Annotated in this window: 109 protein-coding genes, 1 tRNA gene and 1 pseudogene; 75 read left to right on the top strand and 36 right to left on the bottom strand. The window is 58.9% G+C overall.

Features of this window, described 5'->3' with window-relative positions; translation table 11 throughout:
- Window positions 1-145: 145 nt before the first annotated feature.
- Complete coding sequence (gene fadD1, locus GHO32_RS16325; protein ID WP_123749780.1) at window positions 146-1837, bottom strand: long-chain-fatty-acid--CoA ligase FadD1; 1692 nt, start codon at window positions 1835-1837, stop codon at window positions 146-148.
- Window positions 1838-2198: 361 nt separating this feature from the next.
- On the bottom strand, window positions 2199-3887 hold the full coding sequence (gene fadD2 / locus GHO32_RS16320; RefSeq protein ID WP_153336004.1) for a long-chain-fatty-acid--CoA ligase FadD2: 1689 nt from the start codon (window positions 3885-3887) through the stop codon (window positions 2199-2201).
- 199 nt (window positions 3888-4086) lie between these two features.
- Here fadD2 and GHO32_RS16315 point away from each other — a divergent pair, with 199 nt between their 5' ends.
- On the top strand, window positions 4087-5031 hold the full coding sequence (locus tag GHO32_RS16315; RefSeq protein WP_153336005.1) for an alpha/beta hydrolase: 945 nt from the start codon (window positions 4087-4089) through the stop codon (window positions 5029-5031).
- A 76-nt stretch (window positions 5032-5107) separates the two neighbouring features.
- Window positions 5108-5578, top strand: a complete 471-nt coding sequence (locus GHO32_RS16310) for a MaoC family dehydratase (protein WP_153336006.1) — start codon at window positions 5108-5110, stop codon at window positions 5576-5578.
- A gap of 118 nt (window positions 5579-5696) precedes the next feature.
- On the opposite strand, the gene GHO32_RS16305 is transcribed toward GHO32_RS16310, so the two are convergent.
- The gene (locus GHO32_RS16305) at window positions 5697-6164 is read right to left on the bottom strand and encodes a PA2169 family four-helix-bundle protein (protein ID WP_153336007.1); all 468 of its coding nucleotides are present in this window, start codon (window positions 6162-6164) and stop codon (window positions 5697-5699) included.
- 207 nt (window positions 6165-6371) lie between these two features.
- Between GHO32_RS16305 and GHO32_RS16300 the strand changes: the two genes are divergently transcribed.
- On the top strand, window positions 6372-6608 hold the full coding sequence (locus GHO32_RS16300) for a DUF3820 family protein (RefSeq protein ID WP_048367925.1): 237 nt from the start codon (window positions 6372-6374) through the stop codon (window positions 6606-6608).
- A gap of 148 nt (window positions 6609-6756) precedes the next feature.
- Here GHO32_RS16300 and GHO32_RS16295 read toward each other — a convergent pair whose 3' ends face one another.
- The 3 genes from GHO32_RS16295 to zwf are packed head-to-tail and all read right to left on the bottom strand — an operon-like array spanning window position 6757 to window position 9609.
- Window positions 6757-7422, bottom strand: coding sequence for a bifunctional 4-hydroxy-2-oxoglutarate aldolase/2-dehydro-3-deoxy-phosphogluconate aldolase (locus GHO32_RS16295; protein WP_153336008.1), 666 nt, complete (start codon window positions 7420-7422; stop codon window positions 6757-6759).
- A gap of 17 nt (window positions 7423-7439) precedes the next feature.
- Window positions 7440-8153, bottom strand: a complete 714-nt coding sequence (gene pgl, locus GHO32_RS16290) for a 6-phosphogluconolactonase (RefSeq protein WP_153336009.1) — start codon at window positions 8151-8153, stop codon at window positions 7440-7442.
- Window positions 8140-9609 carry a glucose-6-phosphate dehydrogenase gene (zwf, locus tag GHO32_RS16285; RefSeq protein WP_048367930.1) on the bottom strand — a complete coding sequence of 490 codons (1470 nt, stop codon included), beginning with the start codon at window positions 9607-9609 and terminating at the stop codon, window positions 8140-8142. The genes pgl and zwf overlap by 14 nt, the downstream gene beginning before the upstream one ends.
- A 205-nt stretch (window positions 9610-9814) precedes the next feature.
- Here zwf and GHO32_RS16280 point away from each other — a divergent pair, with 205 nt between their 5' ends.
- A complete protein-coding gene (locus GHO32_RS16280; RefSeq protein ID WP_173430580.1) occupies window positions 9815-10675 on the top strand; it encodes a MurR/RpiR family transcriptional regulator in 861 nt (286 codons plus the stop codon).
- A gap of 136 nt (window positions 10676-10811) precedes the next feature.
- Here the strand turns inward: GHO32_RS16280 and GHO32_RS16275 are convergent, their stop codons facing one another.
- The 6 genes from GHO32_RS16275 to GHO32_RS16250 form a co-directional block, all read right to left on the bottom strand.
- Window positions 10812-11675 (bottom strand): D-hexose-6-phosphate mutarotase, encoded by an 864-nt coding sequence (locus tag GHO32_RS16275; RefSeq protein ID WP_048367934.1) that lies wholly within the window; start codon window positions 11673-11675, stop codon window positions 10812-10814.
- 141 nt (window positions 11676-11816) lie between these two features.
- The gene (locus tag GHO32_RS16270) at window positions 11817-13166 is read right to left on the bottom strand and encodes a carbohydrate porin (protein ID WP_153336010.1); all 1350 of its coding nucleotides are present in this window, start codon (window positions 13164-13166) and stop codon (window positions 11817-11819) included.
- A gap of 93 nt (window positions 13167-13259) precedes the next feature.
- Window positions 13260-14423, bottom strand: a complete 1164-nt coding sequence (locus tag GHO32_RS16265; RefSeq protein WP_048367937.1) for an ABC transporter ATP-binding protein — start codon at window positions 14421-14423, stop codon at window positions 13260-13262.
- A 2-nt stretch (window positions 14424-14425) separates the two neighbouring features.
- Window positions 14426-15271, bottom strand: coding sequence for a carbohydrate ABC transporter permease (locus GHO32_RS16260; protein WP_153329581.1), 846 nt, complete (start codon window positions 15269-15271; stop codon window positions 14426-14428).
- Window positions 15264-16172, bottom strand: coding sequence for a carbohydrate ABC transporter permease (locus GHO32_RS16255; RefSeq protein ID WP_153336011.1), 909 nt, complete (start codon window positions 16170-16172; stop codon window positions 15264-15266). Before GHO32_RS16255 ends, GHO32_RS16260 begins: the two co-directional genes overlap by 8 nt.
- A gap of 115 nt (window positions 16173-16287) precedes the next feature.
- The gene (locus tag GHO32_RS16250; protein WP_153336012.1) at window positions 16288-17574 is read right to left on the bottom strand and encodes an ABC transporter substrate-binding protein; all 1287 of its coding nucleotides are present in this window, start codon (window positions 17572-17574) and stop codon (window positions 16288-16290) included.
- A 351-nt stretch (window positions 17575-17925) separates the two neighbouring features.
- Between GHO32_RS16250 and GHO32_RS16245 the strand changes: the two genes are divergently transcribed.
- The gene (locus tag GHO32_RS16245; RefSeq protein ID WP_048367945.1) at window positions 17926-18573 is read left to right on the top strand and encodes an AP2 domain-containing protein; all 648 of its coding nucleotides are present in this window, start codon (window positions 17926-17928) and stop codon (window positions 18571-18573) included.
- Here GHO32_RS16245 and GHO32_RS16240 read toward each other — a convergent pair.
- From GHO32_RS16240 to edd, 4 genes are all read right to left on the bottom strand, one after another.
- Window positions 18542-20002 carry an ATP-binding protein gene (locus GHO32_RS16240; protein WP_153336013.1) on the bottom strand — a complete coding sequence of 487 codons (1461 nt, stop codon included), beginning with the start codon at window positions 20000-20002 and terminating at the stop codon, window positions 18542-18544. The genes GHO32_RS16245 and GHO32_RS16240 overlap by 32 nt on opposite strands.
- Window positions 19992-20723 carry a response regulator gene (locus GHO32_RS16235; RefSeq protein WP_368668444.1) on the bottom strand — a complete coding sequence of 244 codons (732 nt, stop codon included), beginning with the start codon at window positions 20721-20723 and terminating at the stop codon, window positions 19992-19994. The genes GHO32_RS16240 and GHO32_RS16235 overlap by 11 nt, the downstream gene beginning before the upstream one ends.
- A gap of 110 nt (window positions 20724-20833) precedes the next feature.
- Window positions 20834-21790 (bottom strand): glucokinase, encoded by a 957-nt coding sequence (locus tag GHO32_RS16230; RefSeq protein ID WP_123749770.1) that lies wholly within the window; start codon window positions 21788-21790, stop codon window positions 20834-20836.
- Window positions 21787-23613, bottom strand: a complete 1827-nt coding sequence (gene edd, locus GHO32_RS16225) for a phosphogluconate dehydratase (protein WP_153336014.1) — start codon at window positions 23611-23613, stop codon at window positions 21787-21789. The genes GHO32_RS16230 and edd overlap by 4 nt, the downstream gene beginning before the upstream one ends.
- 207 nt (window positions 23614-23820) lie before the next feature.
- On the opposite strand from edd, the gene gap reads away from it, so the two are divergent.
- The 7 genes from gap to GHO32_RS16190 all read left to right on the top strand — a co-directional run bounded on the left by gap (window position 23821) and on the right by GHO32_RS16190 (window position 30946).
- Window positions 23821-24822 (top strand): type I glyceraldehyde-3-phosphate dehydrogenase, encoded by a 1002-nt coding sequence (gap, locus tag GHO32_RS16220; protein WP_153336015.1) that lies wholly within the window; start codon window positions 23821-23823, stop codon window positions 24820-24822.
- Between the two features lie 4 nt (window positions 24823-24826).
- Complete coding sequence (locus tag GHO32_RS16215) at window positions 24827-25291, top strand: methylglyoxal synthase (protein ID WP_153336016.1); 465 nt, start codon at window positions 24827-24829, stop codon at window positions 25289-25291.
- A gap of 203 nt (window positions 25292-25494) precedes the next feature.
- Window positions 25495-26013: an RNA polymerase sigma factor gene (locus tag GHO32_RS16210; RefSeq protein WP_048367959.1), complete on the top strand. Its 519-nt coding sequence runs from the start codon at window positions 25495-25497 to the stop codon at window positions 26011-26013.
- A gap of 50 nt (window positions 26014-26063) precedes the next feature.
- Entirely contained in the window at window positions 26064-27032 is a 969-nt protein-coding gene (locus tag GHO32_RS16205) for a FecR domain-containing protein (RefSeq protein WP_368668443.1), read from the top strand.
- Between the two features lie 132 nt (window positions 27033-27164).
- The gene (locus GHO32_RS16200; RefSeq protein WP_153336017.1) at window positions 27165-29762 is read left to right on the top strand and encodes a TonB-dependent receptor; all 2598 of its coding nucleotides are present in this window, start codon (window positions 27165-27167) and stop codon (window positions 29760-29762) included.
- 112 nt (window positions 29763-29874) lie between these two features.
- Window positions 29875-30483 (top strand): biliverdin-producing heme oxygenase, encoded by a 609-nt coding sequence (locus tag GHO32_RS16195; protein ID WP_153336018.1) that lies wholly within the window; start codon window positions 29875-29877, stop codon window positions 30481-30483.
- Between the two features lie 58 nt (window positions 30484-30541).
- Entirely contained in the window at window positions 30542-30946 is a 405-nt protein-coding gene (locus tag GHO32_RS16190) for a YbaN family protein (protein ID WP_048368458.1), read from the top strand.
- A 36-nt stretch (window positions 30947-30982) separates the two neighbouring features.
- On the opposite strand, the gene arcD (GHO32_RS16185) is transcribed toward GHO32_RS16190, so the two are convergent.
- Window positions 30983-32410, bottom strand: a complete 1428-nt coding sequence (arcD, locus tag GHO32_RS16185) for an arginine-ornithine antiporter (protein WP_153338218.1) — start codon at window positions 32408-32410, stop codon at window positions 30983-30985.
- 449 nt (window positions 32411-32859) lie between these two features.
- On the opposite strand from arcD (GHO32_RS16185), the gene arcD (GHO32_RS16180) reads away from it, so the two are divergent.
- The 12 genes from arcD (GHO32_RS16180) (at window position 32860) to GHO32_RS16125 (ending at window position 47294) form a co-directional block, all read left to right on the top strand.
- A complete protein-coding gene (gene arcD / locus GHO32_RS16180) occupies window positions 32860-34287 on the top strand; it encodes an arginine-ornithine antiporter (RefSeq protein WP_048367967.1) in 1428 nt (475 codons plus the stop codon).
- Window positions 34288-34321: 34 nt separating this feature from the next.
- Window positions 34322-35578, top strand: a complete 1257-nt coding sequence (arcA, locus tag GHO32_RS16175) for an arginine deiminase (protein ID WP_153334183.1) — start codon at window positions 34322-34324, stop codon at window positions 35576-35578.
- 75 nt (window positions 35579-35653) lie between these two features.
- Entirely contained in the window at window positions 35654-36664 is a 1011-nt protein-coding gene (locus GHO32_RS16170) for an ornithine carbamoyltransferase (protein WP_048367970.1), read from the top strand.
- 165 nt (window positions 36665-36829) lie between these two features.
- Window positions 36830-37759, top strand: a complete 930-nt coding sequence (arcC, locus tag GHO32_RS16165) for a carbamate kinase (protein WP_123749763.1) — start codon at window positions 36830-36832, stop codon at window positions 37757-37759.
- 57 nt (window positions 37760-37816) lie between these two features.
- A complete protein-coding gene (locus tag GHO32_RS16160) occupies window positions 37817-38176 on the top strand; it encodes a DUF5064 family protein (RefSeq protein ID WP_123749762.1) in 360 nt (119 codons plus the stop codon).
- Between the two features lie 150 nt (window positions 38177-38326).
- Entirely contained in the window at window positions 38327-39835 is a 1509-nt protein-coding gene (locus GHO32_RS16155) for a sigma-54-dependent transcriptional regulator (RefSeq protein WP_153334180.1), read from the top strand.
- A 335-nt stretch (window positions 39836-40170) separates the two neighbouring features.
- Entirely contained in the window at window positions 40171-40554 is a 384-nt protein-coding gene (gene gcvH, locus GHO32_RS16150; protein ID WP_048367977.1) for a glycine cleavage system protein GcvH, read from the top strand.
- Between the two features lie 10 nt (window positions 40555-40564).
- A complete protein-coding gene (gene gcvP, locus GHO32_RS16145; RefSeq protein ID WP_153334177.1) occupies window positions 40565-43423 on the top strand; it encodes an aminomethyl-transferring glycine dehydrogenase in 2859 nt (952 codons plus the stop codon).
- A gap of 119 nt (window positions 43424-43542) precedes the next feature.
- Complete coding sequence (locus GHO32_RS16140; RefSeq protein ID WP_153334175.1) at window positions 43543-44919, top strand: L-serine ammonia-lyase; 1377 nt, start codon at window positions 43543-43545, stop codon at window positions 44917-44919.
- Between the two features lie 17 nt (window positions 44920-44936).
- On the top strand, window positions 44937-46061 hold the full coding sequence (gene gcvT / locus GHO32_RS16135; RefSeq protein ID WP_153334173.1) for a glycine cleavage system aminomethyltransferase GcvT: 1125 nt from the start codon (window positions 44937-44939) through the stop codon (window positions 46059-46061).
- 437 nt (window positions 46062-46498) lie between these two features.
- Entirely contained in the window at window positions 46499-46711 is a 213-nt protein-coding gene (locus tag GHO32_RS16130) for a cold-shock protein (RefSeq protein WP_007977299.1), read from the top strand.
- A 94-nt stretch (window positions 46712-46805) separates the two neighbouring features.
- Window positions 46806-47294 (top strand): RDD family protein, encoded by a 489-nt coding sequence (locus GHO32_RS16125; RefSeq protein WP_153334171.1) that lies wholly within the window; start codon window positions 46806-46808, stop codon window positions 47292-47294.
- A 125-nt stretch (window positions 47295-47419) separates the two neighbouring features.
- On the opposite strand, the gene GHO32_RS16120 is transcribed toward GHO32_RS16125, so the two are convergent.
- The 4 genes from GHO32_RS16120 to rpoE all read right to left on the bottom strand — a co-directional run bounded on the left by GHO32_RS16120 (window position 47420) and on the right by rpoE (window position 51198).
- Window positions 47420-48835: a DegQ family serine endoprotease gene (locus tag GHO32_RS16120; protein ID WP_153334169.1), complete on the bottom strand. Its 1416-nt coding sequence runs from the start codon at window positions 48833-48835 to the stop codon at window positions 47420-47422.
- 182 nt (window positions 48836-49017) lie between these two features.
- Window positions 49018-49986, bottom strand: a complete 969-nt coding sequence (locus GHO32_RS16115; protein WP_153334167.1) for a MucB/RseB C-terminal domain-containing protein — start codon at window positions 49984-49986, stop codon at window positions 49018-49020.
- Between the two features lie 8 nt (window positions 49987-49994).
- A complete protein-coding gene (locus GHO32_RS16110) occupies window positions 49995-50585 on the bottom strand; it encodes a sigma-E factor negative regulatory protein (RefSeq protein WP_048367991.1) in 591 nt (196 codons plus the stop codon).
- Window positions 50586-50616: 31 nt separating this feature from the next.
- Complete coding sequence (rpoE, locus tag GHO32_RS16105; RefSeq protein ID WP_048367992.1) at window positions 50617-51198, bottom strand: RNA polymerase sigma factor RpoE; 582 nt, start codon at window positions 51196-51198, stop codon at window positions 50617-50619.
- Between the two features lie 518 nt (window positions 51199-51716).
- On the opposite strand from rpoE, the gene nadB reads away from it, so the two are divergent.
- Window positions 51717-53324 carry an L-aspartate oxidase gene (gene nadB / locus GHO32_RS16100; RefSeq protein ID WP_153442917.1) on the top strand — a complete coding sequence of 536 codons (1608 nt, stop codon included), beginning with the start codon at window positions 51717-51719 and terminating at the stop codon, window positions 53322-53324.
- A 614-nt stretch (window positions 53325-53938) separates the two neighbouring features.
- Here the strand turns inward: nadB and GHO32_RS16095 are convergent.
- From GHO32_RS16095 to GHO32_RS16065, 7 genes are all read right to left on the bottom strand, one after another.
- Window positions 53939-54982, bottom strand: coding sequence for a hypothetical protein (locus tag GHO32_RS16095; RefSeq protein ID WP_056789499.1), 1044 nt, complete (start codon window positions 54980-54982; stop codon window positions 53939-53941).
- Window positions 54983-55020: 38 nt separating this feature from the next.
- Window positions 55021-55452, bottom strand: a complete 432-nt coding sequence (locus tag GHO32_RS16090) for a hypothetical protein (protein WP_056789497.1) — start codon at window positions 55450-55452, stop codon at window positions 55021-55023.
- Between the two features lie 195 nt (window positions 55453-55647).
- Window positions 55648-55938, bottom strand: coding sequence for a hypothetical protein (locus GHO32_RS16085; RefSeq protein WP_056789494.1), 291 nt, complete (start codon window positions 55936-55938; stop codon window positions 55648-55650).
- The gene (locus GHO32_RS16080) at window positions 55935-56732 is read right to left on the bottom strand and encodes a Rha family transcriptional regulator (RefSeq protein WP_056789493.1); all 798 of its coding nucleotides are present in this window, start codon (window positions 56730-56732) and stop codon (window positions 55935-55937) included. The genes GHO32_RS16085 and GHO32_RS16080 overlap by 4 nt, the downstream gene beginning before the upstream one ends.
- A gap of 472 nt (window positions 56733-57204) precedes the next feature.
- Complete coding sequence (locus tag GHO32_RS16075) at window positions 57205-57813, bottom strand: hypothetical protein (protein ID WP_153442915.1); 609 nt, start codon at window positions 57811-57813, stop codon at window positions 57205-57207.
- Between the two features lie 96 nt (window positions 57814-57909).
- A complete protein-coding gene (locus GHO32_RS16070) occupies window positions 57910-58287 on the bottom strand; it encodes a hypothetical protein (RefSeq protein ID WP_056790528.1) in 378 nt (125 codons plus the stop codon).
- A gap of 28 nt (window positions 58288-58315) precedes the next feature.
- The gene (locus tag GHO32_RS16065; RefSeq protein ID WP_056790525.1) at window positions 58316-59758 is read right to left on the bottom strand and encodes a tyrosine-type recombinase/integrase; all 1443 of its coding nucleotides are present in this window, start codon (window positions 59756-59758) and stop codon (window positions 58316-58318) included.
- A 43-nt stretch (window positions 59759-59801) separates the two neighbouring features.
- Between GHO32_RS16065 and GHO32_RS16060 the strand changes: the two are divergent.
- Window positions 59802-59993: pseudogene (locus tag GHO32_RS16060) on the top strand (L-aspartate oxidase); the annotation flags it as partial.
- Here the strand turns inward: GHO32_RS16060 and GHO32_RS16055 are convergent.
- On the bottom strand, window positions 59962-60414 hold the full coding sequence (locus GHO32_RS16055; RefSeq protein ID WP_262125117.1) for a protein YgfX: 453 nt from the start codon (window positions 60412-60414) through the stop codon (window positions 59962-59964). The pseudogene GHO32_RS16060 and the gene GHO32_RS16055 sit on opposite strands and share 32 nt — an antisense overlap.
- A complete protein-coding gene (locus GHO32_RS16050; RefSeq protein ID WP_048385476.1) occupies window positions 60398-60652 on the bottom strand; it encodes a succinate dehydrogenase assembly factor 2 in 255 nt (84 codons plus the stop codon). Before GHO32_RS16050 ends, GHO32_RS16055 begins: the two co-directional genes overlap by 17 nt.
- Before the next feature lie 148 nt (window positions 60653-60800).
- On the opposite strand from GHO32_RS16050, the gene GHO32_RS16045 reads away from it, so the two are divergent.
- Together GHO32_RS16045 and GHO32_RS16040 are read left to right on the top strand one after the other, a co-directional pair.
- Window positions 60801-61745 (top strand): folate-binding protein YgfZ, encoded by a 945-nt coding sequence (locus GHO32_RS16045; RefSeq protein ID WP_153334162.1) that lies wholly within the window; start codon window positions 60801-60803, stop codon window positions 61743-61745.
- A gap of 15 nt (window positions 61746-61760) precedes the next feature.
- Entirely contained in the window at window positions 61761-62579 is an 819-nt protein-coding gene (locus tag GHO32_RS16040) for an HDOD domain-containing protein (protein ID WP_048385479.1), read from the top strand.
- Between the two features lie 115 nt (window positions 62580-62694).
- Here GHO32_RS16040 and GHO32_RS16035 read toward each other — a convergent pair whose 3' ends face one another.
- A complete protein-coding gene (locus tag GHO32_RS16035; protein ID WP_123749753.1) occupies window positions 62695-64098 on the bottom strand; it encodes a sensor histidine kinase in 1404 nt (467 codons plus the stop codon).
- The gene (locus GHO32_RS16030; RefSeq protein WP_153334160.1) at window positions 64091-64762 is read right to left on the bottom strand and encodes a response regulator; all 672 of its coding nucleotides are present in this window, start codon (window positions 64760-64762) and stop codon (window positions 64091-64093) included. Before GHO32_RS16030 ends, GHO32_RS16035 begins: the two co-directional genes overlap by 8 nt.
- A 448-nt stretch (window positions 64763-65210) precedes the next feature.
- On the opposite strand from GHO32_RS16030, the gene GHO32_RS16025 reads away from it, so the two are divergent.
- The 6 genes from GHO32_RS16025 to GHO32_RS16000 all read left to right on the top strand — a co-directional run bounded on the left by GHO32_RS16025 (window position 65211) and on the right by GHO32_RS16000 (window position 69589).
- Window positions 65211-66188: a tripartite tricarboxylate transporter substrate binding protein gene (locus tag GHO32_RS16025; protein WP_153334158.1), complete on the top strand. Its 978-nt coding sequence runs from the start codon at window positions 65211-65213 to the stop codon at window positions 66186-66188.
- Window positions 66189-66245: 57 nt separating this feature from the next.
- Window positions 66246-66704, top strand: a complete 459-nt coding sequence (locus GHO32_RS16020) for a tripartite tricarboxylate transporter TctB family protein (protein WP_123749750.1) — start codon at window positions 66246-66248, stop codon at window positions 66702-66704.
- Window position 66705: 1 nt separating this feature from the next.
- The gene (locus GHO32_RS16015; RefSeq protein ID WP_048368007.1) at window positions 66706-68220 is read left to right on the top strand and encodes a tripartite tricarboxylate transporter permease; all 1515 of its coding nucleotides are present in this window, start codon (window positions 66706-66708) and stop codon (window positions 68218-68220) included.
- Between the two features lie 299 nt (window positions 68221-68519).
- Window positions 68520-68804: a helix-turn-helix transcriptional regulator gene (locus tag GHO32_RS16010; RefSeq protein WP_306106469.1), complete on the top strand. Its 285-nt coding sequence runs from the start codon at window positions 68520-68522 to the stop codon at window positions 68802-68804.
- 34 nt (window positions 68805-68838) lie between these two features.
- The gene (locus tag GHO32_RS16005; RefSeq protein WP_123749749.1) at window positions 68839-69249 is read left to right on the top strand and encodes a head completion/stabilization protein; all 411 of its coding nucleotides are present in this window, start codon (window positions 68839-68841) and stop codon (window positions 69247-69249) included.
- Window positions 69239-69589 carry a putative holin gene (locus GHO32_RS16000; RefSeq protein ID WP_123749748.1) on the top strand — a complete coding sequence of 117 codons (351 nt, stop codon included), beginning with the start codon at window positions 69239-69241 and terminating at the stop codon, window positions 69587-69589. The genes GHO32_RS16005 and GHO32_RS16000 overlap by 11 nt, the downstream gene beginning before the upstream one ends.
- 1 nt (window position 69590) lies before the next feature.
- On the opposite strand, the gene GHO32_RS15995 is transcribed toward GHO32_RS16000, so the two are convergent.
- Complete coding sequence (locus tag GHO32_RS15995; RefSeq protein ID WP_178113897.1) at window positions 69591-70010, bottom strand: helix-turn-helix domain-containing protein; 420 nt, start codon at window positions 70008-70010, stop codon at window positions 69591-69593.
- Between the two features lie 337 nt (window positions 70011-70347).
- On the opposite strand from GHO32_RS15995, the gene GHO32_RS15990 reads away from it, so the two are divergent.
- Window positions 70348-70617: an ogr/Delta-like zinc finger family protein gene (locus GHO32_RS15990; protein ID WP_123749746.1), complete on the top strand. Its 270-nt coding sequence runs from the start codon at window positions 70348-70350 to the stop codon at window positions 70615-70617.
- A complete protein-coding gene (locus tag GHO32_RS15985) occupies window positions 70614-70973 on the top strand; it encodes a hypothetical protein (RefSeq protein ID WP_153334154.1) in 360 nt (119 codons plus the stop codon). The genes GHO32_RS15990 and GHO32_RS15985 overlap by 4 nt, the downstream gene beginning before the upstream one ends.
- A gap of 76 nt (window positions 70974-71049) precedes the next feature.
- On the opposite strand, the gene ung is transcribed toward GHO32_RS15985, so the two are convergent.
- Complete coding sequence (gene ung / locus GHO32_RS15980) at window positions 71050-71742, bottom strand: uracil-DNA glycosylase (RefSeq protein WP_123749745.1); 693 nt, start codon at window positions 71740-71742, stop codon at window positions 71050-71052.
- Between the two features lie 617 nt (window positions 71743-72359).
- Between ung and GHO32_RS15975 the strand changes: the two genes are divergently transcribed.
- The 30 genes from GHO32_RS15975 to GHO32_RS15830 all read left to right on the top strand — a co-directional run bounded on the left by GHO32_RS15975 (window position 72360) and on the right by GHO32_RS15830 (window position 99209).
- Window positions 72360-72581 carry a cysteine-rich CWC family protein gene (locus GHO32_RS15975; protein ID WP_153334152.1) on the top strand — a complete coding sequence of 74 codons (222 nt, stop codon included), beginning with the start codon at window positions 72360-72362 and terminating at the stop codon, window positions 72579-72581.
- Window positions 72582-72614: 33 nt separating this feature from the next.
- Complete coding sequence (locus tag GHO32_RS15970) at window positions 72615-73322, top strand: pseudouridine synthase (RefSeq protein WP_153334150.1); 708 nt, start codon at window positions 72615-72617, stop codon at window positions 73320-73322.
- A 162-nt stretch (window positions 73323-73484) separates the two neighbouring features.
- Window positions 73485-74357: an alpha/beta fold hydrolase gene (locus GHO32_RS15965; protein WP_178113899.1), complete on the top strand. Its 873-nt coding sequence runs from the start codon at window positions 73485-73487 to the stop codon at window positions 74355-74357.
- A 108-nt stretch (window positions 74358-74465) separates the two neighbouring features.
- Window positions 74466-74539: transfer RNA gene (locus GHO32_RS15960), tRNA-Gly, on the top strand.
- A 240-nt stretch (window positions 74540-74779) separates the two neighbouring features.
- Entirely contained in the window at window positions 74780-76708 is a 1929-nt protein-coding gene (locus GHO32_RS15955) for an integrase arm-type DNA-binding domain-containing protein (protein ID WP_153442913.1), read from the top strand.
- A 564-nt stretch (window positions 76709-77272) separates the two neighbouring features.
- On the top strand, window positions 77273-78028 hold the full coding sequence (locus tag GHO32_RS15950) for a hypothetical protein (RefSeq protein WP_012205951.1): 756 nt from the start codon (window positions 77273-77275) through the stop codon (window positions 78026-78028).
- Window positions 78029-78146: 118 nt separating this feature from the next.
- Complete coding sequence (locus tag GHO32_RS15945; RefSeq protein ID WP_012205952.1) at window positions 78147-78359, top strand: AlpA family transcriptional regulator; 213 nt, start codon at window positions 78147-78149, stop codon at window positions 78357-78359.
- Between the two features lie 42 nt (window positions 78360-78401).
- A complete protein-coding gene (locus GHO32_RS15940) occupies window positions 78402-79277 on the top strand; it encodes a ParA family protein (RefSeq protein WP_153442911.1) in 876 nt (291 codons plus the stop codon).
- A complete protein-coding gene (locus GHO32_RS15935) occupies window positions 79261-79506 on the top strand; it encodes a hypothetical protein (protein WP_034065541.1) in 246 nt (81 codons plus the stop codon). The genes GHO32_RS15940 and GHO32_RS15935 overlap by 17 nt, the downstream gene beginning before the upstream one ends.
- A complete protein-coding gene (locus GHO32_RS15930; protein WP_153442909.1) occupies window positions 79503-81131 on the top strand; it encodes a ParB family protein in 1629 nt (542 codons plus the stop codon). Before GHO32_RS15935 ends, GHO32_RS15930 begins: the two co-directional genes overlap by 4 nt.
- Before the next feature lie 15 nt (window positions 81132-81146).
- Window positions 81147-81707, top strand: a complete 561-nt coding sequence (locus GHO32_RS15925) for a DUF2857 domain-containing protein (protein WP_034065544.1) — start codon at window positions 81147-81149, stop codon at window positions 81705-81707.
- A gap of 3 nt (window positions 81708-81710) precedes the next feature.
- Window positions 81711-82955, top strand: coding sequence for an STY4528 family pathogenicity island replication protein (locus GHO32_RS15920; RefSeq protein ID WP_054911179.1), 1245 nt, complete (start codon window positions 81711-81713; stop codon window positions 82953-82955).
- Between the two features lie 317 nt (window positions 82956-83272).
- Window positions 83273-84073, top strand: coding sequence for a PFL_4669 family integrating conjugative element protein (locus tag GHO32_RS15915; RefSeq protein WP_034065549.1), 801 nt, complete (start codon window positions 83273-83275; stop codon window positions 84071-84073).
- Window positions 84070-84597: a DUF3158 family protein gene (locus GHO32_RS15910; RefSeq protein ID WP_034065551.1), complete on the top strand. Its 528-nt coding sequence runs from the start codon at window positions 84070-84072 to the stop codon at window positions 84595-84597. Before GHO32_RS15915 ends, GHO32_RS15910 begins: the two co-directional genes overlap by 4 nt.
- 73 nt (window positions 84598-84670) lie before the next feature.
- Window positions 84671-85111, top strand: a complete 441-nt coding sequence (locus GHO32_RS15905) for a single-stranded DNA-binding protein (RefSeq protein WP_034065553.1) — start codon at window positions 84671-84673, stop codon at window positions 85109-85111.
- A gap of 269 nt (window positions 85112-85380) precedes the next feature.
- On the top strand, window positions 85381-87405 hold the full coding sequence (locus tag GHO32_RS15900) for a DNA topoisomerase III (protein ID WP_153442907.1): 2025 nt from the start codon (window positions 85381-85383) through the stop codon (window positions 87403-87405).
- A 523-nt stretch (window positions 87406-87928) separates the two neighbouring features.
- Complete coding sequence (locus GHO32_RS15895) at window positions 87929-88174, top strand: hypothetical protein (RefSeq protein ID WP_034065555.1); 246 nt, start codon at window positions 87929-87931, stop codon at window positions 88172-88174.
- A 328-nt stretch (window positions 88175-88502) separates the two neighbouring features.
- Window positions 88503-88715, top strand: coding sequence for a hypothetical protein (locus tag GHO32_RS15890; RefSeq protein WP_034065556.1), 213 nt, complete (start codon window positions 88503-88505; stop codon window positions 88713-88715).
- Window positions 88716-88736: 21 nt separating this feature from the next.
- On the top strand, window positions 88737-89129 hold the full coding sequence (locus tag GHO32_RS15885) for a hypothetical protein (RefSeq protein WP_034065557.1): 393 nt from the start codon (window positions 88737-88739) through the stop codon (window positions 89127-89129).
- Between the two features lie 208 nt (window positions 89130-89337).
- Entirely contained in the window at window positions 89338-90075 is a 738-nt protein-coding gene (locus GHO32_RS15880; RefSeq protein WP_124211852.1) for an ABC transporter substrate-binding protein, read from the top strand.
- Between the two features lie 94 nt (window positions 90076-90169).
- Complete coding sequence (locus tag GHO32_RS15875) at window positions 90170-90448, top strand: hypothetical protein (RefSeq protein WP_034065562.1); 279 nt, start codon at window positions 90170-90172, stop codon at window positions 90446-90448.
- A 280-nt stretch (window positions 90449-90728) separates the two neighbouring features.
- Complete coding sequence (locus GHO32_RS15870; protein WP_153442905.1) at window positions 90729-91541, top strand: GTPase; 813 nt, start codon at window positions 90729-90731, stop codon at window positions 91539-91541.
- A gap of 376 nt (window positions 91542-91917) precedes the next feature.
- Entirely contained in the window at window positions 91918-92832 is a 915-nt protein-coding gene (locus tag GHO32_RS15865; RefSeq protein WP_153442903.1) for a DUF3577 domain-containing protein, read from the top strand.
- A gap of 54 nt (window positions 92833-92886) precedes the next feature.
- Window positions 92887-93585 (top strand): DUF3275 family protein, encoded by a 699-nt coding sequence (locus GHO32_RS15860; RefSeq protein WP_153442901.1) that lies wholly within the window; start codon window positions 92887-92889, stop codon window positions 93583-93585.
- 94 nt (window positions 93586-93679) lie between these two features.
- Window positions 93680-94087 carry a hypothetical protein gene (locus GHO32_RS15855; protein ID WP_034065567.1) on the top strand — a complete coding sequence of 136 codons (408 nt, stop codon included), beginning with the start codon at window positions 93680-93682 and terminating at the stop codon, window positions 94085-94087.
- A gap of 83 nt (window positions 94088-94170) precedes the next feature.
- Window positions 94171-94818 carry a hypothetical protein gene (locus GHO32_RS15850; RefSeq protein ID WP_054910424.1) on the top strand — a complete coding sequence of 216 codons (648 nt, stop codon included), beginning with the start codon at window positions 94171-94173 and terminating at the stop codon, window positions 94816-94818.
- Between the two features lie 40 nt (window positions 94819-94858).
- Window positions 94859-96004 carry a DUF6094 domain-containing protein gene (locus GHO32_RS15845; protein WP_223717301.1) on the top strand — a complete coding sequence of 382 codons (1146 nt, stop codon included), beginning with the start codon at window positions 94859-94861 and terminating at the stop codon, window positions 96002-96004.
- Between the two features lie 102 nt (window positions 96005-96106).
- Window positions 96107-96418, top strand: a complete 312-nt coding sequence (locus GHO32_RS15840) for a hypothetical protein (RefSeq protein WP_026383903.1) — start codon at window positions 96107-96109, stop codon at window positions 96416-96418.
- A 69-nt stretch (window positions 96419-96487) separates the two neighbouring features.
- A complete protein-coding gene (locus tag GHO32_RS15835) occupies window positions 96488-96793 on the top strand; it encodes a hypothetical protein (RefSeq protein WP_026383904.1) in 306 nt (101 codons plus the stop codon).
- A gap of 136 nt (window positions 96794-96929) precedes the next feature.
- Window positions 96930-99209: a helicase-related protein gene (locus GHO32_RS15830; protein WP_153442899.1), complete on the top strand. Its 2280-nt coding sequence runs from the start codon at window positions 96930-96932 to the stop codon at window positions 99207-99209.
- A 451-nt stretch (window positions 99210-99660) separates the two neighbouring features.
- Here GHO32_RS15830 and GHO32_RS15825 read toward each other — a convergent pair whose 3' ends face one another.
- Complete coding sequence (locus GHO32_RS15825) at window positions 99661-100449, bottom strand: hypothetical protein (RefSeq protein WP_026383907.1); 789 nt, start codon at window positions 100447-100449, stop codon at window positions 99661-99663.
- Window positions 100450-100455: 6 nt separating this feature from the next.
- Window positions 100456-101358, bottom strand: a complete 903-nt coding sequence (locus tag GHO32_RS15820) for a WYL domain-containing protein (RefSeq protein ID WP_034065576.1) — start codon at window positions 101356-101358, stop codon at window positions 100456-100458.
- 89 nt (window positions 101359-101447) lie between these two features.
- Between GHO32_RS15820 and GHO32_RS15815 the strand changes: the two genes are divergently transcribed.
- From GHO32_RS15815 to GHO32_RS15775, 9 genes are all read left to right on the top strand, one after another.
- Window positions 101448-102641 (top strand): hypothetical protein, encoded by a 1194-nt coding sequence (locus GHO32_RS15815; RefSeq protein ID WP_054910421.1) that lies wholly within the window; start codon window positions 101448-101450, stop codon window positions 102639-102641.
- Entirely contained in the window at window positions 102638-104893 is a 2256-nt protein-coding gene (locus GHO32_RS15810) for a Mov34/MPN/PAD-1 family protein (protein WP_153442897.1), read from the top strand. Before GHO32_RS15815 ends, GHO32_RS15810 begins: the two co-directional genes overlap by 4 nt.
- A gap of 45 nt (window positions 104894-104938) precedes the next feature.
- Window positions 104939-106009, top strand: a complete 1071-nt coding sequence (locus GHO32_RS15805) for a hypothetical protein (RefSeq protein ID WP_026383911.1) — start codon at window positions 104939-104941, stop codon at window positions 106007-106009.
- A 66-nt stretch (window positions 106010-106075) separates the two neighbouring features.
- The gene (locus GHO32_RS27225) at window positions 106076-106273 is read left to right on the top strand and encodes an IS4 family transposase (RefSeq protein ID WP_371318210.1); all 198 of its coding nucleotides are present in this window, start codon (window positions 106076-106078) and stop codon (window positions 106271-106273) included.
- 439 nt (window positions 106274-106712) lie between these two features.
- The gene (locus GHO32_RS15795) at window positions 106713-107291 is read left to right on the top strand and encodes a PilL N-terminal domain-containing protein (protein WP_034065582.1); all 579 of its coding nucleotides are present in this window, start codon (window positions 106713-106715) and stop codon (window positions 107289-107291) included.
- Window positions 107288-107929, top strand: coding sequence for a hypothetical protein (locus GHO32_RS15790; RefSeq protein ID WP_153442895.1), 642 nt, complete (start codon window positions 107288-107290; stop codon window positions 107927-107929). Before GHO32_RS15795 ends, GHO32_RS15790 begins: the two co-directional genes overlap by 4 nt.
- 14 nt (window positions 107930-107943) lie before the next feature.
- Entirely contained in the window at window positions 107944-108669 is a 726-nt protein-coding gene (locus GHO32_RS15785; protein ID WP_054910418.1) for a TIGR03759 family integrating conjugative element protein, read from the top strand.
- A complete protein-coding gene (locus GHO32_RS15780; RefSeq protein WP_034065586.1) occupies window positions 108651-109256 on the top strand; it encodes a transglycosylase SLT domain-containing protein in 606 nt (201 codons plus the stop codon). Before GHO32_RS15785 ends, GHO32_RS15780 begins: the two co-directional genes overlap by 19 nt.
- On the top strand, window positions 109253-109474 hold a 222-nt coding region (locus tag GHO32_RS15775; RefSeq protein ID WP_218581161.1), incomplete at its 3' end, for an integrating conjugative element protein. The genes GHO32_RS15780 and GHO32_RS15775, both read left to right, overlap by 4 nt.

Raw genomic sequence — 109474 nt, 5'->3', positions numbered from 1 at the left:
GCCTAAGCCCTGTGGGATACAGGACTCAGGCTGCGCTGGGCGCTAGTTAATCTGTCCAACTTTTGGGGGGCAGTTCAGAGGATGTGCAGCCGCTGCAAAAACAACAAAGCCCCGCAATGCGGGGCTTTGTTGTGTCTGGGCGGGGTTATTTTTTGAGGCCCAGTTTTTTCAGTTCTTCATCGCGTAATTCGCGACGCAAGATCTTGCCCACGTTGGTTGTTGGCAGGCTTTCACGGAACTCGATGATCTTGGGTGCTTTGTAAGCCGTCAGGTTGGCCCGCATGTGCGCCATGACCTGTTCTTTGGTCAGGGTCATGCCTGGCTTGACCACGATGAAGACCTTGATCAGTTCACCGGTTTTCTCATCCGGAATACCAATCGCCGCCGACTGCAAAACACCTGGCAACGAGGCCATGACGTCTTCCAGCTCGTTCGGGTACACGTTGAAGCCCGACACCAGGATCATGTCTTTTTTGCGGTCAACGATGCGCATATAGCCATCCGGCTGAATCACCGCAATGTCACCGGACTTCAACCAGCCATCGCTGTCCATGATTTCGGCGGTGGCGTCAGGGCGCTCCCAGTAACCTTTCATGACCTGCGGGCCTTTGATGCACAGCTCGCCAATTTCACCCAACGGCAACTCTTCGCCCGCATCATTGATGACTTTGCACAAGGTAGAAGGCATCGGGATCCCGATGGTGCCCACCTGGATGTTCTGGATCGGGTTGACCGACGCCACCGGACTGGTTTCGGTCATGCCGTAGCCTTCGCAGATCGGACAACCGGTCACGGTCTTCCAGCGCTCAGCCACTGACAATTGCAACGCCATACCGCCCGACAAGGTGACCTTGAGGTGCGAAAAGTCCAGCTTGCGGAAAGCCTCGCTGTTACACAGCGCAATAAACAAGGTGTTTAGCCCGACAAAGCCGGAGAACTTCCACTTCGACAGTTCTTTAACCATCGCCGGCAGATCGCGCGGGTTGCTGATCAGGATGTTGTGGTTGCCCAGCAACATCATCGCCATGCAATGGAAGGTAAACGCGTAGATGTGGTACAGCGGCAACGGGGTGATGAGGATCTCGCTGCCTTCATTGAGGTTGGAGCCCATCAGTGCCTTGCACTGCAACATGTTGGCGATCAAGTTGCGGTGGGACAGCATCGCGCCCTTGGCCACGCCGGTAGTACCACCGGTGTATTGAAGCACCGCGACATCGCTGCTAATCGGGTTGGCTTCCTTGACGGGCTGGCCATGACCTTTGCTCAGGATGTCGTTGAACTTGATGGCGTTCGGCAAGTGGTACGCCGGGACCATTTTTTTCACGTACTTGATGACGCTGTTGATCAGCACACGCTTGAACGGCGACAGCATGTCGGCCACTTCGGTGACGATCACATACTTGACCGAGGTCTGCGGCACGACCTTTTCGGCCAAGTGCGCCATGTTGGCCAGGCACACCAACGCCTTGGCGCCGGAGTCATTGAACTGGTGTTCCATTTCCCGCGCGGTGTACAGCGGATTGGTGTTGACCACGATCAAACCGGCGCGGATGGCTCCGAACACAGCAATCGGGTATTGCAGCAGGTTGGGCAGTTGTACGGCGATACGGTCGCCAGGTTGCAGGTCGGTGTGCTGTTGCAACCAGGCAGCAAAGGCGCCTGACAGCTCGTAAAGCTCACCGTAGGTGATGGTTTTGCCGAGGTTACTGAAGGCCGGCTTATCGGCGAAACGTTGGCAAGATTGGCGCAATACCGTCTGAATATTTGGGTATTCGTCAGGATTGATTTCAGCAGCAATCCCAGCTGGGTACTTATCCTTCCAAAAGTCTTCAATCATGGAAGCCCACTCCTCAGCGTCGCGAATTCTTCACCGCATTTGATGCGGTTATTATTTGTTTGATTTTTGTAATGGTAATTCCGGCTTTTTTACTTACCGAGAAGTCACAAAGCGCGCCGAGAGTAGCAGCTTTGCCAGAGGCCGCCTAGAGCCAAAAAAGGCCCTTAGCGTCACTTTTCTGACTGTCCTACAATCCTAAGTCACCATTAGAGCCATAACTCTATTTTTGTCAAAACCCGTCTAAACAAGGGCTTACAGCGCCATCAACGGCCCTTTTAAGACCCGACCCGGTTGATTTCACACCCAATAAAAAAGCCCGCGTGCCAAAGGCACACGGGCATTTGTCGCCTGACTGAACGAATCAGACGGTATCTCGTAACTCCCGGCGCAAAATCTTGCCCACCGGCGTCATGGGCAATGAATCCCGAACCACAATCTGCTTGGGCACTTTGTAGCCGGTGAAATTGTCTTTGCAGTACGCCTTGAGCTCTTCAACGCTCACCCCCCCGGCACGCGGCACCACGAACAATTTGACGGCTTCGCCTGTCCGTTCGTCGGGTACTCCGATAACGGCACAGTTCGCCACTTTGGGGTGAGCCATCACGATGTCTTCGATTTCGTTGGGGTACACATTGAAACCCGAGACAATGATCAGGTCTTTTTTACGGTCGACGATGCGCACATACCCATCGGGATCGATCACCGCGATATCGCCGGTTTTGAACCAGCCCTCGGCATCCAGCACCTCGGCCGTGGCCTCGGGATTTTTCCAGTAGCCTTTCATGACCTGCGGGCCTTTGACGCACAGTTCGCCGCGCTCCCCCAGCCCCAGCTCAGCCCCGTCATCGCTGATGACTTTCATGAGCGTGCCTGGCACCGGCATGCCCACCGTGCCCAGCCGGGCAAACCCGCCGTAAGGGTTGGCACTGGCGACCGGCGACGTTTCGGTCAGGCCGTAGCCCTCGACGATGCGGCAACCGGTGAGTTTTTCCCAGCGCTCTGCCGTGGCCTTGACCAGCGCCGTGCCGCCCGAGTTGGTGAGTTTGAGTGAGGAGAAATCCAGGGTCTTGAATTCCGGGTGATCCATCAGCGCCACGAACAGGGTGTTCAGGCCCAAAAATGCAGTGAACCGCCAGTTTTTAAGCTCCTTGATAAAGCCTGCGATGTCACGCGGGTTGGTGATCAGGATGTTGTGGTTGCCGGTCACCATCATGCACATGCAATTCGCGGTGAACGCATAGATATGGTAGAGCGGCAACGGCGCCACCATGACTTCCTGACCTTCCTTGAGCAGCGGCAAACCATCTTCGGCATGCTGGGACAAGCAGCCACGAATCTGCTGCATATTGGCTACCAGATTGCCATGGGTCAGCATCGCGCCTTTCGGCAAACCCGTGGTGCCGCCGGTGTATTGCAGCACAGCAATGTCATCCAGCCTGACTTGCAGCGACCGCAACGGATGCCCTGCTCCTTGCTGCAACACCTGCTTGAAATGAATGGCCTGCGGCAACCGGTAGGACGGCACGAGCTTTTTAACCTTGTCGACCACCAGGTTAGTGACCCAACCTTTGACGGTGGGCATCAGGTCGCCCATTTTTGCTTCGATCAGGTACTCGATTTCGGTGTCTTCGAGCACCTCCTGCACGCGCTTGCCAAACATGTTCAGGTAGACCAATGCACGAATGCCCGCACTCTTGAACTGATGGCGCATTTCACGCGAGGTGTACAACGGGTTGGTGTTAACCACCACCAGGCCCGCACGTAACGCACCAAACACCGCAATCGGGTACTGCAGAATATTGGGCATTTGAACTGCGATGCGGTCACCGGGCACCAGGTTGGTGTGCTGCTGCAAATAACCGGCAAACGCCGCGCTGTGGCGATCAAGCTCGGCATAGGTCAGGGTGACCCCGAGGTTACTGAAGGCCGGCCGGTCTGCAAATTTTTTGCAGGAGCGCTCAAAGACATCCACCACTGAGGTGAAGGCAGTCATATCAATGTCCAGCGGTACGCCTGCGGGACGTTTGTCGTTCCAGAAATCAGGATGCATTGTTTTTATCCTCTTACCTGAGCATGTCTGGCTGCATCGTGATGCAGTAAAAGCACAGCATCCGGACGTTAACAGTTATCAAGTAGTAGGCAAATAAGGCGATCTTCGCCATTTACATCTTGAATCTTATTACTGTGATTTCGCCTGTGGTGCCGTTAATGCGCTATACAGTGCTACGACACCGTGTAAAGGAACTGCCATGAACCCACACACCTTTTGGCTGGAAACGAATGACCGTACAGGGCTTTTCGTGCACCAGTGGCTACCTGAGGATAAGCCCAAGGCAATTGTCTTGCTGGCCCATGGCATGGCCGAGCACGGTGGGCGCTACGCACGTTTGGGCCAAGCTTTGAGTGAGGCCGGTTTTGGGCTGTATGCCCACGACCAGCGCGGGCATGGCAAGACGGCAGAACGCGGCACGCTGGGTTATTACGCCGATGAAGACGGCTGGTGCGCGGTGGTCAGCGATGTAGCAAACCTTAACCGCCACATTGGCCAGTCGCACCCCGGCACACCCGTGTTTATTCTCGGCCACAGCATGGGCAGTTACATCGCCCAGGCGTACTTGCTGCATCACAGCGCCAGCGTACAGGGCGCGATCCTCAGCGCTTCCAATTTTCAACCGGTGGCGTTGTACCGCAGCGCCAGCCTGATTGCCCGTTTCGAGCGTTGGCGCCAAGGGCCTAAAGGCCGCAGCGCGCTGATCGAATGGCTGTCGTTCGGTTCATTCAATAAAGCCTTCAAGCCCAATCGCACACGCTATGACTGGCTGAGCCGTGATCCGGCCGAGGTCGACGCCTACGCCAATGACCCGTTGTGCGGTTTTAGGTGCACCAATCAGTTGTGGGTCGACCTGCTCGGTGGCTTGCAGCAAATCAGCAAAGCGTCCAATCTCGTCCAGATTGACTCTTCACTGCCGGTTTTGGTTATCGGCGGCACCTGTGACCCGGTCAGTGAAGGCAAGCGTCTGGTAGATCTGAGCGACGCTTTGCGCAAGGCGGGACTTCAACAGGTGCAACTCAACCTGTACCCCCACGCGCGTCATGAGCTATTTAATGAAACCAACCGCGACGATGTGACGGCTGATGCCATCGCATGGCTGAATCAGGCGCTAAGCTGTTCACGCCCGCCGCGGAGCGAATAATCGAATCACTTATTTTTTAAAAAGACTTTAAAATCAAAACCTTGAAACTAATCACCCGTCACAGGACATGCGCTAGATGACCCAGGTTACCAACACCCCGTACGAAGCCCTCGAAGTCGGCCAGACTGCCAGCTACAGCAAAACCGTCGAAGAGCGTGATATTCAGCTTTTTGCGGCCATGTCTGGTGACCACAACCCGGTGCACCTCGACCCAGAATTTGCCGCCGCGACCATGTTCAAAGAGCGCATTGCCCACGGCATGTTCAGTGGTGCACTGATCAGCGCTGCCGTAGCGTGCGAGCTGCCTGGCCCGGGCACTATTTATGTGGGCCAGCAAATGACCTTTCAGAAGCCGGTCAAAATCGGCGACACCCTGACCGTGCGTCTGGAGATTCTGGAAAAGCTGCCAAAGTTTCGCGTGCGCATTGCCACCCGAGTGTTCAACCAACGTGAAGAAATCGTGGTCGACGGCGAAGCTGAGATCATTGCGCCACGCAAGCAACAAACCGTGAACCTGCCGGTGTTGCCAACCATCAGCATTGGCTGATTGAGCGCCAAAAAAGTGGGAGCGGGCTTGCTCGCGATAAAAACAACGCGGTCCTGTTAAAGACCGCGTTGCTGCTATCGCGGGCAAGCCCGCTCCCACATTGGCTTAAGGGCTGAGGTTAAGCCCGGGCACGCGCCTGGTTACGCAGTGCTTTAACCTGGTCGTGGTTGCGTTGTACGTTCAAGTACTGGCGCTCAACCACATCACGGATGCCGATCAGGTTGTGCTTGGAGATTTTCTCCAGCGCTTCTTTATACGCTTTCAGCGCATGGTCTTCACCGCGCTCGGCTTCGTTGAGCACAGCCTCTTCACCTTTGCCGGTAAAGATCGACTTAACGTCGACCCAACGACGGTGCAGGTCACCGGCTACGCTGGTGCTGGTTTCCGGGTCACCGCCAAGCTTGCGCACTTCGGCCTGAAGCTCAGCTGCGGCCGTGCCGCAATCTGCAGAACGCTTAACAAACAGCGCTTTGAGCTCAGGGTTCTTGATATCTTCGGCGCAGGTCTTGAAGCCTTCCTGGCCATCTTTGCTGGTTTCGATCAGGTCGTTCAGGACAGAGATGGCTTCTTTATTAAGGTCAGTCATTTTTCAATTCCTTGCTGAGTTGAGGATCGTGCAATAGAGATTGCAGTCCTCGTGCCAGCTTTTGAATAAAAATAAAACCTTATAAATCAATAACTTAACTAATTATAGAAAATCAGCTTCCGGCTGTTTTGCATGATCTGTCATTTGGCCTGCATGCAAAATGCCTGTATTTTCCACCCTGTTGCTGCACGCACTTAAGGCCCAGGAATGAACCCCGAAAAACTCGAACTGCTGATCACCCACGAAATGCCCTTTGGCAAATACAAAGGCCGAATCATTGCCGACCTGCCGGGGCAGTACCTGAACTGGTTTGCCCGCGAAGGCTTCCCCAAAGGGGAATTGGGTGGTTTGCTGGCGTTGATGCAAGAGATTGATCACAACGGCCTCTCGGACCTGCTGGACCCGTTGCGGGCCAAACATGGCAAGCCCAAGCCACGGCATTAAAGCCACAAATCCTGTAGGAGCGAGCTTGCCTCGCGATCTTTTGATCTTGATCCGAAAGGTATAAGGCCCCAATTTCCAGGCAAAAAAAAGGTGCGCCGACCAAGCGCACCAAAAACCGTAGAACACACAACAATTCGTTACAAGGTCATCAATCCAGCAGTGCCAGTGCCTCGGCGGTGCATTCTTGAATGCGCGCCCAATCACCGTTTTTGATCCACTCGCTGTCGAGCATCCAGCTACCGCCCACGCACATGACGTTTTTCAACGCCATGTAGTTGCGGATGTTCGCCGGGCCTACGCCGCCGGTCGGGCAGAATTTCACTTCGCCAAACGGGCCGCCCAGCGCCTTGATGGCAGCGACGCCACCGCTGACTTCAGCCGGGAACAGTTTGAATCGGCGATAGCCCAAGCCATAGCCTTCCATGATGCCGGAGGCGTTGCTGATGCCCGGCAGCAGCGGGATATCGCTGGCCACGCTGGCTTCGAGCAGATCACGGGTAATACCCGGCGTGACGATAAATTGCGAACCGGCCTCTTCGGCCGCCGCCAGCATGTGGCGATCCAGAATGGTGCCAGCACCGGTCACCAGCTCAGGGCGCTGATCACGCAGCACGCGGATGGCTTCCAGGCCGAACTCCGAACGCAGGGTGACTTCCAGGGCTGTCAGGCCACCTGCCGCCAGCGCATCGGCCAACGGCAAAATGTCCTGCTTACGCGCAATGGTAATCACCGGCAGAATGCGCGCCTTGGCGCACAATTCGTCGATCAGGGCGACTTTATCCGCCATCGAGACGTTGGCAATGCGTGTTGTCATGGCAGCTGATCCTTGGCTCATGGGCACCAGTAAATCTCTAACGTAGGTTGCAGAAAGGCACGAATCGGCAAGGCGGCAATGTCGGTGCCTCCCAGCGCATCGTTGAGGGTGTTCAATTTGCCCTGCCCGCTAATCGACAGGACCTTGTTTTTTGCGCTCGCCAACAGGCTGCGGCTCATGCTCAAACGCTGATGCGGCACAGTCGGCGCCAGCATCGGCCAGCAGCGACGGGGGTTATCCAGCGTCAACGCTTCGGCCAGATTCGGGCTGTTCGGGAACAACGAAGCGGTATGCCCGTCATCGCCCATGCCCAGAATCAGCACATCAATCGGCGGCAGCTCGGCCAAGGCTCGATCGGCCTGTTCTGCGGCGTCTTCAAGATTGGCAGCTACGTTGTACAAGCCCACAAAGCGCGCTTTGGCAGCCGGGCCCTGAAGCAAATGTTTTTTCAGCAAACCGGCATTGCTGTCGGCGTGCTCTACCGGCACCCAGCGCTCGTCAGCCAGGCTGACGACCACTTTTGACCAGTCGAGCGGTTGTTTAATCAAGCTCTGGAAAAACGCCACCGGGCTACGCCCACCGGAGACCACCAGCGTTGCAGTGCCTTGCGCCTGAATGGCGTCATTCAGTCGCCCTGCCACCTTAATGGCCAGCCCTTCGGCCAGTACCGCCGGGTTTTTGAAGGTGTGCGCAGTGACACCTTCGGGCAGTTTCAAATCAGATATCGCCATACCAAGACCTCCCGTCTCGTGTAATCAGTGCAATGGAGCTCATCGGCCCCCAGGAGCCCGCCGCGTAAGGCTTGGGCACATCACCGGACTTTTTCCAGCCGGCGATCAACTGGTCGCACCACTTCCACGCCGCTTCGATTTCATCTTTGCGTACGAACAGGTTCTGGTTGCCGCGCATCACTTCGAGCAACAAACGCTCGTAAGCGTCCGGTACCCGCGCGCTGTGATACGTGTCGGAAAAATTCAATTGCAACGGGCCGCTGCGCAGGTGCATACCTTTGTCCAGGCCTTGATCCTTGGTCATCACCCGCAGGGAAATGCCTTCGTCCGGCTGCAAGCGAATGATCAGCTTGTTACCGATTTGCAGGCGCTGCTCAGGAGCGAAGATGTAGTGCGACGGCTCCTTGAAGTGGATCACGATCTGCGACAGCTTTTGCGGCATGCGCTTGCCGGTACGCAGATAAAACGGCACACCGGCCCAGCGCCAGTTGCGAATGTCTGCACGCAGGGCGACGAAGGTTTCGGTGTCGCTCTGGGTATTGGAGTTCTCTTCTTCCAGGTAGCCCGGCACCGACTGGCCTTCGCTGTAGCCGGCGATGTACTGACCGCGTACCACCTGGGTGGTCAGGCCTTCGGCGCTGATCGGCGCCAGGGCCTTGAGTACTTTGACTTTCTCGTCACGGATGCTGTCTGCCGACAAGTCCGCAGGCGGGTCCATGGCGATCAGGCAGAGCAACTGCAACAAGTGGTTTTGAATCATGTCGCGCAGTTGGCCAGCCTTGTCGAAGTAACCCCAACGGCCCTCAATGCCGACCTTCTCGGCCACGGTGATTTCCACGTGGGAGATGTAGCGCTGGTTCCACTGGGTTTCGAACAAGCTGTTGGCAAAGCGCAGGGCAATCAGGTTTTGAACCGTCTCTTTGCCCAGGTAGTGGTCGATGCGGTACACGCGGTTCTCGGGGAAGAACTGCGCCACGGCGTCGTTGACCTTGCGCGACGACTCAAGGTCCGAACCGATCGGCTTTTCCAGCACCACACGGGCGTTGTCAGCCAGGCCGACTTTGGACAGGTTTTCGCAAATGGCGCCGTAAACCGCTGCTGGGGTGGCGAAGTAAGCGATGACTCGCTGTTCGGTCCCCGCCAGTTCGGCCAGCGGCACGTAATCTTCGGTCTTGAGAAAATCCACATGCAGGTAGCTCAAGCGCGCTAAAAAGCGCGTGAGCACGTCATCTTCGATTTCCTTGGCACCGACATACTGACGCAACTGACTGTCGATATGCGCCAGATGGCTCAGTGCATCGCCGGGCTCACGGGCCAGCGCCAGAATGCGCGTGTCGGCATGCAGCAAGCCGGCACGGTCCAGTTGATATAAGGCAGGGAACAGTTTGCGCAAGGCCAGATCGCCCAAGGCGCCGAACAAGGCAAAGGTGCACGGTTCAACCGTAATCGAAGGCATGATGTTTGTTCTTTTATCAAGTTAAGCTACAAATACCTTTTTTCAAGGCATCACTCAAGGAAAAATGTAGTAATAAACACAACATTTTCTCTAAATACAGATTCCCGCTAGTGGTCATCTCGGGCCACCAGTAGGATAGGCCACCTCACGAACCGCTTTAGCACGGTTGATTGCATCGCCGACCCAAGGAACACAAATGGACCGCGTGCGAAATTTACTCGAACAGATCAAAGGCCGCCTCGAAGAGCTGAACAAGGCTGAGCGCAAGGTAGCTGAAATTATTCTCCAGAACCCGCAACAAGCGACCCGGTTCAGCATTGCTGCCCTGGCGCAGGCGGCGTCGGTCAGTGAGCCGACGGTCAATCGCTTCTGCCGCTCGTTTGGTGTCAGCGGTTATCCGGAGTTAAAACTGCAACTGGCACAAAGCCTGGCCAGTGGCGCAGCTTACGTGAGTCGGGCGGTTGAGGCCGATGACAATCCGGCGGCCTACACGCAAAAGATTTTCGGCAGTGCGATTGCCTCGCTGGACAGCGCCTGCCAGGCCCTGGACCCGAACCTGATCAGCCGCGCCGTTGATTTGTTGATTCAGGCACGCCAAATCCACTTTTTTGGGCTGGGCGCTTCGGCCCCGGTGGCGCTGGATGCGCAGCACAAATTCTTCCGTTTCAACCTGGCGGTCACGGCCCATGCTGACGTGCTGATGCAACGCATGATCGCCTCGGTGGCCCACACCGGGGAGTTGTTCGTGATCATTTCGTACACCGGGCGTACCCGTGAACTGGTTGAAGTGGCGCGCATTGCCCGCGCCAACGGGGCTTCGGTGCTGGGCCTGACGGCTGAGAACTCACCACTGGCCAAAGCCAGTACCTTGAGCCTGAACATCCCGCTGCCCGAAGACACGGACATTTACATGCCCATGACCTCGCGCATCATCCAGCTCACGGTGCTGGACGTGCTGGCCACCGGCATGACCCTGCGCCGGGGCGTGGATTTCCAGCCGCATTTGCGCAAGATCAAAGAAAGCCTGAATGCCAGCCGTTATCCGGTGGGGGATGAGTTCAACTGATCACTCTGGGACTGCCGCGTTCGGCCTGCGTGGTTTAGATCAAGAGTCATGTTGCCTCTGTAGGAGCGAGCTTGCTCGCGATCTTTTGATCTTTTAAAAGATCGCGAGCAAGCTCGCCCCTACAGTTTTTTGTGGGTCAGGCGTTACACAGACCTGCCCGCGCCTGCAGGCTCAGGTGCGCTTGTTCGCCGGGGGCCAGGCTTTGGGTCTGGGCGCCAGTGCTGGCGGATTCGACACAGACAAACCCCATCACTTCATTCCAGCTCACGCCCAGCAACGGCCGCTTGCCCGGGTGCCAGACCACGGTGTTGGCATGATCGCCGGTGTCGATGCTTAAAGCACGCTGCCAAGCGTGGTCGTTTAGCTGCATTTCGCCTTCGTGCTGGAACACGCGCTGGCATCCACCCACCACCCTCAGTTCACCTTTTTGCTGGCACGCCTCGCGATTGAGCTGGTCGTAACCGCGCACACCATCAAGCCCAGACAGCGCTACCTCAGCCACGTCTCCAATCCGCCAATAAGCCCGCAACGCCTGGCTGACCTGGCAAGGTTCGTCGTCCTGGTGCTCGGTGCTCAGGCGCAGTTCCATGCTTTCGCCCAGCCGGGCGTGCAGATCAACCTGCCAGTCGCACAACTGCAAACGCCAGTGCAGCGAAACACCTTCTTCGTCGGTGCTGCTGTCCAGCAGTTTCCAGTCGATCAGCCGCGCCCAGCCATGGGACGGCCAGGCATTTTCGCTGGGATGGCGCCCGTACCACGGCCAAAAGATCGGCACGCCCCCACGGATCGCCCCCACTTGAGGCCATTTAGCCGCGCACCACAACCAGGGCTTTTGCCCGGTCGGCTTGAAGTGCAGCAACTGCGCACCTTGACGACTGAACACGGCCTGACAGTGCGGGTGGTCGATGACCAGTACGTCGCGTTGCTGAAAACGCTCCCACTGGAAAATCGGCTGCTCACGCTTTGATTTGAAAAAACGGTGAAGCGGATGCTCATGCATGTCCCACAGTCCTGAAAATCATGTCGTCCAACCCTTTGGAAACGGCCTCGTCTGCATCAAAGCGCCCTCCCCAAAAAAAACCGGATAGCACAGGCTATCCGGAAATTACGCATAACGAAAAGGAGCTTATCGCAACAACCGTTAGAAGACCGACTGAATTTTCAAACCGGCCACCAATGCGTTATCCACTTTGTCCACGCCACCGGGGTGGGTGATGTACTGCAAGTTGGGACGCACGGTCAGCCAATTGGTCACGTGGATACCGTAGTTGAGCTCGTAGTTGTACTCAGTGTCGCGCAGCGGTGAGTACGACAGGCTGTCATAGTTGGTCACATCATTGGCGACGTTAGCCAGCTCAGCGTTTTTCTTCACTTGGTCGTTGACGTGGATGCGGGCAAAGCCAATGCCGATGTCATCTTTTGGACGCGCATCGAACGGGCCTTTGTACACGAACATCAGTGACTGGTAGTTGTCGACGATGTTGGTGGCCTTGTCATGGAAGGTTGCGTTGGCAGCGATGTTCAGGCCGCGCGACGCATCACCGTTGTGGCTGGTGAGCTGTTGCTGCACAACCAGCCAGTAACCGTGCTTGCTGTCATGCATGCGATACGGTTGGCCGGTGGTAGCCGCGTCCTGGCCGTTGATGTCCTGGCGCAAGTCAGGCGCAGGGGCCGAGCTTTTGTAGTAACCGATGCGGTATTCGCCCGGCAGGTTGTTGACCTTCGGCGACCAGACCAGCTCGACCGGCAAGACCGTACCTTTGGTGCCGCTGCCGTTGAGTTTGAAGCCGTTGCCGTGCTCCAGTTGCGACGGGTTCTGGTTGTAGGCACCGATCTGTGCGTAGAACTCAGGCGTGATGTTGTATTTCACGCGCAGAGCCGCCTGGCTGACCGGCCAGTTGTACCAGATGTTGGTCGCCCAGTTACCCACTTGAGACCCGCAGAACGCCAGGTTCTGGAACTCGCACGGGAAGGTGTTGAAGTCTTCGCCTTCACCGAAGTAACCGGCTTTGACGTCGAGCTTGCCGTCGAGGAACTGATGCTGGATGTACAACTGGGTCAGTCGCACCATATGCCCACGGCCGTAGACTTCTTGCGACGAACTCAAGGTGCCGGCACGCGGATCGCCGATACGGTCGTTGGAGATGTTATCACCGTTACGGTTGGTGAGCTGGATCTTGGCCTGGGTGTTGTCCCAGCCCCAGAGCTTTTGCAGGTCCAGCGCCACGCCCAGGCCAAACTGGTCGCTGTAACGCGCAGTTTTATTGTTGTTGTAGCCGCCATGCAGGTTGGCGCCTACTTCACCGACATAATCAGCCTTGATGTCGATGCCCTGTTCGATGAGTTTGGTCCGCTCGCCCCCCCAATCCCCGGTCATCCATTTTGAATCGGCACTGAACGCTTCGTCTGCCATCGCATTGGCAGACATAACCAGCACGGCGGCCGCTGACAGCTGGCAGAACAACCGGGTATTGCCGTGTTGCTTTTTCATCCCAAAATCCTCGTCTTTTGTTATTAACTGTTTTTATCTAACGCGGTTTACAACATCTTCAGCCAGAAACAACACGCGTCCTTGTGTGCAGCTTTAGCGTCCTTTGAATTGGGCGACGTTATCGCCCCTGCTGTCCTGGGCGGATAACGCAGCGCCAACCCCTAAACGCTCACCTGTCTGGGCATCAAACAGCAGGACCTTGGCCGGATCGAACTGCAAGTTCAGGCTCTCGCCCACTTGCGGCGCAACATCAGGTGCCAGGCGGCAGCACACCTTGACGTCATTGAGCTGGACGAACACCAACGTGTCCGGCCCGGTGGGCTCGGTCACTTTGACTTCGGCGCGAAGCGTTGGCAGGCCATTGGCCTCGTGCGGTGCCAGCATGATCTGCTCGGGACGAATCCCGACGATGACATCCCGCTCTTCAAGCCCTGCGTCCTGCACCCCCAGCGGTAACTCACAACGTGCCTGCCCGCTGTCTAGCACGGCCATCAAGCGGCCGTCTTGACGCTTCAAGCGTAGACCAATGAAATTCATTGGCGGCGAACCGATGAAACTGGCGACGAACAGGTTGGCCGGGTCGTTGTAGATCTGCTTGGGGGTGCCGAACTGCTGAATGATGCCGTCCTTCATGACCGCAACCTTGTCGCCCAGGGTCATGGCTTCGATCTGGTCGTGGGTCACGTAGACGGTGGTGGTCTTCAGACGCTGGTGCATCAGTTTCATTTCAGTACGCATCTCGACCCGCAGCTTGGCGTCGAGGTTGGACAGCGGTTCGTCGAACAGGTAGATCTTGGGCCGACGTGCCAGCGCACGCCCCATCGCCACCCGCTGCTGCTGACCACCGGACAACTGGCCGGGCTTGCGATTGAGCAAGTGCTCGATCTGCAACAGCTTGGCGACCCGCGCGACTTCTTCATCAATGGCCGACTGGGCCATCTTGCGGATCTTGAGGCCGAACTCGATGTTCTCGCGCACGCTCATGGTCGGGTACAGCGCGTAAGACTGGAACACCATGGCGATGTCGCGATCCTTGGGGCTCATGCCGCTGACGTCCTGATCATCAATCATGATCGCGCCGCCAGTGATGTTCTCAAGGCCCGCGATGCAGTTCATCAGCGTCGACTTGCCGCAGCCCGAAGGCCCGACCAGGATCAAAAACTCGCCGTCCTTGATCGACAGTTCAATGTTCTTGAGGGTGTCTGGCAGGCCAGCACCATAGGTCTTGTTTACGTTACGAAGCTCGAGCGTTGCCATGATTACCCCTTGACCGCGCCGGCCGTCAGCCCGCGCACGAAATACTTGCCTGCGACCACATAGACCAGCAGGGTCGGCAGCCCGGCGATCATCGCCGCCGCCATGTCCACGTTGTATTCCTTGACCCCGGTGCTGGTGTTGACCAGGTTGTTCAGCGCCACGGTAATGGGCTGGGAATCACCGCTGGAAAACACCACACCGAACAGGAAGTCGTTCCAGATCTGGGTGAACTGCCAAATCAGGCAGACCATGATGATCGGGGTCGACATCGGCAGAATGATCCGCCGAAAGATCGTGAAGAAACCCGCGCCATCCAGACGTGCAGCCTTCACCAGTGCGTCGGGAATGCTGACGTAGTAGTTACGGAAAAACAGCGTGGTGAACGCCAGCCCGTAAACGATGTGCACGATCACCAGGCCCGTGGTGGTGCTGGCCAGGCCCATCTTGCCGAGGGTGAACGAGGCTGGCAGCAGCACCGTTTGGAACGGCAAGAAGCAGCCAAACAGCAGCAAGCCGAAAAACAACTGCGAACCGCGAAAGCGCCACATCGACAGCACGTAGCCGTTCAACGCGCCGATGGCGGTCGAGGCCAGCACCGCCGGAACGGTGATCTTGATCGAGTTCCAGAAGTAACCGTCAACGGTGGCCCAGGCCTTGACCCAGCCAATGCCGGTGACCACGCTCGGCCAGCTCAGCAAGTTGCCGGTGCTGATGTCTTCCGGGGTTTTGAAACTGGTCAGCAGCATGACCACCAAAGGCACCAGGTACAGCAATACCGCGACAATCAGCACCGCGTAGATCGCGATGCGGCTCAGGCTTATTGAGCGTTTGCCGGTCAGACTAGTCATTTCGCTTGGCCCTCAGCTCGGAATACAGGTAAGGCACAATGATCGCGAGAATTGCCCCGAGCATCAGAATCGCACTGGCCGAGCCCATGCCCATCTGGCCGCGACTGAAGGTGAAGGAGTACATGAACATGGCCGGTAAATCTGACGAGTAGCCCGGCCCACCGGCAGTCATCGCCGCCACCAGGTCAAAGCTCTTGATCGCGATGTGCGCGAGGATCATCACCGCACTGAAAAACACCGGACGCAGGCTGGGCAGCACCACTTTCCAGTAAATGCGCGGCAAGCTTGCGCCATCGATCTGGGCGGCACGAATGATCGATTGATCCACCCCGCGCAGGCCCGCAAGAAACATGGCCATGATAAAACCCGAGGCTTGCCAGACGGCGGCAATGACCAGGCAATACACCACGCGGTCAGGGTCGACCAGCCAGTCGAGACGAAAACCTTGCCAGCCCCAGTCACGCAGCAACTTGTCCAGGCCCATGCCGGGGTTCAACAGCCATTTCCAGGCGGTACCGGTGACGATCATCGACAGCGCCATCGGGTACAGATAAATCGTGCGGATAAACCCTTCGCGGCGGATGCGCTGGTCGAGAAACACCGCCAGGGTCACGCCGATCACAAGGGTGATGCCGATAAACATGCCGCCAAACACCACCAGGTTCTTGCTGGCGACCCACCAGCGGTCGTTGTCGAACAAACGCTGGTATTGCGCCAAGCCTGCCCACTTGTAGGTCGGCAGAAAGGTCGAGGTGGTGAACGACAAAACGAACGTCCACAGGATGTAGCCATAGAAGCCCACCAACACGATGATCATGCTCGGCGCCAGCACCAGTTTGGGTAGCCAGCGTTGCAACACATCGAAGGGCGAGACTTTCCTGAACGCAGCAACAGAACTCATGGTGGAAATCCGTGCGAGGAAAAAGTAGAGACTGCTCCGGGTAGTAGCGAGCTTGTCTCGCGATCTTTTAGAGCCTCAAAAGATCGCGAGGCGAGCTCGCTCCTACAGGAGGGGGTTACTTGGCGGACTTGATCGCTGCGCCAAGTTTTTTGGCGGTGTCGGCCGGGTCGGCTTTAGGGTCGTTGATGTAATTGGTGATTACGTCAAAGAACGCCCCCTGCACGGCCAGCGTGGTCGCCATGTTGTGCGCCATGCTTGGCTGCAGGCCGCCGGACTTGGCGTCTGCCAGGAAGTCCTTGGCCGAGGTCTGGGCACAGGCGTCAAAGCCGAGCTTTTGCATGTTGTTCAACATGTCGTTGCGAACCGGAATCGAGCCCTTGTTGATGCTGAAGACTTTCTGGAAATCTTCACCCAAGGCCACTTTGGCAATGTCTTGTTGACCGGCCTGAGTGCCCTTGTCTTTCACCTTGAACACCGCCAAAGAGTCGATGTTGTAGGTGAAGGCTTTGTCGGTGCCCGGGAAGGCTACGCACTCATAGTCTTTGCCGGCGATTTTCTTGGCGGCGGTCCATTCACTCTTGGCCCAGTCACCCATGATCTGCATGCCAGCCTTGCCGTTGATGACTTTGGCCGCTTCCAGGTTCCAGTCCTGGCCTTTGCCATCGGCGTCCATGTAGGTCGCGACTTTCTTCAGTTCGGTCAGCGCCTTGACCATTTGCGGGCCGGTCAACGCATCGTTGTCGAGGTCAACCAGGGCTTTTTTGTAGCCATCGACGCCCATGACCGATAGCACCACCGCTTCAAACACGGTGCTGTCCTGCCAAGGCTGGCCGCCGTGGGCAAGCGCAATAAAGCCCGCGGCCTTGAGCTTGTCACCAGCTGCGTAGAATTCTTCGAGGGTGGTCGGTGGTTTTTCGATACCGGCTTTTTTGAAGACTTCCGGGTTGATCCACAGCCAGTTCACGCGGTGGATATTCACCGGCACGGCCACGTAATCACCGTCGTACTTCACGGTGTCGGAGACTTTCTTGTCGAGCAGGCTGTCCCACTTTTCGTCTTTGGCGACCGTCTTCAACACGTCAGTGTCGAGCAGCCCGGTAGACGCCCACTCTTGAATATCCGGCCCTTTGATCTGTGCCATACCCGGCGGGTTACCCGCCACAGCGCGGCTTTTCAGTACGGTCATCGCGGTGGCACCGCCACCCCCGGCGACAGCGCCGTCCTTCCAGGTGAAACCGTCTTTTTCAACTTGAGCCTTCAGCACATCGACAGCAGCTTTTTCGCCACCTGACGTCCACCAGTGCACCACTTCAACCGAACCTTTGGAGTCGGCGGCATAGCTGCTCAGGGGGAATAGTGTGGCGAGAGAGATAACGACGGCGAGGCGATTGAATGAATTCATGAGATGCCCTTTCTTGTTGTTATAGCTGTGCAAGTCTTTTGCTTGCGCTACGAATGAGTGTATCCACGCGCCACCCGCCTCAAGTAACGAAGAGACGTCTGTTTGTCACCGTCTGGTGACATTCAAAAACGCAGTCGCGGGGCTGTTTGCGATCTTTCAGCATAAGCAACGTCAGGCTTCTTGTAGGCCAGAACCGTTGAAATCCTTACGAGATACAGTTTTTTCCGCATTGCCTGTAGGACGCATCCCGAAGTCGTTTTCCCACGTTGTACCCGCAAATAACATCAGCGAGTCTGCTACTCATCGTCGTAGAAAAAGAACGGATGCCGACCCCCTCAGGAGATTTTAGCCATGACAGAACGTAACTTAACGTCCCGGAATCATTGCTTCATTTACCCCATCAAAGATCAGGAAGGTCGCCCCTACGCCTGGAAAATCGATATTCAACGCGCGGGCAAAGTGCATGTGCATCACTTTGCTTTCGACCAATATGGCGGCGAGATTCCTGCACTGGAGGCCGCAGAAAACTTGCGTAACCAACTGGTGCTGAAAATGCCGCAGTCTTTCACCTATGAAGACCGCCAGCGCCTGATGCCGCATAACACCAGCGGCCACCCCGGCGTGTATCGCGTGCAGTCCAATCAGATTGATTACTGGCGCGCCACCACGCGCATTCACGGCTACAACCTGAGCAAGAGTTTTCGCATTGATAAATATGGCGATGACCAGGCCAAACAGCTGGCGCTTGAGGAACGTGAACGGCAGTTAACCCTGTGCAGCGACCCTTACGATGTCGCCATGGAAAAGCTCCAGCATCACTTCAGCCAGACCAGCCGGCGCGTGCGCGAGAACCGTATCAAGGCGGCCATGCACAAGCCCCGCGAGCCCAAGCCCACCGCTCAAGAGGTCTCTGGCACGCAGATGGAACGCATACTGCCGATCAGTGCCGAGCAGGCCAGCCTGTCTATCAGTCGGCATTTCGCGGCAAGTACAAAGTGACACGCAAGCCGCCCACACGCAGGTTTTGCAAGCTCACTTCACCGCCATGGCTGTGGGCGATGCTGCGCGCTATTCCCAGCCCCAAGCCATAGCCTTGTTGCTGCCCGGCCAGGCGAAAGTGCGGCTCAAACACCTGCTCAAGTCGCTGTTCGGGCACGCCCGGCCCCTCGTCGTCGACGGTCAGCACAAACGCTTGCTCGTTGTCGTCTATGCGCAAGTGCGCGTTGGTGCCGTACTTGAGTGCGTTATCAATCAGGTTGCCCATGCAGCGGCGCAGGGCCAGGGGTTTGCCGTGATAAGGACTGGTCGCTCGCCCCTGCAGCGTTACCCGGCCATTCCCCTGCGGCAGCACATAGGGTTCTATCAGACAGTCGAGCAAAGTATTGACGTCGACCAGCTCGATATTCTCGTGAATGTCGGTGTCTTTCACGCATTGCAGCGCGCCTTTGACCAGCATTTCCAGCTCGTCCAGATCGCGACCAAACTTGTATTGCAGTTGCTCGTCATCCAGCAGTTCCACGCGCAAACGCAGCCGGGTGATGGGCGTGCGCAGGTCATGGGAGATGGCGCTGAATAACTGACCACGCTCGGTCAGGTATCGGCTGATGCGCGCACGCATGGTGTTAAAGGCCCGCCCCACTTCAACCACTTCGCTGCCGCCGCCCACTTCAACAGGCTGGACCTCGTCTTCGCCCAATGACATGTCGCGGGCCGCCCTCGCCAGGCGCTTGAGCGGGCGGCTTTGCCAATGCACCAGCACACCGATAAACAACAGCAAAAAGATGCTGCTCAGCACGATAAACCACAGTTGCAGCGCCGGCAGCCCTTCTTCTTCAAGGCTGGTGTAGGGCTGGGGCAGCAAAGACGCGATGTACAGCCACTCGCCCTGGGCCATCTGGATCTGCGTCACCAGCACCGGCGGGTCGACCGGCTCCAGGGTCAGGGCAAAGTGCGCCCACGAACGCGGCAACTCGTCGAGCTTCAGGCCCGCGTTGAAAATGCGTAAGTCCTGGGGGCTGACAAACTTCACCGACAGGTCGACATCAGGTCCCAGCGACTGGCGCAGCACTTGGTCCACGGCGTCCAGCACCGCTTGTTTACGCTGGGTTGGCGGTAGCACCTGCATGTCCAGCGGCCGGTCATTGAGGCTGACGACAAAGCGCGTGCCGCCCATGCTGCGCATTTGGTCCAGCACCAGCGGGCGATAGGCCAGCGGCAAGGAACGCAAGTACGTCACCGTGGCGTTCATCGAGTGCGCCATGCTGCGAGCACTGTTGACCAGGCCTTCAAGCTGGGTGGTGCGCAATTGTGAGAGCCAGATGGCACTCGACAACGTCTGCGCGAGCAAGATGGCCAGCAGCGTCAGCAGCAACATGCGGCCCAGCAGCGAACGGGGGAGATGCAGGCGGGATAGAAACTTAATGGCCATTTCCGACAGTGACCTCGGCTGCCAACTGGTAACCGCTGCCACGGATCGTGCGGATAAGCCGTGGCGGCTTCTCGGTATCACGCAGGCGCTGGCGCAAACGGCTGACCGCCATGTCGACAATGCGGTCCAGCGGCATCAGATCGCGGCCACGGGTGGCGTTGCCGATCATGTCGCGATCCAGGATCTGCTGCGGGTTGTCCAGGAACAGCTTGAGCAAGGCGAAATCCGCCCCTGACAAAATCACCTCTTCGCCATCGGTATGGAACAGCCGATGGGTCACGGTATTGAGTCGCCACTCGTCAAACGCCATGACTTCATGACCGGCGCTGGCACTGGAAAACTGCGCACGGCGCAACAAGGCCTTGATGCGCGCCTGGAGTTCACGGGGGCTGAAAGGCTTGCCCAGATAGTCATCGGCGCCCAGCTCCAGACCGATGACCCGGTCGGCTTCATCGGAACTGGCGGTGAGCATGATGATCGGAATTTGCGCAAAACGCGGGTGTTGGCGCACCCAGCGGCACAGGCTGAAACCGTCTTCGTCGGGCAGCATCACGTCCAGGATCAATAAATCGCTGGCCTGCTCATTGAGCGCCCGCCTGAAGCCCGCGCCGTCGCCCACGGTGCGCACCTGAAAGCCGGCACGGCTGAGGTAGATATCAAGGAGCTCGCGAATTTCCTGGTCATCATCGACCAGCAAAATGGATTTGCCGGATGTGCTCACAGGCGCTGATCCTTATTGTTGTTATGGACGAAAGATCACTCGGTAGGAGCGAGCTTGCCTCGCGATCTTTTCAACGGTCAAAAGATCGCGAGACAAGCTCGCTCCTACAGTCAACCGAACGCTTGTTGCAGTGCCACACCGGCGCCGATCAGGCCCGAGTATGGCGCGGTCACCAGCCAGACCGGGATGCCGTTGAGATAGTCGCTCATGCAGCCTTTATCGGCAAAGCTTCGGGCAAAGCCGCTGGCCACAAAAATATCGGCAAAGCGCGGGATCACGCCGCCGACAATGTACACCCCGCCACGCCCGCCGACTGTCAATACGTTGTTGCCGGCCACACGGCCCAGCCAGCAACTGAAGTGCTCCAGCACCTGCAACGCCACCGGATCACCCGCCAACGCCGCCGCAGTGATCGCCCGGTCACTGTCCAGCACCGGCTCATGCCCGTCGACCGCACAGATCGCCCGATACACACGCGGCAAACCGCTACCGCTCAAGATGCTTTCGGCGCTGACGTGGCCGATTTCATTGTAGATGTGCTGCCACAGTTGCACTTCACGCGGGTTGCTCATGGGCAGGTCGACGTGGCCGCCCTCCCCCGGCAAGGCCATCCATTGCTCGTCGCCCAAGTTGAGCAAGGTGCCCACGCCCAGCCCCGTGCCTGGCCCGATGACCACCGCCGGGCGCGCCGGATCTGCAATGCCGGGGCACACCTGGCGCACGTCTTCAGGTTGCAGGCGCGTCATGCCCAGCGCCATGGCGCTGAAGTCATTGATCAGCAGCAAGTGATCGACCTGCAAGGTTTCGCAAAACGCCGACCGGCTCAAGCGCCAATGGTTGTTGGTAAAGCGAAACTCATCGCCACTCACCGGCCCGGCCACCGACAGGCACACCGAACCCACCGCTCCGGGCGCCAGGTTCAACGCATTGAGGTAAACCTTGATTGCATCTTCCGGGCAGGCGTAATCGGCCGTGGCCAACACGCTGACAGAACGCAACTGTTCGTCTTCCCAGAGGGCAAAACGGGCGTTGGTGCCACCAATATCACCGACGAGGGCGAGTTTCATTTCAGGGATTCCAGAGACGAGGTAAAGGTACTCGCGCCCTGCTCGGCCGAACTGAAGGCCTGACGCATAAACGCAAACAACTCGCGCCCGGTACCGACGGCATTGCTCAAGGTGCCGACAGCCGGGGTGCGTGCGGCGAATTCTGCCTCATCCACCAACAGTTGCAACGTGCCTTTTACGCCATCGACGCGAATCAGGTCGCCGTCCTGGACCCGCGCCAGCGCGCCGCCCACTTCTGCCTCGGGGCTGACATGAATCGCTGCCGGGATTTTGCCCGACGCACCGGACATACGCCCGTCAGTAATCAGTGCCACCTTGAAGCCACGATCCTGCAGCACGCCCAGGAACGGCGTCATCTTGTGCAGCTCTGGCATGCCATTGGAGCGCGGGCCTTGAAAGCGCATCACGGCGACAAAGTCGCGTTCCAGTTCACCGGCCTTGAAGGCGTCGGCCAGTTGCTGCTGGTCCTGGAATACCCGCGCCGGGGCTTCGACAATCTGGTGCTCCGGCGCAACCGCCGAGACCTTCATGACACCGCGCCCCAGGTTGCCTTCCATCACACGCAGGCCGCCCTCGGTCGAGAACGCACGGGCCACCGGGCGCAAAATGGTCTCATCGAGGCTTTCGATCGGGCCATCACGCCAGACCAACTGGCCATCCACGAGGAACGGTTCGCGGGTGTAGCGGCTCAAGCCGTAACCGGCCACGGTGTTGACGTTTTCGTGCAACAACCCGGCTTCGAGCAGTTCACGAATCAGGAACGCCATGCCGCCCGCGGCCTGGAAGTGGTTGATGTCGGCTTTGCCGTTTGGATACACATGGGACAGGGTTGGCACCACCTCGGACAGGTCGGCCATGTCTTGCCAGGTCAACTGAATACCCGCGGCCATGGCAATCGCCGGCATGTGCAGGGTGTGGTTGGTGGAGCCGCCAGTCGCGTGCAGGGCAACGATGGAGTTGACCAGAGAACGCTCGTCCACGATCTCGCCCAACGGTGTGAAGTTACCGTTTTGCTGGGTCAGACGGGTGACTTGATGCGCCGCTTCGCGAGTCAGGGCATCGCGCAATGGCGTGTAAGGATTGACGAAAGAAGCACCCGGCAAATGCAGGCCCATCACTTCCATCAGCAACTGGTTGGTGTTGGCGGTGCCGTAAAAAGTGCAGGTGCCGGGGCTGTGATAGGACTTCATCTCGGATTCCAGCAGCTCTTCGCGGCTGGCTTTGCCTTCAGCGTAGCGCTGGCGTACGTCGGCTTTTTCTTTGTTGGAAATGCCCGACGGCATCGGCCCGCCCGGTACAAAGATGGTCGGCAGATGACCGAAACGCAGAGCGCCCATCAGCAGACCCGGCACGATTTTGTCGCAAATGCCCAGCATCAGCGCCGCGTCGAACATGTTGTGCGAGAGCGCCACGGCGGTCGACAGCGCGATCACTTCGCGGCTCAACAGGCTCAGCTCCATGCCGGCCTCGCCTTGGGTCACGCCGTCGCACATGGCCGGGGTGCCGCCCGCGAACTGGCCCACAGAGCCCATTTCACGCAGGGCTTGCTTGATTTGTTCCGGGAAGTGCTCGTAAGGCTGATGCGCCGAGAGCATGTCGTTATATGACGAAACAATTGCCACGTTAGCGGCGTTCATCAGCTTGAGGGTGTTTTTGTCTTCTGTGCCACATCCGGCCACGCCATGGGCAAAGTTGGCACATTGCAGCTTGCCGCGTTGCGGTCCGTCACTGGCCGCATCACGAATAAGCGTCAGGTACGCCTCGCGGGTAGCTCGACTGCGGGCAATAAGACGCTCGGTGACTTCAAGAACGCGGGGATGCATGTGTTGAACTCCAGGCTAACGGATGTGGCGACCTGTGCGTGTCCTATGCTGACTGAGGCTCGCAGACGCGTGCTCAGTCGTTCGGACCCGTTGATTCAGGTCACTCGTTGTAGATAAAACAAAATATTGCCACTTAAATGGCTTGTTTTCTATTTTTATGAGAATAATCTTGTAATTCCAACAACAAATTGATGACAGGTGCTGTCCATGACATTACGAATCGCAATCAATGGTTTTGGCCGGATCGGCCGTAACGTCCTGCGAGCACTGTATACCCAAGGCTACCGACAGGACTTGCAGATCGTCGCCATTAACGATCTGGGCGACAGTTCCATCAACGCTCACCTGCTCAAGTACGACACCGTTCACGGCACGTTCGATGCCACTGTTGAGCATGATCAGGAAAGTCTGACGGTCAATGGTGACCGAATTGCGGTGACCGCCATCCGTAATCCGGCTGAACTGCCTTGGGCCGACCTGAAGGTTGATGTGGTATTTGAGTGCACCGGCTTCTTCACCGAGCGCAGTAAAGCAGAGGCGCACATTACGGCCGGTGCACGTAAGGTGATTATCTCGGCGCCGGGTAAAAATGCCGATGCGACGGTGGTCTATGGTGTTAACCACGACATTCTGCGCCAATCGCATCAAATCATTTCTAACGCATCGTGCACCACCAACTGCCTGGCGCCTGTGGCGCAAATCCTCAACCGCGAGTTCGGCATTGCCAACGGCCTGATGACCACCATCCACGCCTACACCAATGACCAGAACCTGACCGACGTTTATCACACCGACCCGTACCGCGCGCGTTCGGCCACGCAGAACATGATCCCGAGCAAAACCGGCGCCGCCGAAGCCGTAGGCCTGGTGCTGCCAGAGCTGGCCGGCAAGCTGACCGGCATGTCCGTACGCGTACCGGTAATCAACGTGTCGCTGGTCGACCTGACCGTAGAACTAACGCGCGAAGTCACGGCGGCAGAAGTGAACGCGGTGTTTAAAGAGGCCAGTCAGCACTCCAAGGTATTGGGTTACAACAGCCTGCCGCTGGTTTCCAGCGACTTCAACCACAACCCGCTGTCGTCGATCTTTGACGCCAACCACACCAAGGTCAGCGGCAAGTTGCTCAAAGTGCTGGCGTGGTACGACAACGAGTGGGGCTTCTCCAACCGTATGCTCGACAACTGCCTGGCGCTGCACAACGCGGAGTGACGCGATGATCGGTATCAGCTTCACCACGGCCACCTTGGCGGCGCGTAAGCGCATCGCCCTGGTGGCGCATGATCACTGCAAAGGGTTTTTGCTGGACTGGGCCGAACGCCACAAGGCCGCGCTCAGCCAGCATGACTTGTGCGCAACGGGCACCACCGGCCTGTTATTGAGCAAGCGCCTGGGGTTGCCGATCGAAAGCATGATCAGCGGCCCGCTGGGCGGTGATCAACAGGTGGGGGCGCAGATCGCCGAGCAGAAAATCGACATGCTGGTGTTTTTCTGGGACCCGTTCGAGCCACAGCCCCACGACCCGGACATCAAGGCCCTGCTGCGCGTGGCGGCAGTGTGGAACATTCCGATGGCGAGCAATGAATGCACCGCTGACTATTTGCTCAGCAGCCCCCTGATGAACCAGCCGCACGAACATCGCATTCCCGATTACGCCGCGTATTTGAAAGGCCGGGTTTAACCTGGAATAAAACACATATCTTGTGGGAGCGGGCTTGCTCGCGAAGAGGATCGACTCGGTCAACCCTCAGACCGCGTCGCCCCAATCGCGAGCAAGCCCGCTCCCACAGACTGGACCGGCCAAACAACAAACTCAAAACATCACTTGACCAAACACACAGATGATAAGCATTATCATTCGCTCAAAATCGGTCGGGTAGTGCTGTGAGTCAGTCCCAGTTCAATCAAGTCTTCCTTACTCAGCGGGTGACCTTGCTGCGCACGTTACAGCGGATGGTGAATAACCCCAGCACCGCCGAAGACTTGCTGCAAGAGACTTACCTGCGGGTTACCCGCGCCTTGAACGAGCGTTCGGTCGAGCACCTGGAACCGTTTGTCTACCAGACCGCGCGCAATCTGGCGCTCGATCACCTGCGCTCGCGGCGCATTCAGGCACGCACGGTGGTTGAAGATGTCCCGATCGAGGTGCTTGAGGGCATTGCGTCTACCCACAGCACCCCGGAAGAAGCCCACCAAGCAGCGCAATTACTGGAGCGTTTGAGTGTGAGCCTGAGCCAGTTAAGCGCACGTCAGCAGCGGATTTTTATCCTCAGCCGGCTGCATGGCTGCAGTTATCAAGAGATCGCCGAAGAACTTGACGTGTCGTTGAGTACCGTTCAAAAGGAACTCAAATTGATCATGGCGATCTGCATCGGGGTAGCCGACAGGCTGAATCGGCCTTAACCTTGCCCTTCAATGCCACGCGAACGCCCTGAAACTGCCAAGGAACCTCTGTGACGGACACTCACAAATCTGCTGCGCCCGACCCGGCGCACGAGGTGCTGCAAGACAGCGCCATGGATCAGGCACTGGATTGGCTGATCACCCTTGAGTGTGCGAGCGACGAACAGAAAATCGTGTTTGAGCAGTGGCTGAATGCCGACCCGGCGCACGCCCGGGCGTTTGCCAAGGCCAACGCCATCTGGAACGGGCAACCCGTGCTAGATGCTGCACAAACCCTGCAAATCCGGCGTAAGCCCAGCGTGCTGCGGCGTATCAGCCGGCATTGGAAGCACGTTGCTGCGGCGGCTGTGCTGGTTCTGACGGTGGGCGGTTACAGCAATGTGCCGCTGCGTCTTCAGGCAGACCACCTGACCGTGGTGGGTGAACGCCAGCGCCTGCAGCTCGAAGACGGCTCTAAAGTGCTGCTCAATACCAATTCGGCATTTTCCAGCAAAGTGGTGAATACCCAGGCCCGCGCCCGGCTGTTGCAGGGCGAAGCCTTTTTTGAAGTCCCGGCCAACCTTGAACTGCCCATGGTGCTGGATGCCGGCCCGGTGCGCGTCAGCGTGCGTGACACCGCGTTTGCGGTGAGCTACTTCAATGGCGAAGCGCAAGTACGGGTACAGCGCGGTGATGTGGACTTGCGAGTGAACAGTGTCGGCACACAAATGCGCCTGTCGGCGGGCAACAGCGTCAGCATTGGCCCGAACGGCTTCGGCCGCCCCACTACACTCAACCCCCAAACCGACCTTGCCTGGGTGCAAGGCCGATTGGTGTTTGAAAACTGCCCGATGAGCAAAGTGCTCGATGAAGTGCGCCGCTACTACCCCGGCTGGATCGTCAACAACAACGAAAAGCTCGCCAACGTGGCCGTCACCGGCAACTACCGGCTGGATCAGCCACTGGATATCGTGCGCTCGCTGGCCCACATCACCTCCAGCCGCCTCTCGGAATACCCGGCGCTGGTCATCCTCAATTAAAAAAACTCGTTTAATCGCATCTTTTTTTACTCGATAGCCCAAGGTCATTCGTCTCGTTGTGATCAATGCAACTGATTCGCATTTTGAGTCAGCTTCGCAACTACAAGACTTGTCACCTCTGGAGCGCTATCAATGCCCACACGTTTCAACAGCCGGTCCACTTCCAACGCTCGCACTGGCGGCTTGCACCAGTGCACATTGTCGTTGTTGACCGTTGCCATGCTGATGGCTGGCGTACAGGCCGCACCGGCCCTGGCCGCAACCGATCCGCAGCCAGCCAGCCGCTCCGTGGGCAGTTACAAGTTTGCGATCGCTCAGCAGCCTCTCGCCTCTGCGTTGAATGACTTCAGCAGCGTGACTGGCTGGCAAGTCGGCCTGCCGGCAGAGCTGGCACAGGACGTGGCCTCGCCCGGCGTACGTGGCTCCCTGAGCCCGGAAAAAGCCCTGGAGCGCCTGCTCACCGGCACCAACCTGACGTACCGCAAGCTAAGCACTAACAACATCGTGCTGGAAAAACGCAGCGCGACCTCCGGCACCCTGGCCTTGCAGCAAGTGACCATCAGTGCCACGCGTAACGCACAAGACGTCAGCGCCGTACCCAGCACCGTCACCGTTCATGACCGCCTGGACCTGGACCGCGAAAACGTTAACACCATCAAAGACCTGGTTCGTTATGAGCCGGGTGTTTCGGTAGGCGGCGCCGGCCAGCGCGGCGGCATCACCGGCTACAACATTCGCGGCATCGACGGCGACCGGATCCTCACCCAGATCGATGGCGTTGAGATCCCGGACTCGTTCTTCAACGGCCCTTACGCCCAGACCCAACGCAACTACGTTGACCCTGAAATCATCAAAAGCGTTGAAATCCTCCGTGGCCCGGCGTCCGTGCTGTACGGCAGCAACGCCATTGGCGGTGCCGTCAGCTACTTCACCCTGGACCCGGATGACATCATCAAGCCGGGCCAGGACGTTGGCGCCCGCCTCAAAACCGGTTACAGCTCGGCTGACCGCAGCTGGCTCAAGTCGGGCACCGTGGCCGGTCGCTCGGGTGACTTCGACGGTTTGCTGCACTTTAGCCAGCGCGATGGCCATGACACCGAATCTTACGGCGACCGTGGCGGCAACGGCCTGGCCCGTACCGCGGCCAACCCGGAAGATGTGAGAACCACCAGCGTGCTGGCCAAGGCCGGCTGGAACTACAACGATGACGACCGACTGGCCTTCACCTACGAGAAGTACAAAAGCCACGACGACGTCAATGTGAAGAGCGCCGTCGGCGGGCCGTTCACCAACGGCCAGCCATTGGGCATGTACCGCTCGCGTACCGGCACCGACACGGTGAGCCGTGAACGCTTCGGCCTGGTCAACACCATGACGGTCGACAGCCTGGTTGCTGATCACATCAAGACCAGCCTGAACTACCAAATCGCCAAAACCGACGAGACCACGCTGGAAGATTATTTCCCGTTCACCCGCAATGTCATGCGCTCTCGCGACACCACGTATCAAGAGAAGCAATGGGTACTCGACGCTCAGGCAGACAAGGCCTTCAGCATCGGTGAAACCGATCATTTGCTGACCTACGGCGCCACTCTGAAAAACCAGAAAGTCACCAGCTCGCGCAGCGGCTCGGGTACGTGCCTGGCAGTAGGCCGCGGCTGTACGGCAATCGGCGCTGACAGCCCGTCCGATTACCTGGTCAAGTCCAGCGACTTCCCGGACCCCACCATCAACACCTACAGCCTGTTCGCCCAAGACCAGATCAGCTGGAACGACTGGACGTTCTCGCCAAGCTTGCGTTACGACTACACGCGCCTGACGCCGCACATCACCCAGGAGTTCCTCAACACGATCCCGGCCGATGAACGCGCCAACGTCAGTGACGAGAAGAAAATCTGGCACCGCGTTTCGCCAAAATTCGGCCTGACGTACGCCCTGACTGAGCAATACACCTGGTACGGCCAGTACGCGGAAGGTTTCCGTACGCCGACGGCCAAAGCGCTGTACGGCACCTTTGAGAACCTGGCTGCCGGTTACAAAGTGGCGGCCAACCCGAACCTGGAACCGGAAAAAAGCAAAAGCTTCGAAACCGGCCTGCGTGGCAAGTTTGATGCGGGTTCGTTCGATGTAGCGGTGTTCTACAACAAATACCGCGACTTCATTAACGAAGACGCTATCACCCCCGGCTACAGCGAAACCACGTTCCAGAGCAACAACATCAAACACGCCACCATCAAGGGTGCCGAGGTTAAAGGTCAGTTGAACCTGGATGCGTTCGGTGCGCCAAAAGGCCTGTACACACGCGGTTCGGTGGCTTATGCCCACGGCAAAAACGACGACAACGGCGAGCCGATCAACAGCGTCAACCCACTCAAAGCCGTTATGGGTCTGGGCTACGACCAGGAAACCTACGGCGCTCTGGTCAGCTGGACACTGGTCAAGCGCAAGGACCAGGTGGACAACACCAGCTTCTTTGCCCCGGACGGCACCAGCAAGCAATTCAAGTCGCCAGGCTATGGCGTACTGGACCTCACCGGCTTCTACAAAGTCACCAAGGACGTCACCGTCAACGCCGGCCTGTACAACCTGACCGACAAGAAATACTGGAACTGGGATGACGTGCGCGGCTACGACAGCGTGGGTGAAGCCGGTGTGCTAAACCCCGCCAACATGGACCGCCTGACCGCTCCAGGTCGCAACTTCTCGGTCAATCTGGTGTGGGACATCTGATAGACACATCCACTGCGTAGTCTTTTTAGGCTACGCAGTGAGGAATTTTTACTGTGATGCGTCATCTTGATCGTCTAGTTACAAAGCGCATCTCATTCTCAAGGATATTTGCATGACCACTCCTGATTCCGCACAGCGTCCAGCCTTGCGTTCTCAACGCCTGAACCAGATCACCAACGAGCCGCATCAAAAGCTCGATGCACTGGTAAAAGCTCACAAGCCTTTCGACACCCGCGAAAACTTCGCCCGTTTTGTTGTGGCTCAATACCTGTTCCAATCCGAGCTGCAAGCGCTGTACACCGACGCGGCCTTGAAAGAGATCGTGCCGGACCTGCCAGAGCGTTGCCGTGCAGAACAAGCCAAGGCTGACCTGGCGGACCTGAACACCCAGGTGCCTGCTCCAGTCGCTGGCGCAGTCAATGCTCCGAGCAAAGCTGAAGCCTTGGGCTGGATCTTTGTGTCGGAAGGCTCCAAGCTTGGCGCTGCGTTTTTGATCAAGCGTGCTGTGGCACTGGACCTGAGCGAAACTTTCGGTGCACGCCACTTGGGCGAACCGGCCGGTGGTCGTGCTGAAGGCTGGAAGAGCTTCGTTAAAACCCTCGACGGCCTGGAACTGAGCGCCGAAGAAGAAGCCGACCTGGACAAAGGTGCTGTCGCCGCGTTTGAACGTTTTACCGTATTGCTGGAACATGCTTACGCTGCTGAGCCAGAACTGGCCTAAGCAGGATCTGCTCGGTCAGCGAGCGCTGACCGAGTATCTTTTTCTGCGCCTTGAGCCTATGACACACCCAACTCAATCCTCATCCAAAATCGCCCGTTTCCTGTTTGGCGTGCTGGCCTACGTCAGCTTGGGCATCGGCCTGATCGCCATCGTGATCCCTGGCTTACCCACCACCGAATTTATTTTGCTCGCTGCCTGGGCTGCGACCAAAAGCTCCCCTCGCCTGAGTGCCTGGCTCGAAAACCACCGTTTGTTTGGCCCGATTTTGTTCAATTGGCGCAACGGTAAAATCATCCAGCGCAAAGCCAAAGTCAGCGCCACCATCAGCATGCTGCTGTGTGCCGGGCTGATGCTTTACGTGCTTGATCACGACTGGCCGGTGTTCCTGGCCATTGCGGGCATGAGCATGGGCAACCTGTGGATCTGGTCCCGCCCGGAACGCTTGCCGCTGGCGAGCGAGTAACTGAACGGCAAGCTCGCTCCTACCGTTTATTGGGGGTTAGAGAGTTAACGCCCCGCTGTACAGCCCATACGCCGCGCCCAGCGCGGTAATCACGACTGCCGCGAATATCAGCGGCTCAATGCCCTTGAACAGCACCTGCCCTTGCTCACGCTTGGCCTTGGCGAACAGAAATATCCCCGGCGCATAGAGCAACGCGGACAACAGCAAGTACTTGGGCCCCGCCGCATACAGCAACCACATCGCGTAGATCAAAGCGATGGCCCCTATCAGCAGGTCCTTGACCCGGCTACGACTGGCCTTGGCATAGGTCTCACCGCGCACGCACAACAACACTGAATACGCCGCCGACCAGAAGTAAGGCACCAGAATCATCGATGAGGCGAGGTAGATCAGGGTGGTGTAAGTGCCCGCAGACACCAGCGTGATGACCAAAAACAGCTGAATCATGATATTGGTCAGCCACAGGGCGTTGACCGGCACATGGTTGGCGTTTTCCTTTTTCAGGAACGCCGGCATGGTTTTATCCCGAGACGTCGCGTACAAAATCTCGGCGCACAACAACGCCCATGACAGCAGCGCACCAAGCAATGAAACCGCCAGGCCGATGCTGATCAGAATCGCCCCCCAATCCCCCACCACATGCTTGAGCACCCCGGCCATCGACGGGTTTTGCAGTTGCGCCAGTTCGGGCTGAGTCATGATGCCCATCGACAGCACGTTCACCAGCACCAGCAACGCCAGCACGCCGAGAAACCCGATCACGGTGGCCTTGCCCACATCGGAACGCTTTTCGGCGCGCCCCGAATAAACACTGGCGCCTTCGATGCCGATAAACACAAACACGGTGACCAGCATCATGTTGCGCACCTGGTCCATCACACTGCCGACGCTGGGCATTTCAGAGCCCCACAGGTCACGGGTGAAGATGTCGGCTTTAAACGCCACGGCGGCCAGCACGATAAACATCACGATCGGTACGATTTTCGCGACGGTGGTGAGCTGGTTGATAAACGCGGCCTCTTTGATGCCGCGCATCACCAAAAAATGCACGCCCCACAGCAACAGCGATGCACAGCCAATGGCAATGGGCGTATTGCCCTGGCCAAACGCGGGGACGAAAAAACCCAAGGTGCTGAACAGCAACACGAAGTAACCCACGTTGCCCATCCAGGCACTGATCCAGTACCCCCAGGCCGACGAGAAGCCCATGTAGTCGCCAAACCCGGCCTTGGCGTAGGCGTACACCCCCGAATCCAGCTCCGGCTTGCGATTGGCCAGGGTCTGGAACACAAAGGCCAGCGCCAGCATGCCCACCGCCGTGATTGCCCAACCAATCAATACCGCAGCGCCAGCGGCTCGTTCGGCAATATTTTGTGGCAATGAAAAAATACCGCCGCCAATCATCGACCCGACCACTAACGCAATCAAGGCATTGAGCCGAAGCTTCTGGGTCTGCTGAGACATCGCTACCTCTTTGTTGGGTGTTTTATTAATGCTGGTTATCAAGCGACAGGCAGTTGCGAGTAAATAAATGTTTGTCCCAAACGTTTAATAAAGTTGCGCTATAAGCCTGATTTTTTTAACAGCAAGATTTTCTATTAAAGACCAAAAACTAGCGCAGATGCAGATGACGTTTTCATTTCACAGGTCGTTAAATGAAACATTCGGCTCACATTTGCAAATTCTCAAATAGTGTCTAGCTTCATTCCCCACGACGAATCAATTAAAGCCGCTGTATTACCTGAAAGCCCTCTGGAGCCGGGTTTCCAGCGCGCGTCATAAAAATGCGCAATAGCGACCTCCCCGCTCTACTGACAATGGAATGTAGTCATGACCTGACCTAAGTCAACAGGGTAAGCAAACAACGCAATAACCTCTGAGACATCACTTCACATGGATTGGAGTCACTCTAAATGTCTGACACTCCTGGAAAACTTCGACTAGGTGCATTGGTTGCTCTGGTAGTCGGTTCAATGATTGGCGGCGGGATTTTTTCGCTGCCGCAAAACATGGCGGCAAGTGCGGATGTCGGGGCGATTTTAATCGGCTGGGCGATCACCGCCGTGGGCATGCTGACCCTCGCATTTGTGTTCCAGACCCTGGCCAATCGAAAACCCGACCTGGACGGCGGCGTGTACGCCTATGCCAAGGCCGGGTTTGGCGATTACATGGGTTTCTCATCGGCCTGGGGGTACTGGATCAGTGCCTGGCTGGGCAACGTGGGTTACTTCGTGCTGCTGTTCAGCACACTCGGTTACTTCTTCCCTATCTTCGGTGAAGGCAACACGGTCGCCGCCATCGTCGGCGCGTCAATTCTGCTCTGGGCCGTGCACTTTCTGGTCTTGCGCGGCATCAAGGAAGCAGCGTTCATCAACCTGGTGACCACCGTCGCCAAGGTCGTGCCGCTGATTCTGTTCATTCTGATTGCACTGTTCGCGTTCAAACTGGACATCTTCACCAGTGACATCTGGGGCCTGAAAAACCCGTCGCTGGGCAGCGTGATGGACCAGGTGCGCAACATGATGCTGGTCACCGTGTGGGTGTTCATCGGTATCGAAGGCGCGAGCATCTTCTCGTCCCGTGCCGAAAAACGCTCAGACGTCGGTCGCGCCACCGTGATCGGTTTTATCACCGTGCTGCTCTTGCTGGTGCTGGTGAACGTGCTGTCGCTGGGCATCATGACTCAGCCAGAACTGGCAAAACTGCAAAACCCTTCGATGGCGGCCGTGCTTGAACATGTGGTCGGCCACTGGGGGGCGGTGCTGATCAGCGTCGGCTTGATCGTGTCCTTGCTGGGTGCCCTGCTGTCGTGGGTGCTGCTGTGTGCAGAGATCATGTTCTCGGCTGCCAAAGACCACACCATGCCGGCGTTCCTGAAGAAGGAAAACGCCAACCACGTACCGGTCAACGCCCTGTGGCTGACCAACGTGATGGTGCAGATCTTCCTGATCATCACCCTGTTCTCGGAAAGCACCTACCTGTCGCTGATCTATCTGGCGACCTCGATGATCCTCGTGCCTTACCTCTGGTCGGCGGCCTACGGCCTGCTGCTGGCGGTGCGCGGCGAGACTTACGAGAACGCCCTGGCTGAACGCAAAAAAGACCTGATCATCGGTTCTGTCGCGCTGATCTACGCGATCTGGCTGATCTATGCCGGTGGTCTGAAGTACCTGCTGCTCTCGGCGCTGCTGTATGCACCTGGCGCCATCTTGTTCGCCAAGGCCAAGCGCGAAAGCGGCCAACAAGTGTTTACCAACATCGAGAAAGTGATTTTTGCCGCAGTGATTATCGGTGCCCTGGTGGCAGCGTATGGCCTCTACGACGGCTTTCTAACCCTGTAATACCCTGTTTTATGTACTTTGGAGGATGACTGTAATGACCACGGAAAAAGTGAAGTACGGCGTGCATTCCGAAGCCGGCAAGCTGCATAAGGTTATGGTGTGTTCCCCAGGCCTGGCTCACCAGCGTCTGACCCCGAGCAACTGCGACGAGCTGTTGTTTGATGACGTGCTCTGGGTCAACCAGGCCAAGCGTGACCACTTCGATTTCGTCACCAAAATGCGCGATCGCGGGATTGATGTGCTGGAGATGCACAACCTGCTGACCGATATTGTTGCCATTCCAGAAGCGCTGGACTGGATCCTTGACCACAAGGTCACGCCAAACCAAGTGGGCGTGGGCCTGGTCAATGAAGTCAAAGCCTGGCTCAAGAGCCTTGAGCCGCGCCACATTGCCGAGTACCTGATTGGCGGTGTCTCTGCTGACGACCTGCCCAATAGCTTCGGTGGCAAAACCATCCAGATGTTCCGTGATTTCCTGGGCCACACCAGCTTTATCCTGCCGCCCCTGCCGAACACTCAGTTCACCCGTGACACCACCTGCTGGATCTACGGTGGCGTAACGCTGAACCCGATGTACTGGCCAGCCCGCCGTCAGGAAACCCTGCTGACCACGGCAATTTACAAGTTCCACCCTGAGTTCACCCAAGCTGAATTCAAGGTCTGGTACGGCGACCCGACCGTTGACCACGGCAATGCCAGCCTCGAAGGCGGCGACGTGATGCCAATCGGCAAGGGCGTGGTGCTGATCGGCATGGGCGAGCGCTCGTCACGCCAGGCCATCGGCCAACTGGCACAGAACCTGTTCAAGAACAAAGCGGTTGAGCGTGTGATTGTTGCCGGGCTGCCCAAGTCTCGCGCGGCGATGCACCTGGACACCGTGTTCAGCTTCTGCGATCACGACCTGGTGACTATCTTCCCGGAAGTGGTCAATCAAATTGTCGCCTTCTCCCTGTACCCGGATGAAAGCAAAGCCGGTGGCATTGACGTTCGTCGTGAAGAAGCCAGCTTCCTCGATGTGGTCGCCAAAGCCCTGGGCCTGAAAACCCTGCGCGTTGTCGAAACCGGCGGTAACAGCTTCGCCGCCGAACGTGAGCAGTGGGATGACGGCAACAACGTCGTGGCACTGGAGCCTGGCGTGGTCATCGGCTACGACCGCAACACCTACACCAACACCCTGCTGCGCAAGGCCGGTGTCGAAGTGATCACCATCAGCGCCTCTGAACTGGGACGCGGCCGTGGCGGCGGCCACTGCATGACCTGCCCGATCGTACGCGACCCAATCGATTACTAAGTCACCCATTGATTGCTTGCGCTGACCCCACAAGGGGCGGCGCAAGCCGGTTAACCAGAAACCCAGGAGATCCCCATGGCGTTTAACATGAAAAACCGCAGCTTGCTGAGCTTGGTTCATCACACCCCTCGTGAGCTGCACTTCTTGCTGGATCTGTCCCGTGACCTCAAGCGCGCCAAGTACACCGGTACTGAAGAGCCGCACTTGAAAGGCAAGAACATCGCGCTGATTTTTGAAAAAACCTCGACCCGCACCCGTTGCGCGTTCGAAGTGGCGGCCCACGACCAGGGCGCGCACGTGACTTACATCGACCCGGTTTCTTCGCAAATCGGCCACAAAGAAAGCATGAAAGACACCGCCCGCGTTCTCGGCCGCATGTTTGACGCCATCGAATACCGTGGCTTTGAGCAAGTGGTTGTCGAAGAGCTGGCCAAGTACGCAGGCGTACCGGTGTTCAACGGCCTGACCGCTGAGTTCCACCCGACGCAAATGATCGCTGACGTGCTGACCATGCGCGAACACAGCGACAAGCCGCTGCACAACATCAGCTACGCCTACCTGGGCGATGCGCGCAACAACATGGGTAACTCGCTGCTGCTGATCGGCGCCAAGCTGGGCATGGACGTGCGCATCGCCGCACCAAAAAGCCTGTGGCCAGAAGAAGCCTTCGTCAAACAATGCGAGGAATTCGCCAAGGAAAGCGGTGCCAAAATCACCCTGACCGAAGACCCTAAAGCCGCGGTCAAAGGCGTGGACTTCATCCACACCGACGTATGGGTGTCGATGGGCGAGCCGGTTGAAACCTGGAACGAACGCATCAAACTGCTGCTGCCTTACCAGGTCAACACCGACATCATCAAGGCGGCAGAAAACCCGCGCGTGAAGTTCATGCACTGCCTGCCGGCGTTCCATAACAGCGAAACCAAAGTCGGCAAGGACGTGGCAGAGCATCACCCGAACCTGAAAAACGGCATTGAAGTGACCGAAGAAGTGTTCGAGTCGCCGGTCAACATTGCGTTTGAACAGGCTGAAAACCGCATGCACACCATCAAGGCCATTCTGGTGGCGGCGCTGGCTGATATCTAAGCCCTGGTTCGGTTGGCCTGTGCACACCGGCCTTCTGTGGGAGCGGGCTTGCTCGCGATGGTATCAGCGCGCGTTCAGAGACAGACCGCGTCGACAGCATCGCGAGCAAGCCCGCTCCCACACCACAGCGTCGCTTACCCTCCCCTTTAAATAAGGACATTTTCTATGCGTATCGTCGTTGCACTGGGCGGTAACGCCCTTCTTCGTCGCGGCCAGCCCATGACCGCTGACAACCAACGCGAAAACATCCGTACAGCCACCGCCCAAATCGCCCGCGTCGCCCCTGGCAATGAACTGGTGGTGGCGCACGGTAACGGCCCGCAAGTGGGCCTGCTGTCGCTGCAAGCCGCTGCCTACACTGACGTTGCGCCCTACCCGCTGGACGTGCTCGGGGCTGAAACCGAAGGCATGATCGGTTATATGATCGAGCAAGAACTGGGCAACCTGCTGCCCAAGGACGTGCCTTTCGCCACCTTGCTGACCCAGGTCGAAGTCGACCCCAAAGACCCGGCTTTCAAGAACCCGACCAAGCCGATTGGCCCGGTGTACAGCGAAGCTGACGCCAAGCGACTGGCCGCTGAAAAAGGCTGGGACATTGCCCCGGACGGCGACAAGTTCCGCCGTGTGGTGCCAAGCCCCAAGCCCAAACACATCTTTGAAATCCGCCCGATCAAATGGCTGCTGGAAAAAGGCACCGTGGTGATCTGCGCGGGCGGTGGCGGTATTCCGACCATGTACGGCGAAGACGGCAATCTCAAAGGCATTGAGGCGGTGATCGACAAAGACCTGGCCTCGTCCCTGCTGGCTCAACAGCTCAACAGTGACTTGCTGGTAATCGCCACAGACGTCAACGCTGCCTTTATCAACTGGGGCAAACCTGACCAGAAAGGCATTACACAGGCGCACCCGGACGAACTGGAAAAACTCGGCTTTGCCGCTGGCTCCATGGGCCCTAAAGTTGAAGCGGCCTGTGAATTTGCCCGCAAGACCGGCAAGACTGCCGTGATCGGCGCACTGGCGGATATTGAAGCAATCGTTCAAGGTAAGGCAGGTACTCGAGTGAGCACCGAGAAACCTGGTATTACCTACTTCTGAACCCAAGGGCAGGCCTGGCGGTCTGCCCTTGACTACTTAGCCTCAAGGAGCAGCCCTATGGCCTCGTTCGAACCCGGTCACCTGCATATCCATCGCGAACCGCTGCAGCCGGGCGACTTTGGTTATGACATCAAAATCGATTACCAGGTCGTTCAAGATCCCAAGGAAGGCAGGTCGATGCAGTTCGACATGCACGGCCAGATCAACAAAAAGGATTTCAAGGACTCGTTCACGCTGCCCAAGGACATGGCGTTCGATTTCGCCCGCGTGGCCTTCAAAATCGCCGTGAAAAACGGTATTCCCAGCAACGCGAACATCCTGTCGATGCATAAATACTACGACTTGATGTTCAAGGACGTACGAGAGCAACTCGACGTCAAGCCGGGTGACCCGGTAAAACCTGAACACCTGGAATAACCCCCTGTAGGAGCGAGCTCGCGATCTTTTAAACGATCAAAAGATCGCGAGACAAGCTCGCTCCTACAGAGCCGATGTGCGGCTCACATTTCACCAATCCTCCCCGCCAAGGCATACTGGCCATCCCCTGGCTTAAGTTTTCTCGTTCCCATGCGTATCCATGTCAGTTTTATCGACCGTGTCGGCATCACCCAGGAAGTTCTGGCGTTGCTGGGCGGGCGTAATCTCAACCTGGATGCCGTGGAGATGGTCCCGCCCAACGTCTACATCGACGCCCCGACCCTCAGCCCGCAAGTGCTCGACGAGTTGCGCGAAGCGCTGTTCCGGGTCAACGGCGTGCAGTCGGTGCGGGTGGTCGATATCCTTCCCGGCCAGCGCCGCCACCTGCAACTCGACGCCCTGCTCGCCGCCATGACCGACCCGGTACTGGCGCTGGACAGCGGTGGCCACGTGCTGCTGGCCAACCCGGCGCTGGTTACGCTGTATGGCCGTGACCCCACCGGTGAAAGCATCGGCGAGCTGTTCAGCGATCCCGGCCTGCTCAATGTGTTGCTGGAAAACGGCTTTCGCCTGCCGCTGCGCGAAGTGACGCTCAACGGCCAGCCGCTGATGCTCGATGCCACGCCGATTACCGACGCCGGTGCCTTGCTCACGCTGTACCAGCCCAGCCGTATTGGTGAGCGGTTGGCCGCCCTGCATCACGACCACGCGGAGGGCTTTGACGCGCTGCTCGGTGACTCCCCGGCGATTCGCACCCTGAAGGCCCGTGCCCAGCGCGTAGCGGCGCTGGATGCACCGTTGCTGATTCAGGGCGAAACCGGCACCGGTAAAGAGCTCGTGGCCCGCGCCTGCCATGCGATCAGCACTCGTTTTGCGGCGCCGTTTTTGGCCTTGAACTGCGCGGCGCTCCCGGAAAACCTGGCCGAAAGTGAGCTGTTCGGCTATGCCCCCGGCGCCTTCACCGGCGCCCAGCGCGGCGGCAAGCCGGGGCTGATGGAGCTGGCCAACCACGGCACGGTGTTTCTCGATGAAATCGCCGAAATGTCGCCCTACCTGCAAGCCAAGCTGCTGCGCTTTTTGAATGACGGCAGCTTTCGTCGAGTGGGCGGCGAGCGTGAGGTCAAGGTCAATGTTCGGATCCTCAGCGCGACCCACCGTAACCTCGAAAAAATGGTCAATGAAGGGACGTTTCGTGAAGACCTGTTCTATCGCCTGAACGTGCTGAACCTTGAGGTGCCGCCGCTGCGCGAGCGTGGCCAGGATATTTTGCTGCTGGCACGCGCCTTTATGCAGCAAGCTTGCACACAAATCCAGCGCCCGGTGTGCCGCCTGGCACCCGGCACTTACCCGGCGTTGCTGGGCAATCGCTGGCCGGGTAATGTGCGGCAATTACAGAACGTAATTTTCCGCGCGGCCGCGATTTGCGAAAGCACGCTGGTGGATATCGGTGATCTCGACATCGCGGGCACCTCGGTCGCCCGGCAAAGCGATGGCGAAATAGAAACCCTGGAAATGGCGGTCGAAACGTTCGAAAAAGCCCTGCTGGAAAAACTCTACGTCAGCTACCCCTCAACTCGCCAATTGGCCAGCCGCCTGCAAACCTCGCACACCGCCATTGCGCACCGCCTGCGCAAGTACGGCATTCCGGGTAAAAATTAAGCCTCGCGATCTTTTAAAAGATCGCGAGGCAAGCTCGCTCCTACAGAAACCTTATTTTCCGTATTGATTTCATTCCAGCGGAACGATTTCGATACAGGCATGCCAATCCTCAGTAGCCCAAGGCTTTGATCCACTTAGATTTTTTTATGACGCCAGCACTGTAGCGATTTCGCTACAGCGTGATGGATCAATTACCTGCGAAAAACATATAACTAATTGATAAATAAGGCTTTTAATAAACTGGCAACCATCTTGCAATGATCATCGCATTTAGCTCGGCCTGCACGAGCATTACACCTGTGACCACCAGACATGTCTGGCCCTGAGGAGTTTCGATGAGCGAATTGCGTTTTACTGAAGACCACGAATGGCTACGTGCCGAAGCCGATGGCAGCGTGACCGTAGGCATTACGGCTTTTGCGCAAAACGCTTTGGGCGATGTGGTGTTTGTTCAATTGCCAGAGTTGCAGGCTTACGACAAAGGCGCTGAAGCCGCCACGGTTGAATCGGTCAAGGCCGCCAGCGGCGTGTACATGCCACTGGACGGTGAAGTCCTCGAACTGAACGCTAAACTCGAAGACAGTCCAGAACTGGTCAACGAGGATCCGCTGGGTGAAGGCTGGTTTTTTCGCTTTAAACCGGCTGATCCCGAGGCGCTCGGCAAACTGCTCACGCAGGACGCTTACGACCGCTTGATCAAAGCTCAAGACGACAACTGAGGAGCCGGCCATGACGATTAATCTCAGCACTGCCAATGAATTCATCGCGCGCCACATCGGCCCGCGTCAAGCCGACGAACAGGCCATGCTCACCACCCTGGGCTTTGACTCGCTGCAAGCGCTCAGCGCCAGCGTCATCCCGGAAGGCATCAAGGGCACCAGCGTACTCAACCTGCCCGCTGGCCAAAGTGAAGCCGATGCTCTGGCGTCGATCAAAGCCATCGCGGCGAAAAACCAACTGCACAAAACCTATATCGGCCAAGGCTATTACAACTGCCACACGCCTTCGCCGATCTTGCGCAATCTGCTGGAAAACCCGGCCTGGTACACCGCTTACACGCCGTATCAGCCGGAAATTTCCCAGGGTCGTCTTGAAGCCTTGCTGAATTTCCAGACGCTGATCAGCGACCTCACCGGCCTGCCGATTGCCAACGCTTCGCTGCTCGACGAAGCCACCGCGGCCGCCGAAGCCATGACCTTCTGCAAACGCCTGAGCAAGAACAAAACCAGCGAGCGCTTCTTCGCCTCCCGCCACTGCCACCCGCAAACCCTCGATGTGCTGCGCACCCGTGCCGAGCCGCTGGGTATTGAAGTGGTGGTGGGTGACGAACGTGAGTTGAGCGACTTGTCGTCGTTTTTCGGCGCCCTGCTGCAATACCCGGCAAGCAACGGCGACGTGTTTGATTATCGCGATCTGGTTGAACGCTTCCACGCCGCTAACGCGCTGGTGGCAGTGGCCGCTGACTTGTTGGCGCTGACTTTGCTGACACCGCCTGGTGAATTCGGCGCCGACGTGGCCATCGGCAGCGCCCAGCGCTTTGGCGTGCCACTGGGCTTTGGTGGCCCGCACGCGGCTTACTTTTCGACCCGCGATGCCTTCAAGCGCGACATGCCGGGGCGTCTGGTCGGCATGTCGGTAGACCGTCACGGCAAACCGGCGCTGCGCCTGGCGATGCAAACCCGCGAGCAACATATTCGCCGCGAGAAGGCCACCAGTAACATCTGTACCGCTCAAGTGTTGCTGGCCAACATCGCCAGCATGTACGCCGTGTACCACGGGCCTCAAGGCCTGACCCAGATTGCCCGGCGCATCCATCAGTTGACCGCAATCCTTGCCCAGGGCCTGAAGGGGCTGGGGCTGAACGTTGAGCAAAGCCAGTTTTTCGACACCCTGACCCTGCACACCGGCAGCCGCACCAGCGCGCTGCACGCCAAGGCTCAGGCCCAGCACATCAACCTGCGGGTGGTCGATGACGAACGCCTTGGGCTGTCGCTGGACGAAACCAGCAGCCAGTCCGACGTGGTTGCCCTGTGGGCCTTGCTCGCAGTCGATGGCCAGACATTGCCTGACTTCGACGCCTTGGCCCAATCGGTAAAAGGCACGCTGCCTGCGGCGTTGCTGCGCCAGTCGGCGATTCTGAGCCACCCGGTGTTCAACCGTTATCACTCCGAAACCGAGCTGATGCGTTACCTGCGCCGCCTGGCTGACAAAGACCTGGCGCTGGACCGCACCATGATCCCGCTGGGCTCGTGCACCATGAAGCTCAACGCCGCCAGCGAAATGATCCCGGTGACCTGGGCTGAGTTCGGCAACCTGCACCCCTTTGCTCCTGCCGAGCAAAGCCAGGGCTATCAGCAACTGACCCGCGAGCTGGAACTCATGCTCTGCGAGGCCACCGGCTACGACGCCGTGTCGCTGCAACCCAACGCCGGTTCCCAAGGTGAATACGCCGGCTTGCTGGCCATTCGTGCCTATCACCAGAGCCGTGGCGAAGAGCGCCGCGACATCTGCCTGATCCCCTCCTCGGCCCACGGCACCAACCCGGCGACCGCACACATGGCCGGTATGCGCGTGGTGGTGACGGCCTGCGACGCACGCGGCAACGTCGACATTGAAGACCTGCGCGCCAAGGCCATCGAGCACCGCGATCACCTTGCCGCGCTGATGATCACCTACCCGTCGACCCACGGCGTGTTTGAAGAAGGCATCCGCGAAATCTGCGGCATCATTCATGACAACGGCGGCCAGGTGTACATCGACGGTGCCAACATGAACGCGATGGTCGGCCTGTGCGCACCGGGCAAGTTTGGCGGCGACGTGTCGCACCTTAACCTGCACAAAACCTTCTGCATCCCCCACGGCGGTGGCGGCCCGGGCGTTGGCCCGATTGGCGTCAAGTCGCACCTGATCCCGTTCCTGCCGGGCCACAGCGCCCTGGAGCGCAAGGAAGGCGCGGTGTGTGCCGCCCCGTTCGGCAGCGCCAGCATTCTGCCGATCACCTGGATGTACATCCGCATGATGGGCGGCGAAGGCCTGAAACGCGCCTCGCAATTGGCCATCTTGAACGCCAACTACATTGCCCGCCGTCTTGAAGAGCATTACCCGGTGCTGTACTCGGGCGCCAACGGCCTGGTGGCGCACGAATGCATCCTCGACCTGCGCCCGCTCAAAGAAACCAGCGGCATCAGCGTTGATGACGTGGCCAAGCGCCTGATCGACTTTGGCTTCCACGCCCCGACCATGTCGTTCCCGGTGGCAGGCACGTTAATGATCGAGCCGACTGAAAGTGAATCCAAACAAGAGCTGGATCGCTTCTGCGAAGCCATGATCCGCATCCGCGAGGAGATTCGCGCGGTCGAAAACGGCACCCTCGACAAAGACGACAACCCGCTGAAAAACGCCCCGCACACGGCCGCAGAAATCGTTGGCGAGTGGACCCACCCGTACAGCCGTGAACAAGCGGTGTACCCGGTCGCGTCGTTGATCGAAGGCAAATACTGGCCGCCGGTGGGCCGTGTCGACAACGTGTTCGGCGACCGCAACCTGGTCTGCGCGTGCCCGTCGATCGAGAGCTATCAGGAGGCTTGATCCCGATCCGTAGGAGCGAGCTTGCCTCGCGATCTTTTGATCTTTTTAAAAGATCGCGAGACGAGCTCGCTCCTACACGTTTTGCTTGCCAATTCATCTATAAGAAACCGGAGAACCCTATGTCGTTAAGCGTGTTCGACCTGTTCAAAATTGGCATCGGCCCTTCCAGTTCCCACACCGTCGGCCCCATGCGGGCTGCCGCACGTTTTGTCGAAGGTTTGGCCCGCGAGGGTTTGCTGCTGAGCACAGCCTGCGTGAAAGTCGAGCTGTATGGTTCCCTCGGCGCCACCGGTAAAGGTCACGGCAGCGACAAAGCCGTGTTGCTGGGGCTTGAAGGCGAACTCCCGGACACCGTCAACACCGAAACCGTGGCTGAACGCCTGGCGATGATTCGCAGCAGCGGGCGTTTGAACCTCAACGGTGAACACGCCATCGACTTCAACGAAAAACTGCACCTGGCGATGATTCGCAAACCCTTGGCCTTTCACCCCAACGGCATGATTTTTCGCGCCCTGGACGCCGCCGGCATACAGATTCGCAGCCGCGAGTATTACTCGGTCGGCGGCGGTTTTGTGGTGGATGAAGACGCTGCGGGCGCTGATCGCATCGTCGAAGACAGTACGCCACTGAAGTACCCGTTCAAAACCGCCAAAGAGCTGCTGAACCATTGCGCCACGCAGCACTTGTCCATCAGCCAAGTGATGCTGGCCAACGAAGGCGCCTGGCGCCCGGAAGCCGAAACCCGCAGTGGCCTGCTGCACATCTGGCAAGTGATGCAGGACTGCGTGAGCGCGGGCTGTCGCAATGAAGGGATTTTACCCGGTGGCTTAAAGGTCAAACGCCGGGCTGCTGCGCTGCACCGCCAACTGTGCAGCCACCCGGAAGCCGCCCTGCGCGATGCGCTGTCCGTGCTCGACTGGGTCAATCTGTATGCACTGGCGGTAAACGAAGAAAACGCCAACGGCGGGCGCGTGGTCACCGCGCCCACCAATGGGGCTGCGGGGATTATCCCGGCCGTGCTGCATTACTACATGCGCTTTATCGGCGGTGCCAACGAAGACGGCGTGGTGCGGTTTCTGCTGACGGCAGCCGCCATCGGCATTCTGTACAAGGAAAACGCCTCGATCTCAGGCGCCGAAGTCGGCTGCCAGGGCGAGGTCGGTGTGGCCTGCTCCATGGCCGCGGGTGCGCTCTGCGAAGTGCTGGGCGGCAGCGTGCAACAAGTCGAGAACGCCGCCGAAATCGGCATGGAACATAACCTGGGGCTGACCTGCGACCCGATTGGCGGGCTGGTGCAAGTGCCGTGTATCGAGCGCAACGCCATGGGCTCGGTCAAGGCCATCAACGCCGTGCGCATGGCGTTGCGCGGCGACGGCCAGCACTTTGTCTCGCTCGACAAGGTCATCCGCACCATGCGCCAGACCGGCGCCGACATGAAAAGCAAATACAAAGAGACCGCCCGCGGCGGTCTGGCTGTCAACATTATTGAGTGCTGATTTTCAAGGAGTTAAGAATGTCCACCGAACACCTGCTCATCACCCCGCTGCACGCACTGCACCTTGAACTCGGTGCCCGCATGGTGCCGTTTGCCGGCTATGACATGCCCGTGCAATACCCGCTGGGCGTAATGAAAGAGCACCAGCACACCCGTGAACAGGCCGGATTGTTTGATGTTTCGCACATGGGGCAGATCCTGCTGACCGGTGCCGGTGCCGCCAAAGCTCTGGAGACATTGGTGCCCGTCGACATTATCGACCTGCCGGTGGGCATGCAGCGTTACGCCATGTTCACCAACGAACAAGGCGGCATTCTGGATGACCTGATGGTTGCCAATCTGGGTAATGACCAATTGTTTTTGGTAGTTAACGCGGCCTGCAAGGAGCAGGACCTGGCTCACCTGCGCAAACATCTGAGCGCCCACTGCGAGATCCAGCCGCTGTTTGAAGAGCGCGCCCTGCTGGCCCTGCAAGGCCCGGCAGCGGTAAAGGTGTTGCAGCGTCTGGCACCTGACGTCGCCAAAATGACCTTTATGCAATTTGAGCCGGTGACGCTGCAGGGCGCGGCGTGTTACGTCAGCCGCTCGGGTTATACCGGTGAAGACGGCTTTGAGATCTCGGTACCGACAGCACACGCAGAAAAACTCGCCCGCGCCCTGTTGGCTGAACCTGAGGTTGAAGCCATTGGTTTGGGCGCACGTGATTCGCTGCGCCTTGAAGCCGGTCTGTGCTTATACGGCCACGACATGAACGAAAAGACCACGCCAATTGAAGCCAGCCTGTTGTGGGCGATCTCTAAAGCGCGCCGTGCCGACGGCCCGCGCGCGGGTGGCTTCCCCGGTGCTGACACCATTTTTGCCCAGCAACAACAAGGGGTTGCACGAAAAAGGGTCGGCCTGCTGCCCCAAGAACGCACACCGGTGCGTGAAGGCGCCGAGGTGGTCGATGCACAGGGTAACGTCATCGGCACAGTGTGTAGCGGCGGCTTCGGCCCTACCCTGGGCGCACCGCTGGCCATGGCGTATCTGGACAGTGCATTCACCCCGATAGACACCGAGGTCTGGGCGATTGTTCGGGGTAAACGTGTACCGATGAAAGTGTCTAAACTGCCGTTTGTAGCGCAACGTTATTATCGGGGATAAGCCCCAGGGCTTTTTATACAGTTGTATGACACTTGCGTGCCATACAACTGCCACAAAACAGTGCGAAGTTTCGATAGTGAAAAAAGCACTTTAAACCTGAAAACAATTGAACACCTCTATGAACACACTTTCTTTAACGCTGCCCACACCCCACTGTAGGAGCGAGCTTGCTCGCGATCTTTTGATCTTTTAAATGCGTTGCTATAAGTGAACTGCATGAGGTTATAAAGGGGTTTATTTAAGGGGCTTGTTTTTTTAATTCTGTTTTCGTAGAGTTTGACCACTGTGTTTGCATGGGTCGCTGGAATCGTGACCTGGGCAGTAGCTCTATGTTTGCTACAACCCGTTCTGCGTCTCTTACTTTCCTGCAACCCAGCACCAGTCCTCTTTCACTGTAAGGAGGCTGCCATTAATTGTTAGCGTCAAGGAATTAAGAAATGTCTCAACGTCAGAGCGGTACCGTCAAGTGGTTTAACGACGAGAAAGGTTTTGGTTTCATCACTCCGGAAAGCGGCCCGGATCTGTTCGTACACTTCCGGGCCATTCAAGGCAACGGTTTCAAAAGCTTGAAAGAAGGCCAGAAAGTGACCTTCATCGCTGTTCAAGGCCAAAAAGGCATGCAGGCTGACGAAGTTCAAGCCGAAGCCTAAGCTTCTGCTGCACAAAAGCCTCTGATGCTGACATCAGAGGCTTTTTTGTGGGCGCAATTTCGTAAGATGGGTTTTTCCTTCACGAGAGCCTGCCATGTCGAAACCACCACTTAGCCCCCAAGGCGACTTTCCCGCCGCCGGCCTGGGGCGCCGTCTGGCAGCCATGTTCTATGATTTTTTGCTGTGTACGGCCCTGCTGATCGTGACCACGTTTATCTACAAGCTGATCATGATGGGCTTTATCGGTGAAGCCAAAATGCGCGAGCTGTCAGAAGCCGGGGCGCTTGATGGCGATCCGTTGCTCTCGACCATTTTGTTGTTTGTCCTGTTCGCGTTCTTTGCCAAGTTCTGGACCCACAGCGGCCAAACCCTGGGCATGCAAGTGTGGGGCGTGCGCGTGCAAAACGCCGACGGGACGGCGATCAGCCTGTGGCAAGCGCTGTTGCGTTTTATGGTGTCGATTGGTTCGTGGCTGTGTTTAGGGCTGGGGTTTATCTGGTCTGTGTTCGATAAGCGCAAGCGCACCTGGCACGACATGTACTCCGACAGCCAGCTGGTTCGCATCCCTAAACAGAAGAAATAAAAAAAGCCCGTATCTCGCGATACGGGCTTTTTATTTTGGTTGTGCCTCTGTGTCACTGCCATTTGCTGCACAAACGGGTTGCTGCGCAACCCTTCGCAGCCTTCGGCAGCGACTACGAGGGCTAGTTACTCAGCCAGCTTGAAGGTAATGAAGCTGGCGCGACCCTGACGCAGTACACGCATCGAGACCGAACGATTTTTTGGCAATGCCTTGGCAATTTCAGTGAATTGCTTGGCATCGGTAATCGCCTGGTTGTTCAGATGAGTGATCACGTCACCCGGTTGCAGACCAATCAACGCCGCAGGACCGTCCTGTACGTCTTTGATGATCACGCCACCTTTGATGTCGTTGGCTTTCTTCTGTTCGTCGGTCAAATCAGCGACAGCGACGCCCAGACGGTTGCTGCTTTGCTCAGCACCCGTCAGGCCAGCCATTTCCTTGCCTTCATCCGGGATAGCGCCCACGGTGAGGTCCAGGGTTTTGCGCTTGCCGTCACGCACCACTTCAAGCGTGGCTTTGCTACCGGCTTTCAGCGCGCCTACAAGGTGCGGCAGGTCGGCCGACATGACAATCGGCTGGCCGTTCATGCTCAGGATCACGTCACCCACTTGCAGACCGCCTTTGGCAGCCGGACCGTCGTCCAGTACTTGAGCAACCAGCGCACCGGCAGGTTTTTCCAGGCCGAAGGATTCAGCCAGGTCTTTGTTGACCTCTTGAATCACCACGCCCAACCAGCCACGACTAACCTTGCCGCCGGCTTTGAGTTGGTTGGAAACGTCCATGGCCACATCGATAGGGATCGCGAACGACACGCCCATGAAGCCACCGGAACGGGTGTAGATCTGCGAGTTGATGCCGACCACTTCACCTGCCAGGTTGAACAGCGGGCCACCGGAGTTACCCGGGTTGATTGGCACGTCAGTCTGGATGAACGGCACGTAGCTTTCATTCGGCAGGCTGCGGCCGATGGCGCTGATGATGCCTTGGGTAACGGTGTGGTCAAAGCCGAACGGCGAACCGATCGCGACCACCCATTGACCGGCCTTGAGGTCCTGGGACTTGCCCAACTTCAGCACCGGCAGGTTTTTGCCTTCAATTTTCAGCAGGGCCACATCGGAACGCGGGTCTGTACCGACCAGCTTGGCTTTCATTTCGCTGCGGTCAGACAGGCGCACGATGATTTCGTCAGCGTCAGCCACTACGTGGTTGTTGGTCAGGATGTAGCCGTCCGGGGAGATGATAAAACCCGATCCCAGCGATTGAGCTTCGCGCTGACGCCCACCTTGGCCGCCGCCCATGCCTGGCGGCATGCCGCGTTCAAAGAAATCACGAAGCCCCGGCGGCAAGCCTTCGAGGTCTGGCATGTTTGAAACTTTGCGGTCCGGCAGCTTTTGCGTCGTACTGATGTTGACGACAGCGGGTGAGGCCTGTTCGACCAACTGCGTGAAGTCGGGCAGTTGCGCTTCAGCCAGCGCGGGGACTGCCTGCCCGAGCATCAGCACGGCAGCAAAAATGGGTAAGTAAGACTTCAATCGAGGCATTGGTTTACAGCTCCCGTTAATAGCCAGCAGGGTTGTGCAACGAGTCCCAAAAACTTAAGCCAGCATAGACCGGTTTTTGGGCGGACCAGAAACAAACAAGGTCAGAGCCCATTAGGCACTGACCTTTGTAAAAAAATTGAAAAAAACAATTTGAAATGTTGACCCTTCATTTCAGTGTTCCATCAAGGTTTTGCCGTCGCCGAGGGTTCGGCCTGCCCTGCCCGCATGGAGAGTGCGATGCGCTCTGCGGTGCCCATCGGGATCTCGCCCACCACGGTTGCGAGGATCTCTGCGTCAGGCGTCGAGAGGTGCCGTGAGACCGCAACGGTCGGCCCCAGCTGCAGACGCATGTCGGGCACAGCGTCGCCTTTCAGGGGTTCAAGGAACACCGAGAAACGCGTCAAGCCGTCGTCATACATGAGGCTGGTGACTTCTGTTTTGGTTTTGGGATCGCGACGCACGTTGCTGCTCAAGAGTTCAAACCCTGGCGGCAACCAGTCGGAATGCCAGCTGTGCGCAGGTTTGCTCACCGGTGCGGCTGCTTGAGACGTGGCCACGGCCTGACAACGGTCACTGGGGGTGAGCTGGCTGTCGTTGGGCGGCGTCGTTTCAAGGTGGGTGAACTGAAAACGCTCCAGCAACTGCCCTTTGTCATTGACCAGCAATGACTTCAAAGGCAAGCCGGTTTCACGGTCCAGGTACAGTTCAACGCCATAGCGATGCTGGTCACGCGGGGTTAGCACAATAACCGCCACCGGGCGACCGGCTACCCGCGAATCACCCGCGCGAGTTACGGCATACCAGTTTTCAAGGCGTTGCAAATCCAGCTGTCGCGCGGTGGTGTCGGCGACATCTGCAAGGCCATTGATCAGTTTGCCAGTGACGCACTCGGTGCGCCCATCGGCACGGACCACCTCGTAAGGCGCACCATCAAGCTGCACCAGTCGTTCACGCACTTTGCCGTCTTGCACACGGTGCCAGATGCGATGGGTCGAAAAACTCCCATTGCGCTCGTAAACAAACGTGCCTTGATAGCTTTGCTGCTGCTCAGCCGCGCCTAAGCGTTTTAGCCAGTCTTGGGCGTCATCGGCATGAGCAGGTACAACAAAAAAACCACTGAGCAGGAGCGGTAACAGAGGTAGGACGCGCATGATGGCCCTTAACGGTTTTCCAGGCTTGCAGCTCGTGCGTAAGGCAGCGGGCTTTCAGTTCCTTTCATGGCCGCTTGTTCAGCGTGCTGGCGCAAATAGCCCGGCAAACGCTGATTCTGCCAACCGGCCTGGCCTTGCAGTACACCATTGGCCATTGGCCCGGTGCCCTGATCAGAGCTTTCGCTGTAGTTGGCCAGTACCGCCGGGCCTTTGACTGTCGGCGCACTCAGGCTAGGCTGATTACCTTGCTGGGCCAATTGGGCGCCCACGATGTCATCCTGGTTGTACAGTCTGACACCCGCCAGAACAGCCACCGTCACCGAGGCAGCAACTGCCAGGCGGCCAATGCTTTGCCAGTGACTGCGCTTGGCTTTGGCGGGTGTTTGTTCTTCGGCCAGTGCGGCCGATACTGCAGATGCGATGTCCAGGCGAGGGATCAGCAGATCTTTGTGCATCACTGCACGGGCAACCTGGTAGCGATTCCAGGTGGCACGTGTTTGTGCATCGTCAAAGGCATTCAATACCCGACGTAATTCCAGTTCGTCCGCTTCGTTATCCATCACTGCGGACAGCGATTCCTGCAGGGCTTCACGACTCATGGCGGTTCCTCTCTTGGCTGTCGCCGCTGTCTCAGTTTTCCTGCAACAACGGCTGCAGGGCTTTATCGATGGCTTCCCGAGCACGGAAAATCCGGGATCGTACGGTACCCACCGGACATTGCATGACGCTCGCAATATCTTCGTAACTCAGACCATCAAACTCACGTAAAGTTAACGCCGTACGTAAATCTTCTGGCAGTAGCTGAATGGTGCGGTGAACCGTGCCTTCGATCTCATCGCGAAGCAAAGAACGCTCCGGCGATTCCAGATCTTTCAGACCGTGATCACCATCATAAAATTCAGCATCTTCAGAACTCACATCGCTATCGGGTGGACGACGACCGCGTGACACCAGATAGTTTTTCGCCGTGTTAATGGCGATGCGGTACAGCCACGTATAAAAGGCGCTGTCTCCGCGAAAATTGCCAAGTGCACGGTAAGCCTTGATAAAGGCTTCTTGTGCCACGTCCTGGGCTTCATGGGTGTCGTGCACAAAACGCACGATCAACCCGAGAATTTTGTGCTGGTATTTCAGCACTAGCAGATCAAATGCACGCTTGTCACCGCGCTGCACGCGCTCGACCAGTTGCTGATCCTCTTCCTGGGTTAGCATGAATACTCCTCATAAGACCGGGAGGAAGAGTGTTTTGCTAATTGATCAGGCTTGCAAACATAGACTCGGGCTTTACGCAAAAGTTCTCTCCCCCCTGGCAAGTTTCCTGCGCACTCGGATTTGGCACGCACGAAAACGCAGCTCGGGCTTGGCCGGCTGCGTCAATAATCTTGTCGTCAAAGTCACCTGCATGGGCCGTAAAATCAACCCCGCATGGCATTGACGCAACTCCCCTTTATGGCGGGCAACCTGCTATTGAACCCTGAGCCGTAGGAAAAGTTCCAAAATTCAGACCAGGTGTAACGTCTATAGCAGGATGAAATACAGTTCGGGCGCAGGTTGTGCCTGACGCGCAGCCTCTGGTTTGCCGATTTATTCTGCAAAACGGCATGCAGATCGCCACACTCTGAGGCACACTTCTCGCCCGCTGTAATGACCCAACGCCACAAAGGCCCGGCTATTGTGCCGATCCCCCCCTCTATATACTAGAGGGCGCTTTTTTTGCGGACATAAGAAGAATGAGCCAACATTTTCAACACGATGTGCTGGTGATTGGCAGCGGGGCTGCCGGTCTGAGCCTGGCGCTGTCATTGCCAGGCCATCTGCGCATTGCAGTTTTGAGCAAGGGCGACCTGGCCAACGGCTCGACGTTTTGGGCACAGGGCGGCGTCGCTGCCGTACTGGATGACACCGACACGGTGCAGTCCCACGTCGAAGACACCCTGAATGCCGGGGGCGGCCTGTGCCATGAAGATGCCGTGCGTTTTACGGTCGAACACAGTCGCGAAGCCATTCAGTGGCTGATCGACCAGGGCGTGCCCTTCACCCGCGATGAGGACGCCGACCCTGAACACCCAGGATTCGAGTTCCACCTCACCCGTGAAGGCGGCCACAGCCATCGCCGCATCATTCACGCCGCCGATGCCACCGGCGCGGCTATTTTCAAGACTCTGCTCGAACAAGCCCGCCAGCGCCCCAACATAGAATTGCTCGAACAACGGGTGGCCGTTGATTTGATTACCGCCCGTCGCCTGGGCCAAGAAGACGACCGCTGCCTGGGAGCCTACGTGCTCAATCGCGCCACCGGCGAAGTCGACACCTACGGCTCGCGCTTCACCATTCTGGCCTCTGGCGGCGCGGCCAAGGTGTACCTCTACACCAGCAACCCCGATGGCGCCTGCGGTGATGGCATTGCCATGGCCTGGCGCTCGGGCTGCCGGGTCGCGAATCTGGAATTCAACCAGTTCCACCCCACTTGCCTGTATCACCCGCAAGCCAAGAGCTTTTTGATCACCGAAGCCCTGCGTGGCGAAGGCGCACACCTCAAGCTGCCGAATGGCGAGCGCTTTATGCACCGTTTCGACCCGCGTGGTGAACTGGCCCCGCGAGACATCGTGGCCCGTGCCATCGACCACGAAATGAAACGCCTGGGCATCGACTGCGTGTACCTGGACATCAGCCATGAGTCCGACACGTTCATCAAAACCCATTTCCCGACGGTCTATGAACGCTGCCTGGAATTTTCCATCGACATCACCAAACAGGCGATTCCGGTGGTGCCTGCGGCGCACTACACCTGTGGCGGCGTCATGGTGGATGGTCACGGGCGCACCGACGTGCCCGGCTTGTATGCCATTGGCGAAACCAGCTTTACCGGCCTGCACGGTGCCAATCGCATGGCCAGCAACTCATTGCTGGAGTGTTTCGTGTATGCCCGCTCTGCGGCAGACGACATTCTCACGCAACTCGAACACATCGACATCCCGGATTCGCTACCCAGCTGGGATGCCAGCCAGGTAACTGATTCGGACGAAGACGTGATCATCGCCCACAACTGGGATGAGCTGCGGCGCTTTATGTGGGACTACGTGGGCATTGTCCGTACCAACAAGCGCCTCCAACGTGCCGAGCACCGTGTGCGCCTGCTGCTGGACGAGATCGACGAGTTTTACAGCAACTATCGCGTAAGCAGAGACCTGATTGAATTGAGGAACCTTGCTCAAGTAGCGGAACTGATGATCAGGTCTGCCATGAAACGTAAGGAATCTCGGGGTCTGCACTACACGTTGGACTATCCAGAGCTGCTGCCAGAGGCGAAGGATACGATCCTTACACCCGACAAATGAGGCACGTTAGGAGCCATAGCGTAGCACCATGGGGCCCCAGTTTGTAACAGCTTTGGCGCACATTTGTCCCAACGCTGAGGTCCTTATCACCTGCCCGCAAGGGTCCTTATCGTGCGCCTGAGCGAGCATGCGAGGGCCTATGGGGGTAAGCGCGCAGGTTAGTAGTTACAGGTGGTCACTCAGATTTTTGTGCCAGATCCTCATGAGGTGCCCTTGAGGCACCCATACAGCCAGAAGGCCACATGAACACCAACGCAGGCCCGTAGGCCGCGCTAAACGTGTCCATGAAGTTGTCCTAAGAGTTAAGGGATCGGTGAACCGTCAGGTTTGTGAGACCGTATTGAGTGGCAATCTCAAGGATGCCCTCATAGGATTTAGGCCAGCCTCCACCACTTGAGTCGTTGGTGGCCCCTGACTGGAGCAGGGCAAAGCAAACGGCTGCATATGGGGTCAGGTGATCGACTTGTATCTTCGTAACCACCCGTTTGTCCTTGTAGGTATAACAGAGAGTAAAACTCATGGCTGGCCTTGCCGTAACATGGTCGATGCCCAAGCATAGCAACTAAACAGCTCGCCCACGAGGCCCATTACGGACCTCATGGATACAGCGGGTGTTACGGCTTGACGACCACACGGGTGATCAACGGGAAGTCTACGGTCTCGACCTGAAGTTTCTCAGTAGGGTCCGCTGGGTTTGCCAACTTGATCCTGACCTTGGCCTGAGCCATTACGTCAGCCACACCGCTCACCTCAAAGTCCCAGCCCTGTACGCCAGCGTTACGGCTCGCCAGGATCTTCCATACGTCGCCTTCTTGATCATGGCGGAACGACAGCGAGGCAAAGCCCTTAGGCAGCATGAAGACACCACGGTCAGACCCAGAGTAGAACTGAGTGCGGCAACCCAACAGGTCCTCAATGGATTCGACACCGGCACGCTGGGCAGCACGCTCAAGCATTGCCTGCTCGGTCATGTGCATCAGCAACACGAAGTCGCTCAGAGAGTTACCTACCGACTGGTTGATGCTCATGGTCAAAGCGTCGATCCAGTCCTCAGCACGATCTCGTGGAGTGGTGCCCGCAATGGTGACCTCCTTGGCTTCGGTGCTTGGGGACTTAATGAGGATGTCCACAACGGTGGAACCACATGCCTTCTCGAAGTCGGCCAGCATCTTGTCCATCATCTGTTCCATGCCGTTGCCGGTGAAACCAGCGACCACATGAGCATCCAGAAGGGTGAAGCGGTGCGAGAAGAACGCAGCGGTATTGGTCGGCTCAGTGAAGATGAAGTCGCCCGCTACGGCCTCCCCTTTAGTGATCTTGGAGTGATCGTAGATCGACTGGCGCGGGTCAAACTCTACGTTGCGATTGACCATGTTGACCAGTTGAACGGGGGTCGGCTCGGTGCCCTTAGGGCGGAACTCGCAGGGGATCGCATCGACAGCGTTGTCGTGCCATTCGCCACCATTGAAGAATTCGTCCATACCTTGGGTGATGGCCTGGGCCAGCACACTGGAGTCAGTCGCCTGGGCGCCCATAGAGGCCTGGGTGGTGAACTGAAGGTTACCGCCATTGCCCCATACGGCAGCCTCATAGGAAGTCGGCGTGGTGTAGCGGTCGCGTTGGTCGCGGTGATCTGTAGATTTGAATGGGTTGGACATGAAATTGGTCTCCTGAATAAAGTTGAGAAAGGACAGGCTTAGTTGTTGTTGTCGAGCCAGTTGCCAGACGAGAAGTCGCTACGACCATTGGCACTGCGGATAGCGCGGCCCATGTCTTGATACTTGCGCTCACGGTCTTCACGCTTGGCACGGCGACGCGCTTCGTCCAAAGGGGTGATCTCGTAGGACTTGAAGCGCTCCGCATGTTCACGAGCTTCTTTGAGGCGCTCTGCAGTTTCACGCTCGGCCACAAACTTACGGGTCTCGACGGACCTCACGATGGCCGGGAAGGCAGCAACGCTCAGCCCAGCGTCCATGTACTGGCTTACGATGACTTCCTGGGCAGGCTTATTGGTTCCCGCTGTGGCAATCAAGGTAGCCAGCATCACGCCTTCAGCGTAAGCACGAGCCACGACCTGACCTTGTACTTCGACAGTTTCAGGGGTTACGTTTTGGATATTCAGTTGCATAGTGTTGGGTCTCCTACATCGAGACATTGATTCATGGCCTTGCCGCATAGAGGCAACGTGACCAGATGGCAAGGAGTAGCCGCACGGGCCTCTCAAGGTCATGATCAATATCTTCTGGGTTTGGGTTAGTTAGTGCGATCACGGGTCTGTAGCTTGGCGGGTGTGATCCGGGTGCCGATGGCGGACGGCGGAAAGTTAAAGCGGGGAAGTGATCGGCTGGCGGGTCAGCGGGATGCGCATGGGCGCTCGCATAACGGCGTCAAGATTCATGCTGGTTGTGGTGGTGATGGACTCGACGAATGAGACCATGACCGGATTGATCGCCTTCAGGTGTCCTATAAGTTTCTGGTAGTCCACTCCATACTCATCGTTGGTGATGACCTGTTCGCGGACATGCCAATCACGCCAGATTGTGCGCAAGGTGATCAGCTTGGTTCGGCTGGCTGGAGACGTGAAGAATGCGTTTAGCTGTTCGGTGAAAGTCACGGGCACATTCCCTTCGGTAGATCGGCAATCGTCATGCGTGCAGCGCCATCGCCCTTGATGTCGATCACATAGCCGTCAGTGTCGACCACAGGACGAGGCTTGCGGTGTTCGATCAGTCCCTTGGCGATGTTCTCAGCGTTCGGTCGAAGCCACTCATTGATACCCTTGAGGGTGACCTTGAAGAGGTGGCCGGTCAGTTGAATAGCCTTGTTGGACGTGGAGACCTCACGGACCCAACCGCTCTTGGCGTACTTAGGGTGCATCCGGGTCAGATCCTTGCGCTTAGCTGCGCGCCCCGTGGAGATGAACATTTCCATCACCTTATCTGGGTTCGCTACGCCAGCCAGACGGCAGGCTTCACGCCACGTATAGCCCGTGGTGGTCCCTTTACGGACATGTTCGTCGTAGGCTGGTGCCATTGCATCGACTCGGGTTTGCAGGTCGATCAGCGTTTCCGTGATTGCCTGTGAGGCGAACGCCGGGTTGGCTGCCTGCTCCAGTTCGATCCAGCGACCGACCACGGTGTAGCGCAGACCAGTGTCATAACCGGTGATAAGGGTGAATACCATGTGCTTGTTGAGGACCAGCATCGGGCGCTCAGCCTTCCGCCCGTCCAGGTATGTAGCTTCGATGGCCCCTGTAGATTGGTCATTATTTGAACACTCCTCAGATTTGAGGGCGTTAACCTTCGCGACAATAGCGTGTGCATCTCGAAGTACGTTGTCGTGACGCTTGCCAGTCATTGCGGCAATCTCGACGGTGGTCATGGTGATTTCTTTGATACCGTTAAACATAGTTGTCGGTCCTTTTCTGATAGCGCTCTCCAGGTCGCACCCACAGCCGATCATCCAGCCCCGACAAAGGGAACCGGCGTGGCATGAAGAGCGCTATCAGAAAAGACTGGATTGATGGTTGGCCCAGCGACGGGCGTTTGTGACCAGGGAATGGCTGCTGATATTTATTTCAGAATAAACCGAGCTGTCCCTGTTATTGTGAGGGTTTTTAAATCCACTTGACGAACCGCTTCGATTCCTTTAGGGAATCATGAAGTCCGTACCGGATGGCGAGACCCGTGGCAGACCCAAAGGGAGGGAGTTTCTTATGGGATCTTAAAGTCCACTTGTGAGTAGGGATTATTTTGCATTAGCAAATCCCTTCACCCTGGGTCCACCTTCATCCCAGGGAGTCCGCATTGAGAAACTCAGAGTTTTACCCCCAGACCTTAAAGACCTGGGTCATAAAGTTTTTCTTTTATATTATCCGGCGTTAAGTCTGAAAGGCCCGGAATAGAGCCTCCGAGTCCAATTCAGCCTTGATTGAAGGGTACCGCTCGACGTAGGAGGCGATCCCATGAGCAGCATGTCGGGCAGCCTTGGCGATGCGCTGTGCGGTCCGTAAACTGATCTCGCCGGTCTTGCAGGCCTCCGCCGTGATCTCCGTGGCGAACAACGCACCGATGACTGCACGGGCCTTTACGTTGATCTTGCCATTCGTAACCCCGGCACTGGTGATGATCGACCCCGTGATGATGTGATCGACCCACGGCAGTAGGTTAGGCACCGCGAGAAGGTACATGTAGGCAGCTACTGGATTAGCAAAACTGGTCTTGGGTCTGCCACGGACTGAATTGGCTGGCTCGACAGCTTCAGCAGTTGGTTCAACCTTTGACAGGGTGACATTGCCATGGTCCGCCGCGAGGCGATTATCAGCCCTACGCTCAGCAGTCCAGGCTTGATACTGCGCTTCAGGATTCTTGGGCCTGACCATCTCCCTTTGAGTGATGACCTCGCCCGTGGTCGGATCAGTGTGGAGGATGTGCCCCGTCTCATAATCAACGTGACGGTGAAGTGGTCCGGGTTGAGTAAGCAAAGTCATAGGGTGCCCTCACAAGATCAAATTGGCGACCGTTGCGGCCACCGTGTTCTTGTGAGGGTTTTTGGATCTTCATCGAAGGTGTAACTAAACCGTCGCTCAGGAAAAGAGCTTGTACAAACCGAATAACCCGAGGGCGACGAAGATATAGAAAGCTATCTGCACACCCTTTTTGGTGACCTTGCGGTTAATGACACCAAGCTCATCGAAAAAGTACGAAACAAACGTATTTGAGTCAACGTCCATCTCGTCGCCGGTTTCCCAAAAAGCAGCTATAGCCTCACCGTGTTTAATTCGCGCAAGGTTCGAGGTTCGCTCGTTGCTGTCTTCTAAATTTATCTGATCTTGAATGAAACATTGCCAAGCCATAATTCGAGCTGTTTTTTCACCAAGAGAGGGAATTCGATCCACTACTATCGCGCGCGCCTGTAGCTCGCTGTTGACCTTAGCAATTCCGTATAAATCAAGGTTTCTCATAGCCGACTCCATTCAATTTTCAGCAATATCATAAGGCCATACGGAACGCGCTCACCAGAGCTTTCGCCATCCGTTCAATAGCCACGGCGCTCCCTGCCCCATACAGGTCATAGCTAATCGAACCTGAAGCGTGTCCCAAGATGGACTCAGCGGTCCCCACAGGCACCTCAGCGGCCTTCAAGGCACCTGCCAGCGAATGACGCAACGAGTGAAAGGTCTGGGTCCGATCAGCGTTCAAGCTCAGGACATCTCGTAGTGCACCATTAAGCACGTTCGAGAACTGACCAGCGCCCAATTTGAACAGCCGAGAGTCGGAGCTATCGACAAACTCACGGAACGCCTGAAGGTCAAACCCATAGGCACCGTCAGTTAGCGGTATGACCCTCAAAGCATTCTTGGTCTTGGCTGTCTTGCCATCGTTCCTATTGATGTCGATGACCCACACGCCCCCAACCTGCTTAATGTCAGCCTTGGTCAACTGCCTCAGTTCCTCGATACGGGTCCCTGTGATGACCCCAAGGGACAAAGCCCAACGCTGCCATGCGTCCACTGGTAGTGAGTTAGCGTAAGCCATCAAGGCTGCTACCTGATCCTGGGAGAACGCCTCACGGGAGCTGTCAGCATCCTTGGATAGCTTCAGTCCCTTATCGAAGCCCTTGGTGAGGTAGCCGTTATTCACAGCCCAATCCATCACCGTTGATAGCCGGGTCATTAGCTTATTCACAGTGGAACCTTTGCGGTCCTCAAGGAGCTTGTCCCGAAGGTTCTTCATGTCCTCCCGAGTGTGGCCCCGCATGTCCAAGTCGCCCAGGATCACGCTGATAGCCTCACACGATGACTTCACGTCACGCATGGTGCTGGCCTCAATGCTGTCTTTGCGTTCCTCCATGTACAGCGCAGAAAGGAACTTGAAGGTCAAAGCTGGGGAAGCGTTTACAGATATAGGCAGGGAGAGGGCCAAAGGCGTGCCACAAGGTTCACTATTGAGGTCCTTCACGATCTCGACCAGCTTCCCTGAACGCCCCCGCATACGCTCCTGTGAGGCCTCAAGGATCTCCAGTGCCTTACTCACTGCCCGTTGCTGATTGATGCTCAGGGGTAGCTTTGCGGAGGCCTTACGAAGCGCCAAGTGATGCTCATCGTTGATCATCTCGTAAGCGACCAGTGAGCTGTCACCGTGTGCCATCGTCAGGTTGTACTCAGCGAACTCAATCAAGCGCTCACGGAGTTCGTCCCATGACGCCTCGGGGTTGTCCAAGTGGTAGGCCTTGAGGGTCGAGAGGATGTCGTCGGAGATGGTCATTGCGGTGGCCTTGTCGGTAGTCCTGAGTGACAGCGTGAAGAAGCCCTTAACGGTTCCTTGAGGGCGAAGGCGAAGGTAATAGCGACCAGACCGGCGATAGTGGTACGGCTTGGCGAGCGCAGTTTGTAACAGGTTTGTCCCACTTTGGGAGCGGTGGTTGATGGTCATCGGCTGAAACCCCTGTATCCATTGGGTTTAGCCTCAAAGGGTCGAGTTTTACAGCAACTATAAAGTCAGCCGCGACCTGATTGAGCTGCGTAACCTGGCACAAGTGGCCGAGCTGATGATTCGCAGTGCAATGGCGAGAAAGGAGTCACGGGGGCTGCATTACACCCTCGACTACCCGGACATGCTGCCTGAAGCGCTGGACACTATTCTGGTGCCAACCACCTACGCCGACTGAACTTGAGTCGCACGCGCAAGCGCCGGTGCTGATCCGGCGCCAGCGCGTCACGCGGGATGCACACCGCTCTCACCCACCGTTCGCCCGGCACGCTGAAGCGCAGCAGCACCATCATCGGCAACGCCAGGCTGTCACGCTGCAACTGCACGGCCTGCCAGCCCTTGGCCCGACTCCATAACTGCCAACCCTCGGCATTTCGTCGCAGACCACTGAAGGCCTTGGCGTGGGTCAACCGAATATGCCTGGGCACTGCCCAAACGCCATGCATCAGGCACAACAACAGCCCAAGCAGGCAAGCCCACACGGGTATCGAAAGAAGGCAGATTGAGATCAGCGCCAGCGATTGCGCTGCCAGATACGCCGCCAGCAATTGCCCGGAGGCATGCCAGCGGCATTCGAAGAAATCACTTGGGCTGGACACGGTCCAGAATCATGCGGACCATGCGCTGCAGCTCGGGGTCTTGAGACTCGCTGCGCTCCATGAACCAGCCGAACATGTCCTGATCTTCGCACTCCAGGAGCTTGCGATAGACTTCGCGATCAACGTCATTGAGGTGCGGGTAAACCTCCTTGACGAACGGTACCAACAGTACGTCCAGCTCAAGCATGCCGCGGCGGCTGTGCCAGTAGAGACGATTGAGTTCAACATCTTCGACCATGGAGCGCTCCTCAAATAGAGCGCAAGTATACAGACCGATCCAAGAGAGAACAGTCGGCTTTGGTCGGTTGTCGAGAACCTTTGCGAACTACCCATTTACAGGTCACCCCTCTATGATGTGCCCCAGACTTTACAACCTGCGATGACTCATGGCCGACTCTGCTTTTTTCTGCACCTTGTCTCACGAAGGCGTTCTTGCTGTTATTGGCAACGACGCCAGCAAGTTCCTGCAGGGACAACTCACCTGTAACCTCAATTATCTGAGCGACACGCGCTCAAGCCTCGGTGCGCGTTGCACGCAGAAAGGCCGGATGCAGTCTAGTTTCCGTATCCTCCTTGAACCGCAGGGCTGCTTTCTGGCGATGGCGCGTGAACTGGTCGAGCCACAATTGGCTGACTTGAAAAAGTACGCGGTGTTCTCCAAATCAAAATTGACCGATGACAGCGATCAGTGGGTGCGCTTTGGCCTGAGCCAGGGCGACGCAGTATTGCAAGGTCTGGGCATCGACCTGCCTGCCGACACAGACAGCGTCGCCCGGGCGAATGGGCTCATCGCCATTCGTGTATCAGAGGGCCGCGCAGAACTGTGGGCACCGGCCGAGCAAGCCGAACACCTGCACCAGCAGTTGAAAGCCCAGTTGCCTGAAGCCGACATCAACCAATGGACACTCGGCCAGATCCGCGCCGGCATTGGTCAGGTCATGCCGCAAACGCGCGAACTGTTCATCCCGCAAATGATCAACCTGCAAGCGGTAGGCGGTGTCAGCTTCAAAAAGGGCTGCTACACCGGGCAAGAAATCGTTGCGCGCATGCAATACCTCGGCAAGCTCAAGCGCCGTCTTTATCGCCTGTCGCTTGAGGCGGGCAATACGCAGCCAGAGCCTGGCACGCCGTTGTTTTCAGCGACACACAGCAGCGCCGTAGGTGAGGTGGTGATTGCCGCTCATACTCCGGAGCGTATTGAGCTGCTGGCCGTGTTGACGGCTGACGCGGTTGAAGCGGGAGACATTCACGTGGGGGATCTGCAAGGCCCTGCACTGACGTTGCTTGACCTGCCTTATCAACTCGACCGTGATCGTGAGATACAGCGTTAATTCTCGAGAATAGAAATGAGCATGTTGGCGAGCAAAGTCCAGATGGACTTGGTAAAGGCCATCGTTCGAGATGACCTGGTTTTGCCCACGCTACCGGAAGTGGCGTTAAATATTCGCAAGGCTGCGGAAAACCCGGAAATCAGCGTCAGCAATCTCAGCAAAGTCATCGGTCGCGATACCGCGCTGGCGGCGCGGCTGATTAAAGTCGTCAACAGCCCGCTCCTGCGGGCGTTGTACGAAGTGACAGACTTGCACACAGCCATCACCCGGCTGGGCGTGAACTACAGCAGCAACCTGGCCATTGGTTTGGTCATGGAACAGATCTTCCACGCCCGCTCGCCCGTCGTCGAAAGCAAAATGCGCGACGTCTGGCGACAAAGCCTGGAGGTGGCCGGTGTGTGCTATGCGTTTTGTCGGCGGTATACCTCGCTCAAACCCGATCAGGCAGCGCTTGGCGGGTTGGTGCATCAAATTGGCGTGTTGCCGATCCTGATTTATGCCGAGGAACACAACGAACTGCTCGCAGACCCGGTGTCGCTGAACCATGTGATCGAACGCATTCACCCGGTGATTGGCGACAAATTGCTCGCGGTCTGGGAATTTCCGGAAATGCTGCTCAAGCTGCCGGGGCAGTATCAGGACGTTGGCCGCGAGTCCAAGGCCATCGACTACATCGACCTGGTGCAAATCGCCACGGTGTTCTGCGAACAGCGCGACACCCCGACACTCAGCCACAACCTGAATGCGCTGCACGCATTCAAGCGGCTGAAGCTGGATGCTGACAGCGAGCTGTTTCAGCAACAAATGAACGATGCGCGCGGGATGTTCATGTAACGCCACACCTGTGTCCGACTGCTAAGCGGCCGCAAGATCAAAAGATCGCGAGGCAAGCTCGCTCCTACAGAACCCGTAGTCGCTGCCGAGGCACGAAGGCTGCGATAGCTCGCGCCTACAGCGAACGATTGTCGGCTGCCGATACGAAGTTCACTCGCACTTTCAGCCCGCGCTGGGCGCCGTCATGCAAGCTGATATGGGCCAGATGCGCGCGGCAGATTTCGCCAACAATGGCCAGGCCCAGGCCACTCCCCGCCACTTGCTGGTTACGTCGATAAAACCGCTCAAACACTCGCTCCCGGTCTTCATAGGGGATACCCGGGCCGTCGTCTTCAACTTCCAGTACCGCTGGCAAGGACACCCGCAAGATCACATTACCCCCGGCGCAGGTATGCGCCAGTGCGTTGTCGATCAGGTTGCTCAATAGCTCATTGAGTAAGGTCGGTTCCCCGCGTAGCCAGACCGGCTGGTCGGCTTCCAGCGCCAGGGCCACGCCTCGGGAATGCGCCAGGGGCGCCATGGCCATGCCCAGCTCACGGGCCAGTTGGCTGAGATCGAGCAATTGCGCCCCGCCCTCAGCAATCGCCCTGGCGCCATTTTCAATACGCGCCAGCGACAACAACTGGTTCGCCAAATGTGTCAGCCGGTCGGTGTCTTTAACCGTTTGTTCCAGCGTGTGACGCAAGACTTGCGGGTCATGTGTGCGCAAGCCCAATTCAATGCGGGCCTTGAGCACGGCCAGCGGGGTGCGTAACTCATGGGCCGCGTCGGCAATAAACTGCGCCTGGCGCTCAAACTGCCAACGCAGGCGCTCGGTGAAGTGGTTCAACGTCTGCACCAGCGGCCTTAGCTCACGCTGCACCGGCACCAGTGGCAACGGGCGTAAATCATCCGGTTCGCGCTCTTCAACGGCGGTGCGCAAACGCTCCAGCGGGCGCAAGGCGGCGCTTACGGCAAACCACACCACCAACAATGCGCCCAGCCCCAGCATGCCCAGACGCAGCAAGGTGTCGGCCATCAGACTGCGGGCCATGGCCACGCGCGCCTCGTCGGTTTCGGCCACACGAATCTCGGCCATGCCATTCATGTTCGGTTCGCTCACAGCCTTGAGCAGGCTCACCACGCGGACGTTTTGCCCACGGTATTCAGCGTTGTAAAAACGCGCCAGCGCCGGGTAGTCGTCAGTCCGCGGCGTGCCGGGTGGCGGTGCCGGCAAGTGTTCATAGCCTGAAATCAGCCGCCGCTGAATATCGTAAACCTGGTAATAGATGCGTCCGGCACTGTCGTAGGCAAAGGTATCGAGCGCCACGTAAGGCACGTCGGCACTCAGACTGCCATCACGCTGTGACAAGCCTGCGGCGATGGTGCGGGCGGATGCCAGCAAGGTGCGGTCGTAGGCCGTATCAGCGGCTTCGCGACCATTGAGGTAAGCACTCAGGCTGCTGGCGAGCATCAGCACCACCAGCAACAGGGTCAGGGTCCACAGCAACCGCCAACGCAGGCTGTCGACCTTAAACATCACGGCCTTCCAGCAAGTAGCCCAGGCCCCGGAACGTCACGATTGCGACCGCATGACCATCAAGTTTTTTGCGCAAGCGGTGCACGTATATTTCAATCGCGTCCGGGCTCGCTTCTTCGTCCAGACCAAACACTTGAGCCGCCAGTTGCTCCTTGCTCATGACCCGCCCTGGCCTTGCGATCAGCGCTTCCAGTACGGCTTGCTCGCGCGAAGTCAGGGTCAGCAATTCATCTTTTAATGTGAAGCGTCGGGTCTCCAGATCGTAAACCAGCGTGCCGCAGCGCTGCTGGCGCTCGCCACCCAACACGCTTCGGCGCAACAGGGCTTTTACCCGCGCTTCGAGTTCGGCCAGCTCAAACGGCTTGGCCAAGTAATCATCGGCGCCCAGATTGAGCCCATGCACCCGGTCCTTGACGTCACTGCGCGCAGTCAGCATCAACACCGGCAGGGTTTTGCCACGCGCCCTCACACGGGCCAGCACTTCAAAGCCATCCATTCGCGGCAGGCCCACGTCAAGAATGGCCATCGCATAGTCTTCGCTGCTCAGTGCCAGGTCAGCGGCCACACCATCGTGCAGGACGTCCACAGTCAGGCCGGTACTTTTCAACGCTTGAGCAACACTCTCGGCCAACTGCAACTGATCCTCGACCAAAAGAACACGCATCGGATTTACCTCATTATTTTTGTTCAGGCCTATGGCTCTGTGCGCGAAGTGTACAGACGCAAACGGGGCTGTGAACCCCAAATAAACACTGAAAGAAAACTGAAAGGTTCACGAAAGGTTGGCGGATTAGGATTCGCCAACAAACAGTTACATCTGTTGCGCAAAAGATTTTTTAGCGCTGCGCAAAACACCTCGACGTGTTTTCGCCAATAAGAACAATAATGGAGCACACCGTATGCTGATGCCTCAGCCTATCGCCCTTTGCCTACCTGCTTGCCCCGTCTTCGCTCACCGCCACACAGGCCTGCGAACGACATTCTGTTGCCCCTCGCTGTACCCATGACGCTGACGATGCACGGCACTTGCCCGGCGTAAACGTTGGCGATGGCCACGGCTGATAACAGCACTTTTCTGCTCGTTTAAAAACAATAACTCCTGCGGAGACATTATGAATTTCTCACTGCGCACTTTGGCTCTTGCTGCCGGCTGCATGTTGTTCGCTGGCCAACTGATGGCTGAACCTAAACGCCCTGAATGTATCGCCCCGGCCTCCCCTGGCGGCGGTTTTGACCTGACCTGCAAGCTGGTGCAAAGCGCACTGGTAAACGAAAAACTGCTCAGTAAACCGATGCGCGTGACCTACATGCCGGGTGGCGTGGGCGCTGTGGCGTATAACGCGGTCGTCGCGCAGCGCCCGGCAGACGCTGGCACATTGGTGGCATGGTCCAGCGGCTCACTGCTGAACTTGGCACAAGGCAAGTTCGGACGCTTTGATGAAAGCAATGTGCGCTGGCTATCAGCTGTGGGCACCAGCTACGGCGCGCTCGCTGTGAAAAAAGACTCGCCCTACAAGAATCTCGACGATCTCGTTCAAGCACTGAAAAAAGATCCGGGCAGTGTGGTGATTGGCTCCGGCGGCACAGTGGGTAGCCAGGACTGGATGCAGACGGCGCTGGTCGCCAAAGCGGCAGGCATCAACCCGCGTGACTTGCGTTACGTCGCGCTGGAAGGCGGCGGCGAAATCGCCACGGCCTTGCTGGGCGGCCATATCCAGGTCGGCAGCACCGATATTTCCGACTCCATGCCTCACATCCAGAGCGGTGACATGCGCCTGCTGGCGGTCTTCGCCGATGAACGTCTTGACGACCCGCAGATGAAAGACATCCCGACCGCCAAGGAACAGGGCTACGACATCGTCTGGCCGGTGGTGCGCGGCTTCTACCTGGGGCCAAAAGTCAGCGATGCCGACTACGCGTGGTGGAAAGACACCTTCGACAAACTACTGGTGTCGGAAGAATTCGCCACCTTGCGCGATCAGCGCGAACTGTTTCCGTTCTCGATGACCGGCCCGGAACTGGACGCCTACGTGAAGAAACAAGTGGCTGAATACAAAATCCTGGCCAAGGAATTTGGCCTCGTTCAGTAACCGTCGCTGATCGCTGACTGTGCCCTTTACCGTGAGGGCACAGCCCTGGAGTGAACCATGCTCTTACAACGTATTTTTGCCTCGGCGCTGCTCATCGTCTGCCTCTGTCTGGCAGCGATGGCGTGGCCCTATCAGGCGTCTTTTTCTTACGAGCCGGTAGGCCCTCGCGCCTTCCCGCTGTTGATGCTTGCTCTGATGAGCCTGGGTTTGATCTACATGATCTTTCGCCCCTCGCCGGTGGTGCACAGCGAAGACGACCCGCAACTGGATCGTGAAACCCTGATCAAGATCGGCCTGTGTGTGGTGCTGTTGCTGATCTTTGCCGGCACCTTCGAAACCCTCGGTTTTGTCCTCAGCGCCATCTTAGTCGGCATCCCGATGGCACGCCTGTATGGCGGCCGCTGGTTGCCGAGCATTGTGATCATCAGCTTGATGAGCGTCGGTCTTTATCTGCTGTTTGATAAAGCAATGGACGTGCCGCTGCCGCTTGGCCTGCTCGAAGTTCTGGAGAACTGATATGGATACTTTTAGCTATTTGGGCCAAGGCTTCGGCGTCGCGCTCAGCCCTTACAACCTGGTCACCGCTTTGTGCGGCACCTTGATCGGCACCGTGGTTGGCCTGCTGCCCGGGCTTGGCCCGATCAACGGCGTGGCCCTGCTGATCCCGATTGCCTTCGCCCTCGGCCTGCCGCCAGAGTCCGCGCTTATCTTGTTGGCCGCGGTGTACCTGGGCTGTGAATACGGCGGCCGTATCAGCTCGATTTTGCTGAACATTCCCGGCGAAGCATCGACGGTCATGACCACCCTGGACGGCTACCCAATGGCCCGTAAAGGCCTGGCCGGCGTGGCGTTGTCGCTCTCGGCCTGGAGCTCGTTCATCGGCGCATTCATTGCCACCTGCGGCATGGTGCTGTTTGCCCCGCTGCTGGCCAAATGGGCGATTGCCTTCGGCCCGGCAGAATACTTTGTGCTCATGGTGTTCGCGATTGTCTGCCTGGGCGGCATGGCCGGCGACCGACCGCTCAAGACGTTTATCGCAGCACTGATCGGCCTGTTTCTGTCGTGCGTCGGGATCGATGCCAACAGCGGTGTGTATCGCTTCACCGGCGATAACATCCACCTGACTGACGGCATCCAGTTTGTCGTGCTGGTGCTCGGGTTGTTTTCCATCAGCGAGATTCTGCTGTTGCTGGAAAAAACCCATCGCGGCCAGGAAGCCGTGAAAGCCACCGGCCGTATGATGTTCAACCTCAAAGAAGCCTCCGCGGTGTTCGTGGTGAATATCCGCTGCGGTTTGTTGGGCTTCATCATGGGCGTGCTGCCGGGTGCCGGTGCAACCTTGGCCAGTGCGGTGGCCTACATGACGGAGAAACGCCTGGCCGGTGCCACAGGCACATTCGGTCAAGGTGACTCGCGTGGTCTGGCGGCACCCGAAACCGCTATCGGCGCTTCGGCGTGTGGCGCCCTGGTCCCGATGCTGACACTCGGCGTACCGGGTTCCGGTACCACGGCGGTGATGATCGGCGCCTTGTCGCTGTACAACATCACCCCGGGCCCGCTGCTGTTTGAACAGCAACCGGACATTGTCTGGGGCCTGATCGCTTCGTTGTTCATCGCCAACATCATGCTGGTGATCCTCAACATTCCGATGATCCGCATCTTCACGCGCATTCTGGCCGTGCCTAACTGGGCACTGGTGCCGGTGATTGCCATCATCACGGCGATTGGCGTGTATGCCGTGCACGCAACCACCTTCGACTTGTTCCTGATGATCGCCATCGGCATCTTCGGCTATATCCTGCGCAAGCTCGACTTCCCGCTGTCGCCGGTCCTGCTGGGGTTCATCCTGGGCGGGCTGATGGAGCAGAACCTGCGTCGTGCGTTGTCGATTTCCAATGGTGCACTGGAGATCTTGTGGGCCAGCCCGATCACGATGAGCGTCTGGGGCCTGACCGCCGTGATGCTGCTGTTCCCTATCGTGCGTATCTGGCGCAAGCGCAGCGCCAAACGCCACACCACAGCCAATGCCTGAATCAGGCGTTAAAGGCTGCGAGTAACACCGCCAGTCGCCCTGACTGGCGGTTGTCTCTATGGCAACCAAGTAAAACGCCTGGCGGGCGCCCTGCTCGCCAGGCAACCGGTTGATCGCCAACTCGCATGTAATCATGCTTAAACATCTATTCAAGCCAGTATTTAAAACTCCCACAACCATGTAGGAAAATTCCATTACTGTCATGGACATTCCTACAACCTTGTCACGTTGATGAGACGTCAGCAGACCGATTATTTTTAGCACCTCAAGAATGATCTTCTCGTCCGGCACACTCCTCAATGCAAGGGCAACATATGAAAAAGCGCAGCTTTTCCAGGCGATCTCTCTCACTGGATACACCCTCTATATCGCCTGATTTCATACCCTCTCTGACGCCAAAGGAACATGAAGTCCTTAGTTGGTGTGCCCAAGGAAAAACTAGTGCCGAGGTGGCGCTCATTCTGAACAGATCAGAAACAACCATAAATTTTCATATCGCCAATGTACGAATGAAATTCGGCGTCACATCGCGTCACGCCGCCGTCATCAAAGCCATTAAGCTCGGCATGCCGCTGCTGCCTTAGCGGGCAATAAAAAGGCGTGCCAAGGACTATAAGCATGAGCCTATCAACAGCCTCTCTCTTACTATCAGAGTGCACCAGCGATGATGCGTTTTGGCCCCCCATCAACTTGACATCGCTAAGAAAAGCCCTGTCCTTGAGTTCAAGTATCAGTGAAGGGCGACTTAGAACAGCAGCGCACGGAGCAACTGCCACCGTCAATAAAGCACTGACCGTGTGGCAGCAGCATGTTCGGCAACAAGGTTATGGGTATTTAGAAGAAGTCCCCGCCCCCACTATCAATAACTGTTCCGTGTTGGTGGCTCACTACCTCAGCGCTGTAGAAGCCACCGCAGCCCTTGAGCTTTATCAGTATTTAAAAATTGCAAAGTGCGGACGCCGCTGTTCTCTGGATGAGCCGCCTGCCCTCCATTTGTTCACGCATGAGTACCGACATCATGACGAATGAAATGATTAGTTTTGCTTCGTACTGGTATCTGGAAATAGGGCTTCCAATCATCGCGATGATCGACCGTAATGCATTGTTTGGGGCCTCTCTGGGGGCGTGGGTGGTCACCAGTGCACGCAGGTCTCTCAAGGGCTGGCAACACGTAGGCTCCTTTCTGCTGAGCGCCTGCGTCGGTTATTTATTCACCCCTGTCGCCCTGCCGCACTTAAACGGCTTATCCGTGGGAGTCACGGCATTTATTTGCGCACTGGTGGTCATACCTATCAGCATAAAACTCATGATTTGGGTCAACACTGCAGATATTGCCGATGTACTGCGACGTTTCAAAGGGCCCAAATAACCTAACGGCGTGCAGCATCATATTCAAGACGGGCTGACAGCTCTTCAACTTGACGAAGCAACAGATAAAGCTGTTGTTTTTCTTCGGCCACTTTATACACAACGCGTTGATCGGAGCGTTTTAATGTTCGAAATATCAATACCATTTTTCGTTCATGTTCGGACAGCCTGCCCACGGCTTCAACCATCGTCGCCGGCGACTGCAATAACATTGGACCCTGCCCTCCAAATAGCCAGTCGAGCGAGACACCATGTGCGCTGGCAAGTTCCATACACACCGAGTAAGGAATTCGATCGCGTCCTTTCCAGCTACTGAGTGTTTGCGGACTTACCCCTAGCACCTCGGAAAGTCCGGAGTCTGTTTTAACGCGGGTTATTTTTTTCAACCGTCCAAGTATTTCAATAGATTTACTGCTACTCAATTTGAATTTTTCCAATTTGACATTGTTGTGTTTTTTGGCAGAATTTACGCGTATTGAGTATTTTTTAGTTATAGATATGTAACATTTCCCATCAAAACAAAAGACTATTGAAACAGCCTATTAGGAAAAAACAAACACATAAAGAAAACCAGAAAAAAAGATTACTTATCCGGAGTCATAATTCTTACAAGAACAGTTAAAAAGGATTACTCATCATCAAAAAACTGACTAACCCCGACATAAGGTGTCAGCCTGCATGATCAACGGATTGATCTTTCTTTGAAATTAACGTGCTTATTCAAACGGGCACACAACAATAGTTCAATTGGAGTCAGTCATGAGCACCTATAAAATGGTTTGTCCGCATTGCTTAAGCAGAATGCGTATTCGCACCAGCGAAGGTCGACATATCTTCTTACGCGTCGCTTATTTGCAATGCACAACCGAAGCCTGCGGCTGGTCAGTCAGGGCAGAATTTGAAATGACCCATGAGCTGTCTCCCAGTGGTATGCCGAACCCGGACGTGCGCCTGCCGGGTGTCAATCAGGAGTTGCGCCAAGCGGCGCTACCGTCCGAAAAAATGACTGCCGAGGGCGCCCGCGCATGACCCTAATTTATTCGCAAATCGAAGACCATCCCTACCTTCAGCAAGCGGCGCTGGTGTTCTTGCGACGTTATCAGGCCCAGCACCCCGGTAACGACCAGGTGCTTTTTTGCAAGGCGGTTCGGTATTTGGTCACGACATTTGAATTAAGCACAGCGCTTGCGGAAAAGCTGGTCAGTCATGCCTATGGCGATTTAAAAACCATTCATGAACGACGACGTCTGGACGTCAGTGCCAGTAGCGATACGCTCGCGGTGATTACCGACCCGGCCAACGGCATGACCTGGGCTGTGCCTGTTGCAGCGATAGTCGGCAGAGTGATTGAAGCGCCCGATAACTGTCGCTTGCGCCTGGTCTGACCCGCACAGGCTCAGATCATTGCGCCTCAGCACACCAGGCGCCTTACCTGGTGTGCCAACGGCGTGTGAGCCCGGATCAAACAGGCGGTAACTTCCAGTCGATCGGGGTCAGGCCATTTTGCTCGAGAAACTTGTTGGTACGACTGAAATGCCCATTGCCGATAAACCCACGGTAAGCCGACAACGGCGACGGGTGCACCGATGTAAGCACCAGATGCTTAGTCGCATCGATCAGCTTTTGCTTGCTCTGCGCATGGGCGCCCCAAAGCAAAAAGACCAGCTGAGGTTGCTGCTCACTGACGACTTGAATAATGCGATCGGTAAAACGTTCCCAGCCTTTTTTGGCATGGGAGGCGGCAATCCCCCGCTCCACGGTCATCGTCGTGTTAAGCAACAACACGCCCTGATCCGCCCAGGACTGCAAACAGCCGTGAGGCGCGATATCAATATTCAAGTCACGCTTGAGTTCTTTATAGATATTGACCAGCGATGGCGGCACTGCGATACCCGGCTGAACCGAGAAACACAAACCATGCGCCTGGCCGGGCCCGTGATAGGGGTCTTGCCCCAAAATGACCACTTTGATGTTGTTCAGCGGCGTTGAGTTCAGCGCATTGAAGATCAATGGCCCGGGCGGGTAGATTTCTTTTCCGGCGGCATGTTCCTGGCGCAAAAACTCGCGCAACTCGCCCATGTAGGGTTCATCGAACTCCTCACGCAAAGCCTGCTTCCAGGCAGCTTCAAGTTTTATACGATCATCCGACGTCATGGTTACACCCTTAAAAACAATGCCGCGGACACTAGAAAAGCTCGCTCCCATTGTCAATTGATCAATACCCGCAGCGCAGACTGACGATACGCACGCCAGCCTGCGACGCAGGGATTAGTCGCGTTACGTGCGCTGTGTTTTATCGGCCTCCCCAGCCTCGGCCGTACCCTCCCCCATAACCATAGTGATACCCGGGCCCAGGCCCCCAGTAGTGTGGCGACGGGGCGTAGTAAGGGTGCGGGTAGACGTAATATGGCCGGTAAACGCCGTAGTAATAAGGTGCTGGCACCGTATAAACATCAGAGCGATAAACGCTGTAACCCGAGTTATAAGGCACACACGCAGACACAGCCAAACCCAATACAACAATAGTGAGTAGACGTCGGAACATGGCGGCCTCCTGGACCGCGAAAGGGCACGATCCAGCGGCGCTGGACGGCGCCAAACAGCAATGCTGCCTGACGATTTATATGACCGCAAAAAGCAGACTCAGTGCCATGCAACACTCACCCTCAGACCAGTGGCCAGGCCCGTACGCGACAAGATGTTTAGCGCAGCGCCAGTGCACAAGGCATACACTGGCGCCACAGATGCCAGTCACTCCACGGACACCCGACATGACAGCTCCCGACCTCTGCCCCGCCTGTGGTGCGCGTAATGACTGCTCTATGGCCAGTGCACAGACCGAGCATCTGCCCTGCTGGTGTTACAGCGTCAGCATTGATCCTGAGATCTTGCGGGCTTTGGCGCCCGAGCAACGCAACAGCGCATGCCTGTGCCCCCGCTGCGCCGACGTACTCAACCAATTACCCTCGGCGCCCCCAGAACACCTCGCGTAAGATGCAGGCCTGTATTTCTTGTGATTGATCGCTATGCGCGTAGACCGTTTTCTGAGCAACCTGCCCCAGTTCAACCGCCAACAGGCTCGCTTGTTGCTGATTGAAAAGCGCGTGCGGGTTGATGGCCAGATCGTCTCTGACCCACACCATGACATTCGCGAGTTCAGCCGGATTGAGCTCGACGAACACGTGTTGCAAGCCGGCAAACCCGCGCGTTATTTCATGCTGCACAAACCGCCAGGCTGCGTCAGCGCCACCCAGGACCCCGAGCACCCGACCGTGCTCGATCTGCTGAACGAAGACGACAAGCACGACCTGCACATCGCGGGTCGACTGGACTTCAACACCAGCGGCTTGATGCTCATCACCAATGACGGTCATTGGTCTCGCCACCTGACGCAACCACAAACCAAACTGCCCAAGGTGTACTACGTCGAGACGGAACAAGACATCACTGACGCTTACATCACCCGGTTCGAACAGGGCGTGTATTTCGCCTACGAAGACCTGACCACCTTGCCTGCCACACTTGAACTGCTCGGCCCACGCTCGGCGCGCTTAAGCATTGTTGAAGGTCGCTATCATCAGGTTAAACGCATGTTTGGCTACTTCGACAATAAGGTCGTGCGCCTGCACCGTGAAAGCATTGGCCCGCTGATGCTCGACAGCCGACTCGCCCCGGGCGAATACCGCGCGTTGACGCCAGAGGAAGTCCAACAGTGCTGCCCTGCGATGCAATAGCTGTAGAAACGAGCTTGCCTCGCGACCTTTTGATCGTTGAAAAGATCGCGAGACAAGCTCGCTCCTACAGATGTGAACTGCGCTTAAGGCCACGCCTGCCTGTCACAATCGCGGCGCATTATCAGTCTGACAGACGCTCGATTCACTGGAGTCAGACCTATGATGAAGCCCGAAATCGCTGTGCTCGACATTCAGGGGCAGTATCGAATTCACACTGAGTTCTACCGCTCTGATACCGCGCAAAACACCATCATTCTGGTCAATGGGTCGATGTCCACCACGGCATCGTTCGCCCAAACCGTCAAAAACCTGCACCCGCACCTCAACGTCGTCCTTTACGATCAGCCCTACGCAGGCCACTCAAAACCCCATAACCGGCATCAGACCCCTCTGACTAAAGAATTGGAAGCCGACGTGCTTCTGGAGTTGATTGAGCACTTCGACGCCCAGTACGTGCTGTCATTTTCATGGGGAGGCACCGCCGCGCTGACCGCCCTGGCCAGTTCACCCCGGCGTATCGAAAAAGCCGTCATCAGCTCATTTTCGCCCCTCATCAATATCCCCATGCGCAACTACCTGGAGCGCGGCCGCCGTTGCCTGGCAGACTGCAACCGCACGCAGGTCGGCAACCTGGTCAACGACACCCTGGGCAAACACCTGCCTTCACTGTTCAAGCGCTTCAACTACCGGCACGTCAGCACCTTGGCCGAACACGAATACGCGCAGATGCACTTTCACATCAACCAGGTGCTGAGCGGCGACCCTCAGTGCTATCTCAAGGCCACACAACGCATTGAAATACCGGTGCTGTTCATCAATGGCGAATGGGACGAATACACCGCCGCCAATGACGCACGGCAATTCGCACACGCGATCCGCGACAGCCAATTTGTCAGCGTTGAAAACACCGGACACTTTCTGGACATGGAACACAAACAGGCCAGCCACATCAGCAAGATTGCCTTGCTCGACTTTTTAAAACCGCCAGCGCCTGTCATCACAAGGCCCGCACAGCGACTGTCGGTAGCGCTGTGACGGTGCTTGAAACACGAAAAGGTTTTAACCAACGCCCTGAAATGCACGTTTCAAGAATAAAAAACTTCTCATCAAGGCCGACTTCTGGTACAAAGTTAGCCGCTTTGAGCGGGTATAGTTTAGTGGCAAAACGAAAGCTTCCCAAGCTTTAGTTGAGGGTTCGATTCCCTTCACCCGCTCCACTTCGACTTTCCAGGGACTTCCACCGAACGCCAGGGAACGTCGTAAGTCATTGTCAGGATTGAGATTTTTACCTTATCTCAATCCACTGACATCCAGCGAAATCCACTCCCAGCCGGTTCTAACTGGTACGTTGAGCGGTACACTGGCAATACGGAGGTCCCCAAAACCGTATTGTTGCTGGAGGAGCCGGGGTTCCGTCGGGAACATGGCATCCAACTCGCTTCGCAGGAGTTGGACTCATGCTTTCAGACCTCCAGGTTCGACAGGCCAAGGTGACCGGCAAGGCGTATTCGCTTGTCGATTTCGACGGTCTCTACTTCTACATCTCCGCCACCGGCTTCAAGGCCTGGCACTTCCGCTTCACTTGGGGCGGCAAGCGCGAGCGCATGTCCTTCGGTGGCTATCCCGCGCTTTCCCTGAAAGACGCTCGCAATCTGCGCGACGAGGCCCGGGCCATGCTGGCCAAGGGCATCAACCCGCATTCGGAGCGCAAGCGCAAGCGCCACGCCATCGTCCTGGCGGGCGAGCACACCTTCCAGGCCATCTACGACAAATGGCTGGCCCACCGCAGCCTCTCTCTGGAAAATGAGGGCCGCCAAAGTACGCCCAAGCAGATCGGGCGCGTCTTCGCCAAGGACGTGTTTCCCGTATTGCGCCACCTGACCATCTACGACGTCACCCGCGCCCACCTGCTGGACATCATCGGCAGAGTGGAAAAGCGTGGCTCGCTGTCGGTGGCCGAGAAGCTGCGCACCTGGTTCAGCCAGCTATTCACCTACGCCTCGGTGGTGGTGCCCAACATGGGCGACAACCCGGCCAAGGATTTGGACGTGGTGGCGATGCCGCTGCCCCCGGTGGAGAACAATCCCTTTTTGCGCATGCCCGAGCTGCCGGCAATGCTGCAGACGTTGCGCAAGTACAGCGGTCGCCTGAATACGCAACTGGGTCTACGTCTGCTGCTGCTCACGGGCGTGCGCACCGGTGAATTGCGCTACGCCACGCCCGATCAGTTTGATCTGGAGCGCGGTCTGTGGATCATCCCGGTTGTCAGGCTCAAGCAACGCAAGCAGCTCACCAAGAAGAAGCGCCAGCGTTTCGCCGACATCCCGCCATACATCGTGCCACTGTCGTTGCAGGCACAAGAGGTCGTTCGTCATTTGCTGGGAAATCTGAAGCCAGCACAGGTGTATCTCATCCCCGGTGATTGGTGCCTGAAAAACCCTCTGAGCGAGAACACGCTCAATGGCGCGCTCAAGCGTATGGGCTATGAAGACCAACTCACTGGGCATGGCGTTCGCGCCACCATCTCGACTGCGCTCAATGAATTGGGGTATCCGCCCAAGTGGGTAGACGCCCAACTTTCGCATGCCGATCCGGATCGGATCAGCGCGACCTACAACCACGCCGAGTACGTCGAGCAACGCCGCGTCATGATGCAGGACTGGGCCGACCGGCTGGACTTGTTCGAGCAGAATCAGGTCGAAGTTGCCAGCACGCACTTGACCATCACGTTGCAGGGCCTGCCCACAATCGCCGGACAGGCGGCAGCGCAGCCGCCCGCCCTGAATCCAAACGCCCCTCAGTTGATCGTTGCGCCTGCACCCGATGCACCAGCGGTTCCAGCTTCCGTCTATCGACTTTCGGCGGTGCATCTGCCCGAGTACGCGCGACCCACGCTGTCAGAGGTGCAGCGCGAGCGCTTGCAATTGCTGGAGATATTCGAGGCATCCCACAACCTGTCGGTGGCCGATTACGCCAAGCTGGTTGGCAAGTCCCGCCGCTGGATCACTTACGAGATTCAGGCCGGCAATCTCCTGTCGATCCATCTGGGTCACCGTGGGCAGCGCGTCCCGGACTGGCAACTCGACCCCATCAAGCGCAAGCTGATTCAGGCTGTCCTGAAGCTGGTGCCGCGCGGTATCGACACCTGGCACATCTATCACGCACTGCTGCGGCCATACGATGCCCTGGGCAAGTGTCCAGTCATCGAGGCCGTCGATCCGACCAACCTGCATCTTGCAGCTCGACTGGTCGCCGCACATGCCATAGAAACCGATGAGCTTGCAGAGCAATCGGAGGCGTCTCCGGTGCTGGCCAGGCAGACTGTAGAGCGCCTGGCAAAAACGGCAATGTTGGTTGATATGCCCGAAGATCCCGTCGCCCGTTGAGCTGAGGCCGAGCGGCAGCACCGTCCGGTCAAGGTCAAAGGAGGGAACGTCGATCGCTTCGCATGGCCGCCCATCCGTCTTCTGCGCGGCCAACTCGCAATTTCCACGTTTTGGCAGGCAGCGTTTAGCGTCGGATCAGCGCTCGGCAGTCACCATAGGCGACTTCTCGGTAATGCTATCTCGCTATATCAGTATCTCGATCGGATATGACACCAGCGGATTTTCGTTGCCAATCTCAAGCCCCGATCAATAGATTCCGAGCGTTCGCCGCTTTTTGAAACCGCTGGCGCATCAGACCATACCGATACGGTTTTGCGAGAGCAGCCACTTCTCACGATCCTGATAGCGCAAGCGTCACTGTCGAGCCGCGACAGACGCTCGGTTTTCTTGTGCCCGATGGATTTTTGCACATCGAGCACACAACGCCTACTCGTTGCGCGAACTGATCAGAAGTCATCAAAAGCGGGCGTCATCACTCGCGTCTTGCGCGGACAACAGGCCGACCATGAGGACGGCTGCAAAAGCAGTCGGCCCTGTAGTTCTTCTCCTGGAAGGAGACGGAGCATGCACGAGAACAAAAATGATGCACCAACATCAAAGGTGTTCTACCGCCCGCTCGAAGCGTCCATCCGCTGGGCCGGACTGCTGCGATACGAGCAGGTGATCCTGGCTTCGGTCTCGTCGCCTATGGATCTGCCGCAGTCGCTGGACTGCCCGCGTTTGGGCGAACTGCGGCTGTACACCGACCGCATCTATGACGGCATCCTCAACGGGGAACTGCCCTTCGGGCAGCATGGCATCACGACACGCGACACCGCGTTGATCGAATCGCCTGATCTGACGGTACGTCATGTCGATCTGAAGTGCTGGATGCGCCAGCACTACCCCGAGCAGCGGCCCGGCTTTCTCTTCTCCCGCAGCGAGCGCATCATCCATCCCTTCATCTCCCTAGAAACAGGGCAAGCCATGCTGGTCGAACGCCAGGGTTTGAAATCCGCCCTGGAACAGACCAAACGTCAGCTTCGCGAGTTGCAGGACAAGCATGACGCGCTGCTCAAGCAGTCCACGGTGATTTCGGCATGCGCGCAGTGTCCGATCAGTGATCGGGCCGAGGCCACCTACCTGAACATCGTTGGCGGCCTGTTAGAGCTGATGCTCGGCCAGTCGCCATCGGGCACGCCGTACTCCAGCTTCAAGACGCAGGAGGCCGTGGTCAGCGCGCTGGTCGCCCATCACAGCGGCGCCATGGGTATCGCGGAGCGGACATTGAACGGCAAGTTCGCCACCGCCAGGCGCCGGTTGCGTAGCGCCTCCCGCTGAGATTTGCCAGCTTGTATGTGCAGTAGCGGAGATTGCATTTGCAATGTCTTTTCGCTGCCGTGTCTATTGAATAGAGGTCACGCCAACAAACGCCACTGAGCGTTCAGGAGTGACCGCCATGTCGCAAACACCTGTACTGCCGCCAAACGAGCGCCGCATCCTGCGCCTGGAAGAAGTCGAAGCGAAATCCGGTTTCAAGCGCGCCCACATCTACAACCTGATGAAGAAACGCCAGTTCCCGCAAGCGCTGCGTCTGGGCGTGCGCGCCGTGGGCTGGGACTCCATCGAAATCGATCAGTGGATCGACGAGCGCGTCAACAACCGGGCCTGATCCGTTCTCCCGCGGACTTTCCATCCTCATACGGAGAACACCATGCAGGTCGTATCCATCATTTCAACCAAAGGCGGGGTCGGCAAGACCACCACGGCCGCAAACCTGGGCGGTCTCGCTGCGGACGCCGGACTGCGCGTGCTGCTGCTCGATCTCGATGTGCAGCCCACCTTGTCCTCCTACTATGAGCTGGCTCACCGCGCGCCCGGCGGCATCTATGAATTGCTGGCCTTCAACGAGCGCGACCTCGACCAGCTTGTGTCCCGCACGATCATCGCGGGCCTGGACTTGGTGCTCTCCAACGACCACCGAGGAGAACTGAACACTTTGCTGCTGCATGCGCCAGACGGGCGCCTGCGGCTGCGGCATCTGCTGCCGATACTGAACCCCCTCTACGACCTGGTGCTGATCGATACCCAGGGCGCGCGCTCGGTGATGCTGGAGATGGCGGTGCTTGCCTCCGACCTCGCGCTGTCGCCCGTGACTCCGGAAATCCTCGCCGCCCGCGAACTGCGGCGCGGCACCATGCAGTTGCTGGAGGACATTGCACCATACCGGCACCTGGGTATCGAGCCGCCGCCGCTGTACCTGCTCATCAACCGCGTCCATCCGGTGTCCGCCAACGCCCGGCTGATCCAGCAGGCGCTGCGCGATCTTTTCCAGGGCCACACCGACATTCGGATTCTGGCCACCGACGTACCGGCCATTGAGGCTTATCCGCGTGCTGCGACGCGCGGCCTGCCGGTGCATCGGGTCGAGTACCGCCAACCAGTGGGCAGAGTCGCTCCCGCCGCGCTCGCCACCATGCGCGATCTTGCCGGCGAATTGCTCCCACAGTGGCAGGATCGATTTGCCGCTGTGCCCGGCCGTCCGCCACAGCCTCTTGATACCAGGAGGCCCCATGGCCAACGCACATGAACTGGCCCGAGGCCACAGCCGGCTGCGCGCTCTGATCGAGTTCGCCGTCGGCGAAGGCTGGCACGTAAAGCGCACGGCGGGCGGTCACCTCAAGTTCACCAAGGCAGGCTGCGCCGCGATCTACACCAGTTCGACGGCCAGCGATCACCGGGCAGCCCTCAACGCCCGTGCGCAGATCCGTCGTGCTGAGCGCGAGACCCGGTCCCAAGCGCAGGGGGGGCGGCCATGACTGAGATCACCTCCCAGCAGATGGCCGGCAAACTGCTTGCATCCGGGTTCGAGCGCAGCGGCCCGTCAGCAACGTCCTTGAGCGACCCGATCGCCGACACGCCCATGGTCGTGACCCTGGACCAGTTGCGCCCCTACGACCACGACCCGCGCAAGAAGCGCAATCCGGTGTACGAGGAAATCAAGGCATCCATCCGCGAGCGTGGTCTGGACGCGGCACCGACCATCACCCGGCGGCCCGGCGACGATCACTACATCATCCGCAATGGCGGCAACACGCGACTGGCAATCCTGCGCGAACTCTGGTCGGAGACCAGGGACGAACGATTTTTTCGGGTCTCATGCCTGTTCCGCCCGTGGCCCGAGCGTGGCGAGATCGTCGCGCTCACCGGGCATCTTGCGGAAAACGAACTGCGCGGTGGCCTCACCTTCATCGAGCGCGCTTTGGGCGTCGAGAAAGCGCGCGAGTTCTACGAACTGGAAAGCGGCTCCCCCCTGAGCCAATCCGAGCTGGCCCGCCGCCTGGCCGCCGATGGATACCCCGTGCAGCAGTCGCACATCAGCCGGATGGCCGACGCCGTACGCTACCTGCTGCCCGCAATCCCGACCGTGCTCTACGCCGGCCTGGGGCGTCACCAGGTCGAGCGGTTGTCGGTCATGCGCAAGGCCTGCGAGCGCACCTGGGAGCATTACGCCAAAGGCCGCTCACTGATTCAGGACTTCGACGAGTTCTTTCAGGAAGTGCTGTCGCAATTCGATGTCCAGGCCGACGAGTTCTCTGCGCAGCGCGTACAGGACGAACTGATCGGCCAGATGACCGAATTGCTGGGTGTTGATTACGACGTGCTCGCTCTGGACATGACCGAATCCGAGAACCGCCAGCGTGCCTTGGTCAGCGAGCCGACGCCGCCCTCGACGCCGCCTGCCTTGCCAGAGCCAGAAGCCATCGCGCGCCCACCTGCCGATACTGCGCCACCTGCTGCGAGGCCGACGGCAACCCCCTCGACGGGCGAGAGCGATGCGGATGCCAGTCATTCGGGCGCGGTCAGTCCGGCGGCAGATGGCGACCTGCTTCAGAAGCACATTGTCTCCCCGGCGCTGACAACGGAGCGACTTGAGTCCATCCAGCGCATGGTCGCCGACCAGTTGGGCGATGCACTGCCGCACGACTTCTCGGCGAATGTCTTGCAGTCCATCCCTGTGCAGGCTGGCGGGCTCTATCCGATCTCGGATGTCTGGTACATCGCCCCCGGCCTGGACACACCCGAGCACCTGCGCATCCACGTCGCGCAGTTTGCCCGCGAGATTGCGGTCGAGGCAGACCTGGGCGAGTGCATCGATGACCGCCCAGACGGCATCGGCTTCGCCTGCCGTGCTCGCACCACAAACCCAGCGTCGCTGGGCCGTGCCGTCCATGCGCTGTTGGCTTGCCTGGCCGGTCAGCAGCCCGCCGACGTCGGTCTGGACAACGGGCAACTCGTAATCGACCTGCCGGCGCTGCTGCACGGCCAGGGCGACGTAGCCCGACGATTGAGCGACACCGCGCTGGTCAAGCTGTTCCGCCTGCTGCGACTGGCCCGCCGCCTGCTCGATCTCGAAGCCGGCGCTGCGGACTCTGGAACCTAAGCGAGGGAGGCCAGCATGTCCACAGCACACCCACTCAACCAGGCTGTCATCGCCCAGGCCCTCTATGACCTGCGCAATGGGCAACTGCGCCGCTGCAAACTGATGGGGTTTGGCGAGGCAGAGCTGGATGCCCTCAAGCATCCCGCGCTGATCAGCGTGCTGGCCAACGCCAACGTCTCCTGGTGCTCAGTGACGGTCAACCGCGAAGTGCTGCGGCGGCTGCTCCAGCAGGCGCAGGACGTGGAGAAGGAAATCGCCACGGTCGATCGCATGCTCAGGCTGGGCGCGAGCACGGAGATGGTCAGCAAGTTCTATGGCTTGACGCATCAGGAAGTAGCGCTTCGCCGTGAAATCCTCGGTCTACCCAAGCGCAAGGGTCGGCACCCCGTGCTGGACGAGGAGCAGGACACGGAGCTGTGGCGGCAATGGAAGGCCGTGACCAACAACAGAACCGTCGATCTCGAAGATGACACTTCCATCCTCGATGCCGCCATGGACTTGGCCGAAGGCATGTCGCTGCCTCTGTCGGTGGTCTGGGCCTCGATCAAGAGCTGGGTCGATCAGGGACTGGCTTGAGTCATGGCCGTGGACGACACCGCACCACGGGCCCTACGCCAAGGCCCCATCGCACTGGCAGAACTGTTCGATGCTGCGCTGAAAGACCTTGCGCCCACCCCCAGCGCACCTGCGCCTACACCGGCACAGTCGCCCACGCCCACGCCCACCTCCGGCGATGCTTTCCTATTCAGTGGCAACCGACACGAAACGGTGCCACGCAAGCTGTTCCTCGACCGCCGCCTGACGCCGCTGGAACGAAACGCCTGGCAAGTGTTCCGGCTGATGCTCAACGACGACGGCGTAACCGCATTTCCCACCTACGAGCAGTTGCGCCCCTGGCTGGCGTCCATGCCCTGCGCAGGCCAGGCCTCGCATGAAACCGTGGCACGGGCGCTGACACTGATGCGCCTGACCCGCTGGCTGAGCCTGGTTCGGCGACGGCGTGACCCCAAGACCGGCCGCATCCTCGGCAATCTGTACGTGCTGCATGACGACCCCCTGACACCGTTCGAGGCCATGCAGCTCGACCCGGACTACCTGCAACTCGTCAGCCAGGCGCTCGGCCATTCTGCCAAGGCCGTGCAAATCGTGGGCCTGCACACGCTCAAGGAAATCGGTGAAGACCCATTACTGGCCGGACGCACCCTCCCGTCACGGTTGCAGGTGATGGCCGAACGTCTCGCCAACCAGAACCTCATGGCCAGTGATAGTTATCCACAGGAGGACGCCATTCACCATTCCGAAGAAGGGGCTCCGAGCCTTCTTCGGAATGGTGAACGACCCGCTACGGATTCCGAAGCAGGGCTGAAACCCGCGCCAGACGTCTCTCTTCGGAATCCGAAGCAGGCCCGTACAGTACGTAGTAGTTGTCTTAATGAAGTACGTACTACCGCGCAAGCACGCGCGTTGGGCGATCTGCAATGGCCCAAGCGCTTCACGGAACTGAAGGCGGAACAGCAAGCGGGTGCCAAGGTGGCATTGCAGCAGGTTGATGCCTCGCTGAGGCAGGACGTGCTGGACGAATGGGCCGCGCGTTGTAGCAACCATGGCATCCGCAATCCCGCTGGGTATCTGTTCGGCATCATCCAGCGGGCCATCCACGGTGAGTTCAATGCCTGGGCCAAGAAAGACCCTCCACCGGCACCCACCCCGCCAAACGAACGGCCACCGCCCGCATCACCACCCCAAACGCAGGGTAAGCCGGTGCCACCAGAAGTCGCCAGGCAGCACATCGAGCGGCTGCGCAATCTGCTCGCCAGCAAGTGAGCCGACCGACAAGGCGGTGAAGTGGACGCCTATGGATGCCAGTAGAGCTATCCCCTGGGGATAGTTCCACCGTTGGGGCGGATGCCGTGCAGTCGCAGGCCTCGCCTCGAACATCTGCCGCAGCATCGGCGTGGCCTCCCCTGATGCCGACGCGCAGCGTTCGCTGGCGCTCCATGGAGCTATCCCCTGGGGATAACTCGCGACGCAGGCGGCCACCACGCGCTGAACCGGGGTCTGGCTGGTTTCGGTTTGTTGACTGACGGCCTTCCGCTTTCTGCCGAAGCTGAGCGCTCCTTTCCACACAACGAGCGGACACCATGGCGACCAATGAGCCTCTGCAACTGAATCTCGGTTCCCTGCGCAGCGCGATGTCGCTGACGCTTCACACGCACCACGCCTCGCGCATCTGGCATGGCCGTGCCGCTGCCGAGGGGCGACCGGGCATCGTCGGCCTGAACGGCTACATCGCCCAAATGAACAAGATGCGGCGCGGTTCGGAGCAGGACGACCCGTACTCGGATTGGTGGATGCTGCGCATCGAGGTCAAGCTCGACCAGACCAAGACCACGCTGCAAGCGCTGCGCGAGCAGGTGGATCAGGCGCTGGCGAGCGTGCCGCCCGCACTCAGCCTGGGCGAGAACCTCAACGTGCAGCCCGTCAAGTTGCCGCTGTTCGTAAATGCGCAGCTCGGCTTTGCCGCCGTCTATCTGCTGGCCGACTACGACGACATCGCCCGCAAACTGATCCTCGCCCACCACACGGCGCTCATCGACCGCAGTACCTTGGAGCGCTGGCTCAACGAGGGCGCCCATGCACTGCGCAGCCTGTTCTCGCAGGCCCAGCAATACCGCTATTCGGGCTGCACGCGCGACGACTTCGCGTCAAAGAACGCCGCAGCACGGGCGGCGTTGGAGAAATTCGGCGAACTGCCGGAGGACGTGCTGGAAGGCACGCGCCGCTCGAAGTTCGCGCCGCCCATCGTGCGCCGTGGTCTGCAACAGCGTGTCGAGAGTCCTGCTGCAGCGCCTGCCCCCAACGACGAGGTCGCCACCGACGAGCCCGCCACTGACGCAGCACCCGAAATCAGCGCCGGCGAGGTCGAGGACGAGCAGGCATGAGCGATCCGAACCGCGAACCCCGTTACTTCCAGGGCCTGCAACAGGCTACCTTCATGAAGCTGGAACACGCTGCCTCTCTAAAAGGCCTTTTGAAGCCTTTTAAGGGTAAGGGGGATCTTGAGGCCTGGGCCAGCCAGTGCTTCGCCATGCGCGACGAGTTGATTGGCTTGACGCAGCGGCAGGTGCTGCAACAGGCAGTCGGGCATCCCTTCCACCTGTTGCCCGTGGAGTTGGCCCAGCAAACCACTGGCGCAGGCACGGCGTTTTTGCGCTGGCGCAAGCACGACCGCTCAGCCATGGGCGTGGCGCTGTGGCAGGAATTGATGGCGAGCACCGGCACGCCGATCAACCTGCTGGCCGAGCTGCACGCGATCGAGCTTCAGCGCATCACGCTGAACATGCAGATCAGCCTGTTGCACACCTTGGGCAGGCAGGCCCAGGAATGCGCCAGCAAGGCGGCTGTGGCGGAAGACGCCTACCTGCGCCGGCTCAAGTCCATCCCACCTGGAATGCGTGATCGGTGATGGCACCGGACACCCCAGCACACACCCGACGCCGACGCCGCACGGGTATTTCAACCACCATGGAGATTGCAACATGAGCACGCATTTTTGGGGCGAAGGCAACATTGGCTCCCCGCCCGAGTACCGGGAGTTCCCCAACGGCAACGACGAGCCGCGGCGCTTGCTGCGGCTGAACGTGTATTTCGACAACCCCATTCCCACCAAAGGCGGCGACTTCGAGGATCGCGGCGGCTTCTGGGCACCGGTGGAAATCTGGCACCGCGACGCCGCGCACTGGAAGGACCTGTACCAGAAAGGCATGCGCGTGCTGGTCGTCGGCCGCATGGAGCGCGAGCCCTGGACGGACAACGAAGATCAGCCGCGCGAGACCTGGCAGATCAACGCGCGCAGCGTCGGCATCCTGCCGTTTCGCATCGAGTCCGTGACCCTCAGTCCGAAGCCGCAGGATGCGGAGGCAAAGTCCCAGGCCACCCAGGAACCGGCTGTGCCAAAAGAGCCGCGGCGTAGGAAGTGACCCGGCATGGGCCGGCCACTGTTCGCAGCTCCATGCACCCGTGAGCTATCCCCAGGGGATAGCTCCATCTACGTCCACTGGCTTCCACGTGCTCCTGAAAATCGCGGCTCCCGGCCCGCACACCCCGGCTGCACGCTATCTCCGCCCGAGCCATTCCATCCCGTGAAAGTGGTCACCACCGCTTGCGACTTGTTTGCTGTTGCCCCTGGTGGTGACCGGCATCCTCGATTCCAGCAACTCAATGAACCACGGAAATCGGATGGACGGATATGCGGCTGTTCTTGTGCGAGAAGCCCTCCCAGGGCAAGGATATTGGTCGGATTCTCGGCGCGACACAGCGCGGTGAAGGCTGCCTCAACGGCTCCGGCGTCACGATTACCTGGTGCATCGGCCATCTCGTAGAAGCGGCAGCACCCGAGGTCTATGACGCGGCGCTCAAGCGCTGGTCGCTGGAGCAGTTGCCCATCATTCCCCAGCAGTGGCGGGTCGAGGTCAAACCCAAGACCGCCACGCAATTCAAGGTCGTCAAGGCGCTTCTGGCGAAGGCGACCCATCTCGTCATCGCCACCGATGCCGACCGCGAGGGCGAGTTGATCGCCCGCGAGATCATTGACCTGTGCGGCTACCGAGGCCCCATCGAACGCCTGTGGCTGTCGGCGCTCAACGATGCGTCGATCCGCACCGCGCTCAGCAAGCTGCGACCGTCGTCCGATACGCTGCCGATGTACTACTCGGCATTGGCGCGTTCGCGGGCGGACTGGCTCGTCGGCATGAACCTCAGCCGGTTGTTCACCGTGCTCGGGAGGCAGGCCGGCTATGACGGCGTGCTGTCGGTCGGCCGGGTCCAGACCCCGACGCTAAAGCTCGTGGTGGACCGCGACCGCGAGATCACGGCATTCGTGTCCTTGCCGTACTGGGCCATCGACGTGTCCCTGTCCGTAGGCGGCCAGTCCTTCACCGCGCAGTGGGTTGCCCCCGATGCCTGCACCGACGACACCGGCCGCTGCCTGCAGCAGCCCGTCGCACAGCAGGCCGCGCAGCAGATTCGCGCAGCCGGCAATGCCCAGGTGGTGTCGGTCGAGACCGAGCGCGTGCGCGAAGGTCCGCCGCTGTTGTTCGACTTGGGCACCTTGCAGGAGGTGTGCTCCAAGCAGCTTGGACTGGACGTGCAGGAAACCCTGGAGATCGCCCAGGCCCTGTACGAGACGCACAAAGCCACGACGTACCCGCGCTCGGATTCCGGCTACCTGCCCGAAAGCATGCTCGCCGAAGTGCCCACGGTTCTGGATAGCCTGCTCAAGACCGATCCCACGCTTGGCCCGATCATGGGCCAGCTCGATCGCTCCCAGCGCTCGCGCGCCTGGAACGACGACAAGGTGACGGCGCACCACGGCATCATCCCGACGCTCGAACCGGCGAATCTCTCCGCGATGAGCGAGAAGGAACGGGCCGTGTTTCGGCTGATCCGGGCGCACTACCTGGCCCAGTTCCTCCCTCACCACGAGTTCGACCGCACCGTGGCCGAGCTTTCCTGCGGCCAGCAGAAGCTGGTGGCTACGGGCAAGCAGGTCGTCGTCAAGGGCTGGCGCCTGGTGCTGGACGAGCCCGAACGTGAAGGCAGCGCTGATGAGGACGCCGACGCCTCTGCACGCAGCCAGGTGCTACCCGCGTTGCGCGAAGCGATGGCATGCCAGATCGCTGGGGCCGACATCAAGGCACTCAAAACGATGCCGCCCAAGCCCTATACGCAGGGCGAACTGGTCAAGGCGATGAAGGGTGTTGCGCGTTTCGTGACCGACCCGCGCCTGAAGCAGAAGCTGAAGGACACGACAGGCATCGGCACCGAGGCGACGCGGGCCAACATCATCAGCGGGCTGATCGCCCGCGGCTACATCGTGAAGAAGGGACGCGCCATCCGTGCATCGGATGCGGCGTTCACGCTGATCGACGCCGTGCCTGCGGCGATTGCCGACCCCGGCACCACCGCCGTGTGGGAACAGGCGCTCGACATGATCGAGGCGGGCCAGCTCACCCTGGACGTGTTCATCAGCAAGCAGGCCGCCTGGATTTCGCAGTTGATCGCGCAGTACGGCAGCATGTCCCTGTCCATCAAGCTTGCCCATGGACCAGCATGCCCGCAGTGCGGCGCATCGACGCGCCAACGCACCGGCAAGAGCGGTCCATTCTGGTCGTGCAGTCGCTACCCCGACTGCAAAGGCACGCTGCCGGTCGAATCTGGTCCGCCCAAGCGTGGCGCTTCGCGCTCGCGTAGCAGCGGTCGCAAAGGTGCCTAACCGACTCCGTTTCCCGTGGGCCGCACCCTGTTTCAAAGGCGTGGCCCGTGTCCCGCACGCCCCTGCGGGTCGCCCAGCGCGCAACGCCTTCTTGTCCGTGTGCGCGTCCCGTCGAGCCGTCCCCGGCTGCGGGACCTGAAGGTAGTTTTTCCGCGAACCGCCTCCCGCGTGTTCTGCTGGTCTGTGTTTCTCCCGCCCACTGCGAAGGGTCCCCCGATGGCTTGCCTGGCAGCGCGAGCCACCCGGAGACCCTTTGTGGTCAGCGGTATTCAGTGCCGGTGCCCACCGGCGCAAAAACGGGCTCCCTTTGTGCGCGGATGTGCGCCAGACGATGCCGGCCCCAGCCACGACATGGGCCGGGTGTGATTGCTGATGAGCAGACGGTTCTAGCGACGACCGGGCCTGCAACAGCCCACGGGTGGTTATTTCCTCTCGAGCCGAAGGTCAGCGAGCCTTCGGCTCCTTTGTCTCGTCGATCAACGTTCCGACCCAAGGGCCGGCCACAGCAACAGGAAACCGACGCATGCAACAACCGGAGAAAGTACGAGCCGCGTTCGAGCGCGACCTTGGCAACAAGGTGCTGTTCATCAAGGACGGCAAGCTGCTGTTTATCGATGGCATCAACCTCAAGGCCATCGCCGACCGTAAGGCGTATTTCGCTTCGCTGCGTGCGCGGCAAACGCAACCCATTGTGGTCCTGGCCGAACTGGGACAGGACGAGGCATTCACCCTGTGGAAGCAGTATGTCCTGGGCGACAAGACCGAGTGAGCCAACGCACCCACGCCCCCCCTGACAGCCCGCACTCGATGCGGGTTTTCTGTCTCCGCGCCATCAATCCGGGCTAGGCCGAATGCCGTTTTCCAACTGACGCAGCGAGGCTCCCGGACGAAGCTGCCCGCATGTTCGCTGATTCGTCAGCACATGCCAGCAGCCATGGGTTCCAGGCTGCCGTGGGTTCTTCCCGCGTAACCCGCCAGTCCGTATCGCATCAAGTCTGCGGACGCGCGTCCCCGTGACGCCGATGCTTTTTATCCACCGCGTGCGGGAGCTGCCATCCCGTGAGGGACAAGGCCTCGCTTTTCCAAGGAGCCTATCCATGTCCCACAAAGCCTCTTTCGGCCAGTTGGCCTTGACCTATTGCGGCAAGTTCCTGCCGCTCGAAGTCCTGCAAAGCGCCGCCGGCCACTACATCGGCACGCGCGATCCCGAAGGTCCCGTTTCGCGAGAATCGCACGAGTACTTCCGCAGCCATGCGGCGGCTCAACGTGCCCTCGAAAGAGGCGGCTGGTCCCAGCTCGCCATTCCCTGATCCAACTGGAGGAATCACGCCATGAATCAACTGCTGCCGCAGGAAGTCGTCGATCAGATCATGCGGGAAGAGCAGCATTTCGCTGCCGCGCCCCAAGCCTTCTTCGAGGCATGGAAGCGTGGTGCCGAGATCGCTGGCCCCGAATGGTTCGGCGACGGCACCCGTGAAGGCCTGAACCAGGCCAAGAGCAAGTGGGATCTGCGTCCCAACATGCTGCGGCTCAACGATGCCCTCGGTGTCCTGAGCAGCGGGCAACGCATGTTTCTGTCCGCTATGGTCAGCTTCTACAACGCGCGCGAGGGCGGTGCCATGCTCAAGCGCTGCCACTTCCACGGGCTGTCGGACTTCGACGGGCTCGACCTGGAACGCCGCAAGGTCATTGCCGACTTGATGGTGAACTACTGCGGCTGGTGAATCCGTTTCCGGCACACCACCGCCTTTTCGTTCCCCGCGAGGGACATGCACCTACACGGTCATGTCCCTCAATTTCCTTTCCGTTCCCAGCGTAGGGCTGAATCAAAGCCAACGATCACCTCTGCCTGACGCATTTTTCGCTTTCAACCCACCGGGTCTAATTCCCGGTGACGGGAATTGGCTCCATTATTCAATCAGGAGCGTTCCCATGTCTCAGAATCCCAATCCCTTTCTGCGCGGCTACTGGAATTTGAACATCGTCCGCACGCTGTCCATCAGCTACGAGGACGGAAGCCCGCCTGTCTGGCGAAATATCCACCCAAACCAGCAACATCTTTCCGACCAGGAACTGATTTCATCGTCCTGCATCGTCACCAGCGATTTCGCGGTGATCACGAACGGCTCTGAACCTGTGAGCGTCGAGGTGCTGGCCGACTGCGATGCCGATGAAGGCGTTAACGGCGAAGGCGTGATCAATGCCGTGGTCTATGCCATTCATGGCGAGGACTTCGACGGTCGCCTGATCCACGTCGGTGACAGCTATTCGGTCGAAGCCGCGCGGAAAGTCGTGCAGCGCCTGAGTTTCGAGACCGGCTACTACAGCCGATGCTGGGAGATCAGCAGCGCGCACATCAGCCCGGAAACCGACCAGTACCTCGCCAATCTGGCGGACCTTGCCACGCCGGAGGCCTTTTTGTTCATCGCCTTTCGGGTTCCGTACAGCCCGGCGATCGGCGTCAAGCTGATCTCCACGCCCTGGACGGACAAGAACCTGGAACACACCGAGGGCATCACCGCCGAGCAGCTTCGGCAGGAGCACCGCAGCAAGGGCATACCCGACGACCTGGCGAACATCCTGGAACTGGCAGGCCAGGCCGATGTGCGCATCCTCATCCTCGATGCTGACGCGCCCGTGTTGCTGGGCCTGCCGCTGGCCGAGTCCTAGCAAACACACCAGGCGCCCACCTTCCTCTTTGCCATCCATGCCAGCCTGTCTCCTTTCTGGGAGCCGGGCTGGTCCTATTTCATAGGAGCACTTTATGTTCCCAGACCTCATCTCGCCCGCACGCGACTTCGAGCATCAGCTTGGAGCCTGCGTCAACGCCATGGGCCAGGACGACGCCATCGGCCAGATCCTGGTATTCGAGCGCCTGAGCGGCACGCTGCACATGCGCCATATCGCCAACGCCGATCTGGCAGACACCGGCATTGATGCCTACGAAATGCTCGTCTTCGACGGCGGCAACACCGGCGGCGACACGTGGAAGCACGTCTTCTTTCCACGTCAGCGCGAACACTACTTCGTGTACCAAGCCTGACCACCCGGCCCCTTTCGAGGGGCCTTTTCTTGTCGCGGCGCAGGAAAGCGGGTGCGACGCAGTGCGGTTTTATGAGCACAGGCCGCTCACCCCAAGGCCATCCTTACCCCATGTTCGTCGGCGTTGCCGACACATGCCCAGGCAGTCAAGACCTTCAAGGCTGCAAGCGCGGGAAACCGTGCTGGTTGTTTCTTCCTACGGACGCATCGCGCCCATTCACCCACAAGGGACCTCTCCCTTGCGGGCGGGGAATCCCTTGTTCTTCCTCAAGGAGATTCACATGGATCGCTCTCTTATCAAGACCCTGATGCCTTCGCTGGTCGCAGGCCACGTGCCTCGCAACGTGCGGTCATTCAAGTACCGCGTGTTCGATGATCAGCCACAGTCCTCGTCACTGGGCTTTGTCATCGACCCCCAGCCCTTCGACGGCAAGGTGGTCGCCGCCAGCGAAGACGCCATCGTCATAAAGCTCAAGCCCAGCGAGTTCGCTGTACTCGATCCCAACCTGGTGACCACCGTTCCCTGCGAGGGCACCAAGGTGCATGTCCAACCCTATGCCCGTCGTCGTTTCGACGGTCTGCGTGCGGACACACCAGAAGAGCGCACCGAGATGATGTCCGACGGCACCCCCTACACCGTCAAGACGCACATCCTCGGCTCCGCGCCGGCCAAGCTGCCCATCCCCGAGCCGCAGTGCATGGAACTGGGTCAGCTCATCGAGCAGTTGGAGGAAATGCCGGCGCCCGACGGGTTCCGGCGCATCACCCACATGCTGGTCGATGCGGGCGCCCACGACTTCACCTGGGTCGATCCAAAGCCGTCCAGGATCATCGAAACGCCTCCGGCGATCAATTTCACGGTTTCGACCGCGAAGTTCGACGGCCAGGTGACGATCCTCTACCAGCGTGGCAGCGATACCTATGCGGTGGAGCTGCGCCGCGACGGCGAGTTGGTCGATCGGCACGACGAGGTTTATTTCGACATGCTCGGCGAAGTGCTGGAGCGACTCATCGACGATGGGCGCTGGCGTCTGATCGATGTGAGCGAGATCGGCGCGGAGACGTTCCGACGGCGCCGCGCTGTACCGGCGTGACACCACGAAAGAACCAGGCGACATGCCCCCACAGGCTCTCCCTCCATTAGGAAGGAGGGCCTTTTTTCTGCCTGGGAGATTTCATCAAAGGGAATCGCCGGGATACCGATTGATGGCAGCCTTGCGCGCGAGGCCTGGCCATGCTGAGCCCATGCCTGCTGACGTTGTCAGCGACATGCCAGGCAACCATCGGGCTTCGAGGTTGCGGCGCAGTTCCCACTGCGTGACCGAGCCAGCTCGCACCGCATCCATCCGCGAGCGGCCACCAGTCTCTGGTGGTGGATGCTTTCGCCTTATCAACCCATCGCGGGGTTACGCACCTTTCCCCGCTGCGTGGGGCCGGTGTGTCTCCGCTTCATCCCTATGGAGATTCACCATGAGCACCACGTCCAACGAGAAATCGTATTTCGACCTCCACACCTCGGGCATCGGTTACATCCAGCGTGTCCGTGAAGTGCCTGTTCGGGGCGGCCGCCGTGCGCAGCCTTTCCTGGCATGCACCATCGCCGCGCTGGTCGGTTCCGCAAAGGACCCCAGCAATCGCTACTTCGACGTCAAGGTCTCGGGTGCCGAGGCCAAGAAGCTGGTCGAGCGCTACATTGGCGTTGACGATCCCAAGCAGCGCCCGCTGGTGCGCTTTCGCCTCGGCGACCTGTGGGGCGATGCGTACATCCGCGACAAGGGTGAGCAGAAAGGCCAAGCTGCCGCGTCCCTCAAGGCGCGACTGCTCAAGGCCGAGCCGCTTGACCGGGCCGAACTGGCTTCGATCAGGCAGCACGAGCTGGTCACCCGCGGCATCGGCTACCTCAGCCGTCCGAAGGACGTCACGCCCAAAGATAGCGACCCGTTCCTCTCTTGCACCGTCGCCGCGCTGGCCGGGCCTGTCGATGAACCGGAGTATCGGTACTTCGACACCATCGTCACCACCCCTGAAGCCGAGCATCTGGTTCGCCGGTGCGTGCAGGCCATCGAAGGGGACTGCAAGGTGCTGATCGCCTTCCGTCTCAACGACATGAAGATCGATCCGTACATCCGCACCAAGGGTGAGCGCGCAGGGGAACCGGCCGCGAGCTTGGATTCGACACTGATCCACATCGGCCTGATCAAGATCGACGGCACCAAGGTCTATCCGACGAACCCCGCGCAAGCCGATTCGCCGCCGGCCCAGGACGCTCCCGTGCCCGAAGCCAAGGACGCCGACCCCGCTGCAGATCAGCCTGCCGAGCTCGCCGAGCGCGAGCCCGAGGCGCAAGTCGAGGAGCAGGAGCCGGCATTGGCTGCTTCGTTCTGATCGGCAAGGCCCTCGCGGGCCTTGTCGTTTTCCCAATCGCTAAGGAGAACCATCATGGCAGCTACATTGGCATCCGAGAAATCGGTTTCGCCCATCGTCGTCCCCGGTCAGCTCACGCTGCGCACCATCCGCGGCAAGAACGGCCCCTTCACGGTCGGACGCCTCGCCACGCACCTTGGTACGTTCGAGGTCAAGGACCCGGAGTTGGAGCAATACCCCGAAGGCAAGTACTACGGGGAATTCATCATCAGGTACATCTTCCCTAAGTCCTACCCGGTCGGTGGCGGCATGCGCTTCGAGATCCGAGCCAGCCTGGACGGAATGACGCTCTACGACATCGACAAACTGAGCCGTGACGAGGCACGCAGCTTCGCCACCCAGGACCTCGATCCACTTGACGAAGAGTTGGGCGCACAGCCTGCAGTAAAGCCGGCAACACCGGCCAAGCCCAGCAAAACGTCTAGGCCCGCCAAGCCCGCACCCGCACAGGCATCCACAGACCCGCTGGTCGATACCACGCCCTTCGGCGTGGATGCGCCGACGCCCGCTGCGGTAACTGCTCCCGGCAGTACCGAAGATGGCGACGCCGCGCTGTTCAGCTTGCTCTGGCCACTGGGCGAGTCCGTAAAACTGGATTCGACCATCGACCGCCGCACCCTGCGCGCGCAGATCGCCCGCCTGGGCGAACTGGGCTACGCGCTGGACTTCAAGACGCAGGAGTGGAGCCGCCAGGCCGAACTGCAACCTGCGTAGTACTGGACACCGCATCTGCGGTGTACTTCATCCACCCGCTGGGGGCCTTCCCCACCGGGGAGGCTTCTGGCTCAATTTTTCCAGGAGGCCTCTCATGGGCTGGTATTTCTCACCCCAATCGCGGTCTGAACTGATCGCGGAGTTGATCGCACCGCAAGAGACCGAGCGCGCCAGCGTCAAGGTCATCGCCCACGCGCTGCGTGGCAACGTCCTCTGGTCTGTTACGCAAGTCACAGCCAAGGCCGAAGGCGTACACCGTGATCTCGCACCGGGCCAGTCCCTGTGCATCATCCGCTGCGATCTGCTGGAGCGCAGCGGCGGCCAGTGGGGCTACAAGCCGCTGGACGAATCCATGCACCCGTACTACTACTCGTGCCCGCTGTCCTATCTGGACCTCGCACCGGAGCAGTCCACCGAATGGCGTGCAGGCGTTCGCGCCTACCACGCAAAGCGGCACACACCCAAGGCAAGCACGGCCCCAGCTACGGCGCTGACGGTCTGAACCAGGGCGTTTTTCTTTCCACCCCAAGGGGCAGTGCTTGCCCCTGCGGGCGGTGCTGTTCCCGTTCATCCGAGGACACCACCATGCCCGCAACCACTTCTTCCACGCTGTACCGCATCGACGAATGCCCGGACGTGATGGCCGACGCTTGCGTCGGCGATGACCAGGGCAACCTGATCTTCCTGTCGATCTGGGCGCGGGACACCGCCGTCCAGCAGTTCCTGGCTCGCCTGACCCTCGGGCGCGACGAGCAGGGACTGGAGCAGTTCCACCTCATCACCGACCAGGGTGGCAGCGTTCCGGTGTTCGTCGGCAACGTCGATCGCCTGGAAAAGCGCATGACCCGCGCCTACCGGCGAACGCTGTTCGGTTCGCTGTCCAACGTGTGGCTGTTCGATCGGCGCTGCGTCAAGCCCGACAAGGCCAACGCCAGCGCACTGGGATTGCTGCCCCGCGATAGCGACCACCGATTTGACCGCCTGTGGCCGTTGGTGCAGGACACCTGCCCACTGCCACTGCTCGACCACTGGCGCGAAACCGTGCTGGAACTGCTGCAAAGCCGCGAGATGCTGACCCGTTTGCCATTCGCATTCGGGCCTTTGGTGGGCCATCGGCTCGCCATCGACGTGCCGGCGCTGACCCAGGCGCTCGGCTCGCTGATCCGCAGTGACGTGCTCACCGCCTACCCATACCCGGCCAAGATTTGGACGCCGGAAACGGTAGCGGCTTGAACCACCTGCGCAGGTACGCCAAGGCCCGCCTGCGCCATTTATCCCCGCCAACCAGGAGACTTCCATGGCTCTCATGTTCCCGCGGCTCGCCCGCAATTTCGTGAAGAACGGGTACTTCCCGACCGACGAACCGACGCTCGAAAGAGCCCTCAATGCACTGATGCCCAGTGCGCCTGAATCCAATGGACCGATGTGCATCCTCGATCCCTGCGCCGGCGAAGGCGTGGCGATTGCCGAAGCGGCTCATGCCCTGGGGCGCGAGCAGGCCAAGGCGTTCGCCGTCGAGTTCGACGCAGAGCGGGCGCGCCATGCCCGCAGCCTGGTCGATCACTGCCTGCACGCGGATCTGATGGATACGATGATCTCCAAACAGTCCTTTGGGCTGCTCTGGCTCAATCCGCCGTATGGCGACCTGTCCAAGGACGTCAACGGCAACATTGGCTATCAGGGTCAGGGCCGAGCCCGCCTCGAAAAACTGTTCTACCAGCGCACGCTGCCCCTGTTGCAGTACGGCGGCGTGCTGGTTTTCATCGTTCCCGGCTACGTGCTCGACGCCGAGCTGGTCGGCTGGCTGACGCGCCACTACACCGACCTGCGCATCTACCGAGCGGTGGAAACGCAGTTCAAGCAGGTGGTGATCTTCGGACGCCGGGTGCGCCAGCGCGAGCAGACGCCCGATGGCGTCAAGGCCGTGCGCAATCTGCTGCTGCAGGTTGGGCTTGGCGAAGTCGAAGCCGAGGAGCTGCCGAGCGAGTGGCCATTCCTGCCGTACATCGTCCCCGCCAGTCCGGCCGAGCCGGGGCATTTCTTCCGCGTGACGATGGAGCCGGAGCAGTTCGCCGATGAGGTTGGCAGGCTGCAAGGCCTCTGGCCGTCGCGGGATACGCAGTTGGGAGCCGCGCAGCAGACGCTGCGTCCTCCGGCGCGGGCCTTGTCCCACTGGCATCTTGCCCTCGCTCTGGCCGCGGGCGCGATCTCGGGAGTTGTGCAATCCAAGACGGGTCGCGTGCTCGTCGTCAAAGGTGACACCCACAAGGACAAGACGCTCCAGCGGGAATTCACCGAACGCGAAGACGGCTCGATTGCCGAGACGCGCATCCTCACCGACAAGTTCGTTCCCGTGATCCGCGCGTGGGACATGACGCCTGGCTCCCCGACACGGGGCGAGGTGTTGACCATCCGCTGATCGTTTCTCCACCGCCGACAGTTCGCCGTCGATTTTTTCCACCCACCGGGGTCCAGTCGCCCCGATGGGGTGCCGTGGCCCCTCCATCTCCAGGAGCCTTCCATGGCAGCCCAAGCACTTTCCATCAGCCAGACACCGAGCCTGCGCTTCTCGCCAGGCCAGGTGGTTATGACCATCGGCGTCGATGACCTGGTCCAACAGGGCCGGCTCAACCCGACGCCCTATCTGCGTCGCCACCTCGGCGGCGATTGGGGCGATCTCGACGACGGCGACAGGCAGCAGAACGATGCCGCGCTGAAGTCCGGTGAGGATCGCCTGTTCTCTTCCTACCAGGTCGCACCCGGTCTGAAGCTCTGGATCATCACCGAATGGGATCGCAGCGTCACCACGCTGCTGCTGCCCAGCGGGTACTGATCTTCTCCAACGCGGGGCCACCGACACCCCGCAAGGGTGCTGTAGCCCCTTCACTCTGAAGGAAGCCACATGACCTCCAACCAACATGACAGGCATCGCCGCAAACGGCTGTTCGAGATCGGTGCACTGGAGTTCAGCGAAGGCGTCGAACGCCTGATGAACGAAGGCCGGCTCGATCCCATGCCGCTTTTCGAACGTCACATGCGTGGCGACTGGGGCGACGTCGCGGACTACCAATGGCAGCAGAACAACGCTGCGTTGGAGTCTGGCGAACGCCTCGACTCGTTGTACGTCGTCACCCGTGACCTGAGCATCCATATCTTCACCGAAGCAGATCGCAGAGCGACCCGCATCGTGCTGCCGTCCGAGTACTGACCGCGAGTTGTCACCGCAGGCCACGAGCGCCTGCACTGTCCAAGCACCGACGGTTCGCCGTCTCTCTTCCCACCACGGGGCATGTCATCGCCCCGCTGGGGTGGTGCATGCCTCATTCTTTTTTTGGAGCACCACCATGTCTACCGATCTTGAAACCACTGCCATCGAGACTGCACCCGCACAAGGCGATCTGCTTGAAGCGGAATCCAACCATCTCACCCTGAGCCTTCAGGATTTTGTCGGCGAGTTCGGCGACGAACTGCTCGATTCTCTCAACCGCGCCAACCCGCCGGTCTATGTTGGTCAAGCACAGGCGCTGCGACAGCTCGTCGTTGCCAGCCTCAAGCGCAAGCTGTTCCAGGCCCAGGCCGACGTTGTCCATGCCGCAGCCGAGCTGCTGGTCGATCAAGGCGAACGCGCTGCGATCGTCAATGGCGAAATGGGCTGCGGCAAGACGACCGTCGGCATCGCCACGGCCGCGGTGCTCAACGCCGAAGGCTACCGCCGCACCCTGGTGCTTTCGCCTCCCCACCTGGTCTACAAGTGGCGGCGCGAGATCCAGGAGACGGTGGCCGGTGCCAAGGTCTGGGTGCTCAATGGCCCGGACACGCTGGTCAAGCTCATCAAGCTGCGCGAGCAGTTGGGTGTGCCGCCCACGGGCCAGGAGTTTTTCATCCTGGGGCGCGTCAGGATGCGGATGGGGTTCCACTGGAAGCCGGTCTTCACCCAGCGACGCACCCGCTACGGCGACGTGGCAGCGTGCCCGGACTGCGGCACGGTCATCACCGACCTCGACGGCGAGCCGGTCAACCCGGTCGCGCTCGAAGCCGAGGAGTCCCGCAGGAAGTGCAGCCACTGCGCCGCGCCCCTGTGGATGCTGATCCGCCCGCGTAGTCTGTCCGGCAGCGACCAGTCCTCGGTCGTCCTCAAAGCCTTGAAGCGCATCCCGACTATCGGGGAGGTTACCGCGCAGAAGCTGATGCAGAAGTTCGGTGACGGTTTCCTGGCGTCGATGCTCGGCGACAACATCCACGAGTTCATCAACCTCATGGATGGCAACGGCGAGCTGGTGTTTTCTGACCGTCAGGCCACGCGCATGGAACGTGCGATGGCCAACATGGAGTTTGGCTTTGGCGAGGGCGGCTACCAACCGTCCGAGTTCATCAAACGCTACCTGCCGCAAGGCACGTTCGACCTGCTCATCGCCGACGAGGCACACGAGTACAAGAACGGTGGCAGTGCCCAGGGCCAAGCCATGGGCGTGCTGGCGGCGAAGGCTCGCAAGACCTTGCTGCTGACCGGCACGCTGATGGGCGGCTACGGCGATGATCTGTTCTATCTGCTGTTCCGGGCATTGCCTGGACGGATGATCGAAGACGGCTACCGCCCGACCACGAGCGGCAGCATGACCTCGGCTGCGATGGCGTTCATGCGCGATCACGGCGTCCTCAAGGACATCTACTCCGAGAGCGCCGGCACGGCGCACAAGACGGCCAAGGGCACCAAGGTATCGGTGCGCACGGTCAAGGCTCCCGGCTTCGGCCCGAAAGGCGTCTTGCGCTGCATCCTGCCGTTCACGATCTTTCTCAAGCTCAAGGACATCGGTGGCAACGTCCTGCCGCCGTATGACGAGGAGTTTCGTGAAGTCCAGATGGACGTGGCGCAAGCTGCGGCCTACCGCGATTTGGCGGGTCGGCTGACCGCAGAGCTGAAACAGGCTCTGGCGCGACGCGACACGACCTTGCTGGGCGTGGTCCTCAACGTGCTGCTGGCCTGGCCGGATTGCTGCTTCCGGTCGGAGACCGTGGTGCATCCACGCACGCGCAACACCTTGGCGTTTGTCCCGGCTCAGTTCAATGAGTTCGAGATCAGTCCCAAGGAGCGTGAGCTGATCGATATCTGCAAAGCGGAGAAGGAGCAGGGCCGCAAGGTTCTGGCATACACGGTCTATACCGGCACGCGCGACACCACGTCGCGCCTGAAGGGGCTGCTGGAGCAGGAAGGCTTCAAGGTGGCGGTGCTGCGCGCAAGCGTGGATGCCAGCCGCCGCGAGGACTGGATCGCCGAGCAACTGGATCGGGGCATCGACGTGCTTGTCACCAATCCCGAGCTGGTCAAGACGGGACTGGATCTGCTGGAGTTCCCGACGATTGTGTTCATGCAAAGTGGCTACAACGTGTACTCGCTCCAACAGGCAGCACGCCGCTCCTGGCGCATCGGGCAAAAACAGCACGTGCGCGTGATCTACCTCGGCTACGCCGGTTCCTCGCAGATGACCTGCCTGGAACTGATGGCCAAGAAGATCATGGTCTCGCAGTCCACCTCGGGCGATGTGCCCGAATCGGGGCTGGATGTGCTCAACCAGGACGGCGATTCCGTCGAGGTCGCACTGGCCCGGCAACTGGTCGCTGCCTGATTCCCACGCCCGCCGGCCTCGCGCCGCCGGCTTTCCGTTGTTCCCATCTTGCAGCCCCAACCGCGTTCTTCGTGGGCGGGGCTGCGTTTTTTATTATTCACGATCACTCCAGTACCGCAATTTACTGGACTGCGCCGAGGCTCGATACAGCAGGTGTATCAATAACATAGGCTAGCTCAACATATGCCGGTGCTTTCCGAAGCTTGACCCGGCTTCCCCTCGCGTGGCTCCCATGCGGCTCTTGGAAACCGGGCTTTCTGAGGAGTCATCATGGCGAAGATCAAGCCGAAACGGCTGGCCGAACCGATCAACAGGTTGATCGCGGTAGTTTCGGACCTGCATCGCAATCACACGACTGCCAGCCAAGAGGCATGAACATCTCCATGCCTGAACTCATCTTGCGGGCAATTACTCAGCGGCGCTAAGAGCCAGCTTGAAGATGGAATGAGTCTCAGTCCATAGCCGTTTTTAGTGCTCTTTTCCGCGGGACCGAAGAAGACAAAGACGGCAAGCACTCGAATAGGCGTTCTGCGTAGACGAAGCCCATCCGTCTGACCGAATCCTGATCGAAATACAGCAGCCAAGCCGCAAGTAACGCCAGCGAAACGAGCAGCGTCAAGCCTGCGGCGAGTCCTGGATCAGCAAAATGCATAGGGTTGAAGTGGGGAGGTGCGACCTGTAGAACCTTTGCAATCAACAATCCGTAGAGGATGCCCAGGAGACACGACACGATACCGACGGGCTTCATCGCCAGCATGTTGCGATGAAATCCATAAGCGATGTTCTCTTTCAGCAAGAGCTGCTTGTTTGAGCGCGTGAGTTCGCGAAGTCGTTTGGTTGCTCCTATGTACGTGTCGTCTGCCTGCTCGGGATTGGCCGACTCTTCTTCCGCTGTTGGCATCGCGATGCCGAGCTTGCCTGTGATTGCCGTGTGGTAGCGCTGCTTGCTGACACCATCGAGAAACCTGTCGCGATGGCGCAGCGCAATGGTGGTGGGCATACCGCCCCACTTGGCAACTAAGATTTCTTCGAGTTTTTTACCGCGCCCACGGGCTACACTCGCAAGCGCATAAATAGCCCCGCAACCACCAAGCAAGCCGATCACGCCCGTAAGAATAGGGTGCTTGGCTCCGTAGACGCACAACAACGGCACTAGTACCGGCAAGGCCACAAGAAGTCCAGGAACAACGCGTGCCTTACGCTCGTAGGGGTCCTTGACCAGTTCAAAAATTGTTGTCATGTGAAGTCAAGCCTGTGCCGTCAAGGCATCAATGTATGGTTGGATTTCATCGCGATTTTTCAGCGTAATCTGTTGCGCGAGCGGGTCGGGGGCTTCCTTGGTATGCAAGCCTAAACGCCTCAGCGTGTAGTACAGAAACGCTTGGCGGCATGGAAGTTTGACCTGTCCGTCTTCCATGCCGTAGTCCAGTTCCAAGACCCGTTTCTTGGCCGCAGGTAAATCGGGATGAGGTGCAAGCACCAGCATCAGAACCGTATGCCAATGTGCATCCTGGCTGGCGTCCACTTGGCTCGATTCGAAGCCTTCAATGCGCAGGATTCGGGCCAGGACGAAATCGCTGAAGCGTCGACGCTTGTGGCAAAACGCGCGCATGTGCCAGCGAAAACCATCGTTGCCAAGGGCGTGCGGGGATAGCAGGCGTATCGACTCGTCCAAGGATGTCATGGACTGGTAGCTCACCCGAATGGCTTCCTGTTGCCGAATCGCTCGGACCACTGCTTCGACGGTCTGTTCATTGATCGTGCGCCAGGGGGAAGGTGCCCAATCTGTCTCCGGTGCAGAACCGATGAAGCTGGCCGTCGGCTCGACAACTCCCATCTTGGTCGCTAGCAGCTCTGCTAGATAGCGTTGCGCCGAGCTTCGTTGATAAAGCGGGTGAAAACTCGGCGCTGCCGTGTAGGTCTTGGAACTGCGGTCGTAAGTCAGGTTGCTCGGCGCCAGTTCCGTGTACTTGGCAATGTCCAGTGATGCCTGCGGGACCGAAATGCCAAAGTGCTCGGTGAGATCCATCCGGTTGATGCGCCGCTCCCAGCGCAGACGGAAATCGATGAATTGAAGTCTGCTCTCCAACCCCCAACTTAGCCCCTTGGGCTCAGCAGGTTCGGCGGCAGGAACGGAAGGCTCTTGCATCAGTAGCGCCTAAAAAGTAGACGGGTATAAAAAATAGTCGTACATTAACTATACGCGATCACCCTTCGGTCGTCTACCCGGAGACTCCAGTGCCCACAGCCATCACGTTTTTTCCCGTCGACAACGGGGACATGACCCTCATCAAGTTCGGCGATCTCGATGCAACAACCCTGCTGATCGACGTAAACATCAGGCAAGACGCCGATGACCCTAACGGGGAGGCGCGCGATGTCGCCAAGGATTTGCGCGAACGACTGAAGAAGGATGAGAACGGCAGGCCGTATGTCGATGCGTTCCTGCTGAGCCACCCGGACCAAGACCATTGCCGAGGGCTGAAGCGACACTTCCACCTAGGGCCACTCGACAAGTACCCGGACGACAAGAAGGACGACAAGGACAAGAAAATCGTGATCCGCGAGATGTGGTCATCCCCGATCGTGTTTCGACGCACCAGCAAGACGCACACCTTGAGCGACGACGCCAAGGCATTCAACACGGAGGCGCGTCGGCGCGTGCAACTGAACCGTGACAAGAATTTCGCCGTCGGGAACGGTGACCGCATTCAGATCATGGGCGAGGACATCGACGGAAAAACCGATGATCTCACCTCGATTGTGCGGAAGGTGGACACGCGCTTTTCAACGATCAATGGCAAGAGTTCCGCATTCTTTTCTGCGTTTCTTTTGGCCCCACTGGACGCCCAGGATGACGAGGAAGAGGAAGAGTGCCTGGTCAAGAACCAGTCCAGCGTTATTCTGAACATCACGTTGGCGGCTGACGCGCAGACGCCGGATGGTGCGAAATTCCTTACTGGTGGCGATGCTGAGGTGTTCATCTGGAACCGCCAGTGGCAACGCCACAAGGCTGAAGCAGATGTGCTTGAGTACGACATCATGCAGGCGCCTCATCATTGTTCCTGGCATTCGCTGTCCTATGACAGCTGGTCCGACTACCGTGAAAAAGCCAAGCTCGATGCTGATGCCCGCAAGGCGCTTTCGCAGACCCGTGACGGCGCCGTCATCGTCGCCAGCTGCAAGCCGATTGCAGACGATGACAGCGATCCGCCCTGCATCCGTGCGAAGCGTGAGTACGTGACGATCGTGGACGAAGCAAAAGGCGAGTTCTACTGCACAGGCGAGTACCCCAGCGAAAAGTCCGTGGAACCGCTCGTTTTCACCGTAACCGCTCAGGGTGTGCAGCCTCCCTCGAAGAAGGAGTCCGGATCGAAGGCCGCTGCCGTGGTGACCTCTGCGCGCACCCCCATGCCGCACGGAGCATCATGACGGGCACCATCGCAGACGCACTGCATCAACTTCAGCGGCATCGAGGCCTTATCCGCGTTGGCGAGCCAAGGACAACTGGTGCATCGACGGAGATTGAAGTCGATGTTGTGGTCCAACTGCCGAACAGGTCTCGGCGCAATGGTATCTCTGAGACCGGAGTGAGCACCGTCGAGACGTGCGTGCTGGTATTCGGTAGTGACTGGCCCCTGTCCGCACCCGAGCCCTTCTTACGTGCGGACTTCCCGCTCAACTTGCCGCACATCAACCCCCATCGCCAAGGCGAGTTAGTCTCGCCGTGCCTATTCGAAGGGTCGTTGAACGAGCTGCTGCATCGGTTTGGCCTGGACGCCGTTGTCGATCAGTTGATCGACTGGCTGCACAAGGCCGCGGCTGGAACACTCCTGGACCTGGAGCAGGGGTGGGAACCAACGCGCCGAGACAGCTGTCCTTCGACCGTTGTATTCAGTGCCGAGAAGGTCGCGGCCGCCGCTCCCACTGACGGCACGATTCTGGTGGTTCCCGCAGGTTACGTGACGATCGATGGCGGTCTGTACGCCATCATCAACGCCGAACTGACCGCACAAGTCGATCCTGTGTTTTATCAGGATGTTCACAACGACAAGCTGGGCAAATGGGGGAACGGCCATACCGCGGCCTTCATCGCGCGCGCTCCGATGACCGACGGCCTCCCGCATGTGATCGGACGCTATCAACCAGAGACAGTTGTCGATCTCGCGACGCTGCTCGATCGAGCAGCGCAGCTTGGTATTGATCGCGACGCTTTGGCCCAGGAAGTGGACGGTTATTTCGGACGCTCAATCTTGGATATGCGACAGGACTCGCATGGCTGGGTGCATGGTTTGTACGCGATTGTGATTCTGGCTGTGCAAAGGCCCGCGTCGCTTGTGGGCTCGCCAGGGAGGAGTGTCGAGGTATTGCCCTATGTGGTGCGCTATGAACTCAACGCTCAATCGCTCCTGGAGCGAAACGCCACGGTTCACCCGGCCTTTCACGCGCATGCGTTGTCTCCTGAACTGCTGGCAAGGACGTCTGGCATTCCATACGCAGCCACATCACAGCCGCTGGTCGTGCTCGGCTGCGGAAGCGTGGGATCGAAAGTCGCGATGCAACTTGGGCGAGCGGGCTTTGGTTCGATGACTTTCGTCGACAACGAACCCATGTCGCCTCACAACGCCGCGCGGCATGCACTCATTGAGCGGGCATCAGTTCTGGTTCCGCCTCGGAAGTCGGCGCTGATGAAGACAGCCTTTGAATCGCTGTCGCATCTTCAATCGCGAGCGTTCGACACCGACGCAGTGACTCTTTTGGTCGATCCGGAACAGTTTGCGGCAACCGTTCCGCAGGATGCGGCCCTCATCGTGGATGCGACGGCGTCACTTCAGGTGCTGGCTGCAGAAACACAATCGGCAGCGTTGGATCAATCCCCTGCCCGATTGGCACGGATCGCGATGTATGGTCAGGGGCGCTGTGTGGCGGTATTGCTCGAAGGAGCTGGCCGCGCCGGCCGAGTTGACGACCTCACGGCGTTCTTGTTCGAGTGCTGCCGGTTTGCACCGGAACTGCGTGCGTCGATTGCAGGCGATACGTCTGAGCCGACTCGGATTTTCGTGGGTGACAACTGTCGTTCGCTGACGATGCCTATGTCTGACGCCGTTGTTTCGCGGTCGGCGTCACTGGTCGGCCTGCAACTGGAACGATGGCTCGTTGATGGGCTCCCGAAGGAAGCGACGCTTTGCGCCGGAATCTCAGATGCCGAAGGCCTTGGAATGGCATGGACCCGCGCCAGCCTTGGCCCGACCACTGCGCTTGAAGTCGCAGACGATGGTGGCTGGAACATTCGGGTCCTGTCCCCAGTTGCGCAAGCAATCCATGCTGATGCGCTGCGCTGGGGTGCTCTGGAAACAGGCGGCGCCTTGATCGGCCGCATCTCGTTTGAAAATCGAACCATCACCATTGCAGGCCTTGTTGAGGCACCACCTGACAGTGTTCGAGAGACCGCCCGCTTCGTCCTCGGAACCAACGGGCTTGTTCAAAATTTGCGCGCCGCAAATGCGGCCTCTTTGGGGTATCTCGCCTTTATAGGAACGTGGCACAGCCACCCGAAAGGCGGCGCACATTCGGGTATCGACCGAAATACATTGCGCGGCATCGCCGAGGATGCTGGCGGCCTTCCGGCCGTGTCGTTGGTATGGACTCCGACAGGACTCACGTGTGCGGTGGATCGCTGGTAGGTGCAAAGCCACCGGCACTTTGTTGGCATAAAACAAGAGGGATGTATGGCTGACTACTTCGAGATCGACTTTCTTGGCGTCGAAACAGCGAAAAGCGGGGACGCGATCACGCTGCGCTACTCGGTGAATGGCACCGAGGGCGTGCACGTTGTTGACGGAGGGTATCTGGATACGGGTGATGAGATAGTCGAGCATCTGAAGACGTACTATGGAACAACAGTCATCGACCATGTGATCCTCACGCACCCAGATCGCGATCACGCCAATGGGCTACGAAAAGTCCTGGAGCAATGCACAGTCAGGAATCTTTGGATCAACCGGCCGTGGATATACGCGGACCAGTTGATCGATCGCTTTGAGACCTATGAATCGATTGAAGCCCTGCGACGGAAGTTGCGCTCAATCTACGATGCCACGGCAATTCTTGAGGATATTGCGGTGGAGAAGGGAATTCCAATCCATGCCCCCCTTCAGGGGCAGAGCATCGGTCCGTTCGCGGTCATGGCACCTACCCTGGGGCGCTACTTGGACCTGATCGTGGACTCCGCGAAGACACCGGAAGCTGTCGAAGAAAGTGCTTTTGATAGCGCGCTGAGCAGCATATTCCGGGCAGTGAAGGCTGCGACCGCCTACATCAAGTCCCTGTGGGGCGAGGAATATTTCCCGCCTGAGCCGACCAGTCGTGAGAATGAAATGAGTGTGGTGCAGTCGGCTGTCTTGAACGGTCATCGCGTCATGCTTACTGGCGATGCCGGGCGTGAAGCACTGCAGGAGGTGATCGACTACGCGCCTTTCGTGGGACTCGCGCTGCCAGGTATTCGGTATTTCCAAGTGCCCCATCACGGCGGGCGACACAACGTTTCGACCGAAGTCTTGGATCAATTGCTTGGCCCACGGTTGAACAGTATGCCGGACAAGCACCATTGGAATGCCATATGCAGTTCTGCCAAGGCGGATGAGGATCATCCGCGGAAGTCGGTGATTCGCGCTGTATTGCACCGGGGTGGGCACTGGGCGGCAACTGAAAGCCAGAACATACGCATCGGTGCGGGCATCACCCGTGATGGCTGGGTGCCGATTCCTCAAGTGCCATACCCCGAAGATCAAGAAAATTGACTCCGGCAGAAGGACGAAGGTCAGCACCGTTCTGCGCACTTGCTGTTCGACCAAGACGAGTGGCAGGTGACGTACGTGCTCAACAAGAAAAAGCCGCCCAAGGAGGCTCCGGCGCTGAACACGGTGGTGCGCCGGATTGCTAAGCCTGGAGGTTTCCTAGGCCGCAAGGGCGATGACGAGCCCGGAGCCAAGACGCTGTGGCTGAGCATGCGCGATGTGGCCGTGTTCGTGCAGGGGCTGCGATTTGCTCGGATGGCGCTTTGAGATGTGTGTAACTGGATGCATAAAGAACGGCAGGTCAGGCCGCAGCAGCGTGTCCATATCGCGGCGAAAGCCTGCCTTGCCAAGGCGCGCGAGATGCGCATTGGCTTCTTGCGCACTGAGCGTGCCTTTCGTCAGGTGGGCTTGCTGCATTATGTAGTGGCGCCTTGCTGAGGCGGAACCCATGGTTTCGCCACGAATCTGCAATTGATTTGCGAAATACACCGTTTTCCGTCCCGTATTGCGACTTAACTGCAGATCCATCCCTTGATCCATGAGCTACTGGTTGTGCGCAACAGCGGGTGCGTCTGTACCGCCTGGACGATACGCAGTAGGCATCCGGGTTGCCCCTGAAACCGGGCACCACCCAGTTCGCATTTCTGGCTGACCGCGCTGCGGCGCGCCGCCAAGGTATCGGCATCGCAACAGAAGAGCCGATGCCATGCCCGCAACCCATGTATCCCGGCGTCTGGTCGGCGCTGGTCTCCTGGCCGCAGCGCTGGCCAGCGGCTGCGCGACCACCACCGCGCCGCTGGTGCCAGACGCCATAGAAGGCGTCTCCTCCGCTCCCGAACCCGACGCACCCGAGTTCATTCCCGTCGTGCGCTATGGCCGCTACACGCTGGTCGAGCTGGCACCCTCGGCGGTGCAGCGTGACTTGCTGTTGCAGACCATCGATGTGTCCATGCCGGAGGATGCCCGTGCCACGGTGGGCGATGGCCTGCGGCATGTGCTCAAACGCAGTGGCTACCAGCTTTGCGAGACGGCCCACGCCGTGACCGAGTTGTATGCGCTGCCGCTGCCGGCGGCGCACCTGCATCTTGGCCCCATGACCTTGCGCGATGCGCTACTTACCCTGGCTGGCCCGGCCTGGGAACTGCACACGAATGACCGGGCACGGCAGATTTGCTTTGAGCAGGCTGGAGGCAGTGCGACTGCCGAGCACGCACACGAACCGCCTGCTGCCGAGGCGGTGCAGACGTTTCCGCTGATGCCTTCGGTTTCGGGAGGCCAGCCATGAATGCCGCGCAGTCTCCCCGTCGCCCGATCACTGCCGTGATGTTGCAGAGCCTGATGTGGCTCTGGCTGATCGGCCTCAGCGTTTTCGTCGCTCTCGGCTACCAGGCGGTGAACGAGCAGGCCGACCAGGAGCGGCTAAATTTCCGCCTGCAACGTCTCGAAGCGCAGGCGACGAGCCTGGCCGAGGCCATTGAGGCCATCCAGCAGCGTCCGGCCGTCGCAACGGCGGCAGACCTCAAAGACACCCGTGAACTCCTGGAAGCACGCGCTGCTCAGGTCGAGGACACGCTGAGCGGCTATGCCGCCGCCGAGAGCCTTCAGGCGCTTCGTGTGGAAGTCGAGCAGATCAAGGCACGGCAGAGCGCCCAGCGTGCCGCAGCGCCCGCCCAGCCGCGCGCACAGAGCAGGCCCACCGCCAAGCGGGAACCGCCGCCACTGCCATTTCGCATCGTCGGTGCCGAGCTTCGCGCTGGTCAACGCAGCCTGTCCGTTGCGCCGAGCGCCGGGTCTTACACGTCAGACCAGCTTGAGGTGCTGCTGCCCGGTGATGCGGTCGGCCCATGGCGCTTGCAGGCGATCGAGGGCAACGCCGCGGTGTTCCAGGCCGGCGACCAGACCCGCCGCGTGGCGATCCCCTGATCGGAGCACACCACATGAAGCCGTCGATCATCTTTTCCGCGCTTCTGCTGGCGTCTGCCCAGTTGCCCGCCGGGGCACAGCAGCCGGTCACGACTCCCGCCCGCAATGCACAAATTCAGGAGCGCTCGCTGATCGCCCGCATCCTGGACGACCGGGTGGCAAGCAACTGGGGCCTGCAACCGCAGGAGTGGGCTCGCTATCGCGAACTGATGGACGGGCCGTTGGGCATCTACTCGCCCAACCTGGACCCACTGTCCGCCCTGGGCATCGAGGCGCGCACTGACGAGGAACGGAGCCGCTACGCCGAACTGCAGGTGCAGATCGAGGCGCGCCGCGTCGAAAAACTGCTCGCCTACCAGCGTGCCTACGACGAGGCCTGGCAGCGCCTGAATCCCGGCATGCAGCGGGTGAATCTTCTCGACGACAAGCCCAGCGCCAACCCCTTGCGCGGTTCAGGCCGCACGGCAGTGTTCGTCAAGGACGGCTGCGCGGCCTGCGGGCAACTCGTGCAGCGCCTGCAATCCTCCGGCACCGAGTTCGACCTGTACATGGTCGGCAGCCGCCAAGACGACACGCGCATCCGCGACTGGGCCAAGCGTGCGAACGTCGATCCGGCGCGCGTGCGCAGCGGTGGCATCACGCTCAACCATGATGGCGGGCGGTGGCTGTCGCTTAGCTTGCCCGGCGACCTTCCAGCAGTCGTGCGCGAGGTGAACGGCCAATGGCAGCGTCAGCCGTAACGGCCACCTCCGTTTCGCAGTGCTTGCGCGCACTGGCGCTCGCAGCCGGCCTGTGCGCCTGCGCCGCCCATGCCCAGGAGATTCCGCCACCGGCTTACCAGCTTGCCGCCCAGCGCGCAGGCATCCCCTCGACGGTGCTCTACGCCGTGGCCTTGCAGGAAAGCGGCATCCGCCGCAACGGGCGCATCGTCCCGTGGCCGTGGTCGCTCAACGTCGCCGGTCAGTCGCATCGCTTCGCCACCCGTGCCGACGCCTGCGCTGGTTTGCAGCAGGCGATGCGCGCCACGCCGCACACACGCATCGACGCGGGCCTGGGCCAGATCAACCTCGGCTACCACCAGCAGCGCTATGTCAGCCCGTGCGACTTGCTCGACCCGTACCGCAATCTCTCCATCGCCGCTGAAATCCTGAAGGAGCAGCACACCTCGGGCGAGGACTGGTTGCTGGCGATCGGTCGCTACCACCGTCCTGCGGGCGGAGAACCTGCCGCCCGTTACCGGCGCAGCGTGTCGCGCCACCTTGCCCGTGTGCAGGGCACGCACCCAACCGCTGCGGCCTTCGCCGCACGCCAGGAGAGCACCCCATGAAAACATCCCATTTGACCCATCTCACGCTGGAGGGCCTGCTCGTGCTGCTGGCGGCTCTGCCGCTGGCCTCGCGTGCCGGCGAGCCGCTGATCGTGGTCGAAGACCGTGGCGGCACGTCGACGCTGCCGTACTACGAGGCTCTGAACCTTCAGCCGCGCGCCGATGCTCCGGCCCGACCGCCCAACCCGATGCTCCCGGTGCCCGCCACGCCCATGGAC

Origin of the sequence: Pseudomonas sp. FSL R10-2189, from assembly GCF_009600325.1 — a bacterium.
Lineage (GTDB): Bacteria > Pseudomonadota > Gammaproteobacteria > Pseudomonadales > Pseudomonadaceae > Aquipseudomonas > Aquipseudomonas helleri.
The sequence above is the reverse complement of the archived record's forward strand: the minus strand, read 5'-3'. Positions and strand labels throughout refer to the sequence as shown.

Excerpts from the sequence above, each read along its gene's own strand:
- fadD1 (WP_123749780.1), bottom strand. The coding sequence starts at position 1,837 with ATGATTGAAGACTTTTGGAAGGATAAGTACCCAGCTGGGATTGCTGCT.
- fadD2 (WP_153336004.1), bottom strand. The coding sequence starts at position 3,887 with ATGCATCCTGATTTCTGGAACGACAAACGTCCCGCAGGCGTACCGCTG.
- GHO32_RS16315 (WP_153336005.1), top strand. The coding sequence starts at position 4,087 with ATGAACCCACACACCTTTTGGCTGGAAACGAATGACCGTACAGGGCTT.
- GHO32_RS16310 (WP_153336006.1), top strand. The coding sequence starts at position 5,108 with ATGACCCAGGTTACCAACACCCCGTACGAAGCCCTCGAAGTCGGCCAG.
- GHO32_RS16305 (WP_153336007.1), bottom strand. The coding sequence starts at position 6,164 with ATGACTGACCTTAATAAAGAAGCCATCTCTGTCCTGAACGACCTGATC.
- GHO32_RS16300 (WP_048367925.1), top strand. The coding sequence starts at position 6,372 with ATGAACCCCGAAAAACTCGAACTGCTGATCACCCACGAAATGCCCTTT.
- GHO32_RS16295 (WP_153336008.1), bottom strand. The coding sequence starts at position 7,422 with ATGACAACACGCATTGCCAACGTCTCGATGGCGGATAAAGTCGCCCTG.
- pgl (WP_153336009.1), bottom strand. The coding sequence starts at position 8,153 with ATGGCGATATCTGATTTGAAACTGCCCGAAGGTGTCACTGCGCACACC.
- zwf (WP_048367930.1), bottom strand. The coding sequence starts at position 9,609 with ATGCCTTCGATTACGGTTGAACCGTGCACCTTTGCCTTGTTCGGCGCC.
- GHO32_RS16275 (WP_048367934.1), bottom strand. The coding sequence starts at position 11,675 with ATGCATGAGCATCCGCTTCACCGTTTTTTCAAATCAAAGCGTGAGCAG.
- GHO32_RS16270 (WP_153336010.1), bottom strand. The coding sequence starts at position 13,166 with ATGAAAAAGCAACACGGCAATACCCGGTTGTTCTGCCAGCTGTCAGCG.
- GHO32_RS16265 (WP_048367937.1), bottom strand. The coding sequence starts at position 14,423 with ATGGCAACGCTCGAGCTTCGTAACGTAAACAAGACCTATGGTGCTGGC.
- GHO32_RS16260 (WP_153329581.1), bottom strand. The coding sequence starts at position 15,271 with ATGACTAGTCTGACCGGCAAACGCTCAATAAGCCTGAGCCGCATCGCG.
- GHO32_RS16255 (WP_153336011.1), bottom strand. The coding sequence starts at position 16,172 with ATGAGTTCTGTTGCTGCGTTCAGGAAAGTCTCGCCCTTCGATGTGTTG.
- GHO32_RS16250 (WP_153336012.1), bottom strand. The coding sequence starts at position 17,574 with ATGAATTCATTCAATCGCCTCGCCGTCGTTATCTCTCTCGCCACACTA.
- GHO32_RS16245 (WP_048367945.1), top strand. The coding sequence starts at position 17,926 with ATGACAGAACGTAACTTAACGTCCCGGAATCATTGCTTCATTTACCCC.
- GHO32_RS16240 (WP_153336013.1), bottom strand. The coding sequence starts at position 20,002 with ATGGCCATTAAGTTTCTATCCCGCCTGCATCTCCCCCGTTCGCTGCTG.
- GHO32_RS16230 (WP_123749770.1), bottom strand. The coding sequence starts at position 21,790 with ATGAAACTCGCCCTCGTCGGTGATATTGGTGGCACCAACGCCCGTTTT.
- edd (WP_153336014.1), bottom strand. The coding sequence starts at position 23,613 with ATGCATCCCCGCGTTCTTGAAGTCACCGAGCGTCTTATTGCCCGCAGT.
- gap (WP_153336015.1), top strand. The coding sequence starts at position 23,821 with ATGACATTACGAATCGCAATCAATGGTTTTGGCCGGATCGGCCGTAAC.
- GHO32_RS16215 (WP_153336016.1), top strand. The coding sequence starts at position 24,827 with ATGATCGGTATCAGCTTCACCACGGCCACCTTGGCGGCGCGTAAGCGC.
- GHO32_RS16200 (WP_153336017.1), top strand. The coding sequence starts at position 27,165 with ATGCCCACACGTTTCAACAGCCGGTCCACTTCCAACGCTCGCACTGGC.
- GHO32_RS16195 (WP_153336018.1), top strand. The coding sequence starts at position 29,875 with ATGACCACTCCTGATTCCGCACAGCGTCCAGCCTTGCGTTCTCAACGC.
- GHO32_RS16190 (WP_048368458.1), top strand. The coding sequence starts at position 30,542 with ATGACACACCCAACTCAATCCTCATCCAAAATCGCCCGTTTCCTGTTT.
- arcD (WP_153338218.1), bottom strand. The coding sequence starts at position 32,410 with ATGTCTCAGCAGACCCAGAAGCTTCGGCTCAATGCCTTGATTGCGTTA.
- arcD (WP_048367967.1), top strand. The coding sequence starts at position 32,860 with ATGTCTGACACTCCTGGAAAACTTCGACTAGGTGCATTGGTTGCTCTG.
- arcA (WP_153334183.1), top strand. The coding sequence starts at position 34,322 with ATGACCACGGAAAAAGTGAAGTACGGCGTGCATTCCGAAGCCGGCAAG.
- GHO32_RS16170 (WP_048367970.1), top strand. The coding sequence starts at position 35,654 with ATGGCGTTTAACATGAAAAACCGCAGCTTGCTGAGCTTGGTTCATCAC.
- arcC (WP_123749763.1), top strand. The coding sequence starts at position 36,830 with ATGCGTATCGTCGTTGCACTGGGCGGTAACGCCCTTCTTCGTCGCGGC.
- GHO32_RS16160 (WP_123749762.1), top strand. The coding sequence starts at position 37,817 with ATGGCCTCGTTCGAACCCGGTCACCTGCATATCCATCGCGAACCGCTG.
- GHO32_RS16155 (WP_153334180.1), top strand. The coding sequence starts at position 38,327 with ATGCGTATCCATGTCAGTTTTATCGACCGTGTCGGCATCACCCAGGAA.
- gcvH (WP_048367977.1), top strand. The coding sequence starts at position 40,171 with ATGAGCGAATTGCGTTTTACTGAAGACCACGAATGGCTACGTGCCGAA.
- gcvP (WP_153334177.1), top strand. The coding sequence starts at position 40,565 with ATGACGATTAATCTCAGCACTGCCAATGAATTCATCGCGCGCCACATC.
- GHO32_RS16140 (WP_153334175.1), top strand. The coding sequence starts at position 43,543 with ATGTCGTTAAGCGTGTTCGACCTGTTCAAAATTGGCATCGGCCCTTCC.
- gcvT (WP_153334173.1), top strand. The coding sequence starts at position 44,937 with ATGTCCACCGAACACCTGCTCATCACCCCGCTGCACGCACTGCACCTT.
- GHO32_RS16130 (WP_007977299.1), top strand. The coding sequence starts at position 46,499 with ATGTCTCAACGTCAGAGCGGTACCGTCAAGTGGTTTAACGACGAGAAA.
- GHO32_RS16125 (WP_153334171.1), top strand. The coding sequence starts at position 46,806 with ATGTCGAAACCACCACTTAGCCCCCAAGGCGACTTTCCCGCCGCCGGC.
- GHO32_RS16120 (WP_153334169.1), bottom strand. The coding sequence starts at position 48,835 with ATGCCTCGATTGAAGTCTTACTTACCCATTTTTGCTGCCGTGCTGATG.
- GHO32_RS16115 (WP_153334167.1), bottom strand. The coding sequence starts at position 49,986 with ATGCGCGTCCTACCTCTGTTACCGCTCCTGCTCAGTGGTTTTTTTGTT.
- GHO32_RS16110 (WP_048367991.1), bottom strand. The coding sequence starts at position 50,585 with ATGAGTCGTGAAGCCCTGCAGGAATCGCTGTCCGCAGTGATGGATAAC.
- rpoE (WP_048367992.1), bottom strand. The coding sequence starts at position 51,198 with ATGCTAACCCAGGAAGAGGATCAGCAACTGGTCGAGCGCGTGCAGCGC.
- nadB (WP_153442917.1), top strand. The coding sequence starts at position 51,717 with ATGAGCCAACATTTTCAACACGATGTGCTGGTGATTGGCAGCGGGGCT.
- GHO32_RS16095 (WP_056789499.1), bottom strand. The coding sequence starts at position 54,982 with ATGTCCAACCCATTCAAATCTACAGATCACCGCGACCAACGCGACCGC.
- GHO32_RS16090 (WP_056789497.1), bottom strand. The coding sequence starts at position 55,452 with ATGCAACTGAATATCCAAAACGTAACCCCTGAAACTGTCGAAGTACAA.
- GHO32_RS16080 (WP_056789493.1), bottom strand. The coding sequence starts at position 56,732 with ATGTTTAACGGTATCAAAGAAATCACCATGACCACCGTCGAGATTGCC.
- GHO32_RS16075 (WP_153442915.1), bottom strand. The coding sequence starts at position 57,813 with ATGACTTTGCTTACTCAACCCGGACCACTTCACCGTCACGTTGATTAT.
- GHO32_RS16070 (WP_056790528.1), bottom strand. The coding sequence starts at position 58,287 with ATGAGAAACCTTGATTTATACGGAATTGCTAAGGTCAACAGCGAGCTA.
- GHO32_RS16065 (WP_056790525.1), bottom strand. The coding sequence starts at position 59,758 with ATGACCATCAACCACCGCTCCCAAAGTGGGACAAACCTGTTACAAACT.
- GHO32_RS16050 (WP_048385476.1), bottom strand. The coding sequence starts at position 60,652 with ATGGTCGAAGATGTTGAACTCAATCGTCTCTACTGGCACAGCCGCCGC.
- GHO32_RS16045 (WP_153334162.1), top strand. The coding sequence starts at position 60,801 with ATGGCCGACTCTGCTTTTTTCTGCACCTTGTCTCACGAAGGCGTTCTT.
- GHO32_RS16040 (WP_048385479.1), top strand. The coding sequence starts at position 61,761 with ATGAGCATGTTGGCGAGCAAAGTCCAGATGGACTTGGTAAAGGCCATC.
- GHO32_RS16035 (WP_123749753.1), bottom strand. The coding sequence starts at position 64,098 with ATGTTTAAGGTCGACAGCCTGCGTTGGCGGTTGCTGTGGACCCTGACC.
- GHO32_RS16030 (WP_153334160.1), bottom strand. The coding sequence starts at position 64,762 with ATGCGTGTTCTTTTGGTCGAGGATCAGTTGCAGTTGGCCGAGAGTGTT.
- GHO32_RS16025 (WP_153334158.1), top strand. The coding sequence starts at position 65,211 with ATGAATTTCTCACTGCGCACTTTGGCTCTTGCTGCCGGCTGCATGTTG.
- GHO32_RS16020 (WP_123749750.1), top strand. The coding sequence starts at position 66,246 with ATGCTCTTACAACGTATTTTTGCCTCGGCGCTGCTCATCGTCTGCCTC.
- GHO32_RS16015 (WP_048368007.1), top strand. The coding sequence starts at position 66,706 with ATGGATACTTTTAGCTATTTGGGCCAAGGCTTCGGCGTCGCGCTCAGC.
- GHO32_RS16010 (WP_306106469.1), top strand. The coding sequence starts at position 68,520 with ATGCAAGGGCAACATATGAAAAAGCGCAGCTTTTCCAGGCGATCTCTC.
- GHO32_RS16005 (WP_123749749.1), top strand. The coding sequence starts at position 68,839 with ATGAGCCTATCAACAGCCTCTCTCTTACTATCAGAGTGCACCAGCGAT.
- GHO32_RS16000 (WP_123749748.1), top strand. The coding sequence starts at position 69,239 with ATGACGAATGAAATGATTAGTTTTGCTTCGTACTGGTATCTGGAAATA.
- GHO32_RS15990 (WP_123749746.1), top strand. The coding sequence starts at position 70,348 with ATGAGCACCTATAAAATGGTTTGTCCGCATTGCTTAAGCAGAATGCGT.
- GHO32_RS15985 (WP_153334154.1), top strand. The coding sequence starts at position 70,614 with ATGACCCTAATTTATTCGCAAATCGAAGACCATCCCTACCTTCAGCAA.
- ung (WP_123749745.1), bottom strand. The coding sequence starts at position 71,742 with ATGACGTCGGATGATCGTATAAAACTTGAAGCTGCCTGGAAGCAGGCT.
- GHO32_RS15975 (WP_153334152.1), top strand. The coding sequence starts at position 72,360 with ATGACAGCTCCCGACCTCTGCCCCGCCTGTGGTGCGCGTAATGACTGC.
- GHO32_RS15970 (WP_153334150.1), top strand. The coding sequence starts at position 72,615 with ATGCGCGTAGACCGTTTTCTGAGCAACCTGCCCCAGTTCAACCGCCAA.
- GHO32_RS15965 (WP_178113899.1), top strand. The coding sequence starts at position 73,485 with ATGAAGCCCGAAATCGCTGTGCTCGACATTCAGGGGCAGTATCGAATT.
- GHO32_RS15955 (WP_153442913.1), top strand. The coding sequence starts at position 74,780 with ATGCTTTCAGACCTCCAGGTTCGACAGGCCAAGGTGACCGGCAAGGCG.
- GHO32_RS15950 (WP_012205951.1), top strand. The coding sequence starts at position 77,273 with ATGCACGAGAACAAAAATGATGCACCAACATCAAAGGTGTTCTACCGC.
- GHO32_RS15945 (WP_012205952.1), top strand. The coding sequence starts at position 78,147 with ATGTCGCAAACACCTGTACTGCCGCCAAACGAGCGCCGCATCCTGCGC.
- GHO32_RS15940 (WP_153442911.1), top strand. The coding sequence starts at position 78,402 with ATGCAGGTCGTATCCATCATTTCAACCAAAGGCGGGGTCGGCAAGACC.
- GHO32_RS15935 (WP_034065541.1), top strand. The coding sequence starts at position 79,261 with ATGGCCAACGCACATGAACTGGCCCGAGGCCACAGCCGGCTGCGCGCT.
- GHO32_RS15930 (WP_153442909.1), top strand. The coding sequence starts at position 79,503 with ATGACTGAGATCACCTCCCAGCAGATGGCCGGCAAACTGCTTGCATCC.
- GHO32_RS15925 (WP_034065544.1), top strand. The coding sequence starts at position 81,147 with ATGTCCACAGCACACCCACTCAACCAGGCTGTCATCGCCCAGGCCCTC.
- GHO32_RS15920 (WP_054911179.1), top strand. The coding sequence starts at position 81,711 with ATGGCCGTGGACGACACCGCACCACGGGCCCTACGCCAAGGCCCCATC.
- GHO32_RS15915 (WP_034065549.1), top strand. The coding sequence starts at position 83,273 with ATGGCGACCAATGAGCCTCTGCAACTGAATCTCGGTTCCCTGCGCAGC.
- GHO32_RS15910 (WP_034065551.1), top strand. The coding sequence starts at position 84,070 with ATGAGCGATCCGAACCGCGAACCCCGTTACTTCCAGGGCCTGCAACAG.
- GHO32_RS15905 (WP_034065553.1), top strand. The coding sequence starts at position 84,671 with ATGAGCACGCATTTTTGGGGCGAAGGCAACATTGGCTCCCCGCCCGAG.
- GHO32_RS15900 (WP_153442907.1), top strand. The coding sequence starts at position 85,381 with ATGCGGCTGTTCTTGTGCGAGAAGCCCTCCCAGGGCAAGGATATTGGT.
- GHO32_RS15895 (WP_034065555.1), top strand. The coding sequence starts at position 87,929 with ATGCAACAACCGGAGAAAGTACGAGCCGCGTTCGAGCGCGACCTTGGC.
- GHO32_RS15890 (WP_034065556.1), top strand. The coding sequence starts at position 88,503 with ATGTCCCACAAAGCCTCTTTCGGCCAGTTGGCCTTGACCTATTGCGGC.
- GHO32_RS15885 (WP_034065557.1), top strand. The coding sequence starts at position 88,737 with ATGAATCAACTGCTGCCGCAGGAAGTCGTCGATCAGATCATGCGGGAA.
- GHO32_RS15880 (WP_124211852.1), top strand. The coding sequence starts at position 89,338 with ATGTCTCAGAATCCCAATCCCTTTCTGCGCGGCTACTGGAATTTGAAC.
- GHO32_RS15875 (WP_034065562.1), top strand. The coding sequence starts at position 90,170 with ATGTTCCCAGACCTCATCTCGCCCGCACGCGACTTCGAGCATCAGCTT.
- GHO32_RS15870 (WP_153442905.1), top strand. The coding sequence starts at position 90,729 with ATGGATCGCTCTCTTATCAAGACCCTGATGCCTTCGCTGGTCGCAGGC.
- GHO32_RS15865 (WP_153442903.1), top strand. The coding sequence starts at position 91,918 with ATGAGCACCACGTCCAACGAGAAATCGTATTTCGACCTCCACACCTCG.
- GHO32_RS15860 (WP_153442901.1), top strand. The coding sequence starts at position 92,887 with ATGGCAGCTACATTGGCATCCGAGAAATCGGTTTCGCCCATCGTCGTC.
- GHO32_RS15855 (WP_034065567.1), top strand. The coding sequence starts at position 93,680 with ATGGGCTGGTATTTCTCACCCCAATCGCGGTCTGAACTGATCGCGGAG.
- GHO32_RS15850 (WP_054910424.1), top strand. The coding sequence starts at position 94,171 with ATGCCCGCAACCACTTCTTCCACGCTGTACCGCATCGACGAATGCCCG.
- GHO32_RS15840 (WP_026383903.1), top strand. The coding sequence starts at position 96,107 with ATGGCAGCCCAAGCACTTTCCATCAGCCAGACACCGAGCCTGCGCTTC.
- GHO32_RS15835 (WP_026383904.1), top strand. The coding sequence starts at position 96,488 with ATGACCTCCAACCAACATGACAGGCATCGCCGCAAACGGCTGTTCGAG.
- GHO32_RS15830 (WP_153442899.1), top strand. The coding sequence starts at position 96,930 with ATGTCTACCGATCTTGAAACCACTGCCATCGAGACTGCACCCGCACAA.
- GHO32_RS15825 (WP_026383907.1), bottom strand. The coding sequence starts at position 100,449 with ATGACAACAATTTTTGAACTGGTCAAGGACCCCTACGAGCGTAAGGCA.
- GHO32_RS15820 (WP_034065576.1), bottom strand. The coding sequence starts at position 101,358 with ATGCAAGAGCCTTCCGTTCCTGCCGCCGAACCTGCTGAGCCCAAGGGG.
- GHO32_RS15810 (WP_153442897.1), top strand. The coding sequence starts at position 102,638 with ATGACGGGCACCATCGCAGACGCACTGCATCAACTTCAGCGGCATCGA.
- GHO32_RS15805 (WP_026383911.1), top strand. The coding sequence starts at position 104,939 with ATGGCTGACTACTTCGAGATCGACTTTCTTGGCGTCGAAACAGCGAAA.
- GHO32_RS15795 (WP_034065582.1), top strand. The coding sequence starts at position 106,713 with ATGCCCGCAACCCATGTATCCCGGCGTCTGGTCGGCGCTGGTCTCCTG.
- GHO32_RS15790 (WP_153442895.1), top strand. The coding sequence starts at position 107,288 with ATGAATGCCGCGCAGTCTCCCCGTCGCCCGATCACTGCCGTGATGTTG.
- GHO32_RS15785 (WP_054910418.1), top strand. The coding sequence starts at position 107,944 with ATGAAGCCGTCGATCATCTTTTCCGCGCTTCTGCTGGCGTCTGCCCAG.
- GHO32_RS15780 (WP_034065586.1), top strand. The coding sequence starts at position 108,651 with ATGGCAGCGTCAGCCGTAACGGCCACCTCCGTTTCGCAGTGCTTGCGC.